At 60.8% G+C, this 115343-nt stretch carries 102 protein-coding genes, 1 other RNA gene and 1 pseudogene (1 of these 104 only partly in view); 38 read left to right on the top strand and 66 right to left on the bottom strand.

What is annotated here, in order from left to right; translation table 11 throughout:
• From GQF02_RS03600 to GQF02_RS03590, 3 genes are all read right to left on the bottom strand, one after another.
• Positions 1-277: the 5' end (the start) of a methyl-accepting chemotaxis protein gene (locus GQF02_RS03600; protein WP_160794897.1), read on the bottom strand. Its footprint begins 1370 nt before the window's first position; the window shows 277 of its 1647 coding nt (coding positions 1-277); the start codon lies at positions 275-277; its stop codon lies off the left edge, out of view.
• Between the two features lie 157 nt (positions 278-434).
• Complete coding sequence (locus GQF02_RS03595; protein WP_160794895.1) at positions 435-1052, bottom strand: lytic transglycosylase domain-containing protein; 618 nt, start codon at positions 1050-1052, stop codon at positions 435-437.
• Complete coding sequence (locus GQF02_RS03590) at positions 1052-2767, bottom strand: proline--tRNA ligase (RefSeq protein ID WP_160794893.1); 1716 nt, start codon at positions 2765-2767, stop codon at positions 1052-1054. The genes GQF02_RS03595 and GQF02_RS03590 overlap by 1 nt, the downstream gene beginning before the upstream one ends.
• 186 nt (positions 2768-2953) lie before the next feature.
• Between GQF02_RS03590 and ycaO the strand changes: the two genes are divergently transcribed.
• The 10 genes and pseudogenes from ycaO to tal all read left to right on the top strand — a co-directional run bounded on the left by ycaO (position 2954) and on the right by tal (position 16843).
• Positions 2954-4657, top strand: coding sequence for a 30S ribosomal protein S12 methylthiotransferase accessory factor YcaO (ycaO, locus tag GQF02_RS03585; protein WP_160794891.1), 1704 nt, complete (start codon positions 2954-2956; stop codon positions 4655-4657).
• 177 nt (positions 4658-4834) lie between these two features.
• Positions 4835-6703, top strand: a complete 1869-nt coding sequence (gene kup / locus GQF02_RS03580; RefSeq protein ID WP_160794889.1) for a low affinity potassium transporter Kup — start codon at positions 4835-4837, stop codon at positions 6701-6703.
• A gap of 244 nt (positions 6704-6947) precedes the next feature.
• Complete coding sequence (locus GQF02_RS03575) at positions 6948-8096, top strand: ABC transporter substrate-binding protein (protein ID WP_160794887.1); 1149 nt, start codon at positions 6948-6950, stop codon at positions 8094-8096.
• Between the two features lie 337 nt (positions 8097-8433).
• A complete protein-coding gene (locus GQF02_RS03570) occupies positions 8434-9450 on the top strand; it encodes an ABC transporter ATP-binding protein (RefSeq protein ID WP_160794885.1) in 1017 nt (338 codons plus the stop codon).
• Positions 9447-10400 carry an ABC transporter permease gene (locus GQF02_RS03565; protein WP_160794883.1) on the top strand — a complete coding sequence of 318 codons (954 nt, stop codon included), beginning with the start codon at positions 9447-9449 and terminating at the stop codon, positions 10398-10400. The genes GQF02_RS03570 and GQF02_RS03565 overlap by 4 nt, the downstream gene beginning before the upstream one ends.
• Entirely contained in the window at positions 10390-11196 is an 807-nt protein-coding gene (locus GQF02_RS03560) for an ABC transporter permease (RefSeq protein WP_160794881.1), read from the top strand. The genes GQF02_RS03565 and GQF02_RS03560 overlap by 11 nt, the downstream gene beginning before the upstream one ends.
• Positions 11197-11207: 11 nt before the next feature.
• Positions 11208-12569: pseudogene (locus GQF02_RS15800) on the top strand (gamma-aminobutyraldehyde dehydrogenase); the annotation flags it as partial.
• A 1065-nt stretch (positions 12570-13634) separates the two neighbouring features.
• Positions 13635-14324 (top strand): phosphate regulon transcriptional regulator PhoB, encoded by a 690-nt coding sequence (gene phoB, locus GQF02_RS15795; protein ID WP_124735063.1) that lies wholly within the window; start codon positions 13635-13637, stop codon positions 14322-14324.
• A gap of 7 nt (positions 14325-14331) precedes the next feature.
• Positions 14332-15651, top strand: a complete 1320-nt coding sequence (gene phoR / locus GQF02_RS03550) for a phosphate regulon sensor histidine kinase PhoR (protein ID WP_160794877.1) — start codon at positions 14332-14334, stop codon at positions 15649-15651.
• Positions 15652-15781: 130 nt separating this feature from the next.
• Entirely contained in the window at positions 15782-16843 is a 1062-nt protein-coding gene (gene tal, locus GQF02_RS03545; RefSeq protein WP_160794875.1) for a transaldolase, read from the top strand.
• Between the two features lie 52 nt (positions 16844-16895).
• Here the strand turns inward: tal and GQF02_RS03540 are convergent, their stop codons facing one another.
• On the bottom strand, positions 16896-17417 hold the full coding sequence (locus GQF02_RS03540; RefSeq protein WP_124735060.1) for a hemerythrin domain-containing protein: 522 nt from the start codon (positions 17415-17417) through the stop codon (positions 16896-16898).
• Between the two features lie 119 nt (positions 17418-17536).
• On the opposite strand from GQF02_RS03540, the gene ampD reads away from it, so the two are divergent.
• Positions 17537-18106, top strand: coding sequence for a 1,6-anhydro-N-acetylmuramyl-L-alanine amidase AmpD (gene ampD, locus GQF02_RS03535; RefSeq protein WP_160794977.1), 570 nt, complete (start codon positions 17537-17539; stop codon positions 18104-18106).
• A gap of 137 nt (positions 18107-18243) precedes the next feature.
• Here ampD and GQF02_RS03530 read toward each other — a convergent pair whose 3' ends face one another.
• Both GQF02_RS03530 and GQF02_RS03525 read right to left on the bottom strand, forming a co-directional pair.
• Positions 18244-20319, bottom strand: coding sequence for a methyl-accepting chemotaxis protein (locus GQF02_RS03530; protein ID WP_160794873.1), 2076 nt, complete (start codon positions 20317-20319; stop codon positions 18244-18246).
• A 227-nt stretch (positions 20320-20546) separates the two neighbouring features.
• On the bottom strand, positions 20547-21086 hold the full coding sequence (locus tag GQF02_RS03525; RefSeq protein WP_160794871.1) for a hypothetical protein: 540 nt from the start codon (positions 21084-21086) through the stop codon (positions 20547-20549).
• A 267-nt stretch (positions 21087-21353) separates the two neighbouring features.
• On the opposite strand from GQF02_RS03525, the gene GQF02_RS03520 reads away from it, so the two are divergent.
• Positions 21354-21794 (top strand): DUF2846 domain-containing protein, encoded by a 441-nt coding sequence (locus GQF02_RS03520; RefSeq protein WP_160794869.1) that lies wholly within the window; start codon positions 21354-21356, stop codon positions 21792-21794.
• 147 nt (positions 21795-21941) lie between these two features.
• On the opposite strand, the gene yedA is transcribed toward GQF02_RS03520, so the two are convergent.
• The 19 genes from yedA to GQF02_RS03425 form a co-directional block, all read right to left on the bottom strand.
• Positions 21942-22817 carry a drug/metabolite exporter YedA gene (gene yedA / locus GQF02_RS03515; protein ID WP_124735056.1) on the bottom strand — a complete coding sequence of 292 codons (876 nt, stop codon included), beginning with the start codon at positions 22815-22817 and terminating at the stop codon, positions 21942-21944.
• A gap of 84 nt (positions 22818-22901) precedes the next feature.
• A complete protein-coding gene (gene tolQ, locus GQF02_RS03510) occupies positions 22902-23570 on the bottom strand; it encodes a protein TolQ (protein WP_124735055.1) in 669 nt (222 codons plus the stop codon).
• 16 nt (positions 23571-23586) lie between these two features.
• Positions 23587-24150 carry an L-threonylcarbamoyladenylate synthase gene (locus GQF02_RS03505; RefSeq protein ID WP_220789310.1) on the bottom strand — a complete coding sequence of 188 codons (564 nt, stop codon included), beginning with the start codon at positions 24148-24150 and terminating at the stop codon, positions 23587-23589.
• 143 nt (positions 24151-24293) lie between these two features.
• Positions 24294-25565 carry a phosphoribosylamine--glycine ligase gene (gene purD, locus GQF02_RS03500; protein ID WP_160794867.1) on the bottom strand — a complete coding sequence of 424 codons (1272 nt, stop codon included), beginning with the start codon at positions 25563-25565 and terminating at the stop codon, positions 24294-24296.
• A 74-nt stretch (positions 25566-25639) separates the two neighbouring features.
• Positions 25640-26188 (bottom strand): lipid IV(A) palmitoyltransferase PagP, encoded by a 549-nt coding sequence (gene pagP, locus GQF02_RS03495; protein WP_160794865.1) that lies wholly within the window; start codon positions 26186-26188, stop codon positions 25640-25642.
• A 117-nt stretch (positions 26189-26305) separates the two neighbouring features.
• Positions 26306-27883, bottom strand: a complete 1578-nt coding sequence (gene purH, locus GQF02_RS03490) for a bifunctional phosphoribosylaminoimidazolecarboxamide formyltransferase/IMP cyclohydrolase (RefSeq protein ID WP_160794863.1) — start codon at positions 27881-27883, stop codon at positions 26306-26308.
• A gap of 76 nt (positions 27884-27959) precedes the next feature.
• Positions 27960-28196, bottom strand: a complete 237-nt coding sequence (locus tag GQF02_RS03485) for a helix-turn-helix domain-containing protein (protein WP_124735051.1) — start codon at positions 28194-28196, stop codon at positions 27960-27962.
• An 18-nt stretch (positions 28197-28214) separates the two neighbouring features.
• On the bottom strand, positions 28215-29243 hold the full coding sequence (gene dusB, locus GQF02_RS03480; protein ID WP_160794973.1) for a tRNA dihydrouridine synthase DusB: 1029 nt from the start codon (positions 29241-29243) through the stop codon (positions 28215-28217).
• Between the two features lie 167 nt (positions 29244-29410).
• An RNA gene (rnpB, locus tag GQF02_RS03475) (RNase P RNA component class A) lies at positions 29411-29862 on the bottom strand.
• An 86-nt stretch (positions 29863-29948) separates the two neighbouring features.
• Positions 29949-33758: a translocation/assembly module TamB domain-containing protein gene (locus GQF02_RS03470; RefSeq protein ID WP_160794861.1), complete on the bottom strand. Its 3810-nt coding sequence runs from the start codon at positions 33756-33758 to the stop codon at positions 29949-29951.
• 10 nt (positions 33759-33768) lie between these two features.
• Entirely contained in the window at positions 33769-35499 is a 1731-nt protein-coding gene (locus GQF02_RS03465) for an autotransporter assembly complex protein TamA (RefSeq protein ID WP_160794859.1), read from the bottom strand.
• Positions 35500-36488: 989 nt separating this feature from the next.
• Positions 36489-38246: a dihydrolipoyl dehydrogenase gene (gene lpdA, locus GQF02_RS03460; protein WP_160794857.1), complete on the bottom strand. Its 1758-nt coding sequence runs from the start codon at positions 38244-38246 to the stop codon at positions 36489-36491.
• A gap of 8 nt (positions 38247-38254) precedes the next feature.
• Positions 38255-39910 carry a dihydrolipoyllysine-residue acetyltransferase gene (gene aceF, locus GQF02_RS03455; protein WP_160794855.1) on the bottom strand — a complete coding sequence of 552 codons (1656 nt, stop codon included), beginning with the start codon at positions 39908-39910 and terminating at the stop codon, positions 38255-38257.
• 139 nt (positions 39911-40049) lie between these two features.
• The gene (aceE, locus tag GQF02_RS03450) at positions 40050-42713 is read right to left on the bottom strand and encodes a pyruvate dehydrogenase (acetyl-transferring), homodimeric type (RefSeq protein ID WP_124735046.1); all 2664 of its coding nucleotides are present in this window, start codon (positions 42711-42713) and stop codon (positions 40050-40052) included.
• A 276-nt stretch (positions 42714-42989) separates the two neighbouring features.
• Positions 42990-44387 carry a M48 family metalloprotease gene (locus tag GQF02_RS03445; RefSeq protein ID WP_235930042.1) on the bottom strand — a complete coding sequence of 466 codons (1398 nt, stop codon included), beginning with the start codon at positions 44385-44387 and terminating at the stop codon, positions 42990-42992.
• Between the two features lie 236 nt (positions 44388-44623).
• The gene (locus GQF02_RS03440; protein WP_160794851.1) at positions 44624-46336 is read right to left on the bottom strand and encodes a SulP family inorganic anion transporter; all 1713 of its coding nucleotides are present in this window, start codon (positions 46334-46336) and stop codon (positions 44624-44626) included.
• Positions 46337-46340: 4 nt separating this feature from the next.
• Entirely contained in the window at positions 46341-46766 is a 426-nt protein-coding gene (locus GQF02_RS03435) for a DUF6691 family protein (RefSeq protein WP_160794849.1), read from the bottom strand.
• Between the two features lie 7 nt (positions 46767-46773).
• Entirely contained in the window at positions 46774-47205 is a 432-nt protein-coding gene (locus GQF02_RS03430) for a YeeE/YedE family protein (protein ID WP_160794847.1), read from the bottom strand.
• Between the two features lie 48 nt (positions 47206-47253).
• Positions 47254-47574 carry an ArsR/SmtB family transcription factor gene (locus GQF02_RS03425; protein WP_220789309.1) on the bottom strand — a complete coding sequence of 107 codons (321 nt, stop codon included), beginning with the start codon at positions 47572-47574 and terminating at the stop codon, positions 47254-47256.
• A gap of 96 nt (positions 47575-47670) precedes the next feature.
• Between GQF02_RS03425 and GQF02_RS03420 the strand changes: the two genes are divergently transcribed.
• The 7 genes from GQF02_RS03420 to GQF02_RS03390 all read left to right on the top strand — a co-directional run bounded on the left by GQF02_RS03420 (position 47671) and on the right by GQF02_RS03390 (position 52790).
• Positions 47671-48531 carry an MBL fold metallo-hydrolase gene (locus tag GQF02_RS03420; RefSeq protein ID WP_160794845.1) on the top strand — a complete coding sequence of 287 codons (861 nt, stop codon included), beginning with the start codon at positions 47671-47673 and terminating at the stop codon, positions 48529-48531.
• A 54-nt stretch (positions 48532-48585) separates the two neighbouring features.
• Positions 48586-49578, top strand: a complete 993-nt coding sequence (locus GQF02_RS03415; RefSeq protein ID WP_160794843.1) for a DUF2804 domain-containing protein — start codon at positions 48586-48588, stop codon at positions 49576-49578.
• Positions 49579-49670: 92 nt separating this feature from the next.
• Positions 49671-50249, top strand: a complete 579-nt coding sequence (locus tag GQF02_RS03410) for a beta-class carbonic anhydrase (RefSeq protein WP_160794841.1) — start codon at positions 49671-49673, stop codon at positions 50247-50249.
• On the top strand, positions 50246-50887 hold the full coding sequence (gene nadD / locus GQF02_RS03405) for a nicotinate-nucleotide adenylyltransferase (RefSeq protein ID WP_124735037.1): 642 nt from the start codon (positions 50246-50248) through the stop codon (positions 50885-50887). The genes GQF02_RS03410 and nadD overlap by 4 nt, the downstream gene beginning before the upstream one ends.
• Positions 50888-50985: 98 nt before the next feature.
• Positions 50986-51357, top strand: a complete 372-nt coding sequence (gene rsfS / locus GQF02_RS03400) for a ribosome silencing factor (RefSeq protein WP_124735036.1) — start codon at positions 50986-50988, stop codon at positions 51355-51357.
• A 93-nt stretch (positions 51358-51450) separates the two neighbouring features.
• Positions 51451-51921 (top strand): 23S rRNA (pseudouridine(1915)-N(3))-methyltransferase RlmH, encoded by a 471-nt coding sequence (rlmH, locus tag GQF02_RS03395; RefSeq protein ID WP_124735035.1) that lies wholly within the window; start codon positions 51451-51453, stop codon positions 51919-51921.
• A 92-nt stretch (positions 51922-52013) separates the two neighbouring features.
• Entirely contained in the window at positions 52014-52790 is a 777-nt protein-coding gene (locus GQF02_RS03390) for a lytic transglycosylase domain-containing protein (protein ID WP_124735034.1), read from the top strand.
• A gap of 63 nt (positions 52791-52853) precedes the next feature.
• Here the strand turns inward: GQF02_RS03390 and GQF02_RS03385 are convergent, their stop codons facing one another.
• Entirely contained in the window at positions 52854-53729 is an 876-nt protein-coding gene (locus GQF02_RS03385; protein WP_160794839.1) for an NAD(P)-dependent oxidoreductase, read from the bottom strand.
• 106 nt (positions 53730-53835) lie between these two features.
• The gene (locus tag GQF02_RS03380) at positions 53836-54558 is read right to left on the bottom strand and encodes an SDR family oxidoreductase (RefSeq protein WP_160794837.1); all 723 of its coding nucleotides are present in this window, start codon (positions 54556-54558) and stop codon (positions 53836-53838) included.
• 113 nt (positions 54559-54671) lie between these two features.
• Here GQF02_RS03380 and GQF02_RS03375 point away from each other — a divergent pair, with 113 nt between their 5' ends.
• On the top strand, positions 54672-55472 hold the full coding sequence (locus tag GQF02_RS03375) for a LysR family transcriptional regulator (RefSeq protein ID WP_160794835.1): 801 nt from the start codon (positions 54672-54674) through the stop codon (positions 55470-55472).
• Here GQF02_RS03375 and GQF02_RS03370 read toward each other — a convergent pair.
• On the bottom strand, positions 55469-56191 hold the full coding sequence (locus GQF02_RS03370) for a uroporphyrinogen-III synthase (protein WP_160794833.1): 723 nt from the start codon (positions 56189-56191) through the stop codon (positions 55469-55471). The two genes, GQF02_RS03375 and GQF02_RS03370, sit on opposite strands and share 4 nt — an antisense overlap.
• 2 nt (positions 56192-56193) lie before the next feature.
• Complete coding sequence (gene hemC / locus GQF02_RS03365; RefSeq protein ID WP_124735106.1) at positions 56194-57120, bottom strand: hydroxymethylbilane synthase; 927 nt, start codon at positions 57118-57120, stop codon at positions 56194-56196.
• Positions 57121-57367: 247 nt separating this feature from the next.
• On the opposite strand from hemC, the gene ppc reads away from it, so the two are divergent.
• A complete protein-coding gene (gene ppc, locus GQF02_RS03360; protein ID WP_160794831.1) occupies positions 57368-60076 on the top strand; it encodes a phosphoenolpyruvate carboxylase in 2709 nt (902 codons plus the stop codon).
• 21 nt (positions 60077-60097) lie between these two features.
• Here the strand turns inward: ppc and GQF02_RS03355 are convergent, their stop codons facing one another.
• Positions 60098-61453 (bottom strand): sigma-54 dependent transcriptional regulator, encoded by a 1356-nt coding sequence (locus tag GQF02_RS03355; RefSeq protein ID WP_160794829.1) that lies wholly within the window; start codon positions 61451-61453, stop codon positions 60098-60100.
• A 243-nt stretch (positions 61454-61696) separates the two neighbouring features.
• Here GQF02_RS03355 and GQF02_RS03350 point away from each other — a divergent pair, with 243 nt between their 5' ends.
• Entirely contained in the window at positions 61697-62923 is a 1227-nt protein-coding gene (locus GQF02_RS03350; protein WP_160794827.1) for a transporter, read from the top strand.
• A gap of 77 nt (positions 62924-63000) precedes the next feature.
• Here the strand turns inward: GQF02_RS03350 and GQF02_RS03345 are convergent, their stop codons facing one another.
• From GQF02_RS03345 to GQF02_RS03330, 4 genes are all read right to left on the bottom strand, one after another.
• Positions 63001-63564, bottom strand: coding sequence for a hypothetical protein (locus GQF02_RS03345; RefSeq protein WP_160794825.1), 564 nt, complete (start codon positions 63562-63564; stop codon positions 63001-63003).
• Positions 63565-63581: 17 nt separating this feature from the next.
• Positions 63582-64199, bottom strand: a complete 618-nt coding sequence (locus tag GQF02_RS03340; protein ID WP_220789308.1) for a C39 family peptidase — start codon at positions 64197-64199, stop codon at positions 63582-63584.
• Positions 64200-64274: 75 nt separating this feature from the next.
• Positions 64275-64625: a hypothetical protein gene (locus GQF02_RS03335; RefSeq protein ID WP_124735024.1), complete on the bottom strand. Its 351-nt coding sequence runs from the start codon at positions 64623-64625 to the stop codon at positions 64275-64277.
• Positions 64626-64697: 72 nt separating this feature from the next.
• A complete protein-coding gene (locus tag GQF02_RS03330) occupies positions 64698-65732 on the bottom strand; it encodes a hypothetical protein (RefSeq protein ID WP_160794823.1) in 1035 nt (344 codons plus the stop codon).
• A 433-nt stretch (positions 65733-66165) separates the two neighbouring features.
• Here GQF02_RS03330 and GQF02_RS03325 point away from each other — a divergent pair, with 433 nt between their 5' ends.
• The gene (locus GQF02_RS03325) at positions 66166-66717 is read left to right on the top strand and encodes a YaeQ family protein (protein ID WP_124735022.1); all 552 of its coding nucleotides are present in this window, start codon (positions 66166-66168) and stop codon (positions 66715-66717) included.
• A 75-nt stretch (positions 66718-66792) separates the two neighbouring features.
• Here GQF02_RS03325 and GQF02_RS03320 read toward each other — a convergent pair whose 3' ends face one another.
• The 8 genes from GQF02_RS03320 to secA all read right to left on the bottom strand — a co-directional run bounded on the left by GQF02_RS03320 (position 66793) and on the right by secA (position 76937).
• Positions 66793-68031: an L-lactate MFS transporter gene (locus GQF02_RS03320; protein WP_160794821.1), complete on the bottom strand. Its 1239-nt coding sequence runs from the start codon at positions 68029-68031 to the stop codon at positions 66793-66795.
• Positions 68032-68479: 448 nt separating this feature from the next.
• Positions 68480-68887, bottom strand: a complete 408-nt coding sequence (locus GQF02_RS16195; protein WP_160794819.1) for a DUF2061 domain-containing protein — start codon at positions 68885-68887, stop codon at positions 68480-68482.
• A 76-nt stretch (positions 68888-68963) separates the two neighbouring features.
• Positions 68964-69746, bottom strand: coding sequence for a DUF3658 domain-containing protein (locus tag GQF02_RS03310; protein WP_235930045.1), 783 nt, complete (start codon positions 69744-69746; stop codon positions 68964-68966).
• A gap of 2 nt (positions 69747-69748) precedes the next feature.
• Positions 69749-70531 carry a serine O-acetyltransferase gene (cysE, locus tag GQF02_RS03305; RefSeq protein WP_124735018.1) on the bottom strand — a complete coding sequence of 261 codons (783 nt, stop codon included), beginning with the start codon at positions 70529-70531 and terminating at the stop codon, positions 69749-69751.
• A gap of 38 nt (positions 70532-70569) precedes the next feature.
• Complete coding sequence (gene rng, locus GQF02_RS03300; protein WP_124735017.1) at positions 70570-72066, bottom strand: ribonuclease G; 1497 nt, start codon at positions 72064-72066, stop codon at positions 70570-70572.
• Positions 72067-72077: 11 nt separating this feature from the next.
• Positions 72078-72674, bottom strand: coding sequence for a Maf family protein (locus tag GQF02_RS03295; RefSeq protein ID WP_124735016.1), 597 nt, complete (start codon positions 72672-72674; stop codon positions 72078-72080).
• A gap of 91 nt (positions 72675-72765) precedes the next feature.
• Positions 72766-73923: a diguanylate cyclase gene (locus tag GQF02_RS03290; RefSeq protein WP_160794815.1), complete on the bottom strand. Its 1158-nt coding sequence runs from the start codon at positions 73921-73923 to the stop codon at positions 72766-72768.
• 299 nt (positions 73924-74222) lie between these two features.
• Entirely contained in the window at positions 74223-76937 is a 2715-nt protein-coding gene (gene secA, locus GQF02_RS03285) for a preprotein translocase subunit SecA (protein ID WP_160794813.1), read from the bottom strand.
• A gap of 231 nt (positions 76938-77168) precedes the next feature.
• Between secA and GQF02_RS03280 the strand changes: the two genes are divergently transcribed.
• Both GQF02_RS03280 and GQF02_RS03275 read left to right on the top strand, forming a co-directional pair.
• The gene (locus GQF02_RS03280) at positions 77169-77618 is read left to right on the top strand and encodes a DciA family protein (RefSeq protein ID WP_160794811.1); all 450 of its coding nucleotides are present in this window, start codon (positions 77169-77171) and stop codon (positions 77616-77618) included.
• Positions 77619-77745: 127 nt separating this feature from the next.
• Positions 77746-79389: a methyl-accepting chemotaxis protein gene (locus GQF02_RS03275; RefSeq protein ID WP_160794809.1), complete on the top strand. Its 1644-nt coding sequence runs from the start codon at positions 77746-77748 to the stop codon at positions 79387-79389.
• A 63-nt stretch (positions 79390-79452) separates the two neighbouring features.
• Here GQF02_RS03275 and GQF02_RS03270 read toward each other — a convergent pair whose 3' ends face one another.
• The 4 genes from GQF02_RS03270 to GQF02_RS03255 all read right to left on the bottom strand — a co-directional run bounded on the left by GQF02_RS03270 (position 79453) and on the right by GQF02_RS03255 (position 83466).
• On the bottom strand, positions 79453-80523 hold the full coding sequence (locus GQF02_RS03270; RefSeq protein ID WP_124735011.1) for a sulfate/molybdate ABC transporter ATP-binding protein: 1071 nt from the start codon (positions 80521-80523) through the stop codon (positions 79453-79455).
• A 112-nt stretch (positions 80524-80635) separates the two neighbouring features.
• A complete protein-coding gene (gene cysW / locus GQF02_RS03265; RefSeq protein ID WP_124735010.1) occupies positions 80636-81511 on the bottom strand; it encodes a sulfate ABC transporter permease subunit CysW in 876 nt (291 codons plus the stop codon).
• 8 nt (positions 81512-81519) lie between these two features.
• Entirely contained in the window at positions 81520-82356 is an 837-nt protein-coding gene (cysT, locus tag GQF02_RS03260; protein ID WP_124735009.1) for a sulfate ABC transporter permease subunit CysT, read from the bottom strand.
• Between the two features lie 105 nt (positions 82357-82461).
• Positions 82462-83466 carry a sulfate ABC transporter substrate-binding protein gene (locus GQF02_RS03255; RefSeq protein WP_124735008.1) on the bottom strand — a complete coding sequence of 335 codons (1005 nt, stop codon included), beginning with the start codon at positions 83464-83466 and terminating at the stop codon, positions 82462-82464.
• A 218-nt stretch (positions 83467-83684) separates the two neighbouring features.
• On the opposite strand from GQF02_RS03255, the gene GQF02_RS03250 reads away from it, so the two are divergent.
• From GQF02_RS03250 to GQF02_RS03240, 3 genes are all read left to right on the top strand, one after another.
• The gene (locus tag GQF02_RS03250; protein WP_235930041.1) at positions 83685-84995 is read left to right on the top strand and encodes a DUF3422 family protein; all 1311 of its coding nucleotides are present in this window, start codon (positions 83685-83687) and stop codon (positions 84993-84995) included.
• 55 nt (positions 84996-85050) lie between these two features.
• Positions 85051-86679, top strand: a complete 1629-nt coding sequence (locus tag GQF02_RS03245; RefSeq protein ID WP_160794804.1) for a mechanosensitive ion channel family protein — start codon at positions 85051-85053, stop codon at positions 86677-86679.
• Between the two features lie 66 nt (positions 86680-86745).
• Positions 86746-88008, top strand: a complete 1263-nt coding sequence (locus GQF02_RS03240) for a glutamate-5-semialdehyde dehydrogenase (protein ID WP_160794802.1) — start codon at positions 86746-86748, stop codon at positions 88006-88008.
• Between the two features lie 30 nt (positions 88009-88038).
• On the opposite strand, the gene GQF02_RS03235 is transcribed toward GQF02_RS03240, so the two are convergent.
• The gene (locus GQF02_RS03235; RefSeq protein WP_160794800.1) at positions 88039-90159 is read right to left on the bottom strand and encodes a putative bifunctional diguanylate cyclase/phosphodiesterase; all 2121 of its coding nucleotides are present in this window, start codon (positions 90157-90159) and stop codon (positions 88039-88041) included.
• Between the two features lie 240 nt (positions 90160-90399).
• A complete protein-coding gene (locus GQF02_RS03230; protein WP_124735003.1) occupies positions 90400-90723 on the bottom strand; it encodes a rhodanese-like domain-containing protein in 324 nt (107 codons plus the stop codon).
• Between the two features lie 148 nt (positions 90724-90871).
• On the opposite strand from GQF02_RS03230, the gene GQF02_RS03225 reads away from it, so the two are divergent.
• Positions 90872-92236 carry a glutamine synthetase family protein gene (locus tag GQF02_RS03225; RefSeq protein WP_160794798.1) on the top strand — a complete coding sequence of 455 codons (1365 nt, stop codon included), beginning with the start codon at positions 90872-90874 and terminating at the stop codon, positions 92234-92236.
• Between the two features lie 117 nt (positions 92237-92353).
• Positions 92354-92674 carry a hypothetical protein gene (locus tag GQF02_RS03220; RefSeq protein WP_160794796.1) on the top strand — a complete coding sequence of 107 codons (321 nt, stop codon included), beginning with the start codon at positions 92354-92356 and terminating at the stop codon, positions 92672-92674.
• Between the two features lie 184 nt (positions 92675-92858).
• Here GQF02_RS03220 and ccsB read toward each other — a convergent pair whose 3' ends face one another.
• The 3 genes from ccsB to GQF02_RS03205 all read right to left on the bottom strand — a co-directional run bounded on the left by ccsB (position 92859) and on the right by GQF02_RS03205 (position 96714).
• Entirely contained in the window at positions 92859-94004 is a 1146-nt protein-coding gene (ccsB, locus tag GQF02_RS03215; RefSeq protein WP_124735000.1) for a c-type cytochrome biogenesis protein CcsB, read from the bottom strand.
• Positions 94001-95965: a cytochrome c biogenesis protein ResB gene (locus GQF02_RS03210; RefSeq protein WP_235930040.1), complete on the bottom strand. Its 1965-nt coding sequence runs from the start codon at positions 95963-95965 to the stop codon at positions 94001-94003. The genes ccsB and GQF02_RS03210 overlap by 4 nt, the downstream gene beginning before the upstream one ends.
• 134 nt (positions 95966-96099) lie before the next feature.
• The gene (locus GQF02_RS03205) at positions 96100-96714 is read right to left on the bottom strand and encodes a c-type cytochrome (protein WP_124734998.1); all 615 of its coding nucleotides are present in this window, start codon (positions 96712-96714) and stop codon (positions 96100-96102) included.
• A 90-nt stretch (positions 96715-96804) separates the two neighbouring features.
• Here GQF02_RS03205 and yihA point away from each other — a divergent pair, with 90 nt between their 5' ends.
• Entirely contained in the window at positions 96805-97434 is a 630-nt protein-coding gene (yihA, locus tag GQF02_RS03200; RefSeq protein ID WP_124734997.1) for a ribosome biogenesis GTP-binding protein YihA/YsxC, read from the top strand.
• Positions 97435-97518: 84 nt separating this feature from the next.
• Here yihA and GQF02_RS03195 read toward each other — a convergent pair whose 3' ends face one another.
• The 4 genes from GQF02_RS03195 to GQF02_RS03180 form a co-directional block, all read right to left on the bottom strand.
• Positions 97519-98310 (bottom strand): outer membrane protein OmpK, encoded by a 792-nt coding sequence (locus tag GQF02_RS03195; protein WP_160794791.1) that lies wholly within the window; start codon positions 98308-98310, stop codon positions 97519-97521.
• Positions 98311-98446: 136 nt separating this feature from the next.
• Entirely contained in the window at positions 98447-98743 is a 297-nt protein-coding gene (locus GQF02_RS03190; protein WP_124734995.1) for an MGMT family protein, read from the bottom strand.
• Positions 98743-99393: an MBL fold metallo-hydrolase gene (locus GQF02_RS03185; protein WP_124734994.1), complete on the bottom strand. Its 651-nt coding sequence runs from the start codon at positions 99391-99393 to the stop codon at positions 98743-98745. Before GQF02_RS03185 ends, GQF02_RS03190 begins: the two co-directional genes overlap by 1 nt.
• Positions 99394-99407: 14 nt before the next feature.
• Entirely contained in the window at positions 99408-99713 is a 306-nt protein-coding gene (locus GQF02_RS03180; protein WP_160794789.1) for a GIY-YIG nuclease family protein, read from the bottom strand.
• A gap of 689 nt (positions 99714-100402) precedes the next feature.
• Between GQF02_RS03180 and GQF02_RS03175 the strand changes: the two genes are divergently transcribed.
• Entirely contained in the window at positions 100403-101836 is a 1434-nt protein-coding gene (locus tag GQF02_RS03175; protein WP_124734992.1) for a DUF2252 domain-containing protein, read from the top strand.
• Positions 101837-101848: 12 nt separating this feature from the next.
• Here the strand turns inward: GQF02_RS03175 and GQF02_RS03170 are convergent, their stop codons facing one another.
• From GQF02_RS03170 to GQF02_RS03160, 3 genes are read right to left on the bottom strand one after another with little or no spacing between them, the layout of a single operon-like run.
• Complete coding sequence (locus tag GQF02_RS03170) at positions 101849-102277, bottom strand: hypothetical protein (RefSeq protein ID WP_160794787.1); 429 nt, start codon at positions 102275-102277, stop codon at positions 101849-101851.
• A gap of 36 nt (positions 102278-102313) precedes the next feature.
• On the bottom strand, positions 102314-102637 hold the full coding sequence (locus tag GQF02_RS03165; RefSeq protein WP_124734990.1) for a hypothetical protein: 324 nt from the start codon (positions 102635-102637) through the stop codon (positions 102314-102316).
• A 52-nt stretch (positions 102638-102689) separates the two neighbouring features.
• Positions 102690-103259 carry a hypothetical protein gene (locus GQF02_RS03160; protein WP_160794785.1) on the bottom strand — a complete coding sequence of 190 codons (570 nt, stop codon included), beginning with the start codon at positions 103257-103259 and terminating at the stop codon, positions 102690-102692.
• Between the two features lie 167 nt (positions 103260-103426).
• Here GQF02_RS03160 and GQF02_RS03155 point away from each other — a divergent pair, with 167 nt between their 5' ends.
• Together GQF02_RS03155 and GQF02_RS03150 are read left to right on the top strand one after the other, a co-directional pair.
• Positions 103427-104152, top strand: coding sequence for a response regulator (locus tag GQF02_RS03155; RefSeq protein ID WP_124734988.1), 726 nt, complete (start codon positions 103427-103429; stop codon positions 104150-104152).
• Positions 104149-105462 carry an ATP-binding protein gene (locus GQF02_RS03150; protein WP_160794783.1) on the top strand — a complete coding sequence of 438 codons (1314 nt, stop codon included), beginning with the start codon at positions 104149-104151 and terminating at the stop codon, positions 105460-105462. Before GQF02_RS03155 ends, GQF02_RS03150 begins: the two co-directional genes overlap by 4 nt.
• Before the next feature lie 41 nt (positions 105463-105503).
• On the opposite strand, the gene GQF02_RS03145 is transcribed toward GQF02_RS03150, so the two are convergent.
• The 3 genes from GQF02_RS03145 to hemA form a co-directional block, all read right to left on the bottom strand.
• A complete protein-coding gene (locus tag GQF02_RS03145) occupies positions 105504-105695 on the bottom strand; it encodes a YgaP family membrane protein (RefSeq protein ID WP_124734986.1) in 192 nt (63 codons plus the stop codon).
• 138 nt (positions 105696-105833) lie between these two features.
• Positions 105834-106910, bottom strand: coding sequence for a peptide chain release factor 1 (gene prfA, locus GQF02_RS03140; RefSeq protein WP_160794781.1), 1077 nt, complete (start codon positions 106908-106910; stop codon positions 105834-105836).
• Positions 106910-108169, bottom strand: a complete 1260-nt coding sequence (gene hemA / locus GQF02_RS03135; RefSeq protein WP_160794779.1) for a glutamyl-tRNA reductase — start codon at positions 108167-108169, stop codon at positions 106910-106912. The genes prfA and hemA overlap by 1 nt, the downstream gene beginning before the upstream one ends.
• Before the next feature lie 163 nt (positions 108170-108332).
• On the opposite strand from hemA, the gene pdxH reads away from it, so the two are divergent.
• The 3 genes from pdxH to GQF02_RS03120 all read left to right on the top strand — a co-directional run bounded on the left by pdxH (position 108333) and on the right by GQF02_RS03120 (position 109871).
• A complete protein-coding gene (gene pdxH, locus GQF02_RS03130; RefSeq protein WP_160794777.1) occupies positions 108333-108974 on the top strand; it encodes a pyridoxamine 5'-phosphate oxidase in 642 nt (213 codons plus the stop codon).
• Between the two features lie 91 nt (positions 108975-109065).
• Entirely contained in the window at positions 109066-109551 is a 486-nt protein-coding gene (locus GQF02_RS03125) for a YehS family protein (RefSeq protein ID WP_124735105.1), read from the top strand.
• Positions 109552-109553: 2 nt separating this feature from the next.
• Complete coding sequence (locus GQF02_RS03120) at positions 109554-109871, top strand: YkgJ family cysteine cluster protein (RefSeq protein WP_160794775.1); 318 nt, start codon at positions 109554-109556, stop codon at positions 109869-109871.
• A 97-nt stretch (positions 109872-109968) separates the two neighbouring features.
• On the opposite strand, the gene GQF02_RS03115 is transcribed toward GQF02_RS03120, so the two are convergent.
• From GQF02_RS03115 to GQF02_RS03095, 5 genes are read right to left on the bottom strand one after another with little or no spacing between them, the layout of a single operon-like run.
• Positions 109969-110526 (bottom strand): TIGR00725 family protein, encoded by a 558-nt coding sequence (locus tag GQF02_RS03115; RefSeq protein ID WP_160794773.1) that lies wholly within the window; start codon positions 110524-110526, stop codon positions 109969-109971.
• Positions 110510-111325, bottom strand: a complete 816-nt coding sequence (locus GQF02_RS03110) for an ABC transporter permease (RefSeq protein WP_220789307.1) — start codon at positions 111323-111325, stop codon at positions 110510-110512. The genes GQF02_RS03115 and GQF02_RS03110 overlap by 17 nt, the downstream gene beginning before the upstream one ends.
• Positions 111326-111336: 11 nt before the next feature.
• Entirely contained in the window at positions 111337-112413 is a 1077-nt protein-coding gene (locus GQF02_RS03105; protein WP_124734978.1) for an extracellular solute-binding protein, read from the bottom strand.
• A 29-nt stretch (positions 112414-112442) separates the two neighbouring features.
• On the bottom strand, positions 112443-113471 hold the full coding sequence (locus GQF02_RS03100) for an ABC transporter ATP-binding protein (RefSeq protein ID WP_124734977.1): 1029 nt from the start codon (positions 113469-113471) through the stop codon (positions 112443-112445).
• On the bottom strand, positions 113468-114235 hold the full coding sequence (locus GQF02_RS03095; RefSeq protein ID WP_124734976.1) for an ABC transporter permease: 768 nt from the start codon (positions 114233-114235) through the stop codon (positions 113468-113470). Before GQF02_RS03095 ends, GQF02_RS03100 begins: the two co-directional genes overlap by 4 nt.
• Positions 114236-114359: 124 nt before the next feature.
• On the opposite strand from GQF02_RS03095, the gene GQF02_RS03090 reads away from it, so the two are divergent.
• Positions 114360-115301, top strand: coding sequence for a LysR substrate-binding domain-containing protein (locus tag GQF02_RS03090; RefSeq protein WP_160794771.1), 942 nt, complete (start codon positions 114360-114362; stop codon positions 115299-115301).
• Positions 115302-115343 lie beyond the last annotated feature (42 nt).

Genomic DNA, 115343 nt, shown 5'->3' with positions numbered 1-115343 from the left:
CGAATTTGGCCTTGGTCGATTTGAGGTTTTTCTCATGCTCCGGCGGGTTGCCCAGACTCAACAGGATGTCCTTTTCCGCCTGGCGCACGCGCAACATGCTGCTCTCCAGCTGGTCCATCTGCCGGCTGAATGCGACGTCGTTATCCAGCAGATCCTCTAGATTGACATCGAGTTTGTGCAGTGCGGCCAGACCGACTCCCCCTATCATGCAGACGAACAGCAACAGGCTGCTGGCCAGCAGGGCAACCCGCTGCCCTATGGTCATTCTTTTCAACATCGAGGCACTCCCGGGTGAGCTAATAAAACTGTTTTGGTATTATGGGCAAATAATGACACAAACCATCCCATGACGTCCAAGTTAGTGACCTGCGCCCAACACGCAAAAACCCCGCCCGCGGCGGCAGCCGGGGGCGGGGTTTTATCCAGCACGGCAGTCAGTGCAAGGCAGCCTGTTGCAATGCTCTGGGCGGTGTCCAGTGCCACTGCTGCTGCCAGGCGCCCAACACCATATTCGGGTATTCGCTGCGGCCACGGCTGCCGTTGTAGCGCCCCAAGGCCAGAAACAGATTGCCTTTTTCGCGGTCAATGTAGTGGCGCAAGATGGCACAGCCGTAGCGCAGATTGGTGGTCAGGTCGAACAGATTGTGCTCGGGCGTGCCTATGCTGCGCGTCCAGAACGGCATCACCTGCATCAGCCCGCGTGCATCGGCACTGGACACTGCATATTTCTTGAAACCGCTTTCCACCTGAATCAGGCCCAGCACCATCTGCGGATCGAGACCGGCGCGGGTCGCTTCATAGTGGATGGCGGTCAGCAGACGCTCGCGCGCCCACGCATCCGGTATACGTTTTTCCAGCCGCCGCGACATCTCCGCCAACCAGGCCTGCCCTTCGCGCGGATTGTCGAACACCAGCCGCGGCGCGTTGACGTCACCGACGCTGCGGCGCAAGGCCGAAGCGACGGTGTGCGACAGATCTTCCTCACGCTGCGCACCCGCCCACGCCGGCATCACCAGCGTGGCAAGCAACAGGCTGATGACGGCGCGGCGCATCAAATGCCGAGTTTGCCGAACATGAAGTCGAGCACATCGGCGGCGGCCAGCTCGGTCTTGTCGGCATCGCGGCGATGCTGGTACTCGACCTTGCCTTCTTTCAGGCTACGGTCACCGATCACCACACGATGCGGGATGCCGATCAGTTCGGAGTCGGCCAGCAGCACGCCCGGACGTTCGTCACGGTCGTCCAGCAGCACATCCACGCCCTTGGCCAGCAGGCCCTGATACAAGGCCTCGGCCGCATCGGCCACGGCTTCGCTGCGCTTCATGCCCATAGGCACGATCACCACGGTGAATGGCGCCAGTGCGTCGGTCCAGATAATGCCGCGCTCGTCGTGGTTCTGCTCGATGGCCGCGCCCAGAATGCGCGATACGCCGATACCGTAGCAGCCCATTTCGAAGTGCTTGGGCTTGCCGTCCATATCGAGGAAGGTCGCGCCCATTTCCTTCGAGTACTTGGTGCCCAGATAGAACACATGGCCCACTTCAATGCCGCGCTGAATGGCCAGCACACCCTTGCCGTCCGGCGAGGCATCACCCTCGAGTACATTGCGGATATCGGCAACTTCCGGCTCGGGCAGGTCGCGGCCGAAGTTGACGCCGGTCAGATGCACGTCGTCCTCGTTACCGCCCACCACCATGTCGGCCATCACCGCCACGCTGCGGTCGGCGTAGATCTTGCCCTTGAAACCGACCGGCCCCAGCGAGCCCGGCTGGGCACCGAAGGCGGCGACGATGGACTCGGGCGCAGCAAAGGTCAGCGGCTTGGCAACACCGGCAAGCTTCTCGCCCTTGATTTCATTCAGTTCATGGTCGCCGCGCACCAAGAGCAGCACCGGCAGCTTGTCTTCAGCATCGCCTTCGACCACCACCGCTTTTACCGTCTCTTTGATGTCGCAAGACAGGAAAGCCACCAGCTCGTCTATGGTTTTCACGCCCGGTGTGGAGACCTTCTGCATCTCGGCGCCTGGCGCCTGGCGTGCGCTTTCCGGGGCGAGCGCTTCGGCCAGTTCGATATTGGCGGCGTAATCGGAATCGGGGCAGTAGACAATAGCGTCTTCGCCGGTGTCGGCGATCACCTGGAACTCATGCGAGCGGTCACCGCCGATGGCGCCGGTGTCGGCCGCCACGGCGCGGTAAGTCAGGCCCATTCGGTCAAACACGCGCTGGTAGGCGGCGAACATATTGTCGTAGCTCTTCAGCGCATCCTCGGCACTGCGGTCGAAGGAGTAGGCGTCCTTCATGGTGAATTCGCGGCCACGCATCACGCCGAAACGCGGGCGGCGCTCGTCGCGGAACTTGGTCTGGATCTGGTAGAAATTCTTCGGGAGCTGACGGTAGCTTTTCAGTTCGCCGCGCACGATGTCGGTCACCACTTCTTCCGAGGTCGGCTGGATCACGAAGTCGCGGTCGTGGCGGTCCTTGAAACGCAGCAGCTCCTCGCCCATCTTGTCCCAGCGCCCGGTTTCCTGCCACAGAGCGGCCGGCTGCACCACCGGCATCGAAATTTCGATGGCGCCGGCACGGTTCATTTCTTCACGCACGATGGCTTCGACCTTGCGCAAGGCACGCAGACCCATGGGCATCCAGCTATAGATGCCGGCACCTACCTTGCGGATCATACCGGCACGCAGCATCAGCTTCTGGCTGACGATATCGGCATCGGCCGGAGCCTCTTTCAGGGTAGAGATGAAGAACTGCGAAGCGCGCATGGGGGAACATCCTTGAAATTGCGTTAGATAGCGCGATTGTAGCGCCGGCGGGGGCAAGGGTGGAAGCCGGGCGTGCAGCGCACGTCCAAACAGTGGCGGGCAAATGGCAGCTATCCCCACGGCAAGCGGGAGCACATGCTAAGCTGCGCGCCAATATTGATTACCCCAGCAGGAAGTTTCTCCAATATGCAACATTTCATTCCCGGCAAAGACGCCGCCCTCGAAGACTCCATTGCCACCATGCAGGGCAAACTGGCCGCGCGCGGCTTCAATATCGAAGAAGTGTCCTGGCTCAATCCGGTCGACAACTGCTGGTCGGTGCATATCCGCGACCGCGACTGCCCCTTACTGTTTACCAACGGCAAGGGCGCAAGCGAGCTGGCAGCACGCGCCAGCGCCCTGGGCGAGATGTTCGAGCGCCTGTCCTGCCATTACTTCTGGACCCATTTCTATCTGGGTGAAGAACGCGCCAATCGCCCCTTCGTCCATTACCCGCAAGAGCGCTGGTTCGCATTGCCCCAAGATGATAGCTGGCCCGAGGGCCTGCTGAACGAAGACCTGCTGGCCTTCTACAACCCGGACGACGCCATCGAGGCGGCCACGCTGGTCGACCTCAATTCCGGCAATGGCGGGCGCGGCATCTGCGCCCTGCCTTACACCCGCGTGTCGGACGGCGCGCAAAGCTGGATACCGGTCAATATCATCGGCAACCTGTATGTCAGCAACGGCATGTCTGCCGGCAACACCCAGCCGGAAGCGCGCACCCAGGCGCTGTCGGAAATCCTTGAGCGCCATATCAAGTTCCGCATCATCGCCGAAGGCATCTGCCTGCCGGATGTGCCGGAAGACGTGATTGCCCGCTATCCGCGCATCGCCGCCGGCATTCAGGGCCTGCGCGACGCCGGCTTCGGCATTCTGGTAAAAGATGCTTCGCTTGGCGGGCGCTATCCGGTGATGAACGTCACCATGCTGCATCCGCACGACCAGGGTGTCTTCGCCAGTTTCGGTGCCCACCCAAGCTTCGAAGTGGCATTGGAGCGTGCGCTGACCGAGCTGCTGCAGGGCCGCGCGCTGGATGCACTGGCCGGCTTCCCGGAAGCGGGCATGGATATGGATGAAGTCGCCAGCCCGTCCAATCTGGAAACCCACTTTGTCGACTCGGCCGGCATCATAGGCTGGCCCTTCCTCGCGGCCAAACCTGACTTTGCTTTCGAAGACTGGGACTTCAAGGGCAGCACGCAGCAGGATTACGAGCGTCTGTGCGCCATCATTCACGAGGACGAATTCGAGATTTATGTCTCCGACTTCACCGAACTGGGTGTCTACGCCTGCCGCATTCTGGTGCCGGGCATGTCCGAGATCTATCAGGTCGACGATCTGGAGTGGGAAAACAATAGCGTGGGCAATAGCGTCCGCCCCGCCATCCTGAATCTGCATGCGCTGGACGAGGCGGCCTGTGCCGGACTGCTGCGCGAACTGCAAGTGCTGGGTCTGGCCGACCACCGCTCGCTGTGGGAGATTCTGGGTCTGGCCGTGCCGGAAGGCTCGGCCTGGAAAAACCTGCGCATGGGCGAGCTGAAAACCCTGCTGGCGCTGGCTTGCGGCGACAAGGCAGCCATCCGTGAAGGGCTGGAATGGATACACCACTTCCGCCAGATTGCCGATTCGCGCTACCACGTCTACCGCTGCATCGAGACCCTGCTCGACCTGGACGGCGAAGGCGACTTCCGCCCTTCTCTGGCGCTGTTGTATGGCGCAGACACACTGTCGCTGGCCGAAGACCTGCTGGCACAACGCGAACGCTTCTTCGGCCTGTCCTCGCCGGGCCTGGCACTCGAAGGGCTGGAGCTGCATCAGCGCCTGCTGCAGGCTTACGATAAGCTGTTCTGATCAGGCAGGCCCTCCCCGCTGCGGGAGGGCTGCAAGGCCCCGGCCATAGCCCGGGAAAAATTTTCTGCTACGCTGCAGGCGATACTTGGCGCACCGAATGCTTGAGAGTAAGCTGCGCGCTATTCATTATGGGTTGCTGCATTGCAACCTTCCCAATCACGGTCAAGTCTGGTCCCTATGCAGGTTCACAACAATAAAGCCATGGCCGGCATCACGCTGGCCGCGCTGGGCGTCGTCTATGGCGACATCGGCACCAGCCCGCTCTACACCCTGAAAGAATGCTTTTCCGGCCACTACGGCCTGCTGCCCACCCACGACAATGTGCTGGGCGTGCTGTCCCTGGTGTTCTGGGAGCTGATCCTGGTGGTGTCCATCAAATACCTTGCCTTCGTGCTTCGGGCTGACAACCGCGGTGAAGGCGGCATTCTGACGCTGATGGCGCTGTCCAAACGCAAGGTGCGCGGCACGCCGGGCTGGCTGTTAATGATACTGGGCATCATGGGGGCGGGCTTCTTCTACGGTGAAGTCATCATTACCCCGGCCATGTCGGTGCTCTCTGCGGTCGAGGGTCTGGAGGTGATTACCCCGACCTTTACCCCCTATATCCTGCCTATTTCACTTTCGGTATTAAGCGGCTTATTCCTGATCCAGAAACACGGCACCGCCCGCGTCGGCACGCTGTTCGGGCCGGTCATGGGCATCTGGTTCCTGACGCTGGCCACGCTGGGCGTGGGCGGCATCATGGATAACCCCGAGGTGCTGGGCGCACTCAACCCGGTCTGGGGCGTGCGCTTTATGCTGGATAACGGCATGATCGCCTTTCTGACGCTGGGTTCGGTGGTGCTGGCCATTACCGGCACCGAGGCGCTGTATGCCGACATGGGCCACTTCGGCAAAAGCCCGATCCGCCGCGCCTGGTTTGCGCTGGTGCTGCCGGCGCTGGTACTCAACTATTTCGGTCAGGGCGCACTGATTCTGGCCGAGCCGGCCGCAGTCAAAAACCCCTTCTTCAATCTGGCACCGGACTGGGCGCTGTATCCGCTGGTCGGTCTGGCCACCTTCGCCACCGTCATCGCCTCGCAAGCGGTGATTTCCGGCGTGTTCTCGCTGACCCGTCAGGCGGTACAGCTGGGCTATATCCCGCGGCTGTCCATCCTGCATACCTCGGAAAAGGAAATCGGCCAGATCTATATCCCGATGATCAACTGGGCGCTGCTGGCGGCCGTGATCATCGTGGTGGTGGCCTTCGGCAGCTCCAGCAACCTGGCCGCCGCCTACGGCATCGCGGTGACCGGCACCATGGTGATCACCACCTTGCTCGCCGCCACGGTGGCACGCCGCAACTGGCGCTGGCCACTGTGGGCGGTGGCACCGGCCACCGCGCTCTTCCTGTTTATCGATGTGCCTCTGTTTTCGGCCAATATCCACAAGATTACCGCCGGCGGCTGGCTGCCGCTGGTGATAGGCGCGGTGATGTTCATCCTGATGACCACCTGGAAGCGCGGCCGCAGCCTGCTGGCGGAAAGACTGGACGAGCAGGCGATTCCGCTGGACGGCTTTATCGAGAATATGGAAGCCTACCCGCCGACACGCGTGGCCGGCACCGCCGTATTCATGACCAGCTCCAGCCACGGCGTACCGCATGCCATGCTGCACAATCTCAAGCACAACAAGGTGCTGCACGAGCGCGTGGTGCTGCTGACGATACGCACCAAGGACGAGCCCTATGTCGAGCCGGAAGAACGCCTGACCATCACCCGGCTGTCGGATTCGTTCTGGCAGGTGCTGGCCGACTACGGCTACAAGGAGACCCCCGACGTCAATGCCATCCTCGCGCAGTGCGAGGCGCAGGGCCTGGCTTTCGAGGTGATGGATACCTCCTTCTTCCTGTCACGCGAAACGCTGATCTCGACCGACAGGCCAGGCATGGCGCGCTGGCGCGAGAAGCTGTTTGTCGGCATGAGCCGCAATGCCCTCAAGGCGACCGACTTCTTCCAGATCCCGACCAACCGGGTGGTGGAACTGGGCGCCCAGGTCGAGCTTTAATTGCGGTCAATTTTTTAAACAGCCGCCTCTCCTATCAGGCACGCCACATCCTCCCGCAGGGTGTGGCGTGCTTTTTTGCGGCAAAAATCCGACATTCCGGCTGCGCCGGCCTCTTTCCTGCACAAAAAATCCACAAGAAACTTTCTTTTTCGCCTGTTATGCCCGATAAATTAAACACATGACATGTGCACAAAGATGCGCAGGCATGCTTGCCTTTGCCTTAAAAAAATCGGAGAAGAAATTCATGAGAGCGATCCCGCAGCTGATCGGCCTGACACTGGCCGCCACCACCCTCACCGCCATCGCCGCCCCCCTTAGCCAGATAGGAAAAGGCGAAGGCCGGCTCGACATCATCGCCTGGCCCGGCTACCTGGAGCGCGGCGAGTCGGACAAGAGTTATGACTGGGTGACGCCGTTTGAAAAGGCCACCGGCTGCAAGGTCAACGTCAAGACGGCCGCCACCTCGGACGAGATGGTCAGCCTGATGAATAAAGGCGGCTACGATCTGGTCACCGCCTCCGGCGACGCCAGCCTGCGTCTGGTGTACGGCAAGAAGGTGCAGCCGATCAATCTTGCGCTGATTCCAAGCTACAAGCAGATCGACAAGCGCCTGCAGGGTGCGCCGTGGTACACGGTGGCCGGGCAGAGTTATGGCGTGCCCTACCAGTGGGGCCCGAATGTACTGATGTACAACACCAAGATCTTCAAGACCCCGCCGGCCTCATGGGCCGTGGTATTCGAGCCGCAAAACCTGCCCGACGGCAAGCCCAACAAGGGTCGCATCCAGGCCTACGACGGCCCGATCTATATCGCCGACGCTGCGCTCTATTTGAAAAGCAAACGCCCGGACCTCGGCATCAAAGACCCGTACGAGCTGAACGACAAGCAGTACGCCGAAGTGATCAAACTGCTCAAACAGCAAAACACGCTCAAGCACCGCTACTGGCATGATGCGACCGTGCAGATGAGCGATTTCAAAAACGAAGGCGTGGCCGCTTCGGGCTCGTGGGGCTATCAGGTCAATGCGCTCAAGGCCGAGAAGCAGCCGATTGCATCGACCATTCCCAAAGAAGGCGTCACCGGCTGGGCCGATACCACCATGCTGCACGCCGATGCCAAACACCCGTCCTGCGCCTACCAGTGGATGGAATACTCGCTGAATCCCAAGCTGCAGTCGGCACTGGCCGAATGGTTCGGCTCCAACCCGGTCACCCCGGCTGCCTGCAAGGAAAAAACACCGGGCGGCAGCGATGTCTGCAAGACCAACGGCTTCGAGCGCTTCGACAAGGTGCACTTCTGGAAAACGCCGCAAGCCAAATGCGCGTCGCAAGGCAGTTGCGTACCGTACAGCACCTGGACCCGCGACTACATCGGCGTGATGGGCGGCAAATAAGTACGTATCCGCTGCGCGGATGCCTCTTACCTGCCGCTTCCGCGCGGCGGACGGGTTTCTTCCTTTTGTCTCGCCAAAAGGAAGAAACCAAGGAAAAGGCGACCCGAAGCCACTCGAAACCCCGGGCAAAAATTCGCCCCCAAGGCGCCGCCAAACTCGCGATTTGCTACCGCAAATCGCTCAAACAGGAGGCGGCTTAAAACCTTGGGGCCAAACTTTTGCCCGGCTCGCGCCTACGGGGCAGGTGACTGGCGGCAACAGCGGCACAACATATAACACCCGCTGCTTTGCATCTGGGTTGATATACACACAAAGCGCACTTATGAGGCTGCCTATCATGCCCCACGCCGTCACCTTCGACCACGTCAGCCGCCTGTTCGGCCAGATGCGCGCCGTCGACAATGTCTCGCTCACCATCAACGAAGGCGAGTTTTTCTCCATGCTCGGCCCTTCCGGCTCGGGCAAGACCACCTGCTTGCGCCTGATTGCCGGCTTCGAATTGCCAAGCTCGGGGCGTATCCTGATCGCCGGCCAGGACGCCAGTGCGCTGGCGCCTTTCGAGCGCGATGTGAATACCGTATTTCAGGATTACGCGCTCTTTCCCACCATGGATGTACTGAATAACGTCGCCTATGGCCTGATGGTCAAGGGCGTCGGCAAGAAGGAACGCCTGGCGCGGGCCGAAGAGGCGCTATCCATGGTCGCACTGGCCGACTATGGCAGCCGCAAGCCGGGCGAGTTGTCCGGCGGACAGCGCCAGCGTGTGGCACTGGCGCGCGCGCTGGTCGGCCGCCCGCGCGTCCTGCTGCTGGACGAACCCCTGGGCGCGCTCGACCTTAAGCTGCGCGAGCAGATGCAAAGCGAACTCAAGAACCTGCAGCGCAAGCTGGGTATCACCTTTGTCTTTGTCACCCACGACCAGTCCGAAGCGCTGTCGATGTCGGATCGCGTGGCCGTTTTCGCCAAGGGCCGCATCGAGCAGATCGCCACGCCGCAGGATCTGTACGACAAGCCGGCCAGCCGCTTCGTCGCCGATTTTGTCGGCACCAGCAATGTGGTCGATGCGCCTTTGGCGCAAAGCCTCACCGGCCAGCGCCGTATATTCGCCATCCGCCCCGAGCGCATCCAGCTAGGTTGCGCAGGCATCGTGACAGCGCATGCCGTACGCGCCAAAGGCGTGGTACGCGACATCGCCTTCCTCGGCGCGGTCAACCGCATCGAGGTCGAGCTGGCCGGCAAGGCGGTACTGACCGCGCTGACCCCCAGCTTTGGCGGCGCGCTGCCCCTTATCGGCAGCGAAGTCGAGCTGGCATGGCGCATCGATGCCATGCACTGGATCACGGAGGCGGCATGAGCAGCATGGCCATCTCCCGAAACGGCACAACGGCAAAAAACGGACTGGGACGGCGGATCTCGGCCTTGCTCTACCGCAAGCCGGTGCTGACCCTGCTATTGCTGCTGACCCCGCCGCTCTTGTGGTTCGGCGTGGTTTATCTGGGCTCTTTGCTCGCGCTGGTGCTGCAAAGCGGCTACACCTTCGACGACTTCACCATGCAGGTGACGCCAGTCTGGACGCTGGCCAACTATCAGGCGCTATTCGACAGCACCAACCTCGACATCATCCTGCGCACGCTGTTTATGGCACTGGCGGTGTCATTGATGAGCGCGCTACTGGCTTTTCCGCTGGCCTACTATATGGCGCGCCATGCACGCGGAGCCGAGAAGGCCTTTTTCTATGTGGCGGTGATGCTGCCGATGTGGGCCAGCTATATCGTCAAGGTCTATGCCTGGACCGTGCTGCTGGCCAAGGGCGGCATCAGCTGGTGGCTGATCGAAAAGCTGGGCATTACCCCGGCTTACGAGTGGATGCTCGCGCTGCCGCACGTGGGCGGCACCACACTGGCCACCTCCAACTTCGGCCGTTTCTGGGTCTTCGTCTATATCTGGCTGCCGTTCATGATTTTGCCGATACAGGCGGCACTGGAGCGGGTGCCGGAAAACCTGATCGCCGCCTCCAGCGATCTGGGCGCGCGTCCGTGGCAGACCTTTGGCTACGTTATCCTGCCCATGGCGATACCGGGCGTGGTCGCCGGTTCCATCTTCACTTTCTCGCTGACGCTGGGCGACTTCATCATTCCGCAGCTGATCGGCCCGTCCGGCCTGTATATCGGCAATATGGTCTACACCATGCAAGGCTCGATCGGCAATATGCCGATGGCGGCGGCCTTCACCGTCGTGCCCATTGTGCTGATCAGCATTTATCTGGCGATCTCGAAACGACTGGGGGCTTTCGATGCACTCTGAGCGCACACCCTGGGCCTTGCGCCTGGCGGCCTATGGCGGCCTCGCCTTCCTGCATTTTCCGCTGCTGGTAATTTTTGCCTACGCCTTCAATACCGAAGAGAGCGCATTCTCCTTCCCGCTGCAGGGCTTTACCCTGCACTGGTTTAGCGACGCCTGGGCGCGGCCGGATATTTTCGCCGCCATCGTGCTGTCGCTTAAAGTCGCCACCGCCGCGACCGTGCTGGCCCTGGCACTGGGCACGCTGGCGGCAATGGCACTGTCACGGCGCCCCTTCTTCGGTAAAAACGCCATCACCTTGCTCTTGGTGCTGCCCATCGCCCTGCCCGGCATCATCACCGGCATCTCGCTGTTGACGGCATTTAAAGTGGCCGATATCAACCCCGGCCTACTGACCATTATCGTGGGGCATGCCACCTTCTGCGTGGTGGTGGTCTACAACAATGTGGTGGCGCGCTTGCGGCGCATGCCGATGTCGCACATCGAAGCCTCGATGGATCTGGGAGCAGACAGCTGGCAGACCTTTCGCCACATCGTGATGCCGGGTCTGGCCACCTCCTTGCTGGCCGGCGGCATGCTGGCCTTTGCCCTGTCCTTCGACGAAATCATCGTCACCACCTTTACCGCAGGAGCGGAAGTGACGCTGCCTATCTGGCTGTTGAACCAGCTGGGGCGGCCGCGTGATGTGCCGATCACCAATGTGGTGGCCATGACCGTGATGCTGATTACCACCTTGCCGATACTGGGGGCGTGGTATCTGACCCGAGACACAACCGACACCGCCGGCGGCGGGAAATAACAGGAGAAACCATGCAGACCAGAATGCTGATAGCCGGCGAACGCGTTGCCGGACAAGGGGAATCACTGGCGGTGTGCTCGCCGGCAAGCGGTGAAGTGCTGACCCATATCGCCGAAGCCAGTAGCGAACAGGTCGAGGCCGCAGTGGCAGCTGCCGAAAATGCCTTCCATGCCTGGCGCGCCACGCCGCCGAAAGAGCGCAGCGAACGCCTGCTGGCATTGGCCGACAAGCTGCTCGCCCACGGCGAGGAGCTGGCCATGCTGGAGTCGGCCAACTGCGGCAAGCCCTACGCCACGGTGCTGGCCGACGAGATTCCGGCCATTGTCGATGTATTCCGCTATTTTGCCGGTGCCTGCCGCAACCTGAACGCCACGGCAGCCGGCGAGTATCTTCCCGGCCACACCAGCTATATCCGCCGCGACGCCATCGGCGTGGTGGCCTCGATCGCGCCATGGAACTATCCGCTGATGATGGCGGCGTGGAAGCTGGCGCCGGCGCTGGCTGCCGGCAACACCGTGGTGCTTAAGCCTTCCGAGCTGACACCGTTGACCACGCTCAGGCTATGCGACTTTCTCGCCGATGTTTTCCCGCCCGGCGTGGTCAATGTGGTATTCGGCCGTGGTGCCGAAGTCGGCAGCCCGCTGATTAGCGATGCGCGCGTACGCATGGTCTCGGTCACCGGCAGCATCGCCACCGGCCACCATGTGCTGGCGGCCGCCCAGCACGGCATCAAGCGCACCCACCTCGAGCTGGGCGGCAAGGCGCCGGTCATCATCCATGCCGATGCCGATCTGGATGCCGCCATCAACGCGGTGCGTGCCTTCGGCTTCTATAACGCGGGGCAGGACTGCACCGCCGCCTGCCGGCTGTATGTACATAAAAAGGTATATGAAAACTTTGGCGCCGATCTGGCCGATGCAGTAGCCGGCATCAAGGTCGGCACCCCGCGCGAAGAAGGGGTGGAAATGGGGCCGGTAATTAGCGCCGGGCATCTGGTGCGTATCGAAGGCTATGTCGAGCGGGCCCGCGCCAACCGCCATATCGAATGCCTGACCGGTGGCAACCGCATCAGCGGGCCGGGCAACTTCTTCCAGCCCACGGTGCTGGCCGGCGCGCACCCGCACGATGAAATCGTACGGCGCGAAGTGTTCGGGCCGGTGATCAGCATGACACCGTTCGATGACAACGACGACGTGATCGCCTGGGCCAACGACTCCGACTACGGCCTGGCTTCCAGTGTATGGACGCGCGACATCGGCCGCGCCATGGATGCCAGTGCCCGGTTGCAATACGGCTGCACCTGGGTCAACACCCACTTTATGCTGGCAAGCGAAATGCCGCATGGCGGACTGAAACAGTCGGGTTACGGCAAGGACATGTCGGTCTATGCGCTGGAAGACTACAGCGTGGTGCGGCATGTGATGATCAAGCACGGACTCGGGACTCGGGACTCGGGACTCGGGACTCGGGACTCGGGACTCGGGACTCGGGACTCGGGACTCGGGACTCGGGACTCGGGACTCGGGACTCGGGACTCGGGACTCGGGACTCGGGACTCGGGACTCGGGACTCGGGACTCGGGACTCGGGACTCGGGACTCGGGACTCGGGACTCGGGACTCGGGACTCGGGACTCGGGACTCGGGACTCGGGACTCGGGACTCGGGACTCGGGACTCGGGACTCGGGACTCGGGACTCGGGACTCGGGACTCGGGACTCGGGACTCGGGACTCGGGACTCGGGACTCGGGACTCGGGACTCGGGACTCGGGACTCGGGACTCGGGACTCGGGACTCGGGACTCGGGACTCGGGACTCGGGACTCGGGACTCGGGACTCGGGACTCGGGACTCGGGACTCGGGACTCGGGACTCGGGACTCGGGACTCGGGACTCGGGACTCGGGACTCGGGACTCGGGACTCGGGACTCGGGACTCGGGACTCGGGACTCGGGACTCGGGACTCGGGACTCGGGACTCGGGACTCGGGACTCGGGACTCGGGACTCGGGACTCGGGACTCGGGACTCGGGACTCGGGACTCGGGACTCGGGACTCGGGACTCGGGACTCGGGACTCGGGACTCGGGACTCGGGACTCGGGACTCGGGACTCGGGACTCGGGACTCGGGACTCGGGACTCGGGACTCGGGACTCGGGACTCGGGACTCGGGACTCGGGACTCGGGACTCGGGACTCGGGACTCGGGACTCGGGACTCGGGACTCGGGACTCGGGACTCGGGTTTCAGTGTTTCGGCCAAGCACGCTCGCGTCAACACCACGAGTCCCGATTCCCGGCTCCCCGTTCCCAAAACACCAAAACCATCCTCCGCGAGTACATGCTTGCTATTCCCCATTCCCCGCTTTTCCGTCAAACTGTCATATTGATGTCATGCTTTATCCCTATCCTTGTACCGAACAGAGATCTGGGACGCCTATTTATGCCAGCTACTATCCTGCTCGTCGAAGACGAGCCCGCCATTCAGGAACTGATCGCCTTCAACCTGACCCAGGCCGGCCATCATGTATTGCGCGCCGATAGCGCCGAAGCCGCACATGCCATGATCCGGCAAGCACTGCCCGATCTGGTGCTGCTGGACTGGATGCTGCCCGGCGCTTCCGGCGTCGATATCGCCCGGCGCTTACGTGCCGAGGAGCGCACCCGCACCATTCCCATCATCATGCTGACCGCACGCTCGGACGAGCAGGACAAGGTCGCCGGGCTGGAAACCGGTGCCGACGACTACATCACCAAGCCGTTCTCGCCGCGCGAACTGCTGGCCCGCATCAAGGCACTGCTGCGCCGGCGTGCCCCGCAGATGACCGATGACGCCATCGAGGTCAACGGCCTGCGTCTGGACCCGGTCACCCACCGCATTACCATTGCCGGCAAGCCGCAGGACCTGGGGCCGACCGAATTCCGCCTGCTGCACTTCTTCATGACCCATGCCGAGCGCGTGCATTCGCGTACCCAGTTGCTGGATCAGGTCTGGGGCGACCATGTGTTTGTCGAAGAGCGCACCGTCGATGTTCACATCCGCCGCCTCAGAAGCGCACTGGAAGCGACCGGCCACGATGCGCTGATCCAGACCGTGCGCGGTACCGGCTACCGTTTCTCTACCCAGATGTGAGACTGTTTTGCACGAATTCCTGCAACGCTCGCTGCTTTACGCGGCACTGATCGCCATCCTGTCCCTGGTTTTTGCACTGGTGCTGGGACTGACCCCCGCCCTGATCTGCGCGCTGGTTCTGCTTTGCGGCTGGCTATTTTTCCATCTGTGGCATGTGGCAAGGCTCACCGCCTGGCTGCACCATCCCAGCAGCCGCCACATTCCGGAAGGCTATGGCTCATGGTCCGGCATCTTCATGGCGCTTTACCGCCAGTCGCGCAAACAGGATGAAAGCCGCAAACGCCTGGCCTCCACGCTGGAGCGCTTTACCAATGCCGGCGAAGCCATGCCGGACGGGGTGATCGTCCTGAACGGTCACGACCGCATCGACTGGATGAACCCGATGGCGGTCGAGCATTTTGCGCTGGAGCGCGAACGGGATGTCGGCAGCCAACTGCTCAACCTGATCCGCCACCCTGCTTTTCACAGCTATATGGCGGCCGGCAGCTTCAGCCAGCCGCTGACCATGGTGACCGGCCATGCGCGCGAACGCGTGCTGTCCATCCAGCTGGTGCCGTTCGATCTCACCCACAAGATGCTGCTGTCGCGCGATATCACCTCGCTTGAGCGGGTGCAGACCGTACATCGCGACTTTGTCGCCAATGTGTCGCACGAACTCAGAACACCGCTCACCGTGGTCGGCGGCTTTATCGAAACGCTGTCGGATATGGACGAAGTCAACCACGCCACCCTCAAGCACTTCCTGCCGATGATGATGGAGCAGTCACGCCGCATGCAGCGGCTGGTAGAAGACCTGCTGGTTCTGTCCAAACTGGAAAATGAACCTAAAACAGTCGAGTTCGACAAGGTCGATATGGATGCGCTGCTGGACACCTTGCTGATTGAGGCTGAAGGCCTGTCCCACGGCCGTCACCACATTACGCTGGCTCAGCGCAGCCCCGACTGGCTATGGGGCAATAGCCAGGAACTGCACTCAGCCTTCGGCAATCTGGTGTCCAATGCAGTGCGCTACACCCCCGAAGGGGGCAGCATCACGCTGGCCTGGCAGGTGGACGCAAATGGTGCACACTTCAGCGTCACCGATACCGGCATCGGCATTCCGCGCGAACATATCCCGCGCCTGACCGAACGCTTTTACCGCGTCGACCGGGGTCGTTCGCGCTCCAGCGGCGGCACCGGCCTTGGACTTGCCATCGTCAAGCATGTCGTCGCCCGCCACCGCGCCCGCCTTGAAGTGCATAGTCTGCCCGAACAGGGCAGCACCTTCAGCGTGAACTTCGGGCGCGAACATATCGCCACGGCTGCCGATTCAGCGCATCAGGACTGACTTTTGGCATTTTAAATGCCGAACGGCAATGCCAATGGGGATTTACGCCACAACCATGATGGACAAGGCTTGGCACTCATGCGGGGCGCGGCTAGCATAGCCCGACATAACCGACGAAAAGATCCCAAGCATGAACCGTGTACGCGCCATTATCCCGTTCGGCCAGCGCATCTGGCTGGACAATCTGTCCCGTGAACTGATCGCCTCCGGCGAGCTGGCCCGTCTGCTCGCCGACGACGGCATTGCCGGCGTGACCTCCAACCCGGCCATTTTCTATAAGGCCATCGCCTCCGATGCGCGCTACCAGGATGATCTGGCGCGCCTCAAGGCCGATGCCGGCCTGAGCGCCGAAGCGCGTTACGAAGCGCTGGTCGTACCCGACATTCAGGCCGCCTGCGACCTGCTCGCACCGCTTTACGCCAAAACCGACGGTGCCGACGGCTATGTCAGCCTGGAAGTGTCGCCACAGCTGGCCTGCGACGAAGCCGGCACCCTCGCTGCCGCGCGCCGCCTGTGGGCTGAAGTTGATCGCGCCAACGCCATGATCAAGATCCCGGCTACGCCCGAAGGCATCCGCGCTTTTGAAGTGCTGACGCGCGAAGGCATCAACGTCAATATCACCCTGCTGTTCTCCCTGCCGCAGGTAGGCGCAGTGTGGGACGCCTATATTGCCGGCCTGAGCGCACGCCACGCCGACGGCAAGCCGCTGGCGCATATCAAGGCAGTGGCCAGCTTCTTCCTGTCGCGCGTCGACTCGCTGCTGGATACGCAGTTGCCGGCCGAGCTGCAAGGCAAGGCGGCGGTGTCGTTGTCCAAGGCGGCTTACGCCCGCTACCACGAACGCTTCCATGGCGAGGAATTCGCCGCGCTCAAAGCCGCCGGCGCCCGTCCGCAATATCTGCTGTGGGCATCGACCGGCACCAAGAACAAGGCCTACTCCGACGTGATCTATGTCGAGAGCCTGATCGGTGACGAAACCATCAACACCACGCCGGACGCCACCCTGGCCGCCTTCCGCGACCACGGCGTCGCTGCCGCCACGCTGGCTACAGGCATGGATGAGGCCTTCAAGGTCTTGCGCGACGTGCAGGCGGCCGGTGTCGATATCGATGCGGCCGGCGAAAAGCTGCAGGCCGACGGCCTCAAGCTGTTCGACGACGCGTTTGATGCGCTGCTACAACTGACGGCGTAAAAACAGGGCGTAGAGAATGGGGAGTAGTGGGCAAGCGCCCTACTCCCTACTCTTACCCCTGTCTGCGCGCGGCCATATGCTGGCCGGCGGCACGCATTTCCTCTTCGCTCAGGCTGGCGGCAGCCAGCGGAAACAGCCAGGCTTCTTCCATCACGGCATGCTCGCGGTACAGGCGCACGAAATCGACCACATCGATACGGCTGACGGCGGTGGCGTCGCCATTGCGCAGCGCCAGCAAATCATCGCGTATCGCCTCCCAGCGCGACAGCAGATAGCCGTGTTCGGCCTGCAACTGCTCCAGCCGCGGCAATGCGGCAGGCACTTTCTGCCACAACAGCGGAAACAGCTCGTCCTCTTCATCCTGATGGTGTTGCGGGCCGGCGATATCGAAGTAACGCACCACCGCATCCACCGTATTCACCACCACCTCGTTCACCCCATGCGCGGCCACATAGGCCGGCAGCTTTTCCAGCTGGTCGCAAAAACGGCGGATCTTGTCGTGGCAGGCTTCCAGCATTTCCAGTGGCTGATCAAAAGAAGGCCCGGTCGGGCCCAGTGCATTCAGTGGCAACATGGTGTTTTCCTGCGCTTGAGAAGAATGGAAAAGAATGCCGGCTTGTACTCTGGCAGACTGCGGCAGCAATTTCGGCTAAATTGGCCAGCCCGAGCCGTAATAATGGGCACATGACCACCATGCACCAAGATACCGCACTGACACTAACCGCTGATGGCTGGCTGGAGCAGGCACGCTGCCTGCCTTCTCCCAATTGTAACGACTACGCCCCGGACACGCAGCCCAGCTTGCTGGTGATCCACAATATCAGCCTGCCGCCCAATGAATACGGCGGCGATGGCGTCGTCCAGCTATTCACCAACACGCTGGACCCGGCCGAACATCCTTACTACACCACCATCGCCCACTTGCGGGTGTCGGCGCATTTCTTTATCCGCCGCGACGGCGAGCTCTTGCAGTTCGTGCCAGTGACACGGCGCGCCTGGCATGCCGGCGTATCCAGCTTTGCCGGACGCGAATGCTGCAATGATTTTTCGATCGGGGTAGAAATGGAAGGCTCGGACTTCGAGCCGTTTTGTGAGGCGCAGTATGCGACGCTGAACCGGCTGATCGCGCGGCTAAGCGACACGCTGCCGCTGGTGGCCATCACCGGCCACGAGCATATCGCCCCCGGCCGCAAGACCGACCCGGGGCCCTGCTTCGAGTGGGACAAGGTGGCAGGCGGCTTGCCGCTGTGGAAGGGGTTGTAGGGGATGGCAGGTTACGGGCGCGACCCGCTGATGGCGAAGCAGGGGCGGCCAGCCCCCATGCCTGTAGCCGGCCACGCCCCATATTGCCCAAGCTTTCCCCACCTCCCGGGCAGCCGCAACACCGCCAATTCGGCGTATCAGACTCTGAACGAGCCCACTATGGTCTCCAGGCGTCCAGCCATCTCACGCAATTCATCCAATGCCCCACCCACTTCGATGACCACCTCGTTATTTGACTGCGCCATACTGCTGATCTGTTCAATATTGCGCGCAATCTCATTGCTGGCAGACGACTGTTCGCGCGTAGAGGCGGCAATCTCTTCCACCCGGCCAAGCAACTGCCCGTTGCGCGCCGAGATATCGAGAATGGCCTGATTGGCTTCGCCAGCGATAGCCACCGAGTTGCTTACCCGATTGCGGGTCAGCTCGACATCCGCGACCGCATCCCGGGTTTCCTTGCCGATAGCGCTGACAATGCGCGAAATCTCGACGGTGGCATTGGCAGTGCGACCGGCCAGGTTGCGCACCTCATCGGCGACCACGGCAAAGCCGCGGCCGGATTCTCCCGCACGCGCGGCCTCGATCGCAGCATTCAGGGCCAGCAAATTGGTCTGGTCGGCAATATCCTGAATCACCCGCACGATGGTGTTCACCTCCTGCGAGCGGCGCCCCAGTTCCTCCATGCGCTCGCTCAAGGCTTGCATGGTCTGGTTGACGTGCGAAACCTCCGCACTGACCCGGCTCACAGCGTCAACACTGGAACGGCTCAGTTGTCCGGTTTCTTCCGCCAACTGCTCTGCATCGGAACTGATCTGTGCAATCTGCTGGACGCTGACCGTCACCTGCTCGACGCTCGCAGCGGTCGCGCTGGCGGTATCCGACTGCGAGGTGGAGGCCTGCTCGACCCGCTCGACCGCCTCGCTGATGTGCCGCGTGCCGGCACTCACCGCCAGGCTCTGTTCCCGTACCTCGACAAACATGTCGCGCAGGCTGGCGATAAAGCGGTTGAAGGCATCGGCCGTGCGGCCAATCTCGTCGCGATTACTCACTTCGATACGTGCGGTCAGATCGCCCTTGCCCGACGCCAACTGCTCCATCGAATCAGCCAGCACATTCAGCGCAGCCGTCTGCCGGCGAACCAGCAGTGCCAGCAAGGCAAGAATTACCAGTAGTGATACGCCGCCAATCAGCATCGCCAGATTGCGCTGGGAGACAGCGCTCGCGGTAATCGCCGCCGTCGGAATGCTGACGCCCACCGACCAGTACTGCCCGGTCTTGCCGATGGAAATCGGCTGGTAGAAGTGGGTGAATGCCCCCTCTTCATAACTGAATGGCTTGCCTTGCTTCAGCGTGGCCAGATGCGCCGCCAGTGCACTACCATTCGCAACAGGCTTGCCCAATTGCTGCTCATCCTGACTGACAACGTACAAGCCACCCTCGGACAACACGGTCAAGTAACCGCTGTCGTGGATGCGGACGGCGCCGAATTCTTTCTGCAGGTCGGACAAGGCCAGATCCATCCCCACCACGCCGAGAAAGCGGCCGGCATCGTCCACAACAGTCGTCACCATTGAGCTCTCCAGCACCTGCTTGCCATCGACCGCGTAGAAAAACGGCTCGGTCAGGGTGTCCTTCTTGCGCGCCTTGGGCTGCAGGTAAAAATCACCGCCCGGCGACTTCTCGTAGAAGGGCTGGTACGCCGCAGCATTGTCGCGGAACTGTTCAAATTTTTGGCTATCTTCGACCGGCACCATCTGGTCGATCTTGATCTGGCCTGCAGAGCGCACCACATAAGGCATGTAGCGGCCGGTCGGGTCATGCCGGGGCCAGTCCAGCCGGAAAGCGGCGTCGTTGCCGTCAAACGCATTCGGCTCCCACAGCATCCAGATGCCGATAGCGTCCGGGTTGCGCCTGAGGGTCTCGATCAGCACCGCCGTCGTCTGCTTGCGGTCTGGGATGCCGACGCTGCGGATGCCGGCCACGGTGTTGGCCACCTGGCCGGTTACGGTCATGCCGCGCTCGAGCTTGCTGCTGACATCCTTGGCAAAATCGGCAGATTGCTCGCGCGCCGCTTCGTGCCCCTGCTCCAGCGCCGACCGGTAACTGCTGGTGCTGATCAAACCTATCATCACCGCAAAGCCGGTAAAAATGGCCAACCCGGCAACCAGAGTGATTCGAGTACTCAACCGCTGCCACTGTCTTTGCTTTACCATGCCGCTCTCCTTGCACATGCTCTGCAAAAACTATAAGGCATAGTTATTTATTTTTTAAAAATACATGCTGGTAAATGTAAAAAATCATGCTGAAATCATGGAGCACTGCAACAATCACGCCACAGTTGCCATCCAGCAGGAACGGACCACACCATCGCCACTACCGCTTTGCCGCTCCGGAATGACTCCCGCCGCAGCGCCGACAAACGATGATGGAAAGAAGACACTCACCACTTCATGAATGGCGGCGGGCTGAGCGGATGCTGGCAGAACCAGTCTTTGGCGCCAGAGAGCAGGAACTTGTGGAAGCCGGCATTGGGAATCTCTGCCTTCAGCCGGGAAACATAAGCTGATGGCAGCCCAAACTTGAAAAATCCGAGCGAAAAATCGACCAGATCGCCCTGCCTGAACACCTCGACCAGCGGGTATTTCGGGTCGCGCCAGGGACGGATCTTGTGGTGCATATCTATCATCAGGCTGATTTCTTCAGCCCAGTCCGACAAGCCATTTTCGGCCAGCCATTTCTGCGCCTGCGCAACTGAAGGCGGCAAATAATCCGCCGTATGTGCCGACCACAGGCCGATATCGTGGAAAGCAGCCGCAATCGCCAGTTTGCGCACCTCCTCTTCCGAACAGTCCCGGAGCGCCAGGCAGCAGTTGAACATCCGGTACACATGCCCGCGGTAGCCGTCGTAGGTCTCGCCGATCTGCTCTTTCCAGACCCCGAGAATCTGCTCGATCTGAGGATGGTTGCTGATGATGTCCATATCTGCCTCCTGTGAAAGCCGGTGAGCTGCACTGGGCGGTGAAAGCGGCTTGCCGATGAGGTGGTAGCCAAGGGAGGGTAAGGGTAATGCATCCGCAATCCACCACCTGCATCTCAGCGCTGGATTAACCCTACCCACTGCCGTATATCGGCAGGAGGCAACTCATGGGCAATTCCAATCAGGCTTTGACGATACTGTGCGGATAGCCGCACCATTAATATGCCTATAAAATAAACGTCTTCTATCATTCTGTTATGAGATACGACGATGAAGATTAAATCGATTTTGTTATCAGTTGTTGTAGCTTGCCTTTTTTCCGGTTGCGCTTCGGTCGCGATGGCTCCGGCGGAAAAGGACACTGCATTGAAGCAATTCAACGAACCTCCTAAAGACAAGGCGGGTCTGTATATCTACAGAAATACTTTCGTTGGCCAAGCTCTCAAAAAAACAGTATCCATCAACGATGTGGCAATAGGCGAGACAGCCAACAAGGTCTATTTCTACAGGCAAATCCCACCAGGCAAGCACACCATTTCGACTGAATCTGAATTCAGCGACAACTCCATTTCATTTGTCGCCAACCCGGGTAAAAATTACTTTGTGGAGCAATACATCAAAATGGGCGTCCTCGTTGGTGGCGCAGGGCTAAGAATGGTCGAGGAAGGCGCAGGAAAACGCGCCGTGAGCGAGTGCAAGCTGGCTCTGTGACGATCTCTCTTGGCTTACCCGGTTCACCAGATCTGTTGGCAGCAATGGCCACTTAGCAAAGAGAGCAGCCCCCTCCACCACCAAACGATCTGGTGAAGCGCTAAATATTCAGTAGTTCAGGGCGAACTGCGCCCTGAACTTCATCCATCATCCCTTCTTCCAGCTAATCAGTACCACCGCAGTGACGATGATGGCCATCGCCACCATTTCGTGCAGACCAACGTGTTCACCCAGAAAGGCCACGCCCAACAGCACCGCGATAATCGGATTCACATAAGCGTAGCTGGTGGCAGCGGCAGCGGAGACGTTTTTCAGCAGGTACAGGTAGGCGCTATAGGCGACAATAGAGCCGAACAGCACCAGATAGCCGACGGCCAGCCAGCCTTCCAGTGGGGGCATGGCGGTCAGCGCCTCGCCCTTGAGCAGGCTGGCGATCAACAGCGAGCCGCCGCCGAACACCATCATCCACGCGCTGCCGGCGATGCCCGGCGGCTGCTTGAGGTGACGGCTCCAGGCCGAGCCCAGTGCCCAGCCGGCCGAGGCCAACAGCAACAGGATGGCGCCCTCGGGGCTGGCCCTGAGGTTGGCTCCCAGATTCAAAAACACCATGCCGGCAAAACCCAGCGCAATGCCGGCCCACTCCAGCTTTCTTGCCTTCTGGCCGAAGCCTTGCGCGAACAGGGTGGCAAACAAGGGCACCGTCGCCACCACCAGCGCGGCCACGCCGCTGGACACATCCTTTTCCGCCAGCGTCACCAGCCCGTTACCGACGCCGGGCATCAGTACGCCGAGAATGGCCGCGCCCTTGAGTTCGGCCAGCGACGGCAGCGCCCATTGCCGGGTCAGCAGCAATACCCCCATCAGGACCAGGCCGGCGGTAAGGAAACGCAGCCCGGCCATCATGAATGGCGGCCAGTATTCGACGCCGATGCGGATGGCGAAATAGGTCGAGCCCCAGATCACGTACAGGCAGAAGAAGGACAGAATCAGCAGCAGGCGATTGGGAGCGGGGGCAGCGGTCATGGAGGCTTTCATATAAGGGACTCGGGATCTGGGAACCGGGATCAGGGACTCGGCCGCGAGTCCCGAGTCCCAAATCCCGAGAGTTCAGCGCGTCGCCAGCCGCTGCAGGATGTTGGAAAACTCTTCCATATAGGTATCAAAGCGCGTCGCCAGGCGGTCGACATCGGTGGCGAAGCGGTTATAGGCCACCACCGCCGGAATGGCGGCAAACAGGCCGATGGCGGTGGCAATCAGCGCCTCGGCAATGCCCGGCGCGACCGTGGCCAGCGTGGCCTGACCGGCGTTACCCAAGCCGATAAAGGCATGCATGATGCCCCACACGGTGCCGAACAGGCCGACATAGGGGCTGACCGAACCGACGGTAGCCAGAAAGGCATTGTGGCTTTCCAGCATGTCCAGCTCGCGCTGCGCGGTGGCACGCATGGCGCGGCGGCTACCATCCATCATGTCGGACAGCTCGGTGCCCGGGCGCCCGCGCAGCTTCAAAAATTCGGCAAAGCCGGCCTGGAAAATATTCTCCATGCTGCCACGCTCGTGCTTGCGCGTGGCGTCCTCATACAGGCGGTTCAGGTCGGTTCCGCTCCAGAAGGCGCGCTCGAAGGTTTCGGTATCGCGCTTGGCGCTACGCAGGGTAACGATCTTGTTGAAGATCAGCGCCCACGACAACACCGAGGTCAGCACCAGGCCGGCCATAACCAGCTGAACCACCAGACTGGCGTGAAGAATGAGACTGACGACGGAAAATTCCTGCATGGTAATTCCTTGAGGCTTAACGCAGCACGCGGCCGCTTTCGAGATCGATGATGGTAGAAGGCTTGCGCCGCTTGCCGACGCGCCCGGGCAGGGTCAACACCGTGTCGCCGAAAGTACGCTGGCAAGCCGCGGAGGTGCGCAGCGACTTTTGCCCGGCAAGATTGGCCGAGGTCGACACCAGGGGGCCCAGCGCATGGCACAGGCTGGCGGTTTCACGATGCGCCGTAACCCGCACGGCAATTTTCTGGTGCCGGCCGCGCAACAGCGGCAATACCTTGGGCGAGGCCGGAATCAAGAAGGTATACGGCCCGGGCCAGTAACGCATCACGGTTTCTCGCTCGGCAGCGGACAGCGGGCGAATCAGCGGCGCCAACTGCTCCAGGCTCGCAGCCACCACGATCAGGCCCTTGTGGTTGGGCCGGCCCTTGAGCGTAATCACCCGGCGCACTGCGCGCGCATTAAGCGGATCGCACCCCAGGCCGAAACAGGATTCGGTGGCGTAGGCAATCACCCCGCCCTCACGGTAAGCCGCACGCGCCTGAGCCAGCAGGCTAGCGGCGGGAAACTTTCTGATCTGCAAGATGAAATCGCCCAATTGATGAAGACGACATTGTAACGGGGATAGCCAGCAAGAGGGGAGCGGGAAATGGTAAAACCCGACAACAGAAGCTTGGCGCCTCCTCTCCCGGTAACGGGAGAAGAAGCGCCAGGCCGGTTACTGCTTTAGCGTCCGATGGCGCGGTAGCCGATGTCGCGGCGCAGCTGGCAGCCGTCAAACTCGATCTGGTCGGCAACCGCATAAGCACGCGCCTGCGCATCAGCCACGGTGTCGCCCAGGCCTACCGCACACAGCACACGTCCGCCGGATACCACCGCGGCGCCATCTGCGTTCTGCGCCGTCCCGGCATGGAACACCATGCCGTCGGCCGTCGCCGCCGGAATGCCGCTGATCACGGCACCCTTTTGCGGCGCGTCCGGATAGCCGGCTGCGGCCAGCACCACGCCCAGCGCCACGCGGCCATCCCACTCGGCCGTGACCTGATCCAGCTTGCCGTCGATGCCAGCGTCCAGCAGTTCGGTAAAGTCGGACTTCATGCGCGCCATGATGGGCTGGGTTTCCGGGTCGCCGAAGCGGCAGTTAAACTCGATGGTAAACGGCTGGCCGGCCTTGTCTATCATCAGCCCGGCGTACAGGAAGCCGGTATAGGCATGGCCATCCTTTTTCATCCCGGCCACCGTCGGCAGGATGATCTCGCGCATGGCGCGCTCGTGCACCTCGGGCGTCACCACCGGTGCCGGACTGTAGGCACCCATGCCGCCGGTGTTCGGGCCCTGGTCGCCATCCAAGAGGCGCTTGTGGTCCTGGCTGGTGGCCATCGCCAGCACATGTTCGCCGTCGACCATCACGATAAAGCTGGCCTCCTCCCCTTCGAGGAAGTCTTCGATCACCACGCGCGCGCCGGCCGAACCCATCTTGTTGCCCAAGAGCATGTCGTCGATGGCGGCATACGCTTCTTCCAGCGTCATCGCCACCACCACACCCTTGCCGGCAGCCAGGCCATCAGCCTTGATCACGATCGGTGCGCCGCGCTCCGTTACATAGGCGCGTGCAGCCGCTGCATCGGTAAAAGTCTGGTAGCCGGCGGTCGGAATGCCATGGCGCTGCATAAAGGCCTTGGCAAAGTCTTTCGAACTCTCCAGCTGCGCGCAGTACTGCGTCGGCCCGAAGATGCGCAGGCCGGCGGCGCGGAAGGCATCAACCACGCCGGCAGCCAGCGGCGCCTCGGGGCCGACAACGGTCAGCGCGATGTTCTCTGCCTTGGCAAAGGCGACCAGTTCGGCAATATCGCTGATCGCGACATTACTGAGGCGCGCATCCAGCGCGGTGCCGGCATTACCCGGTGCGACAAAGACCTTGGCCGCACGTGGCGACTGAGCAATACGCCAGGCCAGCGCGTGTTCGCGCCCGCCGGAGCCGATAACCAGTATGTTCATCTCTACGTCCTTCAGCATGGGAGTCCGAATAATGGGCATCGCAGCCTGATGCCGCGATGCCAGACCCGCACCGCTCAGTAGCGGAAACGGGTAAAGAAAAACAGGATATTGCCGTTGCCTTTGCTGCCCGGCATATACGACATCATCAGGGCCGCCTGACGGTATTGCAGCGAGACCAGTGGCAGCGCACCGGGCACCGGAAAGTTCTTCAGCGTATCGGAGCGCGAGGTCAGAAAGGCGGTGAAGCCGCCGCCGACCTGCCAGTTTTCACTCAGAGGCAGCATCTTCTGATAGGCATAGCCGGCAATCGGCTCGACATCGTTATGCGAGTCGAGAAAAGCCATGGCATACAGGCCCTGCCAGTCGCCATCCTCGTCCACAATGCTCTTGCCCATGCCGAAGCCCCAGGCATGCTCGTTGAACGAGGCGATCTTTTCCGCGCTGTACATGCTGCGCAAATGATAGGCATAACCGGGAATATAAATATCGGTCTGCCCCTCGCTCCAGATCTGGCTCACGCGGCGGCAGCTTTTATCCAGCCAGCCGGAAGACTCGCCACAATCGGCGGCGAATACCTGCGTCGCCAGCAAGAGACCGGCAACGGAAATCCATTTATTCTTCAAAACAAAATCCAAAACAAATTGGCGGTCTATGCCGCCATCACAGGCCCGCTTGCGGGCTTGAAACAGGTTGATTGATGGCAGCAACACCAACCTGCGGTGTTGCTGCCGCGTTAAAACTTAGTGGCGGAAGTGGCGCACGCCGGTCAGTACCATGGCGATGCCGTGTTCGTCGGCGGCGGCGAACACTTCTTCGTCGCGCATCGAGCCGCCCGGCTGGATGATGGCCTTGATGCCCTGCTCGGCGATCACATCGATGCCGTCGCGGAACGGGAAGAAGGCATCGGAAGATGCGACGGCGTTCTGCAGCGACAGACCAGCATCAGCCGCCTTGCGCGCGGCAATGCGGGTGGAGTCGACACGGCTCATCTGGCCGGCGCCGATACCGGCGGTCTGGCCGTTGGCGCAGAACACGATGGCGTTGGACTTCACATACTTGGCCACGCGCCACGCGAACAACAGATCCTTCATTTCCTGCTCGGTCGGTGCGCGCTTGGTGACCACGCGCAGCTCGTCGAGGCCGACGTTGCGGATGTCCGGGGTCTGCACCAGCACGCCGCCGCCTACGCGCTTGAGCTCGTAGTGGTTGGCACCGGCTTCCAGCGGAATCTCCAGCACGCGCACATTCTTCTTGGCGGCGATGATGGCCTTAGCTTCGTCGGTAAACGCCGGCGCAATCAGCACTTCGAGGAACTGGCCGGTGACCGCTTCCACCGTTTCGGCATCGACCGGACGGTTGAAGGCAATGATGCCGCCAAAGGCGCTGGTGGTATCGGTGGCGAAGGCCAGACGGTAAGCCGACAGCGTATCGGCGGCGATGGCCACACCGCACGGATTGGCATGCTTGACGATCACGCAGGCCGGTTGCTCGAAGGTCTTGACCGCTTCCCACGCTGCATCGCTATCGGCGATATTGTTGTACGACAGCTCCTTGCCCTGCAGCTGACGGTAATTGGCGATGGAACCGGCGGCGGGCTCCAGATCACGGTAGAACGCGGCCGCCTGATGCGGGTTCTCGCCGTAGCGCATGTCCTGCACCTTGACCCACTGTGCATTCAGGCGATCCGGGAAAGCCACGCGGTCCGGCGTGCCGGTAATCGCTTCCGGCACCAGACTGGTCAGATAGTTGGAGATAGCGCCATCGTAAGCGGCGGTATGGGTAAAGGCCTTCTTGGCCAGTTCGAAGCGGGTCTTCTTGGCCAGCTTGCCGCCGTTGGCAGCCATCTCGTCTGCCAGCGCAGCGTAGTCGGCCGCATCGGTGACGATGGCGACATGCGCCCAGTTCTTGGCGGCGGAGCGCACCATGGTCGGGCCGCCGATATCGATATTCTCGATCGCGTCCTCGATGGTGCAGCCTTCCTTGGCGATGGTGGCGGCAAACGGGTACAGATTGACGCAGACGAGGTCGATATTGCCGATATCGAATTCGGCCATCTTGGCTACATGCTCGGGCAGATCACGCCGGCCGAGAATGCCGCCATGCACCTTGGGATGCAGGGTCTTGACGCGACCATCCAGCATTTCCGGAAAGCCGGTGTAGTCCGACACCTCGATCACCGGTACCTGATTGTCAGCCAGCAATTTGGCGGTACCACCGGTGGACAGGATTTCCACACCCTGTGCCGCCAATGCACGGGCAAATTCGAGAACGCCGGTTTTGTCGGAAACACTGATCAACGCGCGTGCTATCTTGGTCATCTGCTTCTATTCCCTTTGAGTCTACTGCCACACCATAAAAAACCGGCAAGCCCTGACGGGGTTGCCGGTTTATCTGTTAAATCAGACTGTAAGCCTTCATCTTCTTGCGCAAGGTATTGCGGTTCAGCCCCAGTAACTCGGCTGCCCGCGTCTGGTTGCCCTGGGTATGCACCAGCACCACCTCGATCAGCGGCTTTTCCACGCAAGCCAATACCATGTCGTATACCGCAGTCGGCGTTTCGCCGTCCAGATCGCGGAAATACTGCTCCATCGCCAGTTTGACGGAGTGGGAAATGTGTTCGTGATTCTGCATGGTATCGGCTGTCTTTGATTATTCGGGAGCACGCACGGGGCGGCTGCTAGGTTCGTCTATATACTGCAGGCGCTCGGAAGCCTCGCACAGCCGGTCGAAATAGCCGGCCACGGCTAAGTGCTGCGCCTCGGTGCTTTCCAGCTGGTACATGGCCTGGCGGAACGCATTGCCGCCGGCCAGCGCCTTGGTATACCAGGCAATATGCTTGCGCGCGATGCGGCAACCGGAGTACTCGCCGTAAAACGCATACAGCTCGTCCAGATGGGCCAGCAATACCGCACGGATTTCCGCCACGCGCGGCGGCGGCAAGTGCTCGCCCGTATCGAGGTAATGCTGAATCTCGCGGAAGATCCACGGCCGGCCCTGTGCGGCGCGCCCTATCATGATCGCGTCGGCACCGGTGGCTTCCAGCACGAAACGCGCTTTTTCCGGGCTGTCGATATCGCCATTGGCGATCACCGGAATACTCAGCGCCTGCTTGACCGCGGCGATGGTCTCGTACTCGGCCTCGCCGTGATACAGATCTTCGCGGGTACGTCCGTGCACCGCCAGCGCGGCGATGCCGGACTGCTCGGCCAGGCGCGCGATGGCGAGCGCATTCTTGTGCTCGCGGCTCCAGCCGGTGCGTATTTTCAGCGTGACCGGCACATCGACGGCCCCCACCACCGCTTCCAGAATGCGGACAACCAGTGCCTCGTCGCGCATCAGCGCGGAGCCGGCGGCGACATTGCACACTTTCTTGGCCGGGCAGCCCATATTGATGTCGATAATCTGTGCGCCCTGATCCACATTCATGCGCGCCGCCTCGGCCATTTCGGCCGGATCGGCACCGGCGATCTGTACCGAAATCGGCTCAACCTCGCCGCTATGGTCGGCACGGCGCAAGGTCTTGGCCTTGTGCCACAGCGTCTTATTGGAGGTGATCATTTCCGACACCGCCATCCCCGCGCCCATGGACTTGCACAGCATGCGAAACGGCCTGTCAGTCACACCGGCCATGGGTGCAACAATCAGCTGGTTTTTCAGCAGGTAAGATCCGATTTGCATGCGGGTAACGGCGTTCAGGCGGCGAAGGGTCGCCATTGTAATGCTTTTTGCCGGGACGGGGGAGAGGCGATTGCCTGTTTTTTGCACTATCCGGCGGCGGAAAGTGGCAAAGACCAGGCACCTGATCTATGACAATCCCGTCTGCTAGACGGGATTAGCCGGATGGGGTGGAAAGTCGACCGATAAGCCGGGTTCTGTCGTTGAACAGTCATTCCTCTAGACCTGCCGTTACCGACAGGCTCAAGCAACCTACCCGGGTACAGCGCGGGCCACGCCAATGTACCCCTATTTGGTCTTGCTCCGGATGGGGTTTAGCCTGCCGTTGAATGTTGCCACCAACGCGGTGCGCTCTTACCGCACCTTTTCACCCTTACCTGTGCCGTGCGACAGCGTGCTGGCAAGCCAGCGCTGGTGCAGGACGTACACCCTGAAGGGCGCGTATCCTGGCCTGTCGCGTTGGTGCTGCACCTTGCGGTGAAGCCCCCAGCCATCGGCGGTTCTGCTCTCTGTTCCACTTTCCGTCGCCTCACGGCGCCCGGTCGTTAACCGGCATCCTGCCCTATGGAGCCCGGACTTTCCTCCCCGTGACTTAACACGCGGCGACTGTCTGGTCGACTTTCCGGGGCGGATTGTAACACGGATACCCGGGATCGGGGATCGGGGAACCGAATCCCGAGACCCGAATCCCCAGTCCCGAGCTCCCCATCAATCAAACCTCACCGTATAGCGGCTCTCGATGTCGACCGTGGTGCCGGCCTTGACCTGCGCCGACCAGCCCTTGCTGAGCTGGTACACCACTTTGACCGCCTGGGTGGCGCTGGTAATGCCGTACTCGTAGCCCAGATACAGCGACTGTGACAACTGTCGCCCCAGTGTCACCACCTGCTCGGCCGGATTGACCGTGCCGTTGGCCAACGTTTTTTCGCTACGCGAAGTCAGTCCGATATCGTCGAACAGCCCCAGCTTGTCATTGATGGCACCGGCCAGGAAACCGCCGGCCGAAGCCGCCAGCGCGCTATCGTCCTGACCGCCGCTGCTAGCCGAACGCCCCAAAATCAGCCACGCCAGTTTTTCCTTCTCCGACATCGGCTCATCCGCCACCAGTTGCACCTTGGGGTAGAGCACCGAACCGCTGACTTCGACCCCGGCCCCGACCGGCGACATCCGGCGCAGTGCGCGTATCGCCAATCCAGGGTTATCAACGGCGCCGCTAAAGGAAATTACGCCCTTGCTGATATCCAGATCCTGGCCATAAGCCTTGAAGCGCCCATCCACCGTATTGACCTGGCCATAAACGGCCAGCGCCTCACCCGGCTTGGCTTGCAACTGCAGATTCCCTTCCAGACGGGTGGCCAGACCGGCACCGCTAAAGCGGAAGTTATCGCCCAGATCCAGCTTGAGATTCATGGCAAACGGCAAGCTGGCTGCACCTGCTTCCGGCTGCACCCGCCCGATGACCACCACATCCTGCCCCAGTGCCGGCGCACCGAATTTGGGCATTTCCAGCCGCGCACGGTCAATCTTGATTGCTCCATCCAGTACGACCGCCTTGTCATCCAGATTCAGATTGACCAGGCCCGACAGCACCACCCTTTGACCGGGGCGGGAAATGGCGCGGAATTTATCCATTTTGAACACCATTTGCGCGGCGGGCTTGCCATCCACCAGCGCCAGTTTCCCCGTAGCACTCAGGCTGTCGTTATTGTCGAAAGTCAGCCGCTCCAGCCACAACTCACGCCCGGCAAAGCGCGCAGTCAGCGTGCCGTCTTTCAGGGCGATGCCGTTGAGGCGGTCGCTAAAGGCGAGCGCACTGGCGCTGATCGGACCGGAGAGCTGCGGTGCACCCAGCGTGCCGCTGATCGCCAGATCGGCCGTCGCCCGCCCGCCCATGGTCTGCCCCAGCGCAAGCCAGCCCTGAAAGGCCGACAAGGCAGGCACATCGCCCTGCACGCTGGCGCTCAACGGAGAAGCCGCCGAATAACGCCCGCCCAGCGTCTGGATGCGACCCTGGCCATTCAGGCCGGCCAGTGCGCTGGATAGCTGCATGCGCCAGATCAAGCCTGTGCCATCAAGCTGTGCCTGCAGGCGCGCATTGCTGAGCCCCAGCGCCTGATGGCCGGACTTGGTCGGCAACAGCACATCGCCCGCTTCGCGCTGCAGATTCACCTGCCCTTGCGGCACGCCGCCGGCCATACGCAGCGCCCAATCACCGCCCAGCACCAGGTTTTCCTGCAGCGGCAGGCTCAGCCAGGGCGACAGCGCAGCCAGTTGCACACCGCGCACACTGCCAGCCGTTTCGATGCCGCCGGCGCGTGACCAGGCCGTTTTTTGCAGCGTCCAGTCGGTGTCCAGCGCCCGCCAGCGCCCGGCACCCAGACTCACCGCATCGGCCGCCACACTCAGGCTTATCGGCTGCAGCAATTGCAGCGCAGGCTCGCCACTCACGGTCAGCCGCGCCAGCGTGCCCTGCCAGACACTGGCATCGGACAGGCCGCCATTGAGTTCGGTCGACAAGACAAAGGGCTTGCCCTGCAGTTGCAGCTTGCCATCCAGGCTCACACGATGGCGGCTACGCACCCCCTGGCCTGCCAGCATCAGTTGCTCGACGTCCAGTGTGCCGGCGCGCAGACCGGCGAGTCTGGCATCCAGCTTGAAAGGGCTGGCGCCGCTGGCCGCCAATTCGCCCTCGGCATTCAGGCTGGCGATGCTCAAGTCCCCAGGCAGACGCAGGGCGTTTGCATCCAGCCTGGCGCTGAACAAGGGCTGCGCCGGGGTGCCGGCCAGCAAAATGCGCGCATTGGCACGCCCGGCAAAAGCGGGGCCCAGCAGTGCCAGATTGTCGGCCTGCAACAAAAGCTGCAGCTTGTCGCCCGGCTTGCCGTAAGCGCCGCTGGCCTGCAGCCGGTTGCCGCCCAATAGCAAAGAAGCATTCAGCCGGCTTAAGCGGTCGGCCTGCCAGTGCGCCTCGGCGCGACCGCTCAGTGGCGCACCCGAGAGCTGGCTTGCGGTCAGCATCAGGCTGACATCCCCTTGCGGCGCACCGGCGAGCCTGGCATCCACGTTCAGATTGGCATTGATGCTGCCCTGCGGCAGATCCTTGCCCAGCGCGCCCGGATTAAAGGCCTTGAGCGTTCCGTTCAAGCTCAGGCGCTGCGCGGCATCCAGACCCAGCCGGCCACTGACATCCATCACCCCGTTGCCGGTACTCGCACGCAGACGGCGGATATCCAGCGCTTCGGCCTTGCCGCGCAACCAGGCAAGCTCGCCATTCAGGCGCAGCTTGTCGGCGCTTAAGTCCAGCGTCAGCAAGGGGCGCATTTTTTCACCGCCAAGCGCGACCTTGCCCGACACGGTTTGCGCCGGGGCGGCCGCCGAAATGGCACGCAGCGACAAGCGCTCCAGCGCCAGCTGGAGATCGAAATCTTTCGGGGTAAAGACGCCAGCGATGCCGACCCGGCCATCGGCCACATTGGCAAAGGCATCCGACAGCGTCAGCGCGTCCCGATTGACACGGAAAGTCGCCACCGCCAGCGACAGGGGCAGGCGCTGCGCCGACACCGGGCCCGGTGCGGCATTAATCAGCGACAAACCGCCGGACAACGCGTCGTCGCCGGCAGGCTGCGCTTCCACCGCCATCGACAACTGCGCCTGCGGCGCACCGGGAAACAGCATGGCCGGATTGATATTACCCAGCCGTATCGACAGGGTTTTGATCTTGCGATAAATCACCGGAGCAAACGGTACAAACTGCCCGTCCACCTCGGCCACCACCCCGGTAGCCTCGCCCTTGAGCGCAAGTGTGGGCGCCAGCAAGGAGCCACCCAGGTTGGCATAGGCCTGCACCTTGCGCCCATCCAGTTCGCCCTCCAGCTCCACCCGCCCGCCCAGTGCAAAAGGCGTGTCGGCCGCCAAGGCCAGCGAACCGGCCGCACTGCCCCAGGGCGAATGCAGCGATTCCAGCGCCAGCGCATGCTGCCCACCCTGATAAAGGTAGGAGCCGGCCAGGCTCTGGAACACCAGTGCCTGCGGCTGCAGGCTCAGGCTTTGCAAGGACACATGGCGGGCCTCGATATCCAGCGGCAAGGCAAGCGATGCAGGCGCGCTTAAGGGCTCGCCCGAGGCGGGGCTACGGTCATCCAGCAGCACACTGCCCAGCTCGAGCCGGTTAATGATCAGCTTGCGCTGCCACAGCGCGCCCGGCTGCCAATCCAAGGCGATACGAGACAGCTCGATACGCTTAAGCGGCGTCTGCCAGAGCACGCCTTGCAACTGGAAGCCGCGCCACAATGTGCCCTCGACCCTGGCAACAGATAGCGCACCCTGACTTGCCTGAGCCGCCAGCTGCCACAGCCGGGCAAAGCCGGCTTCGCTGCCGGTTAACCAGCCCACGGCACCGAAAAGGGCAAACAGGACGACCAGCAAGGCAAGCAGGATGCGCCGGCCCCAGCGCCGGCGCGGGGCGGAAGGTTCGGGCGCAGGGACATCCTGCGGTGGCGGCTCGGTATTCGGCATCATCGGTATTCGTTCAGAAAGGCAGGCCCAGACTCATGGTCCAGCGCCATTTGCGGTCGGTATCGCCACGCGCCAGATCAAAGGCGATCGGTGCCACCGGGCTTAGCCAGCGCACACCGAAGCCGACGCTGCGGGCCAGCTCAAAACCCTTCCAGCTGTCGGCGGCATTACCCATATCGTGGAACAGACCCAGACGCCAGTGCGGCGCAACGGTAAACAGATACTCCAGCGAGCCGGTCGCCATCACCCGCCCGCCCAAGACCGAATCATTGGGGCCGGCAATGCCCAGGCTCTCGTATTCGAAACCGCGTACGCTATTGACGCCGCCGGCACGGAACAGCAGGGATGAGGGCACTTTGTCGGTTTGCTGCGCCCACACTTCCCCCACATCGGCGCGCACAAGCCAGGTGCCGGGCATAAAGCCCGGTGACCAGTACACGGCGCCGCGCGCGCGACCGCGCACAAAGGCCGTTTCCGACAAGGCACGCCCCAGCGTGGACGACAGGCGTCCGTCCAGCAAATAGCCGTTGCGCGGGTCCATGGCATCGTCCAGCTTGCGCTGGGTCCAGCCTACTGTCGCGAACACCGCCTGATTATTGCGGTCTTCGACCCCGCCTATCGTTTCGCGGTCGAGCACATATTCGACACCGATACGCGCCTCGATATCGCCGCGCTGCCTGAGCCGCCAGACACCGCCCTCGACCGTGTCACGCTCGACATTCTGTACCTCGCTTTTTTTAAAGGCGACATTGCCCGAATGCGAGTAGCCGTCACGCGTGCGCGGCAAGGCCAGACCGAAATTCAACGAATTTTCATTCCGCTTCCAGTCCAGCAGCACCGAACCGGTGTAACCGCGACGGAAAATATTGTAATGCTCGTACCCCAAGCGGGTACCAAAGCCCTCATCGCTATCCCAGGTCAGACCGATTTCACCCTTTTGCCGTGGCACTTCGACCACTTGCACCAAGATTGGCAGCAGGCCATCCTTGATCTCGCCAGTCAGCGGAATCACCAGCGCCGAGGAAAAATGCGCATCCTCCTCCAGCGCACTTTGAAATGCGGTCAGCTTCTCCAGGCTATACACCGCGCCGGGCATGAAATCGGCCTGTCCCCTGACCACGCTCTCGGGATAACGCTGCAAGCCCTCGATACGAATCTTGCCGAACTCCACCCGCGGCCCGCTATCCACACTCAGGCTCAGGCTCACCTCGTCGGTTTGCGGATTAACCTCGGCGCGGGAAGCTACGAGCTTGGCCAGCGGATAGGCGCGTAGCGACAGCAAACGCACCGCCAGCTTCTTGCCCGCATCCCAGCCATCCTGAGTGAACACGGCCCCCAGCGGCAAAGGCCAGTCTGCCTTAAGCTCGGCCTCGACTCCTGCCAGCTCGGTCGAACCTTGCGCCGCGCCGGTGAAGTCGATATTGAGGCTATGGATGCGCGCAGGAGCGCCAGGGGTCACACTCACATCGACCACATCGGCAGCAGGCCGGGACACGCTGACCCCGGCATTAAAGTAACCCATGGTTTCGAGCAGCCGTTTGGCCGCCGCCGGTGTTTCACCCAGCAAGGCAGCCAGCGTCGCCTCGTCCATATCGGGATCGGACGCGAGGGTCACCAGCTCCAGATTGTTGGCCAGCAAGGTTTTAAGTTCGTCAGGCGCAGCGATGTCGACCTTATAGGTCAGGTTTGCCCAAGCAGGCGCGCACAGGCAGGAAAAGAAAAGCGGAATCAGGATGCGGCGCATAGGCCTATGGTATAGGACACGGGAGGGAGAGGGAACAGGGAACCGGGAGCCGGGAGCCGGGAGCCGGGAGCCGGGAGCCGGGAGCCGGGAGCCGGGAGCCGGGAGCCGGGAGCCGGGAGCCGGGAGCCGGGAGCCGGGAGCCGGGAGCCGGGAGCCGGGAGCCGGGAGCCGGGAGCCGGGAGCCGGGAGCCGGGAGCCGGGAGCCGGGAGCCGGGAGCCGGGAGCCGGGAGCCGGGAGCCGGGAGCCGGGAGCCGGGAGCCGGGAGCCGGGAGCCGGGAGCCGGGAGCCGGGAGCCGGGAGCCGGGAGCCGGGAGCCGGGAGCCGGGAGCCGGGAGCCGGGAGCCGGGAGCCGGGAGCCGGGAGCCGGGAGCCGGGAGCCGGGAGCCGGGAGCCGGGAGCCGGGAGCCGGGAGCCGGGAGCCGGGAGCCGGGAGCCGGGAGCCGGGAGCCGGGAGCCGGGAGCCGGGAGCCGGGAGCCGGGAGCCGGGAGCCGGGAGCCGGGAGCCGGGAGCCGGGAGCCGGGAGCCGGGAGCCGGGAGCCGGGAGCCGGGAGCCGGGAGCCGGGAGCCGGGAGCCGGGAGCCGGGAGCCGGGAGCCGGGAGCCGGGAGCCGGGAGCCGGGAGCCGGGAGCCGGGAGCCGGGAGCCGGGAGCCGGGAGCCGGGAGCCGGGAGCCGGGAGCCGGGAGCCGGGAGCCGGGAGCCGGGAGCCGGGAGCCGGGAGCCGGGAGCCGGGAGCCGGGAGCCGGGAGCCGGGAGCCGGGAGCCGGGAGCCGGGAGCCGGGAGCCGGGAGCCGGGAGCCGGGAGCCGGGAGCCGGGAGCCGGGAGCCGGGAGCCGGGAGCCGGGAGCCGGGAGCCGGGAGCCGGGAGCCGGGAGCCGGGAGCCGGGAGCCGGGAGCCGGGAGCCGGGAGCCGATTTCAGCGTGGTAAAAAAACTGCAGCCACGTCAAGTGCCCCCTGATCCCTGATCCCGAGTCCCTGATCCCCGGATTTAGCGCTTCTTCACCGGCGGCAAATCGGTGCAATGGCCTTCGAATGCTTCGGCGGCCATACCGATGGACTCACCCAGGGTCGGGTGCGGATGGATGGTCTTGCCGATATCGGCCGGATCACACCCCATCTCGATAGCCAGCGCCACCTCGCCTATCATGTCGCCGGCGTTAGGGCCGACAATCGCGCCACCCACGACCTGATGGGTCGCTTCGTCGAAGATCAGCTTGGTGAAGCCGTAATCGCAGCCGTTGGCAATGGCGCGACCGGAGGCCGACCACGGGAACTTGCCGACACCGACCTTGATTCCCTTGGCCTTGGCCTCCAGCTCGGTCAGGCCGACCCAGGCCACTTCCGGCTCGGTATAGGCCACCGACGGAATCACCCTTGCGTCGAAATAGGTCTTTTGGCCATTCGCCACTTCGGCGGCCACATGGCCTTCATGCACGCCCTTGTGCGCCAGCATAGGCTGGCCGACGATGTCGCCGATGGCGAAGATATGCGGCACATTGGTGTGCTGCTGCTTGTCGACTTCGATAAAGCCGCGCTCGCTCACCTGAATGCCGGCGTTTTCCGCACCGATTTTCTTGCCGTTCGGGCTGCGGCCTACCGCCACCAGCACCAGATCGTATTTCTGCTCGTCGGCCGGTGCCTGTTCGCCCTCGAACTTCACCATCACCCCATCCGGACGGCAGGTCACGCCGACGGTACGGGTCTTGAGCATGATCTTGTCGAAGCGGTGCGCATTGCGTTTTTCCCACACCTTGACCAGATCCTTGTCGGCGCCGGCCATCAGGCCGTCGGCCATTTCGACCACGTCGATGCGCGCGCCCAGCGACGAGTACACCGTCGCCATCTCCAGGCCGATAATGCCGCCACCGATCACCAGCATGCGACCCGGCACCTGACGCAACTCCAGCGCGCCGGTCGAGTCGACGATGCGCGGATCTTCCGGCAGGAACGGCAGCTTCACCGCCTGGCTGCCGGCGGCGATGATCGCCTGCTTGAACTTGATCACGCTCTTGCCGCCGGTCGGGGTCTTGCCTTCGCCTGCGGTCAGCTCGACTTCCATATGATGGGGGTCGATAAAGCGGCCATTACCACGCACCAGCTGTACATTGCGCATCTTGGCCATCACCGCCAGACCGCCGGTGAGCTTGCCGACCACTTTTTCCTTGTGCTTGCGTAGTGCCGACAAATCGACCTGCGGCGCGCCAAAGGCCACACCGGTGTCGGAGAAGTGGCTGGCTTCCTCGATCACGGCGGCCACATGCAGCAGCGCCTTCGATGGAATGCAACCCACGTTCAGGCATACCCCGCCCAGCGTCGCATAACGCTCGACGATCACCACTTTCATACCCAGATCCGCGGCGCGGAAGGCTGCGGAATACCCGCCCGGCCCGCCGCCCAGCACCAGCATATCGCATTCGATATCGGCGCTACCGCCATGACTGGCCGCCTGTGGCGCCGCAGCAGCCGGCGCACTGGCAGGTGCCGCAGCCACAGGCTCGCTTGCGTCGGCCGCTTCGATCAGCGCGATCACATCGCCCTCGGACACCTTGCTGCCGACCTTGATCAGCACTTCCTTGACCACACCGACTGTTGCGGCCGGCACATCCATGGTCGCCTTGTCGGTTTCCAGGGTGATCAGGCTGTCATCGACGGCAATGCGGTCGCCTTCCTTGATAAAGACTTCGATGACGTCAACGCCACCATGCCCGCCGATATCGGGGACTTTCAGTTCTGTCATTTGGCTCATGGTCTTCCTTACAGCATCAAGCGGCGGATATCGGCCAGCACCTGCGCCATATACGCGGTAAAGCGTGCGGCGGAGGCCCCATCGATCACACGGTGGTCGTAGGACAGGCTCAAAGGCAGCATCAGGCGCGGAGCAAATTCCTTGCCATTCCACTTAGGCTTGATCTCGGACTTGGACACGCCAAGGATGGCGACTTCAGGCGCATTGATGATAGGCGTGAACGCGGTACCGCCGATGCCGCCCAAGGACGAGATGCTGAAGCAGCCGCCTTGCATGTCGGTCGGCAGCAACTTGCCGTCGCGTGCCTTCTTGGCCAAGGCGCCGCTTTCCTGGGCGATCTCGAGCAGGCTCTTCTTGTCGGCATCCTTGATCACCGGCACCACCAGGCCGTTAGGCGTGTCGGCGGCAAAACCGATATGGAAGTACTGCTTGAGTACCAGATTGTCGCCGTCGAGGCTGGCATTGAATTCCGGATATTTCTTCAGCGCCGCCACCGCCGCCTTGATCAGGAAGGCCAGCGGCGTCAGCTTGACGCCTTCGGCCTTCAGCTCGTCGCCCATGCCCTTGCGGAAGGCTTCCATCTCGGTGATGTCAGCTTCGTCGAACTGGGTCACATGCGGAATCATCACCCAGTTACGCGCCAGATTGGCACCGGACAGCTTCTTGATGCGAGAAAGCGGTTTCAGCTCGACCGCGCCAAACTTGGCAAAATCGACCTTGGGCCATGGCAGCAGATCCAGACCGCCACCCAGGCTCGCCGGTGCAGCGGCAGGTGCCAGCGCCGCCGGATTGCTCAGCACACCCTTGACGAAGGCCTTGACGTCTTCGTCGGTGATGCGGCCCTTGCGGCCCGAACCCTTGACGCGGCCCAGATCCACACCCAGTTCGCGCGCCAGCTTGCGTACCGACGGACCGGCATGCGCTTTGGAGAACGCGACTTCGTTAATGGCAGCCGGTGCGGCGGCCACAACTGGGGCAGCTGGCGCAGCGGCTGCAACCGGTGCTGGTGCTGGTACTGGTACTGGTGCCGGTGCAGCAGCGACAGCAGGAGCCGCAACAGGAGCGGCCACGGCAGCTTGCGCCGATTCAACCAGCAAAATCAGATGTCCCTGCGACACTTTGTCGCCGACCTTGATTTTGACCTCCAGCACACGGCCAGCCACGGTCGATGGCACTTCCATGGTGGCCTTGTCGGTTTCCAGCGTAATCAGGCTGTCGTCCACCTTGATCTCGTCGCCGGCCTTGACCGCCACTTCGATCACGTCAACGTCGCTGGCGCCACCGATATCCGGCACACACACTTCAACCGGACCACTCACGGCAGCAGCGGCAGGCGCGGCAACTGGCGCGGCTGCCAGCGGTGCAGCAACGGGGGCGGAGGCAACTGGCGCCTCGGCCTTGGCAGCTGGCGCAGCGACGCTGCCGGAGACTTCGATCAGCGCGATCACATCGCCTTCGGAGATCTTGCCACCATTGATGGCTCGTACTTCTTTCACCACGCCGGCGACTTCGGCCGGTACTTCCATGGTGGCTTTATCAGTTTCCAGCGTGATCAGCGAATCATCTACCGCGATGGTGTCACCCACCTTGATGAAGACTTCAATCACATCCACATTTGCGTGTCCGCCGATATCGGGGACTTTCAGTTCGATTATTTGGCTCATTATTATTCCTAGTCCGGGCTGCGCCCCTGTTCGGGATACGGGAACCGGAACCCGGGACTTGCCTGCCTGCCATCGGCCACCATCAGCACCCTAACGCCGGCAGTACGAGTCCCGAATCCCGGGTTCCACCTGCCTTGGCTTAAACCTTCCAGCTCGGCAAACGGTCGACATTGATGCCGTAGCGTGCAATCGCTTCGCTGACGCGGGCGGCTTCGATCTTGCCTTCGCGTGCCAGTGCCGACAGTGCGGCCACCACCACGTGGTAGCGGTCGACCTCGAAGAAGTCGCGCAGGCGGGCGCGGCTGTCCGAGCGGCCGAAGCCGTCGGTGCCCAGCACCACATAGCGCCCCGGTACGAATTCGCGGATCTGCTCGGCGTAAGCGCGGATATAGTCGGTAGCGGCGATAAACGGGCCTTGCTTGCCGGACAGTTGTGCCTCGACATAACTTGCCTGCACCGCATCTTCCGGATGCAGCAGGGCGTGACGGGCAGCGGCACGGCCATCACGGGCCAGCTCGTTGAACGAGGTCACGCTCCAGATATCGCTGGCTACGCCAAAGTCGCTGCGCAGCAGGTCGGCGGCCGCCATCACTTCACGCAAGATGGTGCCCGAACCCAGCAGCTGCACCTTGATGTCGGACTCGCCGCCATCAGACAACTGGTACATGCCTTTGAGGATGCCGGCTTCGGCACCTGCAGGCATGGCCGGATGGGCGTAGTTCTCGTTCATCAGGGTGATGTAATAGAACACGTCTTCCTGCTCGGCATACATGCGCTGCAAACCGTCCTGCAGAATGACAGCCAGTTCGTAGGCAAAGGTCGGGTCATAGGAGATGCAGTTCGGGATCAGGCCGGCCTGGATATGGCTGTGACCGTCTTCATGCTGCAGGCCTTCGCCGTTCAGCGTAGTGCGCCCGGCGGTGCCGCCCAGCATGAAGCCGCGCGCACGCATGTCCCCCGCAGCCCAGGCCAGATCGCCAATACGCTGGAAACCGAACATCGAGTAGTAGATGTAGAACGGAATCATCGGGATGCCGTGGTTGGCGTAGCTGGTTGCTGCCGCAATCCACGAGGACATCGCGCCCGGCTCGTTGATGCCTTCCTGCAGCATCTGGCCGTCTTTGGATTCCTTGTAGAACATCAGCTGGTCGGCATCCTGCGGCACATAGTTCTGGCCCTGGGTCGACCAGATGCCGTACTGGCGGAACATGCCTTCCATACCGAAGGTACGCGATTCGTCCGGCACGATAGGTACGATCTGCTTGCCGATAGACTTGTCTTTCAGCAGATTGCCTATCATGCGCACGAAGGCCATGGTGGTGGAGAACTCGCGTTCGCCCGAATCCTTGAGCATGGCATCGAACACATGCAGACCCGGCACCGCCATCGGCGCCTTCACCGGCAGACGGGCAGGCAGGCTGCCACCAAAGGCTGCGCGGCGTTCGCGCATGTAGACCATTTCCGGGCTGTCTTCGGCCGGCTTGTAGTAAGGCACGCTTTCCAGATCGGCATCCGACACCGGAATGCCGAAGCGGTCGCGGAATTTACGCAGGCTGTCCAGTGCCATTTTCTTGGCGCCGTGAGCGATGTTCTGGCCTTCGCCGGATGCGCCCATGCCGTAACCCTTGATGGTCTTGGCCAGAATCACGGTCGGCAGGCCCTGTGCATTGGCCGTGGCTTCGTGGTACGCGGCATACACCTTGTGCGGGTCGTGGCCGCCACGGTTCAGGTTCCAGATCTCGTCGTCCGACATATTGGCAACCATTTCCAGCAGCTCGGGATACTTGCCGAAGAAATGTTCGCGCACATAGGCGCCGTCTTTCGACTTGAAGGTCTGGTAGTCGCCATCCACGCACTCTTCCATGCGCTTTTTCAACAGGCCCTTGCTGTCCATGGCCAAGAGCGGATCCCAGCGGCTACCCCAGATCAGCTTGATCACATTCCAGCCGGCACCACGGAAATCGCCTTCCAGTTCCTGAATGATCTTGCCGTTACCGCGCACCGGACCATCCAGACGCTGCAAGTTGCAGTTGATCACGAACACCAGGTTGTCCAGGCCTTCGCGTGCGGCCAGTGCGATGGCACCCAGGCTTTCCGGCTCGTCCATCTCGCCGTCGCCGCAGAAACACCATACTTTGCGCCCCGGCGTGCGGGCCAGACCACGGCTTTCCAGATACTTGAGGAAGCGCGCCTGATAAATCGCCATTAACGGGCCCAAGCCCATGGATACGGTCGGGAATTGCCAGAAGTCCGGCATCAGCCATGGATGCGGATAGGACGACAAGCCGTTGCCATCAACTTCCTGACGGAAGTTGTCCAGCTGCGCCTCGGTCAGACGGCCCTCGAGGAAGGCACGCGAGTACACGCCCGGCGCAATATGGCCCTGGAAGTAGATCAGATCGCCTTCCTGCTCGTCGTTGGGCGCACGCCAGAAGTGGTTGAAGCCGACATCGTACAAGGTGGCCGACGACTGGTAGCTGGCGATATGGCCGCCCAGTTCCAGATCTTTCTTGCCGGCACGCAGCACCATGGCCATCGCGTTCCAGCGGCAGATGGAGCGGATACGGTGCTCCAGCTCGTGGTTGCCCGGCGACTTCTTCTCGCGCCCGGCAGGGATGGTATTCAGGTAAGCGGTGGTAGCATCAAATGGCAGATGCGCGCCACTACGGCGGGTCTGTTCAACCAGATTTTCCAGCAGAAACTGGGCGCGTTCGGCACCTTCATTTTCCAGTACCGAAGCCAGAGCCTCGGTCCATTCGCGGGTTTCCAGCGGGTCGATATCATCCGGGAAGCGTGTAGCCATTTTGTCTCCTTACTTTTGGTCGCAGCCTGCGCTTGTGGCGCAAATCCTGTTTATTCGAAGCGATGGGGTCAAGCATGCTTAGTCGTCCAGACCCCAAACAGTGAGCGTATTCGCGCTTTTATGTGTTTGTATTCGAACAATTCTAGCAATGGGGGTGAGTGTAATGGCTACAGGGTCAACTATGGAATAGGCAAAACGGGCGAAAGCTTCAACATCCGCATAAAAAACAACATGCGGCAATGCAGCATCTTGTTTTAAAGCGTGAATTCTACATTTTCACTTGGCCGCCCGCGCCTTAAGCGCCTTTTCCACCTCGCGCATACGCGCTTCAACGCTGGAACGCAGATAGAAGTTATCACCCTTGGCCGCACTGGCCAGCCGGTATTGCACCAGCGCAGATTCAAACATTTGTTCGAAATAGAACGCATGCCCCAGCTCGGCGTGATAGCTGAGCGCATCATTTTCGCCATAAAGGCGCGCCGCCAGACGATGCAACTCGGCATCGGCCGGATGGCGCGCCAGCAAGGCCTGCACTTGGCGCAGAGCCACGCCTTGCTGGCCGCTGGCGATCAGCGCCTGCACCTCGCCCAGCAGCAGTGCGCGACTGGCGGGGAATGCCGTCAAGCCCTGACGATAGTGCGCCAGCGCCTGCTGCGTCTGACCTGCACTCAGGGCAATCTCGGCCTGCAGCGTGTACAGCATCGGGTCGGCCGGCAATAAGCGCACCGCGTCACTGGCCGCTTGCTGTGCGGCTGCAAAGTTGCGCTGCGCCAGATAGGCGCGCGCCAGACCATAGTGCTGCGCGCCTTCGCTCAGAAAGCGCCGGTCAGCCAGCGCGCGCTGGTAATAAGGCACGGCATCTGCCGGGCTGAGCGTATTCAGGCGCAATTTCTCGCGCACCAGCAGAAAATCGGTGCTGTCAGGTTTCATGCGTACCGGCTGGCTTTGGGCTCGATCCTGCCCTTCGCTGATGCGTTCGCTGGTGACCGGGTGAGTACGCAGAAAAGAAAGTGCCTTGTTGTCGTTGTAACGGTTGCCCTGCTGCAGGCGCTCGAAAAAAGCCGGCATGGTGCGGGCATCGAAGCCGGCATCCGTCAGGTAATGCATGCCGATGCGGTCGGCCTCGCGTTCAAAATCGCGGCTATAGGCCAGCTGGGTTTGTGCTGCCATGCCCATGCCAGCATTCAGCGCACCGAAGGTCGCATCCGAATTGCCCGAACGTGAAGCCAGCACACCGGCCAGCACCGCCGCCAGTATCCATAGCTGGCTATGGGTCGAGGTTTCGCGCATACGCGCCAGATGGCGCTGGGTCACATGCGCAACCTCGTGCGACAGCACCGATGCCAGCTCGCCCTCGCTTTGCGCCGCCAGCAACAGGCCGGTATGCACACCGATCACGCCGCCAGGCATGGCAAAGGCGTTGATGGAGTTATCGTCTACGGCAAAAAAGGTAAAGTCGTTGCCGGTCGCGGCCGCCGAGGTAATGCGCTTGCCCAGACGGGCGAGATAGGCATTCACCTCGGCATCCTGCACCACATCCCCCGCATCGCGAATCTGGCTCAGAATCTCGCGCCCTATCCGCGCCTCGTCCGCCTGCGACAAGGCCTCCTCCCCCACATTGCCAAGATCAGGTAGCGGCGCCGCCAGCGCCGGCGTAAAAGCGATGGCAAACATGAGAGTTGAGCACAGCAGAGTCTTTTTCATCATCCGGCTATGATAGCTGCGCAAAGGGGAAAGTTGCACGCGGGAATCGGGAATCGGGAATCGGGAATCGGGAATCGGGAATCGGGAATCGGGAATCGGGAATCGGGTTTCAGTGTTACGAACCTGCCAAACCACATCAACTGCGCGAATCCCGAGTTCCGGCTCCCCGATCCCGGCAATAGGGATCCGGCCACGTGCCCTATTCCCTAAATCTGGTAATCCCGCTGCGGCGAAAGCGACTGCCAGGCTTGGCTGGCACTGAGAAAAATCCGTCCGGCAAAGCGCGGGTTCAAGGCGGCCTTATCCATCACCATGGAAACCGGGCGCTTGATATCGCTTAGCCACAAGAGTACGCCGCGCGCAGCCAGCGTGTCATCCAGCCGCTCCAGCATCAGCAAGGCGGACAAGTCGATACGGTTGACACCGCTCATCACCAGCACCACGCGCTGAATGCCGGGCGTAGTCATGGCCAGCAGTGCAGCCTCGACATGGCGCGCATTACCGAAATACAGGCTCTCGTCCACGCGCAAAAACGCCGTGCCCGGCAAGGTTTCCACGCTGAAATGGCGCACATTGCGAAAATGCTCGCTGCCTGACAAGCGCCCGAGTTCGGCAATATGCGGCTGGCCGCTCTTGGCGATCCAGCTGCCCAGCGAAATCAGCAGGCCGATCATGATGCCGCTATCCACCCCCAAGAGCAGCACGGCAGCAAAGGTGGCGATAAAAGCCAGTGCATCAGCCCGATTGCAGGCCCAGGCACGGCGCAATAGCGAAAAATCGATCATGGCCAGCACCGAGGCCACGATGGTGGCGGACAGCACGGCCAGTGGCAGGAAAAACAAGGCCTGGGTGGCAAACAGCACAATCAGCGTCATCAGCAACGCGCTGATCAGCGACGACAACTGGGTCTGGGCACCGGCATCGGCATTGACGACCGAGCGCGTCAGCCCGCCGGTTACCGGAAAGCCGCCGGACAGCGCGGCACCGATATTGCAGGCACCCAAGGCGATCAACTCGCGGTCGGGCTCTATGCTTTCGCGCCGGGGCAACGCCAGAATCTGCGCCACCGACAGGCTTTGCACCATATTGACCAGCGCGATAAAAAAGGCAGGCAAGACCAGATCCGGCAGACGCGACCACGGCAGCCAGGCCAGACCCAAAGGCGGCAGGCCGGCCGGCACCTCGCCCACCAGACGCAAACCGCTGGCGGCGCCCCAATTGGCGGCGGCCAACATTCCAGCCAGCAAGGCCAGCACCGGTGCGGCACGTACCACCAGCTGGGCCGCGCCCGGTGCCAGCCCCACGCTTCGCAGCACGGCCGCAAGCGAGCGCCGCGACCACATGAGCCACAGCAAGGCGCTACCGCCCAGCAACAAGGCCCCCGGGTGAAAAGACAGGCGCTGCGCCCATAAATTGGCCAGCAAGGCAGGCAAGGTCGCGCCGCCGCCCTTGCTGCCCAGCAAAGGCCCCAGTTGCGACAGCACAATCATCAAGGCCGAAGCCGAGATAAAACCGGCCAGCACCGGCTGCGACAGAAAATCGGCAACCAGACCCAGACGCAGCAAGCCCAGCGAGAGCAACATCAGGCCGGACAATAGCGCCAGCCAGACGGCGAGCACCGCATACTCGGCGCCGCCTTGCGGCACCAGCTTGCTTAAGGTTGCCGCCACCAGCAAGGAGGTGACAGCCATTGGCCCCACCGACTGGGCATGGGAACGACCGAGCAGCGCATAAATCAGCAAGGGAGCCAGACTGGCGTACAGCCCGGTTTGTGGCGGCAAGCCGGCCACCATGGCATAAGCCAGCGCCTGCGGCACCAGCAATAGCGTCACCACCACACCGGCACTGATGTCGCCGGACAGCCAGTTGCGCTGGTAGTGGCAGAGCCAGGGAGGCAAAAACCGGGCAAGGAAGCTCATTGCATCAAGGCAGCAAAGGATCGAGTACGCGGTAGAGCAACATGCCGGCCAGCATCGCACCGACAAACAGCAGCCCCTGCGGAATCAGCGCGCCGGCCAGCACCAGACCCGGCCCCGGGCAGATGCCGGCCAGCCCCCAGCCCACACCGAACAACACACTGCCCAGCACCAGACGCAAAGTCATTTCACGGCTGGTCGGCAACTGCATCTTGTCACCCAGCAGCGAGTGGCTGCGTCCCCCGGCCACACGAAACGCGAAAAAGCCCACACCGATGGCACCTGCCATCACCAGGGCAAGGCTAGGATCCCAGGCGCCGGCCAGATCGAGAAAACCCAGCACCTTGGCCGGGTTGGACATGCCGGACACGATCAGGCCGGTACCGAACAGCAGACCGATGGCAAAAGCAGCAAACAGTTTGACGGGTTTCATGATGTTTTCAGCCCAAGAGATGACGGACGACATAGACGGTGATAAAGCCGGCCGCCATAAAGCTGATCGTGGCCACCAGCGAACGCGGTGACAGGCGCGACAGCCCGCATACGCCGTGGCCGCTGGTGCAGCCCGAGGCAAAACGGGTACCGATGCCGACCAGCAGTCCGGCCAGCAGCAAGGTTGGCGTCGATGCTTCGATGACCGGCACCGGCAGCGCGCCGGCAAACAGCGCATAGGTCATGGGAGCCGCCAGCAGCCCCAGCACGAAGGCCAGACGCAAAGGCCAGTCGGCGGCGCGCTCCAGCACGCCACCCAACATGCCGCTAATACCGGCAATCCGCCCCAGCAACAGGACAAAAGCACTGGCCGCCAGCCCTATCAACACGCCGCCGCCCAGCGAAGCTGCCGGCGTGAATACATCCCAGGCGATACTCATGATGATTTCCCCTTGTTAACGGCAAGCATGAATTCTTATTGCTTTATTTCATGCGCCTGCATCTGCGACCATCTCTTGCGGGCAGAAAATGTCATGCAGCGACGACAGGATCGCCATGGCCTCCTGGCTGGCCACACTGTAATAAATCCACTTGCCTTCGCGCCGCGTCGATACCAGGCCCTCATTGCGCAACACGCCCAGTTGCTGTGACAAGGTCGGCTGGCGGATGCCGGTCAAGCGCTCCAGTTCGGAAACCGACTTCTCGCCATCGACCAGCTGGCACAGCAGCAGCAGCCTGTCTTCATTAGCCAGGCTCTTCAGCAAGCCGGCAGCGCGGGACGCATTTTCCCGCAGCAAATTCATATCCATGATCTTACCTCTGACACAGAGTCTTTATTATATTTACAAATATATTGTTTTTCAATATAGTTTAACCATCACCAGCAGAAATGGGAGCGCCGCCAGATGAAAACCCCTGTACAAGCCTTCTTCGATCCTGCGACCTGGACCATCAGCTATGTGGTTTACGATCAGGCAGGCGGACACGCAGCCATCATCGACCCGGTGCTCGACTACGATCCCAAATCGGGCCGCACCCGCACCACCTCGGCCCAGCAGCTGGTCGACTTTATCCGGGAACAAAAACTGACCGTAGACTGGATACTGGAAACCCATGCCCATGCCGACCATCTGTCCGCCGCCGCCTGGCTCAAACAACAATTAGGCGGCAAGACCGCCATCGGCGACCAGATAGGCAAGGTACAGGCCAGCTTCAGCCGGATCTTCAATCTGGAGCCCGGCTTTGCCTGTGACGGAAGCCAGTTCGACCATCTGTTTGCCGCCGGCGAGGCGTTTAGCATCGGCACCTTAACGGCGCGGGCGCTGTATGTGCCGGGCCATACCCCGGCCGATATGGCCTATCACATCGGGGATGCCGTCTTTGTCGGCGACACGCTGTTCATGCCGGACGTGGGCAGCGCCCGCTGCGACTTTCCCGGTGGCGACGCGGCAGCACTCTATCACTCGGCGCAGCACTTATTAAGCCTACCGGACGACACCCGCCTCTTTATGTGTCACGACTACCCGCCCGAGGGGCGCGCGGCACAATGGGAAAGTACGGTGGGCGAGCAGCGGGCACGCAATATCCACCTGAATGAACGGGTCGGCGAACATGAATTCATCGCCATGCGCCAACAACGCGATGCCGGCCTTGCCATGCCGGTGCTGATCCTGCCCTCGGTTCAGATCAATATCCGCGCCGGTGAAATGCCGCCCAAAGATACAAATGGGGTCGCCTATCTGAAAATCCCGCTTAATCTGCTGTAAACTCGGGCACATCTTCGACTACCGGGCGGCGGATCAAGCCCGCGCCCCAGATAGATGGACCCCTCACCGCTTTTGCCCGCGCCGTCCCGTCTGGTTCACGAGCGCGGGATTCCCGCCTTTGGCATGTATCAGGGCACGGTTGGCACGCTCAGCTGGCAGCCTTTGACGCTTGCGCCCTGGCATCGCCTCACCCGCAAGCTGCACCATAAACGCTGGCAGTATGCCGCTTTTGCCCACGACAACTACTTTATCGGCGTCGCTGTGGTCGACCTGGGCTGGTGCAGCACCGCTTTTGCCTATCTGTTCGACCGCCAGAAGCGCGAGGTCACGGCCAGCTTCTCGGCCGATGGCCTGCCAGGCCTGTCGGCCAAAATAGAAGACCGCGCCTTCGGCCACGCCCGTTTTTGCGCCGGTGGCGGCAAGCTGACCTTCACCCGCGAGGCTGGGCGCATGCTGCTCGAGGTACGCACCCCGGCACTGCGCATCGCCGCCCATATCACGCTAGCCCCCGAAGTGCCGACCCTGTGCGCTATTGCGCCGGCCAACCATCTGGCGCATTCGACCCACAAGACCGGCGGACTGTCCGTCAGCGGCTATGCCGACACCAACGGCAGCCGTTATTCGCTGGATGGTGCCATCGCCAGCCTGGACGCCTCCAACGGTCTGCTCGCTCGCCATACCGCGTGGCGCTGGGCCAGTGCACACAATCACGAACTGGGCTTCAATCTGCAGGACGGCTATATGGGCGATGCCGAGAACGCCATCTGGCTGCACGGCAAACTGCTGCGCGTCGGCAAGGTGCGCTTTGATTACAGCCCAGCCAACCCGATGGCGCCGTGGCATATCCATAGCGACGATGGTCTGGTCGACCTGCGTTTCACTCCGGAAGGCATGCGCAGCGAAAACAAGAATCTGCTGATTGCCGCCAGCCGCTATGTGCAGCCCATCGGCACCTTCAGCGGGGTGTTGCTGGATCCGGCAAGCGGTGCGCGCCACATCGTCAGCACGCTGACCGGCGTCACCGAAGACCACGCCTCGCGCTGGTAAGGCCGCATGCAGCGGCTACCTGACCGGCATGCTTGGTGGTAGGATGCGCCGCAAATAGAGCCTCTATTCCACTGAGGCCGGGAGAGAAACGAATGCGCGTGTTGCACGCCCTGCTCGAACACAACCACGAGTTCGTCACTAGCCGCGAATACGAAAAATTTCGCACCGACAAGTTCCCCGACAAGAATCTGGCGGTGCTGGCCTGCATGGATGCCCGTCTGGTCGAGCTGCTGCCCAAGGCCATGGGGCTGAAAAACGGCGATGCCAAACTAATCAAGAACGCCGGCGCCCTGGTCACCCACCCATGGGGTTCGGTGATGCGCAGCCTGCTGATCGCCGTTTACCAGCTGCGGGCGGAAGAAATCTGTGTCGTCGCCCACCACGATTGCGGCATGAATGCCATCGACCCCAAGCAGGTGCTGGACAATGCCGTCGAACGCGGCGTCAGCCCGGACACGCTCACCACCTTGCGCGCCGCCGGCATCAACCTGGATGGCTGGCTCAAGGGCTTCGACAATGTCGAAGACAGCGTGCGCCATACGGTCGACACCGTACGCCACCATCCGCTGATGCCGCGCGATATTCCGGTGCACGGACTGGTCATTAGCCCGGCCACCGGCGCGCTGACCGTCATCGTGGACGGCTACGCCGACACGCCAGATATTCTATGAGGCGTATCGGCCTGTATGGCGGCACCTTCGACCCCTTCCACTGCGCCCATCTGCGTCTGGCCTGCGCGCTGCGCGACGAATTAAAGCTGGACGAGGTGAGGCTGGTGCCGGCCGGCCTGCCCTATCACCGCGACCATGGCCCCCATGCCAGCGCCAGCCAAAGGCTGGACATGGTGCGTCTGGCAATTGCCGGCGAGCCTGGACTTATCGCTGACGACAGGGAAATACGCCGCGGCAAAAATGCCTATACCGTCGAGACGCTGGAGGAGTTGCGCAGCGAACTCACGCCACAGGATGAGCTGTGGTGTCTGATAGGCGGCGACTCGCTGGCCAGACTTGCCAGCTGGCATCGCTGGCAGGCCATTTTTACCCTGGCCAACCTCGCCGTCGCCCTGCGCCCGGGCTTCGATCCCGCCCATCTGGCACCCGCCATCAGCGCGCAATGGCAAGCGCGCCAAGTGTCTGATTTTTCAAAACGAACACCTTCCGGTACAATCCGCGCCCTGACGTTGGCTCCGGTCGATGTTTCGGCGACGGACATCCGCGCCCGGCTTGCTGCCGGCGCCGATGTGTCCGGCCTCGTTCCCGCTGCCGTACTGGACTATATCCGGGCGCAGCAGCTCTACCGGAACACCTAGCGTGACATACAGGCCGCAACCTGCGGCTCGCGCTCTTTTCGCGGCACCTCTGACCCGTCCGTACGCGTCCATGTGCCCATCATTGGAATCAAGGAAATATGGACAATATTCAAGAAATCGTAAAACTGGCCGTGACCGCTCTGGAAGACGTCAAGGGCAAGAACATCGTCACTCTGGACACCAGCGAGCTGACCTCGCTGTTCCAGCATCTGATCGTCTGCACCGGCGACTCCAATCGCCAGGTCAAGGCATTGGCCAATAGCGTAGCCGTTACGCTGAAAGAAGCCGGCGTAGATCTGGTCGGCACCGAAGGCCATGAAAGCGGCGAATGGGTCCTGGTAGATGCCGGCGACGTAGTCATCCATGTGATGCTGCCTGCCGTGCGCGACTACTATGATCTGGAAGCCTTGTGGGGCGGCCAGAAGCCATCGTTCACCCCGGTCGGCGGCAAGCCCTGGTCGGCAGCCTAAACCGCGTGACCCGGGGCTCGGGATCAGGGATTTTCCGGCATCGGCCGTCGACTCCCATCCGGGTCCCGGGTGCCGAGTCCCGGATTTCCCACCATGAAAATTACCCTGCTCGCCGTCGGCACCAAGATGCCACGCTGGGTCGATGAAGCCTTTGGCGACTACGCCAAGCGCTTCGGCCGCGACATCAGCTTCGAACTCAAGGAAATCAAGCCGGAAAAACGCGGCGGCGGCGTCACGACTGAAAAAGGCATTGCAGCCGAACACGAGCGCCTGATCGCCGCGATTGCCCCGCGCACCAAGCTGGTGGTGCTGGACGAACGCGGCAAAAACTGGACTTCGGTACAGCTGGCCGGTGCCATGAAAGACTGGATGGCCGGTGGCGACGACATCACCATCATCATCGGCGGCGCCGATGGATTATCGGCCGAGCTGAAACAGAAAGCCGATGTCCTGCTGCAGCTGTCGGCCATGACCCTGCCGCATGGCATGGTGCGTGTGATGCTGGCCGAACAGCTCTATCGCGCCTACTCCATCCTCAACAACCACCCCTATCATCGCGAATAGATAATATTATTACGGTGCAAGAACGATAATATCCAAGTAGACATTGCGCATATTTGCTATGCTAATCAAGGTCTTATCACGAGATGTTATCAATGAACCGATTTATCCTCTGCTCCTTGATAGCTGCGTCGTTTACGCTAGCCTCCGCCGCGCATGCGGATCTGTATGGCTATGTAGATAGCGCAGGACAAGTTCACCTCGCCCCAAAAAAGCTGGATGAACGTTACCAACTTTTCCAGAAGAGTCCGCCAGCCGAGCTGGCTGTACGAAAATACGATGCACTGGCCGATGCAACCCGCCCCGGCCTTGGCACGACCCTTAGCCGCGATATCGCTAAGGCAGCACGCACGCCGCTTACCGGCCTACCCTCCGCCGAGCCGCGCCTGATCAAGGCCAGCGTCAGCGCACCCTATAACAAGATGATCAACAAGGTCGCGCGCGAGATGAAGCTCGATGCCCAGTTGCTGCATTCCATTGTCAGCGTGGAATCGGGCTATGACGCGCTGGCCGTGTCGCCCAAAGGCGCAATCGGCCTGATGCAGGTCATCCCGGAAACCGGCGAACGCTTCGGCGTGGCCGACCTGACCAATCCGGACGCCAATGTCCGTGCCGGTGCCCGCTACCTGAAGTTTTTACTGGGCCTGTTCAACCACGACATGCCGCTGGTCATCGCCGCCTACAATGCCGGTGAAGGTGCAGTGCAAAAATACAAGAACACCATCCCGCCCTACCCCGAAACACGCAACTACGTCTCGCGCGTGCTGGCCACCTATGAAGCGCGCAGCGGCAAGCCTGCACTACAAACAGCAGTCAGCCATATCGACTACAACCGCGGCAAGCGGGTACGAGCGGTACTGGAGCCGCTGTAAGCCCTGATCAGCCGGTCTGGGAGCCTGTTCACAATCTTGCGAGACGTGAACAGGCTCAGCACATCAAGATGCAGCCCGCAGCACCTTGATCAAAGCAGCAACCTCCTGAGCCCCAAGACCGGCATCGACACCCTGCCTGAATATTGACGATGCAAACTCGGGAAACCCCCGGTGAATATCGACCTGCTGTGCATGGCGCTCCAGACGGGTAATGGCCGCCGTCCAGGTTTTCAGCGATGCCTGCGGCTCGCCGTAGTTTTCCGCCTGAATCACGGCACCCAGATGCCGGATATCCCCGCCAAGCAGCGGTGATATGTCCGACAGCATGCTGCAAAATTCATCCACCCGCAGCCCTTCCGCCTCGCAGATACGCGCACCATGCAAAGCCCCCAGCAGGGCGCCGGCAAAATAGGCGGCCACGGCACAATCCTGCGCCGATGCAGCCCCGATCCGCTCGCCCAGATAGCTCAGGCTGGGCGCCAGTATTTTCAGCAGCGGTGCTGCCTGCTCGAAGGCGGCAGCAGCGCCGGAGGCAATAATACTGGCTTCATGGCTGCCCATCTGCGGCGGGAAGGCCAGAATCGCGCCATCGACATAGCCGGCACCACGTGCATGCGCCCACTGTTCACTCTCGCGCGCTTCTTGCGGGCCTCCGGTCGAGAGCTGAACCAGCAGCTTGCCGCTGAGAGCGGCTGCAACTTCATCGCTGCCCAGAATGCTGTTGGCCACCGTGTAATTGTCGACACAGACAAGGCAGACAGGGCTGTCGGCGATGGCGGATGCTGCGTTGTCCGCTACCCGCGCCCCGGCCACTGCCAAACCCTCGGCCTTGATCCGGCTACGATTCCACACCGTCACCCGCTTGCCGGCCTGCAGCAAGGCACGCGCCAGTGCCGACCCCATGGCGCCCAGGCCAATGACCGTGACTTCACTATGCATAAACAACTTCTCCTCCTAAACCAGACTATCCGCATCACCAATAAAAACAGGTGCCAGAAATGGCACCTGCGGCACACAGAACAAACCTTCGATAATCGGCCCGGCCTTACGGCTCCTGCCGTGTTGCAGCCAGCACGATCTCGCGTATGCACAGGTTTTGCGGCTGCTCGTAGGCGAAGCGCACCGCCTCGGCAATATCTTCGGCCGAGATCACACCGCCCATCTGTTCTTTCCACACGTTGTAGCCGTCCTTGATCGCCTCGCTGGTGGTATGGCTCAACAGCTCGGTCTCGGCCGCACCGGGTGCGATCGTGATCACGCGCACGTCCTGTAGCGCCACTTCCTCGCGCAGGTTTTCCGAAATCGCGTGAACGGCGAACTTGGTACCGCAATAGGCCGCATGGTTGGGGAAGGTCTTGCGCCCGGCAATCGAGCTGATATTGATGATGGTACCGTGGCGGCGCGAGAGCATGCCCGGCAGCACTGCATGGATGCCGTTGAGTACACCCTTGACGTTAACGTCCAGCATGCGCTCCCACTCGGCCGGATCCTGCTCGGACAGTTTGCCCAGCAGCATCTGCCCGGCGTTGTTGACGATCAGGTCGGCCGGGCCGAATTTTGCCTCCGCCTCGCGCACGGCAGCATCCAGTGCAGCGCGGTCAGTCACATCGACTTCGCGGCACAGGGTATCGGGCAGGGCCATCTCCTGCAGGCGCTCGATACGACGTGCCAGCAGCAGCAAGGGATAGCCGCGCGACGAGAACAGACGGGCGCAGGCAGCACCGAAGCCGGAGCTGGCACCAGTAATCACAATAAGGGGTTTGTTCATGATGGATTCCTGAAATAGAAAGCATTGATGGCAACAACCGATGTGCTGCACTATAGTCGGCGTTACTCCCGAAGAAAAATCGTTTTTTCCCCTTACTGCCATCGGACATTTCTATGGATATCCGCCAACTGCGCGCCTTTGTCGCAGTTTTTGAAGAGCGCAACATCACCCAGGCCGCCGACCGCTTAGCCGTCACCCAGCCCACCCTCTCCGCCACGCTGCGCCAGCTTGAAGCCGAACTGGGAACGCTGCTGTTCAAACGCCTGCCGCGTGGCGTCGAGGCCTCCGATGCCGCGCGCCGCCTGTTTCCACAGGCCAAGAAGCTGATTGCCGATGCGGAAGCGCTGAGCGCCAGTTTCAAACAGGGTGAAGCGGGGCAGGAACTGGCGCTGGGGATAGCAGCGGATCTGGGCGACAGCCAGGTCGATAGGGTGCTGCGCGCGGCGCTGGAAACCGCGGGCATCGTACTGACACTGGAAGAGGGGTGTAGCGGTGACCTTCGTCTTGCCTGCGAGACGCTGCGCTGCGAAGACGAGCTGTTTCTGCCCTTGGCGGAGGAAAACTTCGTGCTGGCACTGCCGACAGGACATGTGCGCAGCGGCAAGGACGTGACGCCGCAGGAGCTGAAACAGGAAACATGGGTGATGTGCCCGGCACATGACTCGCAGCAGCGGCTATTGGCCCTGCTCGGCAGCTATGCACCGGCACACCCCATGCGTGCCGGCTCGCTGCGCCTGGCTGCGCAACTGGTAGCAAGCGGAGCAGGTATCGCCTGGCTACCCGCCTCGTTAGCGGAAAAACTGGACACGGCACAACTGGCTGCCGCACCTTACCGGCGCCGTATCGGCCTGTGTTATGTGCCGGATGCACTACACAAACCCGCGGTTGCCGCCTTGCTCCGGCAACTGGCTTAACACGCTGCCAGCGCCGCTAACAGCGCCTCGTCGCTGGCATCTGCGGCCGTCACGACCTCGCTTGCCCCCAGCTCCAGCAATACCGTGCTAATGCGCGGGTGCAGCGTGACGAAATGCTGACGGGCCAACCAGCCGCGCCGCTCTGCCGGTGCAGAGCTAAACAGTGCACGGGCAATATCGGATGAAGTGACAAGTAGCGTCGCCTGTGCCATGTCGGCAGGTAGACGACCCCAGCCCGGGTCGCATGGCACGCGCCGGTACGCCCCGCACAAAAGAATCTTTGCGCCGCGCGCCGCCAGCGTATCGGCCAGCAGCGCGCGTCCGGTTTCACCGCGCACAATCAATACCGTTTGCCCGCTCAAGTCGGACAATTGCGGCAGCGCAAGCAGCGCTTCACTGTCGCTGCCCGCCTCGGGGTGCAACACGGCACGCCCGGCAAGCGCCGCCAGCCGTGCGGCACTGCCCTTGCCGACACAGGCCAGTTGCACACGATCAGGCAAGCACCCGGCCAGAGCCGGCCACATCATATCAATGGCACCGGGGCTCACCGGAATCAGCCAGTCGGCCGCCGCAGCCAAAGCAGGTAGCTGCACCAATGCGTCCTTATCCGGCACCAGCTCAAGCGGCGCAAACACGTGGGCAGTCAAGCCGGCAGCGGCGCACTTTGCCGCCAGTGGCGCGCATTGTGCCGCCGGACGGGTGAGCAGCACCGGCCTCATGCTTAGCTATCGGCCAGCACGGCGCTGATCACATCGGCAGCACCGTCTTGCAACAGCTTCTTGGCGACCGCCCGCCCCAGCGCATCTGCGTAGTGGCGCGGAGCACTGGCGCTGGCGGTCAGCATCAGCGAGCCATCCGGGTAGGCAACAAAACCACCCAGAGTAATGACCTCATCGCTTAGCGTGGCAAAACCACCCAGCGGGATCTGGCAACTGCCGCCCAGCTGGCGCGACAGGGCGCGCTCGGCCAGCACACAGTCGTGGGTATCGGCATCATTCAGCGGCGCAAGCAGCACCTTGAGGTCCTCGCGCTCGGCGCGGATCTCGATGCCCAGCGCGCCCTGGCCCGGGGAGGGCAGGCTTTCCGATGGCGACAACTCACAACGTATACGCTCGCCCAGACCCAGACGCTTAAGACCGGCTGCGGCGAGAATAATGGCGTCGAATTCGCCGCCATCCAGCTTGGCCAGCCGCGTCTGCACATTGCCGCGCAAGGGCTTGATCACCAGATGCGGAAACTGGGCGCGGATCTGCGACTCGCGCCGCAAGCTGGCCGTGCCCACCACCGCGCCATGCGGCAATTCGGACAGATTGGCATACGCATTGGAGACGAAAGCATCGCGCGGGTCTTCACGTTCGCAGATCACCGGCAGGGCAAAACCCTCGGGCAGCGCCATGGGCACATCTTTCATCGAGTGCACGGCCAGATCGGCACGCCCTTCCAGCATCGCGACTTCCAGCTCCTTGACGAACAGCCCCTTGCCACCGATCTTGGACAGGGTTTTATCGAGAATCTGGTCACCACGCGTGGTCATACCCAGAATTTCAACTTCCAGCTCTGGATATAAGCTCTCCAGGCGGGATTTGATATGTTCGGCCTGCCACATGGCCAGACGACTCTCGCGGCTGGCAATCACGATTTTTTTCATCACGCGGTCCTGAATGGAATAAGTCTGCAACGATTCTAACATGAGCGGCGGCTTCCCCTGCCCGGACAAAGCCCGTCGCTACCCTTGTGGCAAGCCGGGCACACCGTCCACATAATGCGCGATTCAATACGGCAAGCTACCAGCCGGCACTGGCCAAATACCCCATGCTTGCGGCAAGATCAGGCAAGATCAGGCCGGCGCGAGCATGCCGGCACACACGCACTTCATCAAAACGGGTAGACACGCGATGACGCAAGAACAAGACAAGGACCTTCCGCTCAAGGCCGATCTGGCACGACTGGACCGGCTATTGGGCGAGGTACTGCGCGAGCAGGCCGGTGACGAGGTTTACCACGAAATGCAGGCCATCCCGCTGGCCCACCATACCCACGACAATCGTGCGCTGGCCATGCTGGAGCGCTTGTCGCCGCAAGCGACCACAGCCTTGGTGCGCGCTTGCGGCCTGTATGCCCAGCTATTCAATATTGCCGAAGATCTGCATCACACCCGCCGCCGCCGCGCCCACCGCCAGGCCGGCTCGGCACCGCAACAAGGCAGCCTGGCGCGCGCGCTGTCGCACCTGCAACAAGAGGGCGTCAGCCTGGGCCGGCTGACCGGCATGCTGGCCGATGCCAATGTAACGGCAGTACTGACCGCCCACCCGACCGAAGTACAACGCCAGAGTGTGCTGGATGGCCATCGTGCCGTGCGCCGTTTCCTCGCCTGCCTGCACTACCCTGATGTCACCCCGGATGACGAGACCGATCTCGAACTGCGCCTGCGCCGCGTCATCCTGACCTTGTGGCAGACCTCGGAAATCCGCCACTTCAAACTGTCGGTCGCGGACGAAATCGAAAACGGCGTCGCCTACCATCCGTTGTCGTTCTTCACCGCCTTGCCACGCATCTACGACATGCTGGGGCGCGGCATTCAGCAACATTGGGGCGAACGCCCCAAGCTACCCTCCTTCTTGCGCATAGGCAGCTGGATAGGCGGCGACCGCGACGGCAACCCCAATGTCGACGCCACGGTATTGCGCTACGCCAGCACCCGTCAGGCCGAAACCGCATTTACCCACTATTTCTACGAGCTGTCCGGTCTCTACCGCGAACTGTCGCTGTCCAGCCGGCTGGTTAAAGTGAGCGACGAGGTCGCGGCACTGGCCGCCCTGTCCCCGGACACCGAGACCAGCCGCGCCGAAGAGCCGTACCGCCTCGCGCTGGCCCATATCGAAGCGCGTCTGTCGGCGACGGCTGCGGCGCTGGGCTTGACCAAGCGTGGCCGCTGGAGCGCAGGTGAACCGTATGCCCACGCCCAGGCCGTCATTGAGGATCTGGAACAGATTGCCGCTTCACTCGCCGCCAATGGCAGCGCCATTCTGGCTGGCGGGCGCTTGCTGCGTCTTAAGCGCGCGCTGGATGTGTTCGGCTTTTACCTGATGCCGCTGGACCTGCGCCAGCATGCCGGCATCCATGCATCGGTCGTGGCCGAGCTGTTCTCGCATGCAGGGCTGGAAGAGTATCTGGCGCTGGACGAAGCGGCCCGTATACGCGTCCTGCGCCGCGAGCTGGCCACCCCACGCCCGCTCTATAGCCCCTATCTGGCTTATGGTGCCGAGGCACAAAAAGAGCTGGCCATTTTCCGCGAGGCGGCACGCATCAAGGCGGCGCTGGGCGATGGCGCCATCACCCAGTGCATCATTTCCAACTGCGCCGCGGTCAGCGACTTGCTGGCGCTGGCCTTGCTGATGAAGGAAACCGGCCTGCTGCGCATCGTCGACGGCCAGCCGGTGGGCAGTGTCAATATCGTGCCGCTGTTCGAAACCATAGGCGATTTGCGTGCCGGCGCCGCCATCATGCAGGCACTGTTCGAATTGCCGTGGTATCGCCAGCTGCTGCAAAGCCGCGATATGCTGCAGGAGGTGATGCTGGGTTACTCGGACAGCAACAAGGATGGCGGCTATCTGACCAGCCAGTGGGAGCTGTATCAGGCCGAATCGCGGCTGGTGAAGGTTTTCGCCGCCGCCGGGGTCAAGCTGCAGCTATTCCATGGCCGTGGCGGCTCGGTCGGACGCGGCGGTGGTCCAAGCTACGAGGCCATCATGGCGCAGCCGGCAGGTTCGGTCGCCGGCCATATCCGCATCACAGAACAGGGCGAGGTCATCACCTCCAAATTCTCTGATCCGGATCTGGCGGTACGCAATCTCGAAGCCTTGGTCGCGGCCACGCTGGAGGCCACGCTGTCCGGCAGCCACAGCAATGAAGCCGACAGCAGCATCCTGTCCGAGCTGTCGGATCACGCCTATGCCGCCTACCGCGCGCTGGTGGAAACACCGGGCTTTATGCAGTATTTCCTAGAAGCCACCCCGGTACGCGCGATTGCCAAGCTCAATATCGGCAGCCGCCCGGCCTCGCGCAAGAGCCTGACTTCCATTCAGGATTTGCGCGCCATTCCATGGGTGTTCTCCTGGTCGCAGTCGCGAGTGATGCTGCCGGGCTGGTATGGCGTCGGCTCTGCCGTTGCCGCCTTTATCGAGCGTCATGGCGATAGCGGTATCAGCCAGTTGCAAACGCTGTACCAGAGCTCGCCCTTCCTCAGGATGGCACTGGAAAACATGGAGCAGGTACTGGCCAAGGTCGATCTGGAGCTGGCACAGCGTTATGCCGGTCTGGTCAGCGATCAGGCACTGTCGGCCTCGCTGTTTGCCACCATCTCTAGCGAATGGCAGCGCAGCGTGGATGCGCTTTACACCATCACCGGCAACCAGCGTCTGTTGCAGCACAACCCGACTCTGGCCCGCAGCCTGGACACCCGGCTGCCGTATCTGGATGCGATGGGCGCACTGCAAGTCGAATTGCTGCGCCGCCTGCGCGAGAACCCGGATGATGAGGAGGCACTAGCCGCCATTCATTTGACAATCAACGGCGTCGCCGCCGGTTTGCGCAATAGCGGCTAAATACGCGCGCCGGCCAACAAGTCACGACAAGTCTTTACGGAACTGGCGCGGAGAAATGCCATGCTTGGCTAACAGCCGGTAGAATGTTGCCCGCGAGACGCCAATCTCACGGGCGGCCAGGTTACAGTCGCCACCATTGATGGCTAGCGATTGCAACAAACTCGTCTTTTCGCCCGTTCCCCGCTGCACCTGCAGCGGGGAACTCCCCTGTTCGGCACCACCAAACCCCATGTCCGCCGGTGTCAGTACACAGCCCCTAGCCATGATCAGTCCCTGACAAATCCTGTTTTCCAGCTCCCGGACATTACCTGGCCACGGGTAGGTGAGCATCAAGCCAAGCGCTTCCTTCGACAACCTTTTCTCGGGCAAACCGAACTTGCATGCATATTTTTCGATGAAATGCCCAGCCAGCAATGGCAGGTCACTAAGCCGTTCACGCAACGGAGGAATACATACCTGACAAACCCGCAAACGGTGGTAAAGGTCTTCGCGGAAGGTTCGATCCCTGATCGACTGAGCAAGATCAACGTGGGTCGCCGCGACAATCCTGGCATCGATCTTGAGATGCTTGCTACCGCCTAGCCGGATAATTGTCCCCTCCTGCAGGAATCTGAGCATCGATACCTGCGCCTCGGCCGACATGTCACCGATCTCGTCAAGAAATAACGTCCCACCATCGGCAGCCTCGATATAACCTGCCCGCTTGTCATGCGCCCCGGTAAATGCTCCTTTCTCATTGCCGAATAATTCAGATTGCACGAGGTTAGGGGCGAGGCTGCCGCAGTTTACCGAAAAGAATGGCGCTTTCGCCCGAGCCGAGCAGTCATGAACAAAACGTGCGGCCAGTTCCTTGCCGGTACCTGTCTCTCCGTGCAGCAGCACGCTCACATTCATCATCCCGACCCTGGACAGATCCTCGAGAAAGGCCAGGAAAGCTGGATGCTCACCGAGCAAACCCGATACGCCTGAACGCACCCGCTCCGGGCAACACAACCCGGCCATGCCGTGAGCATGGCCGACGGCTGGTAACAGATGTGCCAGAGGCACTGGTAGCACGCAATAATCGAAGCAAAAATCGTTCACCAACGCGCGAACCCGGGAATCCTCAAGCTCAGCCCCATCAAGCAACGCAATCCAACGGATATGCGATGTAGAACAAGACAGCAATAGACGCCGACATTCGACAACGTCCACGCTCGTTACCCGGAGCAACCCTACCGAAGCTTGCTGGCAGAGCGCGACAGACACTTCTTCGAGTTTTTTTCTCAACACCTGCCAACCCGCCTGCACGAGACCATCAGTCACACTCGGAACGAGTTCTCCGATGATCAGCATGCTTCTTGCGCCACAAACCCTTGCACTGGTTTCTTTCAACATTCCACCGCCCAGCCTTGATCAACCCCTGCAGCATAGCCGCTACTTGTATCGAGTCGAGTTATTTCATTTGATTTACTAATTGTCATGATCCATACCTAACAGCATCAGGCTTTCCATCGACACAACAAAGGCTTACCGATGCATAAACGAAAGGGAACCCTAGCACTACTCACCAGTAGCATGCTTGGGCTAGCTGCCGGCCATACGCATGCGGCACCGGCCCTCGCCGAACAGGTCAGGCAGATGCGTGAGCAGATGCAGGGGTGGGATAAAGAGAGGAATGCCAATAACGCCCAGTTGGAGGCCCAGCAAAAACGGATACAGCAACTCGAGCAACAGTTGGGTATCCGCCAGCCGACACCGGTAGCTAGCCCGGCAGCGGGTACTCTAGCCACCACGCCGCAAGCACGCACGGTACCAGCCGCAGAAGAGGGCGCCCTTTTACCAGGTAACACGCCTGCGGTAAGCCAGAAGCCACGCGACGCCAATCCGGCGTCACAAGCAAGGGTCGAGCAGATCGCACAAACTTTCGATGTTCCCGGCGTACTGACCCCGAAGGGACAACTGACGCTAGAACCCGCTCTGCAATACAGCTACAGCGCCTCAAACCGGGTCGCCCTGCTTGGTTTCACCATCATCCCAGCAATCACTATTGGCCTGATCGATGTGCGCCGGGTCAACCGGGACAGCTGGATCGCCAGTGTCACCGGCCGCTACGGACTGAGCAATCGTCTGGAGCTTGAAGGACGTCTGCCCTATGTGTACCAGTCGGAAGATGCGATCCGCCGCCCACTGGCGACCGGAAGTTCTCAGGACGAAGTCTTCAACACACGCGGCAACGGCATCGGCGACTTGGAACTCGGTCTGCGCTACCAGTTCAACCAGCCGGTTGACGGCGGCCCCTACTTTATTGGCAGCCTGCGGGTGAAGTCCGCCACCGGCAAGGGACCCTTCGATGTCGACTACATCACCGATATAGACAAGGGAATCGACTACCCGAAAGAACAGGCAACCGGCAGCGGATTCTGGGGCTACCAAGTAGGCGCTTCAGCTATCCTGCCGTCCGACCCGGCGGTGCTATTTGGCTCTTTGAACTACACGTGGAATCAGAAATACGACGTCAACCAGACGCGTTGTGTACGCGGCAGCGATCAAAACCTACCCTGCCGAGCCGTACAGATCGGCGAGGTCGACCCTGGTGATGTGATCGGACTAAGCGTCGGCGCTGGCATTGCAATCAATGAAAAATCGTCGATCAGCTTTTCCTACGAGCATAACGTGGTTGGCAAGACCAAGTTCAACGGAAAGACGCCTATCGATGCCTATCGCGCACAGATCGGCATGTTCCAAGTAGGCTATGCTTACCGGTTGAGCGATCGCAGCACACTAAACCTGAACATCGGCATTGGTGCTACCGAAGACTCGCCGGATGTGCAAATCGCACTACGCATGCCTTTCAACTTTCTCTAAAACAAAGCGGCGCAGATGATAAATCTGCGCCGCCTGCACTTTTCATTCGGCCTCACACCGATTTACGCCCTACACCACTAGCGCTGCAGAGTCTGGAGAATGGAGTTGCTGACCTGCTCGAGCGCCTGCGAACCTTGCAACGCAGTCAGTAATGGAGCAGCAATGTCTATCTGAGTTGAAATCTGGATGACCCGTGCGTCAGCCGTATTCTGAACAATTTGCTGCGGTAAGATTGCATCCAACAATACACGAGTCGCACCAGTATCTATCCCGGCGATTACAGCTGGCAGCTCCCCGCTCCCAAGAACGACGCCGGCAGGCAATGCCTCTACACCAACTTGCAGGGTCGTTACAGGTACTGCAGCGCTACGTGTGCCCGCCGTAGCATCCATCATCAGCTTCCCGATATCAGGAATATCTATCCGCTGCAAAGCCACCATCGCACCGTCGATGGCAACCATTCGCTGGATACCGAACGAAAATACACTACCGTTCGGCGAGTCATAGCGCCCGAACTGTTGGGCAAGCGCCTCTCCGGACTCAGCCTGCAGTAAAGACATGTCGAGCAGATCATCCCGCGCGGCCGCCCCCACACTGGTGGCACATAACAACAAAGCAGGCAACGCAAATTTGTATAGCATTTTTGCTCCCCCCCCGATCAGAAGTCACCACTGCGAGGTAACAAAACATACAGATCAGCGATCGGTGATGACCGTGTCACCGACAAGGGTGCCGGTTCACGCAAACGCCACTCGGCAGAGCGGTTGAAACTCGCCTGCCCCTGCTGCTTACGGTTGAGGATCACAAATAACACACCGCTCCACATTTTCTCGAATTCTTTGCGCGAAATAGTACGAGTTCCAAGTGCTGAGTCACCGACCAGTACACGTTCCGCATCCATGCCCTTCACGACGACAAAGTGGCGGTACCCCTGATGATTCAGCAGGACGATAGCTGGCACAGCAAGTTCGGCCAGCTTGTCAAAAGATACCCGATAGCCATTTGCTTCGAGCCCAAGACTGGCCAGATAGCGCTTCATGTCAGCCATCGAGAAACCGACCTTCATAATGCGCTCCTGATCACCATCGGCGAACATCGACTTGAACACCTGCTCTTCGGTGGTCGGCTCGGCGTAGTGGTAAGTCAACAAAGTCGCCAGCGCAGCGGAGCCGCAACTGAAGTCATAGCGCTGGCGAACGGTATTTCTGAAAACACGTTCCTTGACACTCTGAACACTCACACCCACGGCTCCGACCCCTGGCAGCGTCGCGATCATAGATGCTGCAAGTACGGAAACCGACCAGCAGAGCGAGCAAAGCAACAGTCCCCCTTTTAGAGCTGCGCGCATGACTCAGTACAGGCTGACGTTGAAGATCGTTGAATTCTGAACCACAACCTGATTACCGCTATTTTGCACCACGGTGCCAATCCCGCTCATCCCCGCGAACGCGCTGTTCGAAATGGTATTGGCTCCCGTCACTACCGAGGAAAACACCCCATCACCGACCTCGGCATCCAAATTGGCCCGGTTCGAAATGAAACGAAGTCTTTCAACCCGGCCATCTGCAGATTGCCCATATTCGCTACCCAGATCGGTAGCGACAGACAACTGGCTAACATCCAGACGCTCGCTGACAGGGTCGCCAGCAAACGCCTGAGCAAAAGGCAGACAAACCAACAGCAGTGTTCCAACTCGCCACATCTCTACACCTCCGTCTCGTCATTACCCTTCCCGTCCCAGCCACTGGCCGGGACGGATAAAGGAAAAGACTGATTATTTGACGCTCAGATTGGCTTGGACGTTGACCGACTGCTGAACCATTCCACTCAGGCCTGTGTTTTGCGAAACCTGTGTGATGCCTGCAGAGTTGGCTAGCGAACCACCGCTAACAGTGTTGTCACCGGTATGAACCAGTGGTTGAGCACTGCCAGTCAACAATGCGATACCCAGTCCGTTCAGAGAAACCGGTGCGACGCTACCTTGGAGATCTGCGCTGATCCAAGTGTTGACTGTCGTGGTCGTATCGTTGTCCTGAGAGTTGTCGACCTTGGTCATTGTCGTGGTCGTAGTCTTGGTGTCGTTGTCCTGATTGAACGAGTCGGTCGCAGCATTGGAACCATTGTTGGCGGCCGCACCACCCTTGCTCGCTACGACTTTTGTATCGTTATCCTGCGAGTTATTTGTTTTGGTTGTAGTGGTCGTGTCGTTGTCTTGGTTGAAAGAATCTGCAGCGGCATTCGAGCCATTGTTGGCTCCAGCGCCCCCCTTGCTAGCGGTAACCTTCGTATCGTTGTCTTGCGAGCTATCCGTTTTGGTCACCGTGCTGGTGGAGGTGGTCGTTGTTGTCGTGGTTTTGGTATCGTTATCTTGATTGAACGAATCAGCAGCCGAATTCGAACCATTATTGGCACCCGCACCACCCTTGCTTGCGACAACCTTGGTATCGTTATCTTGCGAGTTATCGGTTTTGGCCGTATTAGTCGTAGAGGTCGTCGTCGTGGTCTTAGTGTCGTTATCCTGATTAAAGGAATCAGCGGCCGAATTCGAACCGTTGTTGGCACCCGCACCGCCTTTGCTTGCAGAAACGAGGTTGTCGTTATCCTGCGAATTGTTCGTCTTGGTCGATGTCGAACTATCTGTCCAGGACTTGGTATACGTGCTTGTTGCATTGGATGTCGAGCCATCGTTTGCTGCAGCACCACCATTGGCCGCACCTACCTGATCTGCCGTCAGAATTTCATTACCGGCAAATGCAGTGGATGCAGCAAAAGCCAAGCTCAACGCGGAAATAATTGCAAGTTTTTTCATGACACACCTCTCAAATCGGGGAGAAATAACCATGCTAACTGCCACTGCCCCGTGCCACAGGTGATCGCTGAGTTCAACTCAAACAACCATCTCCCAGCTCGGAGTCCTCCCCTAACAGCAACCCTCATGCCAACTTAGACAAAATACTCACCAGCCAGACCCTGCTTACATTTAACGGGATAGATGCCGGCACAAATACACCTATTTTTCTCAAATATAAGAGGAAATAGCATCTCAACTGAGACAATCTCACCGCCAGCGACGCTTTCAATGAGAACGAAGCACGACGCACAATCCACTAAACCATCAACAGGGTAACCGCCAGCCCGACAATGCATGACAAAGTGCTTTACCGCAGGTAATACAGGAAGGCGCAAGAGGACGGCCCCCTAGGAAACAGGTAAACTCGCCCCTTTGCCCGAAAGCCGTACCCATGGCCCTCAAGTCCACCATCTACAAGGCCGATGTCAATGTTTCTGACATGGATCGCGGCTACTATGCCAGCCACAACCTGACCCTCGCCTGCCATCCATCGGAAACGCTGGAACGCATGATGCTGCGCATCGCGGTGTTCGCGCTGCACGCCAGCGAAATGCTGGCCTTTACCAAGGGCATCAGCGCCGATGACGAGCCGGATATCTGGCAGAAGAACTACTCGGATGAAATCGAACTGTGGCTGGAGCTGGGCGAGCCGGATGAGAAGCGTGTACGCAAGGCCTGCGGCCGGGCCGATGCGGTCTGGATCTATTGCTATGGCGCACGCTCGGCTGAAATCTGGTGGCCGCAACTGGAAAGCAAGGCCGGCCGCTTCGACAACCTGACCGTCGTTGCCATCGCACCGGACACGCTGGCTGAACTTGCCGCCATGGCCGAGCGCAGCATGCAATTGTCCGCCACCATACAGGATGGCCAGATGTGGCTGTCCAATGGCACGCACAATGTTCTGGTCGAAGGACATGTACTGAAGCCGGCCAGCCGCAGCTGATACGATTAAGCCACGGCATGACGCAAAAAAGGCCGACCCTTTGGGGCCGGCCTTTTTTATGGTTTAACGCAAGCTTCAGGCAGCAGCCTTGGCTTCGACAACCGATGCAAGCTTGACTGGCTTGGTCATGAAGCCCAGAACGATAGCCACACCCAGCAGGGCTGCCGAGATCATGTACGCGGCGCTGTAGGTGCCGGTCATGTCGACGGCGAGGCCGGCCAGCAGCGGGCCGACAAAGCCGGACACGCCCCAGGCGGTGTACAGCACGCCGTAGTTGGCGCCGTAGTTCTTCAGGCCGTAGAAGTCAGCCGTAGTCGACGGGAATACCGACATCAGCGAACCGTAGGCCAGACCGGCAACCACGGTACCGACCAGAATCATGGATGCATCCTGATAGGTGGCGAAAGCCAGCATATTGGCAGCCTGAACGGCGAAGGCCAGCAGCATGGTGTTGGTGCGGCCGATCTTGTCGGACAGCATGCCGCCACCAACGCGACCGGATGCGTTGGCAATCGCCAGGATGGACACCAGATAAGCCGGGTTCAGGATGCCGGCCTGGTCGGTCGCGATCGATGCCAGGTTACCGATGATCATCACGCCCGCGGAGGACGAGAACACGAACATGATCCACAGGAAGTAGAACTGACGGGTCTTGATCATCTCGCGCCAGGTCAGGTTGTGCTCGGACACCTTGGGTGCAACCGCGCCTGCTGCCAGCGCTGGTGCGGCCGGGGTATAGCCTTCAGGCGGGTTGGAGATCAGACGGGTCAGCGGCAGCGCGATCAGCAGCACGGCGGAACCCAGAATCATGAACGACTTGGAGATGCCGTAAGCTTCGATCAGATGGGTGCACAGCGGCGCGAGATAAACCGCAGCCAGACCGAAACCACCCACGGTGATGCCGGAAACCATGCCCTTCTTGGACGAGTGGAACCACTTCATCGCGGCCGGGGTCACGCAAGCATAAGCAAAGCCGATACCGGTGCCGACGATACCGCCGAAGGCGATGGTCAGGCCGATCACCGAGTCTTGCGGCACGAAGCTGGACAGAATCATGCCCAGACCCACCAGCACTACGCCCAGCGTGATGACTTTTTTCGGCCCGATGCGGTCCTGCATCACGCCGGCAGCCAAGAGGGCAATCGCCCATACCACGATGGCGACGTTATACGGCATCGACGCTTCGGTATTGCTCCAGCCCCAGTCAGCGACCAGACCCTTCTTGATCACACTCCATGCATACAGCACGCCGATGGTGAGATTGATACAGGTGCCAGCAACGAGAACGCTGACGGCCTTATTCATTTTGCTCATAAAAATCTCTTAGTTGGATAGGTTACACCGGTACCACGCAAAGCAAGAGGCGTATGGGCGACGCGGGGCGCGGCAACCGGTCATCGGCAATAGCCGATGTTTTGGAACGGCGGATTCTAATGCCACCTATACGTTTGTGCAAAGTAATATTATTGTTTTCTAAGATATTTTCCCAATGTCATCCAAGGAGAAATACCGCACAAAGTACATGGAAACCTTTGTTTTTACAGCAAGGCTACGGCATGCCACACCTTCACGCCTCTTTTCATAAATCATGAAAAAATTAAGCTAAATTCATAGCTATGGCTTTGTAAAAACGGGAAATTTGTGCCGAAAGGCCTGAAAACGCTCTTTAATACGGGGTAATCAACAAAAGAGCCTGCAAAATAAGAGTACAGGCTCTACCTGCAGGCAATAAAAAAGGCCGCAGCGCGGCCTTGAGAATAATTTAGCAAAGAGGCCGCGGCGGCGAGGACTTGGCCGGCACCGGCTTGCCCGCGCGTACCAGTTGCCAGACTTGTTCATGGACAAAGTAAGCCACCGTATTCACCAATGGTTCGACCAGTGCCAGCAAGCCTGCCAGTGCGATGCTGCCGGTCAGCAACCACGCCAAGGTAAAGGCAACGGCGAAATGGCAGGCGGCAAAAGTCGCAGTTTTGGCCAGCGCCAAATGGCGCACAGGCGCGCGCACCATCACCCTGTCCCAGATCTTGTCGTGAAAATGGTAGGTGACAGTATTGGCCAGCGGCTCGGCCAAGGCCATGGCACCGGAAATCGCCAGGCTGCCGGTCAGCGCATAGCTGACGGCAAAGGCCACGCTAAAGTGGCAGACGGCAAACGTCAGGGTTTTGGTCATGGCAGTCATCCGCTGAGTGAGTACAGCAGATGATAGTCATTCCCATTAAGGATGGAAAATAGATTGTCGCTACCGCCTAGATAGCCGCCAGCACAGGCGCCTGTCCGGCTCCGGTTTGCAGACGCAAGGTGCCCGCCTCGGCCAACTCCAGCACACGCCAGAACAAGAAAATGTCGCTGACGAACGTATGCTCTATCCGCCTCATACTCTCGTCCACCAGACGCGCAGCACCCACACAGCCATGTGCTGCCAGCCCGTCCAAAAGCACGTTGTCGTAGCATGACAGCGGGCGGCCTTGCAGCCTGCCCGCCTGTACTTCACGCACACAGTCTCCGGCCCTCTGCCAGTCCCCCCACTCTTCTGCCAGCATCTGGCGCTCGGGCAGTGACAGCAGACGGGCATCGCCGGCCAGCGGGGCTAATTCTGCCGCCGAATACATGCCGACCGCCCACAAACCGGGGCGCGGTGTGTCCAGATGCAAGCTGACATCGACTACCCACAGCTCGCACTGTTCCGGGCATTGCGCGGCCAGCATGCGTAGCAAGAGTGTTTCGCCTGCATGATTGCCCAGCCACAACGTCAACGGCATGGACTGTTCCCAGGCTTGCAGCAAGGTGCGGCAAGCGGCGGCGCGCTGGCGCTGCCAGGCTTCATCCCAGTCCGGCTGCGGCGGCTGATAGGCGCGCAGCAGGCGCTGCCAGTGTGCAATACGCAACTGCGGATCAATCTGGTCGGCATCAGCCAGCGGGCCATTGCTCAGTTCGTCCGGCCAGTCCAGCACCGCGCCCGCCAACTGCGCATCAGCAAGCAAAGCCTGCAGGCTATCTGCAGCATGACCACCTGCCACCACATGCAGCATGTTCAAACTTTCTGGTCCATATCCAGCGACGGCATGCCTACCGTCGCCTGCGCCACCACCCGCGCCGGCACGCCGGCCACCGTGGTATGCGGCGCCACGTCTTCCAGCACCACGCTGCCGGCGCCAACCTTGGCGCATTCACCAACGCGGATATTACCGAGGATGGCGGCGCCCGCGCCTATCATCACCCCGTCGCCAATCTTGGGGTGACGGTCGCCGCGCTCCTTGCCAGAACCGCCGAGCGTCACGCCGTGCAGCATCGAGACATTGTTGCCGATGACTGCGGTTTCACCGACCACCACGCCGGTGCCGTGGTCCAGCATCACGCCCTCACCGATGCGGGCGGCAGGGTGGATATCAGCGCCCAGTACTTCGGAAATGCGGTTCTGCAGGAAATAGGCCATGGTCTTGCGCCCCTGCTGCCACAGCCAGTGGGTGACGCGCTGGCTCTGGATGGCGTGAAAACCCTTGAAATAGAGCAAGGGGGTCGAGTAGCTATCGCAGGCCGGATCGCGCTCGAAACAGGCGGTGATATCGGCGCGCATCGCGCGGCTGATGGTGTCGTCGGCCGACAGCGCCTCGTGGAACAGCTCCATCAGTGCACGCGCATCCATCACCGGGCTGGCCAGCTTGCTCGACAGATGAAAAGCCAGCACATCTTCCAGCGAGGCATGACGCAACACCGTCATATGCAGAAAACTGGCCAATAGCGGCTCGTCGCGCGCAGCCAGTGCCGTTTCATCCAGAATGGCGCGCCACAAGGCATCGCCGTGTACATCATTCATAAACTAACCTTTTTACGTCACCGCAAGACAGTTGCGGCTTACATCAGCACTACGTCGAACTGTTCCTGCGTATAAGTACTTTCCACCGACAGCGATACCGGCTTGCCGATAAAGTCTATCAACATGGCCAGGCTCTGCGACTCCTCGTCGAGGAACATGTCGATCACCGGCTGCGAGGCGAGGATGCGGAAACCCTTGGCATCGAACTTGCGCGCCTCGCGCACGATTTCGCGCTGGATCTCGTAACACACCGTCTGCGCGGTCTTGATCTGGCCGCGACCCTGGCAGGTCGGGCACGGCTCGCACAAGATGTGCGACAGGCTCTCGCGCGTGCGCTTGCGGGTGATCTCGACCAGACCGAGGCTGGTAAAGCCGTTAAGCGTCACACGGGTGCGGTCGCGCGCCATGGCCTTGGCCAGTTCGGCCAGCACCGCCTGCTTGTGCTCATCGCTGTCCATATCGATAAAATCGACAATGATGATGCCACCCATATTGCGTAGCCGCAGCTGGCGCGCAATGGCGTGAGTCGCCTCCATATTGGTCTTGAAGATGGTCTCGTCAAAATTGCGCGTGCCGACGAAACCACCGGTATTCAGGTCTATGGTGGTCATTGCCTCGGTCTGGTCGACAATCAGATAGCCACCAAACTTGAGATTAACCCGGCGCGCCAGTGCACGCTCGATCTCGGCCTCGATACCATGCAGCTCGAACAGCGGGCGATTGCCGCTATAACGCTCGATCTTGTCCACCGCCGACTGCACATACTGCTCGGCAAACTCGACCATGCGCTCATAGTTTTCGGTCGAATCGACAATGATCTTGCCGGTCTGGTCGCTGGCCATATCCCTAAGCACCCGCACCGCCAGCGGCAGATCTTCATACAGGCAGCTCTGCGCCGGCAGATTTTGCGACTTGTGGCGGATATCGGCCCACAACTTGGACAGGTACTCAATATCGGCCGCCAGTTCGGCATTGCTCGCGCCCTCGGCACTGGTACGCACGATATAACCATGCGGTGAACCAGCCGGCACCAGGTTCTCCATGCGTGCCTTCAGGCTGTGGCGTTCGGCCTCGCTCTCGATCTTCTGCGAGATACCGATATGCTCGTCCTGCGGCAGGTGAACCAGAAAGCGCCCGGCCAAAGATATCTGCGTAGACAGGCGCGCACCCTTGGTATTGATCGGGTCCTTGATCACCTGCACCAGCACGGTCTGGCCTTCGAACAGCATCTTCTCGATGCGCTGCGGCTCGGCCGGATGCTGGCGCTGCTCGAGTACATCGGCGATATGCAGGAAAGCGGCACGCTCCAGCCCGATTTCGACAAAGGCGCTTTGCATGCCGGGCAAGACGCGCTTGACCTGCCCCAGATAGATATTTCCGACGATGCCGCGGCTGGCAGCGCGCTCGATATGCAGCTCCTGCACCACCGAATCTTCCAGCACGGCCACCCGCGTTTCCTGCGGCGTGATATTGACGAGGATCTGTTCCTGCGGCCGTACGATATCGCGCGGCAAAGTAATGGACTGATGCAGCATGGCGACCGACCTCAAGGAAAAGTGAAGCCGAATTCAGCCAGCAAGGCCGCCGTTTCAAACAGCGGCAGGCCCATCACTCCGGTAAAGCTGCCATCGATGCGGGACACGAATACCGCTGCATGTCCCTGAATCCCGTAGGCGCCGGCCTTGTCGAATGGCTCGCCACTGGCGATATAGCGTTCGATATCGGCATCAGACAAAGGGCGAAAGCTCACCTCGGTCACGCAGGTCGCCACGCTCAGCTTGTCATCCTGACGGATCGCCACGCTGGTCACCACCTGATGGCTGCGCCCGGAAAACGCACGCAACATGCGCGCGGCGTCGGCGGCATCGACCGGCTTGCCGAAAATCTCGCCATCCTGCACCACCGTGGTATCGGCCGACAACAGCGGGCGCGAAGGCAGACCGCAGCTTTGCACCACCGCCCAACCGGCCGCCGCCTTGGCTGCCGCCAGACGCTCGGTGTAGGCGATAGCCTCTTCACCCGGCAAAACCGACTCATCGATGTCGGCATGGATGCGCTCAAAAGCCACGCCCAGTTGCTGCAACAGTTCACGCCGGCGCGGGCTGCCCGACGCAAGATAGATATGCGTATCGCTGGTAGTCATAGTCATCATGCCGAAGAATAAATTTTATTGGCATCTAGGTTACCAGAAGCAGCCCTGCCCCCGCACTTCATCTTCAGTCGGCCTTGAATGCTTAAGCGTGCGAACCATTCAGATAAGGGAAGAAAAGCCGGTCTTCACGCAGCATATGGCGGGCAATCACCTCATGCGCCAGAAACTGGAATAGTTCGCCTATGCTGGCTTCGCCCTGTTCGAAACGGGCGCAAAGCGCATATGCCTGTGACAGCAAGCCGGCGTGTATGGCGGCATGCTGTTCTGCTTCCGGATAGCCGGCTGCGTGAATGGCAGCTTCTTCATGCTGGAAATGCTGGCTGACATCGACCAGTAGCCGGGCAATCAGCTCGGCAATAGATTCGCGCGAGCGCATCTGCAATACCGCATCCAGCAACTGGTTGCTAATGGAAAATAGCGCCTGATGTTCGGCATCAATGCCGTCGTGCCCGCTTTCGTAAGCCCTGCGCCAGCTCAGTTGCAAAAAACCGACGTTGGAAAAAGCATCGCTCTCTTTCTCGTCAAAACTGGCCGCCTCTACCCGGTTGCGGCCGTCCGCTTTGGCGCGATACAAAGCCGCGTCAGCGCGCTCGAACCAAGGTTGCCACGGCTCGCCTGCCTGTCTGCCAGCGATCCCCAGGCTGATAGTGACTTGCAGGCTGCGGGAAAACGGCAAGGTAGCGACGGCAAGACGCAAGCGTTCAGCCAGACGCACGGCAGCAGCTTGCGGCGTGTCCGGACACAGCACCAGAAACTCCTCGCCGCCCCAGCGCACCAACACATCGCTGGCCCGTAGTGCACCGCGAAGTCGCTCGGCCAGTTCGCACAGCACCTCGTCGCCGCAGGCATGGCCATGCGCATCATTGATAGTCTTGAAATGATCCACATCGATGATCAGCACGGAGAGCGGACACTCTTGCTGCTCGGCCCGGGCGATCTCGTTATGGATATGGCGCTCAAGGAAATGGCGGTTGCGGGTACCGGTCAAACGGTCGGTGGCCGCAATACTCTCCAGATCGGCAATATTCTGCTGCAACTCACGGTTATTGGACTCGGCATTCTGCAGCGCCTGGCGCAAGTCCTGTGCCGCGCGCGGCTCCTCGACCACCACCACGCCGCTGATGTCATCATCCGACAGTGGAAACTCGACCAGCATCAGCCGGGAAGACGGTTCAAACTCGCAGACGGAATGCCCTTCCTGCCTGACCCGGTGATTGAGCATGGCCAAGTGCTTGGCCATTTCCAGGGGAAAACAATCCTGATCCGTCAGCCCCTGCACGGTGTCGCGCCCTAGCAAGCGGGAAAAAGCCGGTGTCGAAGACAGATATCGCCCCCCCTCACCCCGGATCGCAACTGTCGCGCTGCTATGCGGTAAAGCCGCAGACCAACTAGAAGCAAGGCCATGCCGTGAATTTTTCATCGTTCCCAACGCGGATAGAATGTAGCTCCTATCATACACCAAAGCTTCCGGCCTCATGACCATGCACGCCGGATAGAAAAAGACCCGGCGCTGCCGGGTCTTGTTAGTGCTCAGCCAGCTTAGGCCAGCTTGCCGTGACACTGCTTGTATTTATGGCCGGAGCCGCACAGGCACGGGTCGTTGCGACTGATGCGTATGCCTTGTGCTGCCAGCACTTCGGGCGCATACGGATTGTCATCCCCCGCCTCGCCCAGTGCCGAGCCCGGCTCCTGATGGGTCAGCGACATGCCGGCCACTTCGTGCGGAGCAATCGCTTCGGCATCGGCCGCGCTATTGACCTGTACCGTCATCAGCACACCGACCACGCTCTTCTTGATGCGTTCCAGCATGTCGGCGAACAGCTCGAACGCCTCGCGCTTGTACTCCTGCTTGGGGTTCTTCTGCGCATAGCCGCGCAAATGGATACCCTGACGCAGATGGTCCATGGCCGCCAAATGCTCGCGCCAATGGTTATCCAGCATCTGCAGCACCAAAGAGCGCTCGAACTGGCGCATTACGCCGTCACCGGCCAGCTCGACTTTGGCCAGATAGGTTTCTTCGGCCAGCTTGAGCACGCGTTCCTTGATCTGCGGAATGTCCAGCGCCGGTTCGGCCTTGATCCATTCGGCTATCGGTGCCTGCAGCTGGTATTCGCCTTCCAGCGCGGTTTCCAGACCCGGGATATCCCACTGCTCTTCCATCGACTCCGGCGGCAGATACAGGTCAACCAGATCGGCAACCACGCCTTCGCGCATATGGGTCACGACGGCGGAGACATCTTCATCTTCCAGGATCTCGTTGCGCTGGCCGTAGATCACCTTACGCTGGTCGTTGGCAACGTCGTCGTACTCCAGCAACTGCTTGCGGATGTCAAAGTTGCGGCCTTCCACCTTGCGCTGCGCGTTCTCGATAGAACGGCTCACCCACGGATGCTCGATCGCCTCGCCTTCCGGCATCTTGAGCTTTTCCATGATGGCGCCAACACGCTCGGAGGCGAAGATGCGCAGCAGCGGGTCTTCCAGACTCAGGTAGAAACGGCTGGAGCCGGCATCACCCTGACGACCGGAACGGCCGCGCAGCTGGTTGTCGATACGGCGCGATTCATGGCGCTCGGTACCGATAATATGCAGGCCGCCGGCCGCCAGCACTGCGTCGTGGCGCAACTGCCATTCGGCGCGGATTGCCGCGATTTTTGCCGCTTTCTCATCCGCGCTCAGGCGCTCGTCCGCCTCGATCGCCTTGATTTCCGGCTCGGGGTTGCCGCCCAGCACAATGTCGGTACCGCGACCGGCCATATTGGTCGCCACGGTAATGATGCCGGCACGACCGGCCTGCACGATGATATCGGCTTCACGCGCATGTTCCTTGGCGTTCAGCACATTGTGCGCAATACCCGCCTTGGTCAGCAGCGTATCGATCAGCTCGGAGTTCTCGATGCTGGTGGTGCCCACCAGTGCCGGCTGGCCGCGCTTCACGCAATCCTGAATGTCGGCGATGATTGCGTCGTACTTTTCCTTATTGGTGCGATAGACCTTGTCCTGCGTATCCTTGCGCACCATAGGCTTGTTGGTCGGAATGACCACCGTTTCCAGCCCGTAAATGCTCTGGAATTCATAGGCTTCGGTGTCGGCGGTACCGGTCATGCCCGACAGCTTGCTGTACAGACGGAAATAGTTCTGGAAGGTAATCGATGCCAGCGTCTGGTTCTCGCGGTTGACTTCGACCCCTTCCTTGGCTTCGACGGCCTGATGCAGGCCTTCGCTCCAGCGGCGGCCCGGCATCAGGCGGCCGGTAAACTCGTCGACGATGACGACTTCGCCATCCTGCACCACATAATGCTGGTCCTTGTGGAACAGGGCGAAACCCTTGAGCGCCGCCATCAGGTGGTGCATCAGCGTGATATTGGCGGCCGAGTACAGGCTGTCGCCCTCTTTCAGCAGGCCCAGCTGTTCGAGGATTTCCTCGCAATGCACATGGCCGGCTTCGGACAGCATGACCGAATGCGCCTTCTCGTCCACCCAGTAGTCGCCCTCGCCATCTTCCACTTCCTGACGCTTGAGCATGGGCGGCACCGCATTCATGCGGCGGTACATCTCGATATTGTCTTCGGCCGGGCCGGAAATGATCAGCGGCGTACGCGCCTCGTCGATCAGGATGGAGTCCACCTCGTCGACCACGGCAAAAGCCAGTTTTTTCTGCACTTTTTCACTGGTGGCAAACACCATATTGTCGCGCAGATAGTCGAAGCCGAATTCGTTGTTGGTGCCGTAGGTGATATCCGAGGCGTAAGCCGCCTGCTTGGCATCATGCGCCATCTGGCTCAGGTTGACCCCGACGCTCATGCCGAGGAAGTTGTACAGCCTGGCCATGATGGAAGCGTCGCGGCTGGCCAGATAGTCGTTGACCGTGATCACATGCACGCCGTTGCCGGTCAATGCATTCAGATACACCGGCAAAGTCGCGACCAGGGTCTTGCCTTCACCGGTACGCATCTCGGCGATATTGCCGTCATGCAGCACCATGCCACCGATCAGCTGCACGTCGAAGTGGCGCATGCCCAGCACGCGGCGGCTGGCTTCGCGGCAGACGGCAAATGCCTCGGGCAGGAGCTTGTCCAGCGTCTCGCCCTGAGCCAGGCGCTGCCTGAATTCTGCGGTTTTGCCCGCCAGTGCATCGTCAGACAGCGCGCGCATTCCCTCTTCCAGGGCATTGATGCGCATTGCTTCCTGACGATACTGCTTGATCAGCCGGTCATTACGGCTGCCGAAAACTTTCTTGAGTAGCGTCGAAATCATTGAGTGATCCACAGGGCCTAGCGGGCCGGAAAAATGCTGTCGAGTTTAGCACATGCGTAGCTATGGTTTATGGGGGCATGGTTGCGATGTATCAAGTCTTGGTGGGATCGGGATAAAAACAACACATAACCGGACACACTGGCACAGTGTACGCACCGCAGGATCTCATACCACAAGCCAGCGCATGATCGCGTAGAATGCAGCACTCTTACCCTTACTTTGCCCCAGCGCATGAGCAGCCAACGCTTCCAGGACTTTGCCCGCCAGAATAACGCCCTGTCCCGGCTCACCGCCGAGGCCGGTGCTTTGCTTGCGCTGGATGCCGCCTTCCAGAAGCTGCTGCCGGCCGAACTGGCCGGACAATGCCGCGCCGTACGCATCCGCGAAGAAGAGCTGGTGCTGTTTGCCGACAACGGCATGGTCGGCGCACGCCTGCGCATGCTGGCCACCGGCCTGCTGCCCACGCTGGCACGTCAGGGCTATATCGCCCAGCGCGCCCGGATACGCATTGCCCCGCAGTATCGCACCGTGGTCCAGCCCAAAGCCCTGCACATCGGCGAACAGGGTATTGCGGCGATAGAGCAGGCCGCGCAAAGCCTGCCGCATGCGGGTCTGGCACAGGCTTTAGCACAACTGGCCAAACACCAGAAAGCGCGTAGCGCTGACTCAACCCCCCTCTAATTCAGCACATTCTATCCAGCAAGCCCCGCTTAATTGACTTGGCGCAAACCATTACCAAGTGCATAAGTTTTAATATTTATCGCTATATAATGCATTTATTAGCTTTAAATCAATCGAGTCACAATCCATGAAGCTGCTCGCCAACCTTAAAATATCTACTCGCCTCTACGCCAGCTTTGCTCTCATCACGCTACTGATGTCGGCCGCCGGTTTCAGTACCTATCTGGGCCTATCCAAAGTTCGCAATGAGCTGCTGAGTATCAGCGAAATCAACCAGGTCAATCTCAACATTACCACAACTATGCAGGTGAACCAGTTGGAGCAGCGCATCATCCTGCGCACCTTGCTGTCCACTCCGGCGGGCGCCGAGACCCAAGCACTGCAAAATAAGTTGCTGCAGGTACAACAAGCTTATGCCCAAGAAGAACAGAAACTGGAGAACATACTGAACCATCCAGAAACACTGGAACAAGAACGCGTTCTAAGCAAACGCATCCGGCAATATCGGCAAGAGATCCAGCAATACACGCAAAAACTGCTGCAAGCTGCGAATCAGGGGCACTACGCCGAAGCCGAGGCCATCATCAAACTCAATATGGCCCCCATCAACCGCGACTGGCAAAAGGCGCTGCACGAGCTGGCCGAACTGGAAATGACATCCACCCAAGAGGACACCAGCCATGCGCTGGCGAATATCGACCAGGCGGTACTGATCATCGCGCTCAGCAGCGGTGTCGCCATACTGGCCAGCCTGCTGCTGGGCACGGTTCTCGCACGCTCGATCACCCGCCCCATGGATACGGCAGTCGACCTGACCGACGCGCTGGCGCACGGCGATTTAAGCCGCGAGGCTCCCATCGAACGCCAGGATGAAATCGGCCATATGTTGGGTGCGCTGAATAACAGCCTTGCCAAACTGTCGCAGACCCTGCATCAGGTCAAATCCAGCACCGGCGCGGCAGTCGGCATGGTCGAAGAACTGGCCTGCGCGGCCGGGCAGGTCCACGTCGCCAGCAACAAGCAGTCGGAAGCGGCCAGCGCCAGTGCCAGCGCAGTTGAGCAACTGACCGTCAGCATTGCCAGCGTCGCCGATGCCGCCCAAGACCTGCGCGGCAAGACACAGCAGAACCTGGCCATCAGCCAGAGCGGGCTGGGTGAAATGCAGACGCTGGAACGGGACATGGGGCATATGGAGACCGTGATCAGCCAGCTGTCCAGTTCGGCGCAGGACTTTATCGACAACACCCAGGCCATCAGCAAGATGACGCAGGAAGTGCGCGACATCGCCGACCAGACCAACCTCTTGGCACTGAATGCCGCCATCGAGGCGGCGCGCGCCGGCGAACAGGGGCGCGGCTTTGCCGTGGTGGCGGACGAAGTACGCAAACTGGCAGAAAAATCGGCCAAATCCGCCGCCGAGATTGACCACTTCAACGCCAAGCTGGGCGAGAAGTCGGCTTCGCTGGCCGATGTGGTGCAGCAGGGCATCGATACACTACAAGCCAGCCGCGCCTGCTCGGACCGTGTCTCCGCGCTATTCCGCGAGAACGATAGCGTGCTGCAGCAGGCCAATGCCGATGTGGAAGGCATCGCCAGCTCGATAGACGAGCAGCGCACGGCCAGCAGCGAGATTGCGCGCAATATGGAGCAGATGGCACAGATGAGCGAGGAAACCACCGCCGCCATGTGCAATATCAGCGAAAATGCCGCCCAGATTGCCGGTGCAGCCAAGGCGCTGAATCAGGACGTCAGCGTCTTCCGCCTGCGTTAAGACGCAGGGAAACAGAGAAGGGCGTGTCCATCCGGACACGCCCTTTTTTTGGCGACCACACGCTTAAATCGCGTAATCCTGTGCGCCGACAAATACCGACAGTTTCTTGGGCGTGACAAACACCTTGTCGCCCAGCATCAAGCCCAGCTCGCGGTAGCGATCCTTGCTCAGCGCCACCTCGATCGCGTCGCCGCTATCCGGCGCCACCTCGATGCGTACCAGCGGGCCGACCGCGTGGATGTGCTCGATGCTGCCCGTAGCCAGCGCCCCGCCGGCAAGGCGGCTGATATCCAGATCATGCGGGCGCACATAGGCAACCGCGCTATCCGATGCCGCCTGTGCACCGTCATCCAGCGCATGGGCAAAGTTGCCATGGGTGAAATGGCCGCCATCCACGCGACCATGGAACAGGTTCACATCGCCCAGGAAGCGGGTGACAAAAGGCGTGGCCGGGTTTTCGTAGATATCGTCCGGCCGGCCGATCTGCTCGATATGGCCGTGATCCATCACCACCACCCGGTCGGACACTTCCAGCGCCTCTTCCTGATCGTGGGTGACGAACACGCTGGTGATGTGCATCTGGTGATGCAGGTCACGCAGCCAGCGACGCAAGTCCTTGCGCACCTTGGCATCCAGCGCGCCAAAAGGCTCGTCCAGCAGCAGTACGCTAGGCTCGACTGCGAGGGAACGGGCCAGCGCGATACGCTGGCGCTGGCCACCGGAGAGCTGGGCCGGATAGGCATCGGCCAGCCAGTCAAGCTGTACCATTTTCAGCAGCTTCATCACCCGCTCGCGGATTTCCTCGCGCGACGGGCGCAGCTTGCGCGGTCGCACCGACAGGCCGAAGGCCACATTGTCGAATACGGTCATATGGCGGAACAGCGCATAGTGCTGGAACACGAAACCGACCTGACGCTCGGAGACATGCGTATGGGTAGTGTCGGCACCGCTGAACAGCACCTGGCCGGCATCGGGCTGCTCCAGCCCGGCGATGATGCGCAGCAAGGTGGTCTTGCCGCAGCCGGAAGGGCCGAGCAAGGCCAGCAGCTCGCCCGATTCAACCTTGAGGCTGACATTATCCAGCGCGGTGAAATTGCCGAAGCGTTTTTCGATATTACGAATTTCGATGCTCATGCTGTGTTCCTTGCGGGATCCGGGACTCGCGAGCCGGGATCCGTCCTTGTTATCTGCCTGCCTGTTGTTGCCAGCCACACTGCGGGCTCCGCACCCCGGACCCCTATCCCTTCTACACCAATGCTGCTCTGGCCTGCTGTGTCCTGACCAGCGAGGCCTCGTGCTGACGCTCGATGCGCCACTCGATCACCGTCTTGATGGCCAGCGTCACCAGCGCCAGCATGGCGAGGATGGAAGCGCAGGCAAAAGCCCCGACAAAGTTGTATTCGTTGTACAGAATCTCGACATGCAGCGGGATGGTATTGGTCTCGCCGCGGATATGGCCGGATACCACGCTGACCGCACCGAACTCGCCCATGGCACGCGCATTGGTCAGGATCACCCCGTACAGCAGGCCCCACTTGATATTGGGCAGGGTCACATGCCAGAACGCGGCAAAACCCGAGGCGCCCAGCACGATGGCTGCCTGTTCTTCATCCTGCCCCTGCGCCTGCATCAGCGGAATCAGCTCGCGGGCGACAAAGGGGAAAGTCACGAACACGGTGGCCAGCACGATGCCAGGCACGGCAAAGATGATCTGGATATCGTGTGCCGACAGCCAGTTGCCCAGCCAGCCATGACTACCAAACAGCAGGACGTACATCAGCCCGGCCACCACCGGCGACACCGAAAACGGCAGGTCGATCAGCGTGGTCAGCAGGCTCTTGCCGCGAAACTCGAAGCGGGCAATCGCCCACGCTGCCGCCACGCCGAACACCAGGTTCAGCGGCACCGAGATGGCGGCGGCAATCAGCGTCAGCTTGATCGCCTGCCAGGCCTCGTACTCGGTCAGCGCCGCAGCGTATAGCTCCCAGCCCTTGGACAGGGCTTCCCAGAACACCGATACCAGCGGCACCAGCAGAAACACCAGCAGGAACAGCAGGGCAAACGTGGTCAGCGCATAGCGCACCCAGGCTTGCTCGCTGGTCAGTAGACTACGACTCGCCATGACTCACCTCACTTCATGCCGTGGCGGCGACTGGTCCACCACTGCAACAGGTTGATCGCAAACAGCACGCTAAACGACAGCATCAGCATCACTACCGCCACCGCGGTCGCGCCCAGATAATCGTACTGTTCGAGTTTGGAGATAATGATCAGCGGCGCGATTTCAGACACCAGCGGAATATTGCCGGCGATAAAGATCACCGAACCGAATTCACCGGTGGCACGGGCAAAAGCCATCGCAGAGCCGGTCATCAGCGCCGGTAAGGTCGCCGGAAAAATTACGCGGCGGAAAATCTGCCAGCGATCGGCGCCAAGACAGGTGGCCGCCTCTTCCAGTTCGCCCTCCAGATCCTCCAGCACCGGCTGCACCGTGCGCACCACAAACGGCAGACTGACGAAAATCAGCGCAATCACGATGCCGGTCGGGGTAAACGCGACCTTCAGGCCCAGCGGTTCAAGATACTGGCCCAGCCAGCCATTGGGCGCATAAATGGTCGTCAGCGCGATACCCGCGACAGCCGTAGGCAAGGCAAAGGGCAAGTCGACCAAGGCATCGACAAAACGCTTGCCGGGAAAGCGGTAGCGCACCAGCACCCACGCCACCAGAAAGCCCATCACGCAATTGATCAAGGCTGCCAGCGCAGCCGTGCCAAAAGACAGCTGCAAAGAGGCCACGACACGCGGCGCACTGACGGTCTCCCAAAATGGGCCCCAGCCCAGTTCGGAGGACTTCAGGATCAGCGCCGCCAGCGGCAGCAGCACGATCAGCCCCAGCCAGAAAATGGCATAGCCTAGCGACACGCCGAAGCCGGGCAGCACGCTGTAACGTTTGGCAAGAAAAGTCATATTCGGAATCCGGGATCAGGCATCATGGACTGGGGATCCGGGATCCGGGATCTGCGCCCCATTCCCGAGTCCCTGATCCCTGGTCCCTGATCCCATTCTTAAGCCTTATTTTTTGGTGTAAATCTGGTCAAACACGCCGCCATCGGCAAAGTGGGTCTTCATCGCGCCATCCCAGCTGCCGAATACTTTTTCCACGGTAAAGGTTCTCACCGGCGGGAACTGGCCGGCGAACTTGGCCAGCACCTGCGGGTTTTGCGGGCGCAGATAGTTCTGTGCGGCCAGGGTCTGGCCTTCGCTGCTCCACAGGTAGGCAAGATAGGCCTCGGCCTGCTTGCGGGTGCCCTTCTTGTCCACCACCTTGTCCACCACGGCGACCGGGTTCTCGGCCGCCACGGTCAGTGTCGGGTAAACAATCTCGAAACTGCCGCGACCGAATTCGCGCGCAATCATTTCCGCCTCGTTTTCGAAGGTCACCAGTGCATCGCCGATCTGGCGCTGCATAAAGGTGGTGGTGGCGGCACGGCCGCCGGTGTCCAGTACCGGCACATTGCCAAACACCTTGCCAACAAAGGCCTTGGCCGACGCGTCATTGCCGCCGGGCTGCTTCAGCGCCCAGCCATAAGCGCCGAGATAGGCATAACGGCCGTTACCCGAAGTCTTGGGGTTGGCAATAATGGCTTGTACCCCCGGGCGAGCCAGATCCTTCCAGTCGCGAATGGCTTTAGGGTTGCCCTTGCGCACCAGAATCACCGTCGCCGAAGTAAACGGCACGCTGTTATTGGCCAGACGCTTGGCCCAGTCCTTGGGCACCAGCGCGCCACGCTCAGCCAGAATATTGATGTCCGGCGCCTGATTCATCGTGATCACATCGGCTTGCAGGCCATTGACCACGCTCATCGCCTGCTTGCTCGAGCCGCCATGCGACTGCTGCAGCGTCACCGTCTCGCCATCCTTGGCTTTCCAGTATTTCTGGAAGGCCGGGTTGTAGTCCTTGTAGAAGTCGCGCATCACATCGTAAGAGACGTTCAGCAAAGTCACGTCGGCGAAGGCAGAGACGCTGGCGGACGACAACAGCAGGGCGGTCAGTGTTTTCAGGGCAAGACGTTTCATCGGATTTTCCTTGGCGGTACGGATTGCAAGCAGGATACCCAGATAGCTTTATTTCCAGAAAGACTGTTGTGAAATACTTTTATTCCACAAAGAAATAAAGCGCCACCTCTTAATACCTGCCCTTGTGCACACCGGGCAGCAGGCTTGCCAGCGCTCGGGCCTGCGATGCAATATGGCTACATATTTTCATGCGCCAGCCGCTCACAAAGGAAATCCTCTTGAATGCCCAATACCGGCCCGACCAGATCCCTGCGCACCCGCTACGCCAGGCACTGAATGACGAAGCGCATGCCCGGCCACCCGCGGCCATTCTGGCACCGGCACGACTATCAACGCTGACGCTGTTTTTTGACCGCGACAGTGGCGGCCAGCAAGAAGCACTGGAACAACTGACCGGACAACTGGGTTTTCCCCCGCCTACCCGTGGCCAGGCCCATTACCGCGCCGAAAAGGATGGTTTGCTGCTGCGCTGGTCGCTGCATACCGAGTTTGCCCGCTACACCTTTGTGCAACACGGCCAGGGGGCGCAGGATTTTGAAGCCACCGCACTGGATGCCATCCCCCAAGCTTGGCTTGCCAGCCTGCCAGGGCTGGCGCTGGTCGGCATTCATGCCCTGCTCTTGCCATCCTCCGCCGCGATACCGGACTCTCCGCGCGCCATCGCCGGGCGCTGGTTCGATGGCCATGGCCTGATCGGTGCCGAAATCGGCGACGGAAATGGTGTGGTGTATACCGACTTGCGCCTGCATCCCGACTCGCGTCTGGCTGGTGGTTTCTCGCGGCTGGTGGTGATAGACCGCGACATGGGGCCACGTCAAAGCGGGCGCATGTTGCAAAGGCTGTTTGAAATCGAAGCCTACCGCATGCTGGCGCTGCTGGCGCTGCCCATGGCCAAGGCGCAAATGCAGACGCTGGACGAACTGGGACTTGCCTTGCGCGCCATCACCGAACGCATGAGCCAGCCCGACAGCGACGACGCGACCATGCTGGGCGAACTCAGCCAGCTCTCGGCGGCGACCGAAAACCTGATTGCACAAAGCCAGTACCGCTTTTCGGCAGCGCATGCCTATTACCAGCTGGTCGAGCGGCGCATAGGCGAGTTGCGCGAAAGCCGCCTGCCCGGCCTGCAACCGTTCCGCGAATTCATGGCGCACCGTCTGGAGCCGGCGATGGATACCTGCCTGACCATCAGCCGGCGCCAGGACAGACTGACGGCCCGTTTGCAACGCGCAACCGCCTTGCTGCGTACCCGGGTCGAGGTGATTAACGAGGAGCAGAACAAAGCGCTGCTGGCCAGCATGGATAAGCGCGCCGAATTGCAGCTGCGCCTGCAACAGACAGTCGAAGGTTTGTCGGTCGGTGTGCTCACTTATTACGCAGTCGGCCTGATAGGCTACGCGGCCAAGGCGGTGAAGGCCGCCGGTGTGCACCTCAATGCCGAACTGCTCACCGGGCTATCCATTCCGCTGGTCGCGCTGGGCGTCTGGTGGGGCGTACACCGGGCCAAGCAGGCACTGGGGCATCGTTAAGCCGGAAAACACGGCGCGGATATGCCATGTTTAATGCATATCAAGGGAGCACACCATGCCCATGCGCCGCCTGTTATTACTATTGAGCCTGATCCTTGCCCTGCTGCCTGCCGTCGCCTGGCCGGCCGAAGCAGGCCCTGCTCCGACACCGGCGACGCTGACCATCGCCAATCAGATGCTATTTACCTTCCGCGCCGATTTCGGCGAAGTGAATCCGGCACAAAGAGCCGAGCGTGCACGCCAGCGCATTGCCGCGCTGGATGATGCCGACCTGCAAAGACCGGTGATGAGCACGCCATTTGTAAGCAATGGTGTGGCGGGGCTGCGCTTCATCATTCACGGCAAACCGCTGTTCTCCATCATCGAAGCAGACCTTGATCCTTCCGATAACCTCAATCTGCTAGCGACCGCCCAGCAAGTCCAGCAGCGGCTCAATACGCTGCGCCTGACTTATCTCGAACAAAGCTCGCCGGAACAGATCGCACGCTCAGCCGCGCTGGCGCTGGCGGCAACACTGGCGCTGGCGCTGGCGCTATGGGGGCTTAAACGCCTGCACCGGCGCGCCGTCGAGCGCGTACTCAAGCGCCCGCTACGCGCGCACCGCTGGCTGAAAGACAGGCAGGACTTCGAGGGCATTTTGCGTACGCTGGAGCAGCGCCTGCTCGATATGTCGGCCTTGGTCGGTGTGCTGCTGCTCTTGCATGTGTGGCTGAGTTTCGTGCTGACCCGCTTCCCCTATACCCGTCCCTGGGGGCAGCAAATAGGGCAGTCGCTGTTCGATCTGCTGGCCAATATCGCCGACAGCGTCCTTGGCGCGCTGCCAGGGCTGGTCAAGGTCACGGTAATTTTTCTACTGACCCGGCTGACCATACGCGGGCTGGACCTGCTGTTTAATGCTGTTGAAAGCCAGCGTCTGAGCCTGCCCGGCCTGTATCAGGAAACCGTCGGTGCCACACGCCGCCTGACCTCGCTAGCCCTGTGGCTGTTTGCCCTGACCGCCGCCTACCCCTATCTGCCGGGCTCCAATTCGGATGCATTCAAGGGCATCAGCGTGTTTTTCGGCCTGATGGTCACGCTGGGCTCAACCGGCATCATGACTCATGCCATGAGCGGGCTGGTGCTGGTCTACTCGCGCGCCCTCAAACCGGGCGATCTGGTACAGGTGGGCGATGTGGATGGTTTTGTCAGCGAACTGGGCACCCTGTCGACCAAGATCATTACCCGCCACGGCAATGAAGTCACCCTGCCCAACTCGGTCGTGGTCGGTGGCAAGGTCATCAATTACACCCGTCAGGCCGGCGACCGCGGCCTGCCGCTGACGACCAAAATCACCATCGGTTACGACACGCCATGGCGTCAGGTGCACGCCATGCTGGAGCTGGCGGCACGGCGCACTGCGGGACTGAATCAGAGCGAAGCCCCCATCGTGCGCCAGCTGAATCTGCAGGATTTTTACATCGAATACGAACTGGAAACACGCATGCCGCTGGACGCCAAGCCGCCGGCAGTCAAAACCGCACTGCACAGCCAGATTCTGGATGTGTTCAACGAGTTCGGCGTACAGATCATGTCGCCCAACTTCGAAAACCAGCCCGAAGAGGTCGTGCTGGTCAGCAAGGAAAACTGGTATGCCGCGCCGGCACAAGCGGCCAGCAGCACAGCCCAGCCACCATCGGCCAGCTAGAGACTGGCGGCGGGTCTGCAAGCTGGGGTAATCTTTAAGCCATATCACCCAGCGGAAATTCAGAACATGGACATTCAGGAATACATGCAGAACGTCGGCCAGGCCGCACGCCAGGCCAGCCGCGAGATTGCCCGCGCCGATACCCGGCAGAAGAACGCCGCGCTGGAAGCGATGGCCTCGGCCATCGAGCGCGATAGCGAAAAACTGCTGGCCGCCAACCGCCGCGATGTCGAACAGGCGGTAGCGGAAGGTCTGGCACCGGCCATGGTCGACCGCCTGACCCTGAATGCGAGCACCATCGCCTCGATGGCCGAAGGCCTGCGCCAGATCGCGACCCTGCCCGACCCGGTCGGCGAGATGGACGATTTCTGCTATCGCCCGTCCGGCATCCAGCTGGGCAAGATGCGCGTACCGCTGGGCGTGGTCGGCATCATCTACGAGGCGCGGCCGAATGTGACTGCCGACGCCGCCGGCCTGTGCCTGAAATCCGGCAACGCCACCATCCTGCGCGGCGGGTCGGAGGCCTTCCACAGCAATCAGGCCATCGCCGCCTGCGTGCATGAAGGCCTCGCAGCCGCCGGCCTGCCGCAAACGGCCGTGCAAGTATTGGAAACCACCGACCGCGCCGCCGTCGGCGCGCTGATTACCATGCCCGAGTATGTGGATGTGATCGTGCCGCGCGGCGGCAAGGGGCTGATCGCACGCATCAGCGCCGAGGCGCGCGTGCCGGTGATCAAGCATCTGGATGGCAACTGCCACAGCTATGTGGATGAAAAGGCTGACCTCGCCAAGGCGCTGACCGTGTGCGACAACGCCAAGACCCACCGCTACGGCACCTGCAACACCATGGAGACGCTGCTGGTGCATCAGGCGGTAGCGGCCGAATTCCTGCCGCAGATTTGCGCCATCTATGCCGCCAAGGGGGTGGAGATGCGCGGCGACGCGGCCACGCGCGCCATAGTCGGCGCAGACAAGGTGGGCGCGGCGAGCGAGGAGGACTGGTTTACCGAATACGCGGCAGCGATTATCGCCATCCGCGTAGTCGACGATCTGGACAGCGCCATCGCCCATATCAACCACTACGGCAGCCACCACACCGACGCCATCCTGACCGAAGACTACAGCCGTGCACGGCGCTTCCTGCGCGAGGTGGACTCCAGCTCGGTGATGGTCAATGCCAGCACCCGCTTTGCCGACGGCTTCGAATACGGTTTGGGCGCCGAGATCGGCATCTCGACCGACAAGATCCACGCGCGCGGCCCGGTCGGCCTCGAAGGGCTGACCAGCCAGAAGTGGGTGGTACTGGGCGACGGACAGATCCGCAGCTAAAGACAAGCCGGGCGCCGCAAGGCGCCCGCTTCAGACATGGCGCAAACGGCCAGCCAGAAGGCTCTCGTCCGGCGGATCAAGCCGTGTCAGCAAGGCAAGTACGTCACCAGCAGGCAAGGGACGGCTGAAGTAATAACCCTGTACCCGGTCACAGCCGTATTGCTGCAGCCATTGCAGCTGTTCGGCTGTCTCCACGCCTTCAGCCAGCGTCTTCAGGCCTAGCGTTCTGGCCAGGCTGATGATGGCCTGGACAATGGCCCGATCATCGGCATCATCCGCCATATCGGTCACAAAAGAGCGGTCTATCTTCAGCGTTTCCAGGGACAAACGCTTCAGATAGCTCAGCGAGGAATAACCGGTGCCGAAATCGTCGATGGAGACCTTGATCCCCATCGCCTCCAATGCACCCAGTATTGCCACGGCTTCCTGCGGCCGGCGCATGGCGACACTCTCGGTCAGCTCCAGCTCCAGCAGCCGGGCGGGAAGATGGTATGTCTCCAGCAAACTGGCGATCTGCTGCGGCAGGTTTGCCTGCTGGAACTGGGCCGCCGACAGATTGACCGCCACCCTGACCGGCAAATAGCCGGCTTGCTGCCAGTCGCACAACTGGCTCAGCGCCTGATGCAGTACCCAGTCGCCCAGCGCGATGATCATGCCGCTTTCTTCTGCAACCGGAATAAACTCTAGCGGGGAAACCCAGCCCAGCCCGGGGTGCTGCCAGCGCAGCAACGCCTCCAGTCCGATCAGCTGACGACTGGCAATATCATATTGCGGCTGGTAATGCAGGCTGAGCTCACCCCTCTCCTGAGCATGGCGCAAGGCGCTTTCCAGCTGCAAATGGCGTGCACTTCTGGCCAGCAGATCCGGTTGGAAGCAACGCCAGGTATTCCGCCCATCGCGCTTGGCGTGATACATCGCCATATCGGCACAGCGCAACAGGGTGTCAAAGTCGCTGCCATCCTGCGGATACAGAGCGATGCCTATGGATGAAGTCACACTGATATCGTGCCCCTCCACCGCACAGGGCAGCGCCAGCTGTTCGCTCAGGCGCTGAATCAGCGCAACGGCATCCTCGGCATCACTGTCCGGCAATAGCAGGATGAATTCGTCCCCGCCCAAACGCGCGACGCTATCGCTATGGCGGACCTGCGCCGACAAGCGCTGAGCCTGCAGGCACAGCAGGGCATCGCCTACCGTGTGTCCCAGCGTATCATTGATATGCTTGAAGCCATCCAGATCAATAAATACCAGCGCCAGGGAAGGAATCCTGGCGGCAATGGCCGAGGTAAACTGCTCGGCCAGCGATGCGCGGTTGATCAGGCCGGTCAGCGAATCGTGCCGGGCCAGATAACGCAGTTGCCGCCCGGTCTGTTCGCGCTCGGTCACGTCCTGAGCCAGCGAAATCACCCCCAAGGTGCATCCTGATTCGTCGACCAAGGTGGTATTGAACCACTCGCACTCGATGATGCGGCCGTCACGTGTCAGGTTGGCGTTCTGGCTGTGTGAGCCCCCGTGCTGTTTAAGCAGGGCTTCCAGCACCCCCTCGCTCAACATCTGGCGAGCGGGCTCCGGCAGGATAAAGTGCGCATGCCGACCCAGCGCCTGCTCGCGGCTATGGCCAAATATTTTCTGTGCCGCCGGATTCCAGTCACGCACACAAAAATGCGCGTCCCACTCTATCATCGCCAGTGCAGTCTGCTCGCGCAGCAAATGCTGGCGCTGGCGCGAAGCCCGTAATTCGTGCTCGGTCTGCCGCTGCCCGCTCAGGTTTTCTACCAGCGCAATGCCGCCACAGACCTGGCCGGTCACGATGACGGGAATCAGCTCCACCCTGAGGGCAAACACCCGGTGGTTCAGCGTGGATTCGTAATCACCCTGATACACACTGCGCTGCCCGGCCAACACCGCCTGAACAGCGGAGAGCATCTTTCTGTCATTCACCGAGAGCAGACTCAACCCAAGTACCTGCTCGCGGCGCAGGCTCAGGTGCAGCAGCAGGCTGTCATTGCAATCGGTTACCACGCCTGCCGCGTCGAAATGCAGCGCGCCAACTGCCATATGGCTGAATATCTGCCGGTATTTGGCTTCGCGTTGCTGCAAGACGCCCAGCATCACGTCCTTCGCCTTGATATCCGCAGGTCCATTTATCATGTTTTGACGACATGGGCTCAGCTCGCGGGCGGCGTGAGGAGCATCAGCATCCCAGACCGCGGAATCGTTTTCTATCGTCGACATGGCATTGGAGAAAGAGGAAGGGGACTGACAGGAATAATCTTGGCCTTGCCGTGCACTATTCCCGCAGCGCGAATTCACGGGAGAAATCCCAATGTATGAATATTAATTAATATCATACCAGAACAGCATCCACCCCTTTACCCCAAGATTTTGCTTTCAAGGCTGTGCAAATAGCTTGCGTGCTTCCGCCACCCCGCCAAGATTGCGTACCTCGGTATAACCCAGTGCCCGTAGCTGCTGCTCGGCCTCTGCCGAACGCCGTCCACTGCGACAGTACAGTGCAATCGGTGCATTCTTGTCCGGCGCACTCTGGGCGATGGTGCGGGCAATACTGTCCAGCGGCAGGTTAAGCGCGCCCTGTACATGCTCTTGGGCAAATTCATCCGGGGTACGTACATCAATCAGCAACGGTGAGGCCGATACCAAAGTCGTCGCGAGCAGCAAACAGACCGCCGTAAATAAAGAGGATAGGTGTTTCATGACAGGCTCTCATCAGTAAAGCCGGTAATTATGCAACAACATGTTGCGGATGGCATACTCTGTATATCAAAGCGCAATAGACGCTAGGCCATCGACGCGATGGCAGACAGACGGAATCCCCCTGCAAGCAAGGAAACCGAGGAGAGATATGTCACAAGCGACCCCAGCAACCGAACGGCTCGCACAGCAGGCCGGCTGGCTGAACGAACACCAGGTGCGCGATGTAGAAATGTGCTTCGCCGATATCAGCGGCTTTGCCCGCGGCAAGACGCTGCCTGCCGCTGCCTTTATCCGCGGCCAGGAGCTACGCATTGCGCGCGCGGTGCCCATCCAGAGCTGTACCGGTGATTTTCCCGACTACCGCTTTTATGGAGAGCAGGACCCCGATGTCGCGCTCGTGCCCGATCTGAATACGATGCGTCTGGTACCGTGGGCGCGCACGCCACGCGCACTCGTTATTTGCGACTGTGTCGATCTGGACGGCGAGTTGACCCCGCTGGCACCGCGCTCTGTACTGAAAAAGGTGCTGGCCCGTTACGATGCACTGGGTTTGACGCCTATCGTGGCGCCCGAACTGGAGTTTTACATCTTCGCCGCCAACCCGGATGCGGACGCGCCGTTCCAGTCGCCGCAACTGCGTAGCGGACGGCGCGAAACCGGCTTCGATTCATTCAGCTTTTCCACGCTCAACGATCTGGAAGCCTTTTTCGACGATGTATACCGCGCCTGCGACACGCTGGGCATCAAGACCGATACCTGGGTACACGAAATGGGCCCCAGCCAGTTCGAAATCAATCTTCAGCACGGCCCGGCTCTGCAATTGGCCGACCAGACCTTTTTGTTCAAGACCGCACTCAAGGAAATCGGCAACCGGCACGGGCTAAATGTAGTGTGCATGGCCAAGCCGCTGGCCGGCCAGCCGGGCAGCTCGATGCATATCCACCAAAGCCTGGTCGATCAGGCCGGCAATAACGCCTTCAGCCAGAAAGATGGCAGCGAGAGCGCGCGTTTCTTCCACTACCTTGCCGGCATGCAGCGCTATCTGCCGCATTTGATGCCGCTATTTTGCCCCAGCCCCAACTCCTACCGTCGCTTCGTCAAGGGTCTGGCTGCGCCGGTCAACCTGAGCTGGGGCATCGACAACCGCTCGGTCGGCTTGCGCGTACCGCGCAGTGGCCCACAGGCGCGGCGGGTGGAGAACCGCCTGCCCGGCTGTGATGCCAACCCCTATCTCACACTGGCCGCCAGTCTGGGCGCCGGGCTATTAGGGATAGAGCAGGAACTGGTGCCAGATGAAGCCATCACCGGCAATGTTTTCCTCGGAGAAGACAAAGCCAGCCTGCCGCGTACACTGGACGCGGCGCTGGTACTGATGGAAGCACACGAAACGGCAGAAGCGCTGTTCGGCGGCGAATTTGCCCGTGCCTATGTCGCGGTCAAGGAGCTGGAGCTGAGCAGTTTTCATGGCGAGATTACGCCATGGGAGCGGCGTTACCTCGCTACGCTGGCCTGATTATGCATTTTAGAAACCAATTGCTATTGAAATAGCCCGGTAAACGCAGGACGATGGCGCTTTGCTTTTCACGCCAAACCAAACACCATGTCCCGCTTACCCTGCTCCGCTGGCCTCATGCTGGCTACCGCCCTGTTCTGGGCGGTGCCAGCATGGGCCGCCCGCTCGACTCCCTCGCTTGAACTATTGACCCTGAGCGCGCCGTTCAAAGTTGCCCAATGTCTGGAAAGCGGCATCAAGGGGTGGAAAATACCGCTGGATTACATAGACAGTACGCAAGAAACGGCCGAGCGTTATAGCCTGCGTCTGACTAACCCGGCCACCGGACGTTCAGGCTTCGAGGTGGTGATGGAGCCGGGGCTGGTGCGTCTGTTCGAACGCGGACCCAAACTGTCGCGACAATGGATCCGGCTGATCCGCCGTTGCGCGGGAAACTGAGCAATACGCCCAGCGCAAAAGCGATGCCTCAGTTACAAATTGGTACATATGTGTTTTGGACGTGGCTAACACATAAAACAGCACCTATCGCATGCCGTAAACACCAACTTGTAATTGGGACAGCGCCATAACAAAGGGCTCCACCGTCAACCGACAGCGGAGCCCTTTACTACTTTTATCCGTCTTACAAACCCCCGTAGGAATGCAGGCCGGACAGGAACATATTCACGCCGATAAAGGCGAAGGTGGTGATAAACAGGCCGACCACCGCCCACCATGCCAGCGGTGCGCCGCGCCAGCCTTTAACCAGACGCATATGCAGCCAGGCGGCGTAGTTCAGCCAGACGATCAGCGCCCAGGTCTCTTTCGGGTCCCAGCTCCAGTAGCCGCCCCAGGCATCGGCAGCCCACATCGCCCCCAGTACGGTCGCAATGGTGAAGAACAGGAAGCCGACTGCGATCACCTTATACATCACCTCATCCATCACCTCCATCGGCGGCAGCTTGCCCGCCAGCCAGCCGCGCATTGCCATCAGTTCGGCAGCGCCCAGCATGGCGGCAATGGCAAACGCGCCATAGCCGACAAAGTTGGCCGGCACATGGATTTTCATCCACCACGACTGCAAGGCCGGGATCAGCGGCTGGATTTCATGCGCCTGCCGGTCGAAGGCATACCAGACGATAAAGACCACGGCCGCGCTGATAATCAGCAGCACAAACGCCCCCATCTGGCGGGCGGCAAATTTTGCCTCGTAATAGAGGTACATCAGTGCGGTAACCAGGCAGAACAGCACGAACACTTCATACAGATTGGACACCGGGATATGGCCGACATCCGCACCGATCAGATAACTCTCGTACCAGCGCGTCCCCAGACCGGCCAGTCCCATCACGCAAGCAGCCCAGGTCAGACCACTGCCCATTCTTTGCAGCGTGGCCGAGCGCGTCAGCAGACCCGCCCAGTACACGCCGGTTGCCAGAACGAATAGCGTGCACATCCACATAATGGATGACTGGCTGGACAGCATGTATTTCAACAGGAAGGCACTCTGCGCGCGCGCCAGATCATGCTCGTACACCTGTATCGCCAGTAGCGAAGTCACCCCGGATAGCGGAAAGTACCAGCGCCACGGCTTCCAGAACCAGCCCAACGCAACCAGGCTCAAGGCCGAACCAGCCAGAATGGCCTCCTCGTACACGTCCATGAAATGGTCGTACTGGTAAAAAGCACCGGCACAGACGACCAGCACGAACAGGGCGTAAGCCCAGTCGCGCAAGTCCAGACTGCGCCAGAAGCCAGGCTGTGCGGCAAGACGGTAAGTGGAACTCATGGTTGCTCCCGGATTAGCGTTTCAAGTGCGTCGCGCTCGCGATCGAAATCCCGATCGAGGTCGCGGTTGTGTCGATTGGATGTCATGGCAAGGCGCAAGCGGCCCGGGCGGAATACCAGCCAGACCCGGATTTCACGCACATAGAACATCAGGATGATGCCGATCACCAGCAGCAAAGAGCCCAGATACACCAGATTCTTGCCCGGCGAGCGCGTCAGTTGCAGGCCGGACGCCTGTACCTGATCAAAGCCGACCAGTTGCAGATAGACCGGCGCACCATAGTCATGCAGCGCCGAGCTGGCGACCAGACTGTCGAGCAAGAAGCGGTAGCTGTTCTGCTCTGCGGCAAGCGGCGCCACACCGGCGCGGCTATCCGCTACGGCCATCAAGTCGCCGACCGTGCCCTGCAGTATCTTCACATAGGTTTGTGCCACGGCCTGACGCTTGTCCTGCGGCACGCGCTCATCGAGGAAGTTTTCCAGCGCGGGGAAGCCACCCTCGGAGAAGCGTGCTAAGACCCACTTCACACTGCTCTCGAACTGGGCACGCATCTCAGGGCTGATGGCGCCGCCCTGCATGGCCTTGTCTGCCGTACGGCGGGCCACCTCGTCATACAAGGCCGGCGTGGCCAGCGCGGCATTCAGGCGCATAAAGCGCTTGATTGACAGCTCGTCATCCAGCGGCAGACGCAGATACTGGAAGGGCTCGGACACCTGACGGCGCACACCCGAGATCTGATAGCTGGCGCCCTCCTGCATAATGGGCGCCATATACTGATGGTATTCGTGCGCCTGCCCCTGACCATCGCGCAGCTTATAGGTGATGGATGGACCGACATTCTGCAGCGCCTTCTCGTGCTTCACCGAGCGCGCATCGTTCATGCGCTGTGCCAGCGTCTTGTCGCCATCCATGCCGGTTTTGGCCATGTTCTCAACGTTGTAAACCTTGAGGTCGCCAAACTCCAGCGTGTACGCCTGCCCGTTGGCGCGTAAAGGCTGCGCCGCCTGCGACACCCCCTTGATCGCAACCGGTGCCAGTTGCGGCTGCGCCAGATTCCACGCATCCAGTTCCAGCGGCGAGCCGCCATCCCCAAAGCTCGCCTGATAGATGGCGACACCATCGACCACCAGCGGATGGTTGACCTTGACCGTGGCCTTAGTTTCCTTGCCGGTGGCCTTGTCGGTCACCACAATATCGCTGGCAAACAGCTTGGGCATGCCGTTGCTGTAATAATCGACATGAAACTGCTTGAGCGTCACGGCAAACGGCAGCTCCTGTACCAGATAACCTTTACCTGCGTTCAGGAAGACTACATCAGCGCTGCGATTCTCCGCGATGGTGACATTACCGCGATAAGACAGGTTGCCGGCAGAGAGGCGACTTTGTGCCGGAATCTGGCTTTGCGGCACATTGCGCGTTTCCGGCACCACTCGCCCGCTCATCTCGCCCAGCTTGAGCGGCAGGTTGCCATCCATCAGGCCGCCGATGCAGATCACCACCATGGCGATATGGGCAAAGAAATAGCCCAATTTGTTGGCAGCGCCCTTCTTGGCCGCCAATACGCGGCTGCCATCCTCACGCTGATGCTCCTTGACGCTGAAACCCTGCGCCTGCAGGCGTTCGCGTACTGCCTCGGGCTCCACCTCGCCATCGAGCTCGACACTGTGCGACATCAGGCTTAATGAGGTATCGGAGGCTTTTTCCCGATATGCCTTCATTTCCTTAAGGAAGCCCGGCCCGTTTCGTACGATACACAGCGAGGTCGACAGCACCAGAAAGGCCAGAATGGTCAGGAACCAGCCCGAGTGGTAGACATCGTACAGCCCCAGCTTTTCAAACAGCAAAAACCAGAACTGGCCGAACTCAAAGGCATAGTTGGTATAAGGTTCGTTCTGCTTGAGTACCGTCCCTATGATCGAGGCGATGGCCAGGATGGTGAGCAGGCCGATGGCAAAGCGCATCGAACTGACAAGCTCATAAATTCGGTATAACCACTGCGAATTGCGATTTTTTATTTTCATATCGGCATAAAACAAAAAGAGGGGCCCGAAACGGGCACCCTCCCTATGAGTGTTGGCTCAGGCAAAAGTTGCGCTTAACGCAGACCAGAAATATATTCAGCGACCGCTTTCATCTCGGCATCACTCATACGTGCCGCAATATCCGTCATGATGACGTTGTTGCGAACCGTGGCGCCCTTATAATCCTGCAGCTGCTTGACGATGTAACTCGCATGCTGGCTGCCCAGGCGCGGATATTTTTCCGGCAGGCCGGCACCGGCCGGGCCATGGCAGGACATACAGGCCGGCAGCTTGGTCGCGGCATTACCAGTGCGGTAAAGCTGCTTGCCCAATTCCAGCTGGGTCTTGTCCGAGGCGTCGCGCGGCTTGACCTTTTGCTGGCTAAAGTAGGCGGCTACGTTCACCATGTCCTGTTCAGACAGGGTCGAGGCCATACCCAGCATGGTCGGGTTCTGGCGCTTGCCCGCCTTGAAGGCGACGAGCTGGGCATGCAGATACTGCTGGCTCTGCCCGGCCAACGTCGGGTTGATCGCGGCAACACTATTGCCATCCACACCGTGGCAAGCAGCACAAACCTGCTCGACGATAACTTTGGCCTTGGCCGGATCCGCCTGCAGCGTCGGTGCTGCGGCCAGGGAACCACCGGCCAGCAAAGCAGCCGATAGCGCCAACAGCATCTTACGTTTCATGGTCACTCCTTAGGGAGAATGCGTGAATATCGATAAAAGAGGCATTTTCAAACGTGCTATTCTATAACAACTGACTTGTCCATTACTACTATGCCTATCTTCCAAAACGCCAGTTTTTATACCACTGTCAACCATCTGAAGGACTTGCCGCCCACGCGCGCCGAGGTGGCTTTTGTCGGGCGGTCGAACGCGGGCAAGTCCAGTGCCATCAATACACTGACCAATCGTACCCGTCTGGCCTATGTCTCCAAGACCCCGGGCCGCACCCAGCACATCAACTTTTTCGATCTGGGCAGCGAACGCTATCTGGTCGATTTGCCGGGTTACGGTTTTGCCCAGGTACCGGAAGCAGTACGCGCACACTGGGTGCAATTGCTCGGCCGCTACCTGCAAACACGCGAAAGTCTGGTTGGCCTGATCCAGATCATGGATATCCGTCATCCGCTGAAAGAGCTGGACTGGAAGATGCTGCACTTCTTTATCGAGACCAACCGTCCGGTGCATATCATGCTGTCCAAGGCAGACAAGCTGTCACGTCAGGAACAGGCCAAGGCACTCAAAGAGGTCAAGGAAAAGCTGTCAGCCTACCCGCAGATCAGCATCCAGCTGTTTTCCAGCCTGAAAAAATCCGGTTGCGAGACAGTAGAGCAGATTGTGGAGAAGTGGTTTGCCCAGGTGGACCAGGACATGGATGGCGCGGTAGACGATACCGCTATCTGATACGACAACAGGCCGGTAATGCCGGCCTGCTCGGTCATGCACAGCCCCGCACGCCGGGGCTGTTCTGTATTGCAGCAGCAAATATCAGAAGTTGTACTTCACCGAGTAGATCATAGCGTTCTGATAACCCGTCACACCCAATTTCTGATCGGCATAACGATATTGAACACCAGTGGTCAACGCCTTGTTGACATTCCACCACAAGGCGACGGCACCATTATTGCCTGTTTTACCGCCTTTCACCTCATTGCCAGCCGCATCAAACATACTCAAATAACGGTCTTTACGCGCAAATTCGGTTTCATGCCACTGCGTGGCCATGAACGACTGGCCGAAGGCGGTAAAGCTATAGCCCGCCACATAGCCGGCCATCCAGCCGTTGAAGTGTGCACCAACATCCTGCTTCAGCTCCTGATGTGCACCAATAAACGGCTTGATCCAGAAATTACCCCGACTCCAGCTGGTACCCAAACCCAGCACGCGGTTCTGGTCAAAGAAACCATTGTGCTCTCTCGAGTCGTAAATCTGGCCATACAGTTGCACCGGCATACCAGCAACTTCAGCTAAATTAAAACGTGTTGAAACTTTAGCTGCATAACGACGGTTATCTTTACTATCCACTTCCTTAGCATTGTGCCCCGGATTTTCAATATCAAAGAAACCATAAGCTTCGCCCCAGCTGCCGCCAAAGCCGCCTTCCAGTTCGAGAAAAGCAAAATCCTTCTTGCCAGCAAAGCCAGCTTCAGTACGCGCTTCGGTGCCATTGGACCAATCCAACCAGTTGACACTAACGTTTTTGAACGACCAGTCGTTGGAAGCGAGAGCGGCCGGTGCAGCCAGTGCGCAGCCAAGCGCGATAAGCGAGCGAATAGACATTGAAAATCCTGAGAGCGAGAAATAAAACATGCCAGTTTGAAGACATGAGGCGCGCAGAATAATGGCAGATTCGAAAACTGCCAAATTATTGCAATTTGGCAGCAAATAACAGCAATTAAACGCCTATGGCATCATTTTACGGCCAGCCATAACGCACCAGATCAATACGCCCGCTCTCCTCGAACACGATACCCTCATGCTCAAGCAGCAATCGCTGCCAGTCGGCCGCCTCGGTACCGGCGCGTGCGATACGCCCACCGGCCGTCACCACCCTTTGCCACGGCACCCCTTCAGCATTAGCCAGCAACCTGCCCACATGGCGGGCATGGCGCGGGAAACCGGCCAGCTCCGCCACACGGCCATAGCTAGAGACCCGACCTGCAGGGATGGCATGCACTACGCCCAATACCCGCCACTCGAATTCTGGCGACATCAGCCGAAGCGCGGGTCAGCCACAAAAGGGTTATGGCGTTTTTCCTCGCCCAGCGTGGTCAGCGGACCATGCCCGGGCAACACCACGGTGTCGTCGGGCAGCTTGAACAGTTTGTCGCGGATCGCCGAGATCAATTGCTGGTGATTACCCATTGGGAAATCAGTCCGCCCGATAGAACCGGCAAACAACACATCGCCAGCGATCAGCAGGCCGGCATCGGCGCTATAAAACACCACATGGCCCGGGGTGTGGCCCGGACAGTGAATAACATCCAGTATTTCATTACCCACGCTGACCGTATCGCCCTCAGCCAGCCAGCGCCCAGGCGTCAATGGTGCACTGGCGGCAAAACCGAACATTTTGCCCTGTTGCGGCAGCTGATCCAGCCAGAACGACTCGGCCTGATGCGGGCCTTCAATCTGGACACCCGTTTCCGCCGCCAGCTCGGCCGCAGCACCGGCATGGTCGATATGGCCATGTGTCAGCAACAATTTATCCAGCGTCAGGCCATGTGCGGCAATGCGCGCGCGGATGCGCGGCAGATCGCCACCAGCATCGACCACGGCCGCACGCAAAGTAACATCACACCACAACAAGGTGGCATTTTGCTCAAACGGGGTCACGGGAATTACTTCGAATTGCAGCGCCATGCTCGGGTACCGGTTCAGTCAGAATCTGCAGATTCTGTCATGCCAGCGTCAGGAGGTGAAGCGCATTGCAGCACTCCATGCTTCTGTACAAAGGCGCGCTTGGTCATGGTACTCATAGACTTGAGCGCATGTTCGGCGCGCAAGGCGGCCGGCTTATTGGCAAACACCATACTCAACACCACCCGCTCGGGAGGATGCATGCGGGTATAGCGTGCGCCCTTGCCCGCCTGATGCGCGGCAAAACGCTGCGCCACATTGCGGCTGATGCCGGTATACAAACTGCCGCCACGGCATTCGAGCACATAGAGAAACCAACTCATTTCAAGTCCCCTGCCTTGGGCAAGACCGCAACATGCAGCCATAACCAGCAAAATAATTCAAAGCCGCCTCCTCGGACACTTGAGCCATGATCGATAGCGACTTCATCATGCCCAAGTTCATACGATTACTGCCGCCCTGTGCCACAAAAATCCAGAACAACAACGGCAACAACATGCCGTTCAGGCCTGTGGCTAACTTTGTGGATAAGCGGGGCATGGGCTGTGCAAAATAGCCGGGAACAGCTACTGCAAGTGACCGTCGCTAACATAAACAAGCTTTTGAAAACAAAACGAAAATTTCGTTGTATTTTGATAGTTAATCATCTGTAATTGCGAACAAAAAAACTTATTGCATAAGTTTAACCTGCTGATAAGTCCATAAGGGTTATCACCCTGCTTTCATTTACAAGTTACGCCCTGCCTTTAATGGCGCTTTTACCCAACCGTTCCGCCACGCAAGCTGCATGTGGTATACATGTGGATATCTTGGTCACGACGCTGTGGGCAGGGATAAAAAATCGGCTATTGCCGGATCGGCCAAGCCCTCCCGCCAAGGTCATAACTGCATCGATTTTTACGGCTAGCCATAACCGCCGATCATCCATGCGCGACCCGAATCATGCACTTGAATGCACACACGACGCTCAGGCCGCGTAAAATCAATAACAGTCCATCGTCCGAGCCGCATCATGCCATCCAGACAGCACCCCCGCTTCGAAGAGCTTTTTGCCGCAGGTCAGGCACGCCGCCAGCTCTGCTCCCGTACCAGCCAGGCGATATGCTCGCTCGCCAGCGAGCGCGACCCGGTAGCACTCGTCGAAGCCACGAGCGCCGGGCGCGTGCCGGCGCTCGTGCCGCTACGCTATGCCCGCATGGCCGCATCGCCCTTTTCCTTTTTCCGTGGCCTTGCACTGGTGCAGGCCGCCGATCTGGCCAGCCAGGGGCACTCGGGCATAGACGTACAAGCCTGTGGCGATGCGCATCTGATGAACTACGGCTTTTTCGCTTCGCCCGAACGCAATCTGCTGTTTGATATCTGCGACTTCGATGAAACCCATCAAGGGCCATGGGAGTGGGATCTCAAACGGCTGACCGTCAGTCTGGTACTGGCCGCCCGCACCATGGGTATCAGCGATCTGACTGCACGTGGCATCGTCGAAGCTGCCAGCGGCACTTATCGCCGGCGCATGCATGACTATTCGCGCATGAGCCAGATGGATGTCTGGTATAGCAAGGTCTCGCACGAGCTGCTCTATAACAGCGCACCTTCCGACCATTTGCGCCGCCATCTGGAAAAGATAGGCGAACGGGCGCGCAACCGTACCCATTTGCGCCTGCTGCCCAAGATCACGGCCGATAACGGCGCGACGCTGCGGCTCAAGGATACGCCGCCCACGCTATTTCATATGCACGAGGCGGATACGCTGCTGCCGGATGGGGACCAATGGCTGGCAGCGCCAGACAGCCTGACCATGGTTGCGCCGATGATGGAAAAGTACCTGAGCACGCTGAAGGAAGACCGCGCCCAGCTGGTCAAGCGTTTCCGCATTGTCGATATGGCATTCAAGGTGGTGGGCGTCGGCAGCGTCGGCACCCGCTGCATGGTGATTCTGCTACAGGACGATTACGACCAGCCGCTGTTCCTGCAGTTGAAAGAAGCGCGGCCATCGGTACTGGAACGCTTTACCCAGCCGTGCGTGCATGGCCATCAGGGCAAGCGTGTGGTGTTTGGCCAGCGCACAATGCAAGCGGCAAGCGATTTGTTTCTGGGCTGGACAACCGGCCCCGCCGGGCGCGATTTTTATGTGCGCCAGCTGCGCGACATGAAAGCCTCTGTCCAGCTGGAAACCTTCGATGCCGAAACGCTCAGAGCCTATGCCCAGGCCTGCGCCTGGACGCTGGCACGCGCCCATGCCAAATCCAGCGGGCAGGCGGCAATGATTGCCGGGTATATGGGGAATTCGGGGAAATTTGCCGACTCGATGGCTCAGTATTCGATGCTGTACGCCGATCAGGTCGAATCGGATTACGACGCGTTTCGCCGCGCCATCGACAACGGCCGCCTGCCGGTTGACCCTTCGGTCGATATCGGCCCGTTCGGCAGCAAACCGCCACGCAACTAGGGTAGAAGCGTTCTACTTTGACAGCGCAAAACGCCGGGCCACGCATTGGCGTTGCTCGGCGCCAAACAGGCCGGCACAGGCGGCCTCGGCTTCGGCCAAACGCTGGCAGCGCGCTGCATCCTTGGCCTGCGCACAATCGGCCAGTGGCAATTGCTGCTGCACACATAAGCGCCGCGCCGCGCCAGACAGCGTATTGCATGCACTTTGCGCCGTGCGTAGCGCTTCGCAGCGCGCCACATCACGCTGACGGCGGCAACTGGTGTCCGGCGTAAAATCCTCCAGGCAGGCCTTCATCTGTGCCGGAGCCACATCCTGACACGTTGCCTGCCCGGCTCTCAGCACCTCGCAACGCTTGGGCGCCTGGCTCTGGCTGCAATCTGCCACGCCTGCCATCAATGGCGCAGACAGCAACAGAACCAAGATCAGCCAGATGCGATGCATCGCATTCCCTTTGTGTGAAATTCATGGCATTCGCCATCAATCGTCGTCAGCGCCACGCTGAGACTGCCGGCGCCGCTCACGCCAGAATTCTTGTTGCGAACCCTTCTGCCACTTTTCCCGCTTTTCCATACCCTGACGCCGGTCGCTCTGCCGCTCTTTGCGCTGCTCCTTGCGCGCCTGACGCAATTGATTGGCTTCCTGCTGGCTGATATCGCCGTTTTTTAGCGCCTGACGCAAGCGTAATTCACGCAAGCGGTGCGAGCCCTGTACCTCGGCCCCTTTGTCCTTGTGCCGGGGAGGGCCTGCATAGGCCGGCAGGGTAAAACAGCAGGCCAGCAGCAGGATAAGAATGGATTTCATAGATGAATTCTAGCGTCCAGCACGGCATGGTGTCACCGCCCGAGCATACATCTTACGGTTTAACCACGACAGCCGGATGATATTTGTTCTGCATCGCCGTGCGCATAGTCTGCAATTCGGCGCGTTCAGCCTCATCCACCACGCCATCTGCACGCGCTGCCTGCATCTTGCTGCGCATCGCGGCCCTGTCCTGCTGCCAGGCTTGCTGCTGGGCCGGTGTCAGGCCAGCCGGCATGCCCATGCGTGCCTTGCCACCCTTGCCTTTACCGGCGCACCAGTTGGCAGGCATTTCACTGCGCGCAGGACCGCGCTCGGCATTAGCCGCCAGCGCCGCAGCCTTGTCCTTGAACTGTTGGCGCATCTGGCCAAGTTCGGTGCGTGCCGCTTCGCTCAATGGCTGGCCTGCTTGCTTCAAAGCCTGGTGACGTGCTCGCATGGCGGCACGGTCGGCTTGCAGGGTCTTGAGCTCGGAATCGGTCAAAGCACCAGACAGGATGTCTGCGCGCAGGGCGCTGTTCTTGCAGCCATCTTTCGGCTTGGCGGCCTGGCTGGTTTCAACGGCAAAGGCACTGCCGGCCAGCAGACTCAGCACCAGCAGGCTGACGGAAAAGGTTTTTTTCATGAAAATTCACTCCGCTTCGGTATCGAGACTTGCAGTGTAAGGCGCGGGTATTGCGCAAATGTGCCCGAGTCCGCCACGAATGTTAAGGAGTGTGAAGAAGCGCCCCCTGCTTAACACTTGTACACGCCATGGCTGACCGCAGCGGGTGAACGCGTTAAGCTTGAGCCATGGAAAACGCCAAAATTCTGGTCGTCGATGACGACGCCAAACTACGTGACTTGCTGTCGCGCTTTCTGACCCAGCAAGGCTTTAGCGCCGATACCCTGCCGGATGCGCGCGAGCTTGAACGCAAACTGGCACGCAACCGTCCCGACCTGATTGTGCTCGACGTGATGATGCCCGGCGATGACGGGCTGGCCGTCGTGCGCCGCCTGCGCGCAGCGGGTGAAAATATTCCGGTCATTATGCTGACCGCGCGCGGTGAAGACATAGACCGCATTCTGGGGCTGGAAATGGGCGCCGATGATTATCTGGCCAAACCATTCAACCCGCGCGAGCTGACCGCCCGTATCCAGTCGGTGCTGCGCCGCCACCATGCGACACCGGCACTCAGTGCCAGCCATACGGCCGAAGAAAAACTCGCTTTCGGCGAGTTCGTCCTGAATCTGGGGCAGCGCGAACTGTTATGCGATGGCCAGGCGATCAGCCTTACCAGCGCCGAATACGCCGTCCTTGCCGTGCTGGCACGCCACCCGCGTCGTCCGCTGACACGCGAGCAACTCATGGAAATGGCTCTGGGCAAGGGAAATGGCGAATCGCTGGACCGCAGCATCGATGTCCATATTTCGCGCCTGAGAAAGGCGCTGGAGCGCCAAGACAGCAAAACGCGCCATATCCAGACAGTGTGGGGTTACGGCTATGTGTTCGTGCCGGACGGCACAAGCGGCGAATGAAGCGCCTGTCTTCGCTGTCGCTGCGTGCGCGCCTGATTCTGCTGGTGGTCAGCGCCGTGCTGATTACCCAGGGCATCACCTTGTGGCTGGCCTCGGCCGAACGCCACCGCCTGATCAGCGAACAGCTATACAACGAGGTACTGGATACGCTGGCCAGTGCGGAAGACGCGCTGGACGGCAGAACGGCAGCACAGCGCGCTAGCTATCTGCAAAACACCAACCGGCCGGGCTTTCCGCAACTCCTGCCGGCCAGTGCAGATCAGGGACTGGATTTCAGGCCCCAAGCCAGCGCCATGACCGAAGCGCTGACCCAGCGCCTGTCGGCGACACTGGGCGAAAAAACCAGTATCCGCGTGCGCCGCCACGACGGGCGGCGGGAAATGTGGCTGGCAGTTCATGTGCTGGATCAGGCCTACTGGCTGGTAATGCCGCTGGGGCGTTATAGCGAACGGCCATTGGGCTCGCTGTGGCTGGCTTCGCTGCTGGCCTCCTTGCTGGCCACCCTGCTCGCAGTCGGCTTTGCCTGGCAGATCAGCCGGCCCTTGTCGCGACTGTCTGCCGCCGTACGCGAGCTCGGGCTCGGCCGTACGCCGCTACCGCTGCCGGAGAGCGGAGCGCGCGAGATCCGCGCACTGGCCGAGCATTTCAACCAGATGAGCCACAGCCTGGATGAAACCGCGCGTGAGCGCCGGCTGATGCTGGCCGGCCTGTCACACGATCTCAGGACACCACTGACCCGGCTTAAACTGATGCTGGAAATGCAGGAAGCGGGTGCCGACCAGCGCGATATGCTGGACGATATCGACGAGCTATCGCGCATTATCAGCCAGTTCTCCGACTTCGCCCGCGCCGGCGAAACCCGCCCGCTGACCCCGACTGCACTGGGCGAGCTGGTTGATAGCGTGGTCGCCCGCTTTGGCCGCAACGGTATGGAAATCGCACTGGAGATAGAAGAAGGACTGGAAATCAATGGTGACGCGCTGGCGCTGGAGCGGCTGCTGTCCAATTTGCTGGAAAATGCCCGCCGCTATGGCCTGCCGCCGTTTGCCGTACGTCTTGCCCGGGATCATCACACGGCACAGCTGACCGTCACCGACCACGGTGCTGGCATCGCCCCCGGACTGCGCGAGGCCGCGCTGGCCCCGTTCGAGCGGCTGGCCTCGCATCGCGGCACCGATGGTGGTAGCGGGCTGGGGCTGGCCATCGTCACCCGCATTGTCAGCCAGCACCATGGCCGGCTCGATTTTATTGATGAGGCCGATGGCGGCTTCAGCATACGCATCCGGCTGCCGATCGAAGCCGGCAAATAACAAAACGCCGGCTTGGCACCGGCGTTTTTCCCTGAATGGACTCAGGCTTTTTTCTTGCAGGTATTAATCCCGAAGATCGCATACGGCGGGCACCAGCCCATCAAGCCTGTCGCGACCGGTACCAGCCCCAGAAAAGCCCACGGGCTAGCCGGGCCGACGAAGGCGAGGCTGGTAATCGCCAGACCGGCAACCACGCGGATCACGCGTTCGGTACCACCAATATTCTTTTGCATCTTGTTCTCCTTGCTGCAGGTTTGCTCAATCATTATATTGTTCAATATATTTAATTTCAATATATTGAACGCAAAAACGGCATATGAGCCCAAGACGCAAAAAAGCCGCCCGCAGGCGGCCCATCCGTCAGCTTGCGCTTAGTCCGACAGCGCGGCCAGCAATTCGGCCTGATGTTCGGCCAGCAGGCCATTGGTCAGGTCGGTCAGATCGCCATCCATAATCTGATCCAGCTTGTACAGCGTCAGATTGATGCGGTGATCGGTGATACGGCCCTGTGGATAGTTGTAGGTACGGATGCGCTCGGAACGGTCGCCGGAGCCGACCAGACTCTTGCGCTCGGCCGCTTCTTTTTGCTGCTGCTCGCGCAACTGGATATCGTAAATGCGCGCCGCCAGCACCTGCATGGCGGAGGCCTTGTTGGCATGCTGCGAGCGCCCATCCTGACACTCGGCCACGATGCCGGTAGGCAAGTGGGTGATACGCACCGCCGAGTCGGTCTTGTTGATGTGCTGGCCACCGGCACCGGAAGCGCGGTAGGTATCGATGCGCAGATCGGCCGGGTTCAGCACCACCTCGGCAATCTCGTCCGCCTCCGGCATCACTGCCACGGTACAGGCCGAAGTATGAATACGGCCTTGCGTCTCGGTTGCCGGCACGCGCTGCACGCGATGGGCTCCGGACTCGAACTTCAGGCGCGAAAACGCGCCCTGGCCGATCAGGCGCACAATCACCTCGCGGTAGCCGCCAAGGTCAGACTCGGACGCCGACACCACCTCCACCTGCCAGCGATTGCGCTCGGCGTAGCGGGTATACATGCGCAGCAGGTCGCCGGCAAACAGGGCCGCCTCGTCACCGCCGGTGCCGGCACGGATTTCCAGAAAGATATTCTTGTCGTCGTTCGGGTCTTTGGGCAGCAGCAGCTTTTGCAGCTCGGTATCCAGCGCGGCGATCCGCGCCTTGCCTTCTTCGATCTCGGCTTGCGCGAATTCCTTCATGTCCGGATCGGACAGCATTTCGCCGGCATCGATCATATCCTGCTCGCACTGCTGGTAGGCAGCAAAGGTCTCGACCACCGGGGTCAGATCGGCATGCTCGCGCGTCAGCTTCCTGAACGCATCCATATCGCGGGTCGCGTGTTCGCTGGCCAGCAAATGGGTGACTTCTTCAAGTCGTTCAGCCAACTGCGTCAGTTTGGCGGCAATCGACGGTTTCATTACGACTCCGGATGTAAACGGTAAAGACGCACCACCGCATCGGCCAGCGCGTCAGGATCAGCCCCCTTGCCGCCGGACAAGGCCCGGGTCGGCGGGTGCATCAGTTTATTGGTCAGCTGCTGCGACAATAGCTCCAGCACCGCCTCGGGTGCTTCGCCACGCGCGAGCTGTTTTAGCGCCACTTTGAGCGCCTGCTGCCGCTGCTGCTCGGCATGGTCGCGCAGGCTGCGGATCAGGGGCACACGTTCGCGCTGGCGCAGCCAGTCGGAAAATTCGGCCACACGCGCGCCGATAATAGTCTCGGCGTGGCCTGCCGCCTGCTGCCGCGCCTCACGCCCGACTTCGACAATGTCGGCGATATCATCCACCGAATACAGAAACACATCGTCCAGCTCGGCCACCTCGGCCTCGATATCGCGCGGCACAGCCAGATCCAGCATAAAGATGGGGCGATGGCGCCGCGCCTTGACCGCGCGCTCAACCAGACCCTTGCCGATAATCGGCAGCTGGCTGGCGGTCGAACTGACCACCACATCGTATTGCGCCAGCAGCTCGGGCAATTCGGCCAGCGTCACCGCATTGGTATTGCCCGGCAGGCGCTCGGCCAGCGCATGACCACGGGCAAGCGTGCGATTGGCAATGGTGATCTGGCGCGGGTTGCGCGCCGCAAAGTGGGTCGCCACCAGCTCGATCATCTCGCCGGCCCCGATAAACAGCACCTTTAGTTCGCCCACGGTCGGGAAAATCTGTTCGGCCAGCCGCACCGCAGCCGCGGCCATCGACACCGAGCTTGCGCCCACGCCGGTCTGGCTGCGTACTTCTTTGGCGACGGCAAAGCTTTTCTGGAACAGGGTGTTGAGCAAAATGCCCAGCGTGCCGCTATTTTCCGCCGCCCGCACCGCATCCTTGAGCTGGCCCAGAATCTGCGTCTCGCCCAGCACCATCGAATCCAGCCCCGATGCCACGCGAAAGGCATGGCGTGCCGCTGCCGGCGCATCCAGCTGGTAGAGATAGGGTTTCAGCGTATCCAGCGACACATCATGGTAACGCGCCAGCCATAGCAATGCCGCCGACGGATCCTGACTATTGCAGTAGATCTCGGTGCGGTTGCACGTCGACACAATGGCCACCTCTTTGGCCGCCTGCGAGTCGACCAGACCGGTCAATGCCGCAGGCAGCACCTCGGCCGGAAAAGCGAGCTTCTCACGGATGGCAACAGGGGCAGATAAATGGTTAAGGCCGAAGGCGACGAGGTGCATGAAGCGGTGTGCCGCAGGATAAAAGTGGCATTTTAACGTAAATGCCGCCACTCAGGACGACTTGCTGCACGCCTCCTGCACTCTCCTGCCCATCAAAACAGCACGCTACGCCAAAGCCGGAGGGCCGGCAGTCGCGCTATCATAGCGGCCAAAGGAGACCGCCATGTCGCTCAATCTCGCCGACATCCGTCAGGATTACGCCAAAAAAGAACTGTCGCCGGAAGACTGCCTGAGCGACCCCGTCGCCCAGTTCCAGCTTTGGCTGCAAGAAGCCATCAGCGCCGAGGTCATGGAACCGACCGCCATGCATGTCGCCAGCGTCGGAGCCGATGGCCGCCCCAGCAGCCGCATCGTGCTGCTTAAGGGCGTCGAGCACGGCCAGTTCCTGTTCTACACCAACTACGCCAGCCGCAAGGGCCAGCAGCTGGATGCCAACCCGTGGATCGCCCTGACCTTTTTCTGGCCTGAGCTTGAGCGGCAGGTGCGCATCGAGGGCAAGGTGACGCGTGTCGCCCCCGAAGTATCCGATGCCTATTTTGCCAGCCGGCCCTATACCAGCCGCCTGGGGGCATGGGCTTCGGAGCAAAGTACGGAAATCCCGTCCAAGGCCGAGCTGGTCAAGCGCGCAGCCATGTTCGGCGTCAAATTTCCGCTAGGCGTACCGCGCCCCGCGCACTGGGGCGGTTATGCGGTCGTGGCCGATCGCATCGAATTCTGGCAAGGCCGCCCGAGCCGCCTGCATGACCGCGTACAATACACACTGAACAGCGATGCCAGCTGGCACAAAGTACGGCTGGCACCCTAAGAAACAGCGGGAGTAGGGAATAGGAAGCGGAGAGCCACTGCGGCGACTCCCCGCTCCCGGCCCACTACACCCCTACCAGGCAAAGACCCTCATGCTTAATAACGATATCCTGCGCAGCGTGCGCTTTATTCTCGACCTGCGCGACAACCAGCTACCCAAGCTGATCCAGCAAGGCGGCCTCGATCCGGCCGATCTGGACATCCCGGCCCTGCTCAAGCGCGATGACGACGAAGGCTTCAAGCCGTGCAACGACCGCGTGCTGTCAGCCTTTCTCGACGGCGTCATCACGCTTAAGCGCGGCGCACGCGAACCGGCCGCCGGCGCAGCCCCCGCTGCACCGCAGCGCATGTCCAACAACCTGATCCTGAAAAAGCTGCGCATTGCGTTCGAGCTGAAGCAGGAAGACATTCAGGAACTGATCCTGCGCGCCGGACTCACCGTCAGCAGCGCCGAACTGGGCGCGCTATTCCGCAAACCCGATCACAAGCACTACCGCGAATGCGGCGACCAGTTCCTGCGCAACCTGCTGCGCGGGCTGACGCTCAAACTGCGCCCCGATGCCAAAGACACAGCCTGAACATGGCCGACCCTAGCGCGCCGGACACGATAGACGCCACCATCTCCTGCAGCACCTGCAAGGCCTGCTGCTGCCAGCTGGAAGTGATTCTGATGGCCGGCGACGACGCGGTACCGGCGCGGTATATCGTGGAGGATGACTGGGGAGCAGAAACGCTGCGCCGGCGGAACGACGGCTGGTGCGCGGCGCTGGACCGGCGCACCATGCTGTGCACCATCTACGCCCAGCGTCCATGGGTATGCCGCGAATATCAGGAAGGCGATTACGACTGCCTGATCCAGCGCAAGCTGATCCCCATCCTGATGGTGGACGGTAACTAGCTTGCTGCCAGCGAGGCACGCCCACAGCAAGAACAGCCAATAAAAAGCCACCCGAAGTACCGGGTGGCTTTGATCACAGCTGGATGCACAAGCGCTTTTAGCCGCCCAGATCGTGGCATCCCTCGGGCAGGAAGCCTGCCAGCCAGTCGGTGACCGCCTCAAGCAAGGCATCTTCATCGTCAAACACCTGCATACCGGGTACATCCGGTGCATCACGGATGGCAAATACCGGTTTTTTCCACTGCAGCGCCATCGCGATTTCAGACAAGGTTCCCAGGCCGCCGCCAACGGCGATCAGGCAGGCACCGGCACGCGCCACCAGCATATTGCGCGACAGGCCGATGCCGGTTGGCAACGCCACGGTCAGATAGGGGTTGCCGTAGGCTGCGTCTTCTTCCGGCAGCAAGCCGATGCAGGTGCCACCAACATCATTGGCAGCGCGAGCTGCGGCCTGCATCACGCCTATCTTGCCACCACACACCAGCGGTACGCCGGCACTGGCCAGCGCATGTGCCAGACGGTAGGCGGTAGCCTCTTGCTCGGCCGAGGCCTCGCGCGGGCCGACAATGGCAACCGGCTGGGCTAAACGCCCGCGTCCCTTCTGTCGCTCGGCAAGAGAAGCAAGGGCGGTGACGACTTTATTCGAATGTTGCATGTTCACGGCGTTGACTGAAGTGATCGCCCAGACCCAGCACCAGCGAGCACAAGGCAAGCAGGATAATGGACAAGGCAGAGGTAACAGGGAAGTCCGCGCCGCCATCGCCGATTTTGGCGTATAGCAGCAACGGCAGAATATTGACCTGGGTGCCGACCAGTGCCAGCGCCGTGCCGTAAGTGCCCATTGCCAGCGCACTGACTACGGCACACGAGCCCAGCACCGACGGGCCTACCTCGGGTACCACCACATCGAGAAAAGCACGACGCGGCGTAGCGCCCAAGGTACGGGCCGCTTCAATCGGGCGCAGATCGAGGTTGGCAAACACCGGGTACAGTGTCAGCGCAACACGCGGGATCAGGTAGTAGGCGTAGGCGAAGGTCAGCCCGCCGACCGTATACACCCAGCCGCCGATCTCGGCGGTATCGGCACCGAGATAACCCAGAATCTGGGTCACAAAGCCGGCCCGGCCGAAGGCGAGGATGAAGCCGTAGGCAATCACCATGCCGGAGAAAGCCAGCGGCAGCCCCAGCAAGGCCATCAGCTTGTCACGCCAGAACGGCGATGCCTGCGCCAGTTGCCAGGCGACCGCCACGCCGACCAGCGTGGAGAGCACGCCGGCCGACAGTCCCAGCAACACCGAATTGGTCAGCGCAGGCCAGAACAGCGGGTCGGCCAGCATACGCCCGAACGCTGCGCCATTTTCCGACACCGCCTCGGGGACCAGTGCCAGAAGCGGCAACACGAAAAACAGGCCGATAAAGGTAAGCGCGGGCCACGCGCCGAACCGCTGCATCATGATGCGTTTCCTTACTTGGACAGGGCGGCGCGCGTCCAGGCAGCGTCAATCGCCGCCTTATGCTTTTGCGCGCGGATCACATCAACCGGCTTCACCTGCGGCGCGGCCGGCATCTTGGCCTGCACCGCCGCCGGCAGGGCAACACCCGCCACCGCCGGGCGCACGAAACCTTCGGCAAACAGCGCCTGACCCTTGCTGCTCATCACGAAGTTCAGCCACAGCTTGCCTGCGTTCGGGTTCGGTGCGTTCTTCACTAGGCTCATGCCGTACGGTGCGGCCGCGCTGCCCTCTTTCGGAATCACCACGGCGATGCTGTCCTTCATGCCGTCCATATACTTGGCCTTGAGGCCGTCGTTCTCGTAGCCGATCCAGATCGGGATCTCGCCCTTGAGGAACTTGGCGTAAGGCGTCGTACCTTCAACGCGCAGCACATTGCCGGCCTTGTGCAACTTGCCCAGGTAATCGGTACCGGCGAGCGGCTTGTCCATCGAGCCGCCATTACCGAAGGCAGCAGCCAGCACCGCTACCTGGCCCTGACCGGTCGAGCGCGGATCCAGATAAACCACGCTGTTCTTGTATTCCGGCTTCAGAAGGTCGGCCCAGCCTTGCGGCACGTTTTTCACCAGCTTCTTGTTGACCAGGAAGGCGACGTTGAGCGAATGCACGCCGAACCACTTGCCGGACGCTTCGCGCATCACCGGGCTGACCTTGTCGAAATTCACCGGCTTGAACGGCGCAACCACATCCTTGGCGACGGCATCGACGGCAGACTGGGCAAAGTAATAGGCGGTATCGGCTTGCGGACGGCGACGGGTCTTGTCCAGCGCCACCACGGTCGCGGCCGAGCCCAGGTCGTTATAGGTCAGCTCGACTTCCGGATAGCGCTGCTTGAAGTCCTTGAACAGCGACTTCCAGTTGGCCCATTCCGGTCCGGTATCGAACGACACCACAATGCCCTCTTTGCTGGCGGCCTGATACAGCGCCTTTTCACCCGAGTACAGCTCGGGGCCGGTAAATGCCTGTGCAGGCAGGGCAAACAAAGTGGCAAGCGATGCAGCCAGAATATGGCGACGGTTCAACAAGGACATGAAGCTTCTCTCCGGGACTTGGGATGGGTTCAGGCCGCCAGCAGGCGGATATGTTCGGGGGCCACGGCAATGGCGTCAGCCGGGGCGCTGCGCGCCTCGCCCAGCCACGGCTGTTGCGCACCGTGCGGCATAAAATCGTAACGGTTGAACGAACCGAGATAGCGGTTGAGCGTGACGTGGCCTTCCATGCGGTTGACCGCAAACAGTGGCGGATCGGCCTCGATATGCTCGGGACGGACCAGAAGCTTGACCTGCTCGCCCGGCGCGCGCGCACCGGTGTCACAACGCAAACGGGCATAGCCGGTATCGATCTCGCCCTCGCCACAGACGGTTGCCGTGCAGATGGTCGACAAACCGACAAAGCGGGCCACGGTTTCGTTCAGCGGGTTTTCATACAGTTCGGTCGGCGTGCCGTATTGCAGCACACGGCCCTGATCAAGCAGGGCGATACGGTCGGCCATGGCCAGCGCCTCTTCCTGATCGTGGGTGACCAGCAAGGTGGTCGCCCCAAACTGCTGCTGCAACTGGCGGATCTGGTCGCGCAGCTGGCCACGGATCGATGCGTCCAGTGCCGACAAAGGCTCGTCCAGCAACAGCGCCTGCGGGCTGTAGGCCAGCGCCCGCGCCAGCGCCACGCGCTGCTGCTGGCCGCCGGAAAGCTGTGCCGGACGACGCCCGGCCAGTTGGCCCAAGCCCACCAGATCAAGCATTTCCTGCGACTTCTTGCGCCGCGCGCCGGCCTCGACACCAGCCATCTTCAGGCCGTAGCCGACATTTTCCAGCACCGTCAGATGCGGAAACAGCGCGTAGTGCTGGAACATCATGCCGATATGGCGCTCGTGCACTGGCATGCCCGACAGGTCGCGCCCGTCCAGAACGATGCGGCCGCTATGGCCGCTAATCAGGCCGGCCGTCAGACGCAGCAAGGTGGTCTTGCCCGAGCCGGACGGGCCGATCAGGGCGACCAGTTCGCCGCTGGCAAGCGACAGCGACACATCGTGCACGCCGATAGACGTGCCGCGGTATTGGAAACCGACTTGTTCGAATGAGAGGCTCATGCTTTTTTCGATGCCAGAGTAGAGGTCAGGGAAGCCACGGTCGCCAGCAGCAGCAGGATCACGGTCGCAGCACAGGCAAAGCCGGTTGCACCATAAAAGGCCTGCAGCAGCACGACCGGATAGGTACGGTTCTGGAAACCGACGATCAGATTGGACAGCTGGAATTCACCAATGGACAGCGCCGCCACCATCACCAGACCCGATAGCAAGCTGGCGCGCAGATTGGGAACGATGATGCCGAAAAAGCGCTGGATCGGACGCGCGCCCAATGTGGCGGCGGCCTCTTCCAGCCGGTCCAGCCGCTGGTGGCGCAGATCGGTCACCAGCGCCTGCGTCAGGTACGGCAGGGTCAGCACCACATGGGCAGCAATCAGCAAAGGCGTGCTGCCCAGCCATGGCATGGCATCGGTATTGAATACCAGAATGTAGCCAAAGCCCAGGGTGATGGTCGGCACCGCCACCGGCAGCAGGGTCAGCAGGCGGGTGGCGAAGCGGTTTTTCTGCTTGGCGCCATGCACCAGCGAATAGGCCAGTGGCACACACAGCAGGGTATTGATCGCACACGATGCTGCCCCGACAATCAGGCTGGTGACAAAGGCACGGATAAAGCTGCGGTCTTCCCACAGCTCCAGATACCACTGCGTGGTCGAGCCTTCGGGCAATAGCGCATTCACCCAGGTCTCGCCAAATGAGCCGACCAGAATCAGCACGATGGGCAGAACGAGGTAGAGCATATAGCTCAGGGAAACCAGCCGGATAAACATGGGTCGCCTTGGAGAAGCCTGCGAATAGTCAGCAAAGCCGGTATTATATTAGCGACTGTTTACATCCGAATGATTAAACGGCATCCCATGCTTGCGATTGACGCAAAGATGATGATGGAGCGCAATGAAACGAGCCTGTCCCAGTATCCATGAACTGCTGGCATTCGAAGCCGTCGCCCGTCACCTGTCGGTGACGCAGGCGGCCGACGAACTGTGCGTCACCCCCAGCGCGGTCAGCCGGCAGATTTCCGGGCTGGAAATGTTCCTCGGCGTCGAGTTGCTTGCCCGTGTCGGCCGCGCCTTCGTACTGACCCACACCGGCCGCCACTATCTGCAACGCATCCAGCCGGCACTGCGCATGCTGGAGAGCGCAACCAACGACCTGGCCAGCAGCCAGCATGGCCGTGGCACGCTGTCCGTATCGTGCGTGCCGACCTTTATGACCAAATGGCTGATTCCGCGCCTGCCGGCTTTCAGCAGCGCTTACCCGCAAGTCACCCTGGCCTTTCACCAGCACCTGTCCGGCCGTCAGGCACAACCACACGACGTCGATATCGCCATCCGCTACGGCAGCGGCCACTGGCCGGGTATCGTTGCCGACAATATCGCCGGCCGCCACTTTATTCTGGTTGCTTCGGCACAGCCGGCGGATGCAGCCGCGCTGCCACGCTCGGCCTCCGATCTTGCACAGGCCCGCATTCTGATCCACCAGGGCGAACCCGATATCTGGGCGCAATGGTGCAATGCCCGCGGTCTGGCCGCGCAGCCCTTGCGCAGCAGCGCACGCTTCGAGCATTACAGTTCACTGATCAGTGCCGTCGAGATCGGCATGGGGTATGCGCTGGTGCCGCGTTGCCTGGTCGAGGGAGAAATCGCCAGTGGCCGCATCATCGAGCCGTTCGACAGCGCCGAAGTGCTCGATCAGGGCCACTATCTGTGCTACCGCGAAGAACAGCTGGAGTCGCCCGTCTTTCTTGCTTTCCGTAACTGGATACTCGAGCAGGGACACAAAGTCGGCGGCCCGGGCTTGCCCGAGCAGCAAAACGTGATTCCCGAGTTCGAGTAGAACCGGGAACCGGGAACCGGGAACCGGGAACCGGGAACCGGG

This window comes from Craterilacuibacter sinensis (assembly GCF_009831765.1).
GTDB classification, from domain to species: Bacteria; Pseudomonadota; Gammaproteobacteria; order Burkholderiales; family Chromobacteriaceae; genus Craterilacuibacter; species Craterilacuibacter sinensis.
The sequence above is the reverse complement of the archived record's forward strand: the minus strand, read 5'-3'. Positions and strand labels throughout refer to the sequence as shown.

Bases quoted from the DNA above. Each gene is read 5' to 3' on its own strand.
- GQF02_RS03595 (WP_160794895.1), bottom strand. From the start codon at position 1,052: ATGCGCCGCGCCGTCATCAGCCTGTTGCTTGCCACGCTGGTGATGCCG.
- GQF02_RS03590 (WP_160794893.1), bottom strand. From the start codon at position 2,767: ATGCGCGCTTCGCAGTTCTTCATCTCTACCCTGAAAGAGGCTCCGGCC.
- ycaO (WP_160794891.1), top strand. From the start codon at position 2,954: ATGCAACATTTCATTCCCGGCAAAGACGCCGCCCTCGAAGACTCCATT.
- kup (WP_160794889.1), top strand. From the start codon at position 4,835: ATGCAGGTTCACAACAATAAAGCCATGGCCGGCATCACGCTGGCCGCG.
- GQF02_RS03575 (WP_160794887.1), top strand. From the start codon at position 6,948: ATGAGAGCGATCCCGCAGCTGATCGGCCTGACACTGGCCGCCACCACC.
- GQF02_RS03570 (WP_160794885.1), top strand. From the start codon at position 8,434: ATGCCCCACGCCGTCACCTTCGACCACGTCAGCCGCCTGTTCGGCCAG.
- GQF02_RS03565 (WP_160794883.1), top strand. From the start codon at position 9,447: ATGAGCAGCATGGCCATCTCCCGAAACGGCACAACGGCAAAAAACGGA.
- GQF02_RS03560 (WP_160794881.1), top strand. From the start codon at position 10,390: ATGCACTCTGAGCGCACACCCTGGGCCTTGCGCCTGGCGGCCTATGGC.
- phoB (WP_124735063.1), top strand. From the start codon at position 13,635: ATGCCAGCTACTATCCTGCTCGTCGAAGACGAGCCCGCCATTCAGGAA.
- tal (WP_160794875.1), top strand. From the start codon at position 15,782: ATGAACCGTGTACGCGCCATTATCCCGTTCGGCCAGCGCATCTGGCTG.
- GQF02_RS03540 (WP_124735060.1), bottom strand. From the start codon at position 17,417: ATGTTGCCACTGAATGCACTGGGCCCGACCGGGCCTTCTTTTGATCAG.
- ampD (WP_160794977.1), top strand. From the start codon at position 17,537: ATGCACCAAGATACCGCACTGACACTAACCGCTGATGGCTGGCTGGAG.
- GQF02_RS03530 (WP_160794873.1), bottom strand. From the start codon at position 20,319: ATGGTAAAGCAAAGACAGTGGCAGCGGTTGAGTACTCGAATCACTCTG.
- GQF02_RS03525 (WP_160794871.1), bottom strand. From the start codon at position 21,086: ATGGACATCATCAGCAACCATCCTCAGATCGAGCAGATTCTCGGGGTC.
- GQF02_RS03520 (WP_160794869.1), top strand. From the start codon at position 21,354: ATGAAGATTAAATCGATTTTGTTATCAGTTGTTGTAGCTTGCCTTTTT.
- yedA (WP_124735056.1), bottom strand. From the start codon at position 22,817: ATGACCGCTGCCCCCGCTCCCAATCGCCTGCTGCTGATTCTGTCCTTC.
- tolQ (WP_124735055.1), bottom strand. From the start codon at position 23,570: ATGCAGGAATTTTCCGTCGTCAGTCTCATTCTTCACGCCAGTCTGGTG.
- purD (WP_160794867.1), bottom strand. From the start codon at position 25,565: ATGAACATACTGGTTATCGGCTCCGGCGGGCGCGAACACGCGCTGGCC.
- purH (WP_160794863.1), bottom strand. From the start codon at position 27,883: ATGACCAAGATAGCACGCGCGTTGATCAGTGTTTCCGACAAAACCGGC.
- GQF02_RS03485 (WP_124735051.1), bottom strand. From the start codon at position 28,196: ATGCAGAATCACGAACACATTTCCCACTCCGTCAAACTGGCGATGGAG.
- dusB (WP_160794973.1), bottom strand. From the start codon at position 29,243: ATGCAAATCGGATCTTACCTGCTGAAAAACCAGCTGATTGTTGCACCC.
- GQF02_RS03470 (WP_160794861.1), bottom strand. From the start codon at position 33,758: ATGATGCCGAATACCGAGCCGCCACCGCAGGATGTCCCTGCGCCCGAA.
- GQF02_RS03465 (WP_160794859.1), bottom strand. From the start codon at position 35,499: ATGCGCCGCATCCTGATTCCGCTTTTCTTTTCCTGCCTGTGCGCGCCT.
- lpdA (WP_160794857.1), bottom strand. From the start codon at position 38,246: ATGAGCCAAATGACAGAACTGAAAGTCCCCGATATCGGCGGGCATGGT.
- aceF (WP_160794855.1), bottom strand. From the start codon at position 39,910: ATGAGCCAAATAATCGAACTGAAAGTCCCCGATATCGGCGGACACGCA.
- aceE (WP_124735046.1), bottom strand. From the start codon at position 42,713: ATGGCTACACGCTTCCCGGATGATATCGACCCGCTGGAAACCCGCGAA.
- GQF02_RS03445 (WP_235930042.1), bottom strand. From the start codon at position 44,387: ATGTTTGCCATCGCTTTTACGCCGGCGCTGGCGGCGCCGCTACCTGAT.
- GQF02_RS03440 (WP_160794851.1), bottom strand. From the start codon at position 46,336: ATGAGCTTCCTTGCCCGGTTTTTGCCTCCCTGGCTCTGCCACTACCAG.
- GQF02_RS03435 (WP_160794849.1), bottom strand. From the start codon at position 46,766: ATGAAACCCGTCAAACTGTTTGCTGCTTTTGCCATCGGTCTGCTGTTC.
- GQF02_RS03430 (WP_160794847.1), bottom strand. From the start codon at position 47,205: ATGAGTATCGCCTGGGATGTATTCACGCCGGCAGCTTCGCTGGGCGGC.
- GQF02_RS03425 (WP_220789309.1), bottom strand. From the start codon at position 47,574: ATGGATATGAATTTGCTGCGGGAAAATGCGTCCCGCGCTGCCGGCTTG.
- GQF02_RS03420 (WP_160794845.1), top strand. From the start codon at position 47,671: ATGAAAACCCCTGTACAAGCCTTCTTCGATCCTGCGACCTGGACCATC.
- GQF02_RS03415 (WP_160794843.1), top strand. From the start codon at position 48,586: ATGGACCCCTCACCGCTTTTGCCCGCGCCGTCCCGTCTGGTTCACGAG.
- GQF02_RS03410 (WP_160794841.1), top strand. From the start codon at position 49,671: ATGCGCGTGTTGCACGCCCTGCTCGAACACAACCACGAGTTCGTCACT.
- nadD (WP_124735037.1), top strand. From the start codon at position 50,246: ATGAGGCGTATCGGCCTGTATGGCGGCACCTTCGACCCCTTCCACTGC.
- rsfS (WP_124735036.1), top strand. From the start codon at position 50,986: ATGGACAATATTCAAGAAATCGTAAAACTGGCCGTGACCGCTCTGGAA.
- rlmH (WP_124735035.1), top strand. From the start codon at position 51,451: ATGAAAATTACCCTGCTCGCCGTCGGCACCAAGATGCCACGCTGGGTC.
- GQF02_RS03390 (WP_124735034.1), top strand. From the start codon at position 52,014: ATGAACCGATTTATCCTCTGCTCCTTGATAGCTGCGTCGTTTACGCTA.
- GQF02_RS03385 (WP_160794839.1), bottom strand. From the start codon at position 53,729: ATGCATAGTGAAGTCACGGTCATTGGCCTGGGCGCCATGGGGTCGGCA.
- GQF02_RS03380 (WP_160794837.1), bottom strand. From the start codon at position 54,558: ATGAACAAACCCCTTATTGTGATTACTGGTGCCAGCTCCGGCTTCGGT.
- GQF02_RS03375 (WP_160794835.1), top strand. From the start codon at position 54,672: ATGGATATCCGCCAACTGCGCGCCTTTGTCGCAGTTTTTGAAGAGCGC.
- GQF02_RS03370 (WP_160794833.1), bottom strand. From the start codon at position 56,191: ATGAGGCCGGTGCTGCTCACCCGTCCGGCGGCACAATGCGCGCCACTG.
- hemC (WP_124735106.1), bottom strand. From the start codon at position 57,120: ATGAAAAAAATCGTGATTGCCAGCCGCGAGAGTCGTCTGGCCATGTGG.
- ppc (WP_160794831.1), top strand. From the start codon at position 57,368: ATGACGCAAGAACAAGACAAGGACCTTCCGCTCAAGGCCGATCTGGCA.
- GQF02_RS03355 (WP_160794829.1), bottom strand. From the start codon at position 61,453: ATGTTGAAAGAAACCAGTGCAAGGGTTTGTGGCGCAAGAAGCATGCTG.
- GQF02_RS03350 (WP_160794827.1), top strand. From the start codon at position 61,697: ATGCGTGAGCAGATGCAGGGGTGGGATAAAGAGAGGAATGCCAATAAC.
- GQF02_RS03345 (WP_160794825.1), bottom strand. From the start codon at position 63,564: ATGCTATACAAATTTGCGTTGCCTGCTTTGTTGTTATGTGCCACCAGT.
- GQF02_RS03340 (WP_220789308.1), bottom strand. From the start codon at position 64,199: ATGATCGCGACGCTGCCAGGGGTCGGAGCCGTGGGTGTGAGTGTTCAG.
- GQF02_RS03335 (WP_124735024.1), bottom strand. From the start codon at position 64,625: ATGTGGCGAGTTGGAACACTGCTGTTGGTTTGTCTGCCTTTTGCTCAG.
- GQF02_RS03330 (WP_160794823.1), bottom strand. From the start codon at position 65,732: ATGAAAAAACTTGCAATTATTTCCGCGTTGAGCTTGGCTTTTGCTGCA.
- GQF02_RS03325 (WP_124735022.1), top strand. From the start codon at position 66,166: ATGGCCCTCAAGTCCACCATCTACAAGGCCGATGTCAATGTTTCTGAC.
- GQF02_RS03320 (WP_160794821.1), bottom strand. From the start codon at position 68,031: ATGAGCAAAATGAATAAGGCCGTCAGCGTTCTCGTTGCTGGCACCTGT.
- GQF02_RS16195 (WP_160794819.1), bottom strand. From the start codon at position 68,887: ATGACCAAAACCCTGACGTTTGCCGTCTGCCACTTTAGCGTGGCCTTT.
- GQF02_RS03310 (WP_235930045.1), bottom strand. From the start codon at position 69,746: ATGCTGCATGTGGTGGCAGGTGGTCATGCTGCAGATAGCCTGCAGGCT.
- cysE (WP_124735018.1), bottom strand. From the start codon at position 70,531: ATGAATGATGTACACGGCGATGCCTTGTGGCGCGCCATTCTGGATGAA.
- rng (WP_124735017.1), bottom strand. From the start codon at position 72,066: ATGCTGCATCAGTCCATTACTTTGCCGCGCGATATCGTACGGCCGCAG.
- GQF02_RS03295 (WP_124735016.1), bottom strand. From the start codon at position 72,674: ATGACTACCAGCGATACGCATATCTATCTTGCGTCGGGCAGCCCGCGC.
- GQF02_RS03290 (WP_160794815.1), bottom strand. From the start codon at position 73,923: ATGGCCAAGCACTTGGCCATGCTCAATCACCGGGTCAGGCAGGAAGGG.
- secA (WP_160794813.1), bottom strand. From the start codon at position 76,937: ATGATTTCGACGCTACTCAAGAAAGTTTTCGGCAGCCGTAATGACCGG.
- GQF02_RS03280 (WP_160794811.1), top strand. From the start codon at position 77,169: ATGAGCAGCCAACGCTTCCAGGACTTTGCCCGCCAGAATAACGCCCTG.
- GQF02_RS03275 (WP_160794809.1), top strand. From the start codon at position 77,746: ATGAAGCTGCTCGCCAACCTTAAAATATCTACTCGCCTCTACGCCAGC.
- GQF02_RS03270 (WP_124735011.1), bottom strand. From the start codon at position 80,523: ATGAGCATCGAAATTCGTAATATCGAAAAACGCTTCGGCAATTTCACC.
- cysW (WP_124735010.1), bottom strand. From the start codon at position 81,511: ATGGCGAGTCGTAGTCTACTGACCAGCGAGCAAGCCTGGGTGCGCTAT.
- cysT (WP_124735009.1), bottom strand. From the start codon at position 82,356: ATGACTTTTCTTGCCAAACGTTACAGCGTGCTGCCCGGCTTCGGCGTG.
- GQF02_RS03255 (WP_124735008.1), bottom strand. From the start codon at position 83,466: ATGAAACGTCTTGCCCTGAAAACACTGACCGCCCTGCTGTTGTCGTCC.
- GQF02_RS03245 (WP_160794804.1), top strand. From the start codon at position 85,051: ATGCCCATGCGCCGCCTGTTATTACTATTGAGCCTGATCCTTGCCCTG.
- GQF02_RS03240 (WP_160794802.1), top strand. From the start codon at position 86,746: ATGGACATTCAGGAATACATGCAGAACGTCGGCCAGGCCGCACGCCAG.
- GQF02_RS03235 (WP_160794800.1), bottom strand. From the start codon at position 90,159: ATGATAAATGGACCTGCGGATATCAAGGCGAAGGACGTGATGCTGGGC.
- GQF02_RS03230 (WP_124735003.1), bottom strand. From the start codon at position 90,723: ATGAAACACCTATCCTCTTTATTTACGGCGGTCTGTTTGCTGCTCGCG.
- GQF02_RS03225 (WP_160794798.1), top strand. From the start codon at position 90,872: ATGTCACAAGCGACCCCAGCAACCGAACGGCTCGCACAGCAGGCCGGC.
- GQF02_RS03220 (WP_160794796.1), top strand. From the start codon at position 92,354: ATGCTGGCTACCGCCCTGTTCTGGGCGGTGCCAGCATGGGCCGCCCGC.
- ccsB (WP_124735000.1), bottom strand. From the start codon at position 94,004: ATGAGTTCCACTTACCGTCTTGCCGCACAGCCTGGCTTCTGGCGCAGT.
- GQF02_RS03210 (WP_235930040.1), bottom strand. From the start codon at position 95,965: ATGCGCTTTGCCATCGGCCTGCTCACCATCCTGGCCATCGCCTCGATC.
- GQF02_RS03205 (WP_124734998.1), bottom strand. From the start codon at position 96,714: ATGAAACGTAAGATGCTGTTGGCGCTATCGGCTGCTTTGCTGGCCGGT.
- yihA (WP_124734997.1), top strand. From the start codon at position 96,805: ATGCCTATCTTCCAAAACGCCAGTTTTTATACCACTGTCAACCATCTG.
- GQF02_RS03195 (WP_160794791.1), bottom strand. From the start codon at position 98,310: ATGTCTATTCGCTCGCTTATCGCGCTTGGCTGCGCACTGGCTGCACCG.
- GQF02_RS03190 (WP_124734995.1), bottom strand. From the start codon at position 98,743: ATGTCGCCAGAATTCGAGTGGCGGGTATTGGGCGTAGTGCATGCCATC.
- GQF02_RS03185 (WP_124734994.1), bottom strand. From the start codon at position 99,393: ATGGCGCTGCAATTCGAAGTAATTCCCGTGACCCCGTTTGAGCAAAAT.
- GQF02_RS03180 (WP_160794789.1), bottom strand. From the start codon at position 99,713: ATGAGTTGGTTTCTCTATGTGCTCGAATGCCGTGGCGGCAGTTTGTAT.
- GQF02_RS03175 (WP_124734992.1), top strand. From the start codon at position 100,403: ATGCCATCCAGACAGCACCCCCGCTTCGAAGAGCTTTTTGCCGCAGGT.
- GQF02_RS03170 (WP_160794787.1), bottom strand. From the start codon at position 102,277: ATGCATCGCATCTGGCTGATCTTGGTTCTGTTGCTGTCTGCGCCATTG.
- GQF02_RS03165 (WP_124734990.1), bottom strand. From the start codon at position 102,637: ATGAAATCCATTCTTATCCTGCTGCTGGCCTGCTGTTTTACCCTGCCG.
- GQF02_RS03160 (WP_160794785.1), bottom strand. From the start codon at position 103,259: ATGAAAAAAACCTTTTCCGTCAGCCTGCTGGTGCTGAGTCTGCTGGCC.
- GQF02_RS03155 (WP_124734988.1), top strand. From the start codon at position 103,427: ATGGAAAACGCCAAAATTCTGGTCGTCGATGACGACGCCAAACTACGT.
- GQF02_RS03150 (WP_160794783.1), top strand. From the start codon at position 104,149: ATGAAGCGCCTGTCTTCGCTGTCGCTGCGTGCGCGCCTGATTCTGCTG.
- GQF02_RS03145 (WP_124734986.1), bottom strand. From the start codon at position 105,695: ATGCAAAAGAATATTGGTGGTACCGAACGCGTGATCCGCGTGGTTGCC.
- prfA (WP_160794781.1), bottom strand. From the start codon at position 106,910: ATGAAACCGTCGATTGCCGCCAAACTGACGCAGTTGGCTGAACGACTT.
- hemA (WP_160794779.1), bottom strand. From the start codon at position 108,169: ATGCACCTCGTCGCCTTCGGCCTTAACCATTTATCTGCCCCTGTTGCC.
- pdxH (WP_160794777.1), top strand. From the start codon at position 108,333: ATGTCGCTCAATCTCGCCGACATCCGTCAGGATTACGCCAAAAAAGAA.
- GQF02_RS03125 (WP_124735105.1), top strand. From the start codon at position 109,066: ATGCTTAATAACGATATCCTGCGCAGCGTGCGCTTTATTCTCGACCTG.
- GQF02_RS03120 (WP_160794775.1), top strand. From the start codon at position 109,554: ATGGCCGACCCTAGCGCGCCGGACACGATAGACGCCACCATCTCCTGC.
- GQF02_RS03115 (WP_160794773.1), bottom strand. From the start codon at position 110,526: ATGCAACATTCGAATAAAGTCGTCACCGCCCTTGCTTCTCTTGCCGAG.
- GQF02_RS03110 (WP_220789307.1), bottom strand. From the start codon at position 111,325: ATGATGCAGCGGTTCGGCGCGTGGCCCGCGCTTACCTTTATCGGCCTG.
- GQF02_RS03105 (WP_124734978.1), bottom strand. From the start codon at position 112,413: ATGTCCTTGTTGAACCGTCGCCATATTCTGGCTGCATCGCTTGCCACT.
- GQF02_RS03100 (WP_124734977.1), bottom strand. From the start codon at position 113,471: ATGAGCCTCTCATTCGAACAAGTCGGTTTCCAATACCGCGGCACGTCT.
- GQF02_RS03095 (WP_124734976.1), bottom strand. From the start codon at position 114,235: ATGTTTATCCGGCTGGTTTCCCTGAGCTATATGCTCTACCTCGTTCTG.
- GQF02_RS03090 (WP_160794771.1), top strand. From the start codon at position 114,360: ATGAAACGAGCCTGTCCCAGTATCCATGAACTGCTGGCATTCGAAGCC.